This window comes from Pararhizobium sp. DWP1-1-3 (assembly GCF_049896125.1).
Taxonomy (GTDB): domain Bacteria; phylum Pseudomonadota; class Alphaproteobacteria; order Rhizobiales; family Rhizobiaceae; genus Pararhizobium.
The window spans coordinates 340217-455559 of record NZ_JAFCTR010000001.1; the positions used below are offsets into that span (position 1 = coordinate 340217).

Annotated in this window: 102 protein-coding genes and 2 other RNA genes (2 of these 104 running past the window's edge); 71 read left to right on the top strand and 33 right to left on the bottom strand. The window is 60.5% G+C overall.

The genetic code is table 11. The features are described from left to right. From ettA to metF, 3 genes are all read left to right on the top strand, one after another. A protein-coding gene (ettA, locus tag ACP7BS_RS01580; RefSeq protein ID WP_426227605.1) for an energy-dependent translational throttle protein EttA crosses the window boundary here: on the top strand, positions 1-15 show its end. 1635 nt of this gene lie to the left of the window's left edge; the window shows 15 of its 1650 coding nt (coding positions 1636-1650); its start codon lies off the left edge, out of view; it ends in the stop codon at positions 13-15. A 188-nt stretch (positions 16-203) separates the two neighbouring features. Next, a complete protein-coding gene (locus ACP7BS_RS01585; RefSeq protein ID WP_426235574.1) occupies positions 204-1232 on the top strand; it encodes an ArsR/SmtB family transcription factor in 1029 nt (342 codons plus the stop codon). Position 1233: 1 nt separating this feature from the next. Further along, complete coding sequence (metF, locus tag ACP7BS_RS01590) at positions 1234-2160, top strand: methylenetetrahydrofolate reductase [NAD(P)H] (RefSeq protein WP_426235576.1); 927 nt, start codon at positions 1234-1236, stop codon at positions 2158-2160. A gap of 529 nt (positions 2161-2689) precedes the next feature. Here metF and ACP7BS_RS01595 read toward each other — a convergent pair. Beyond that, positions 2690-3625, bottom strand: coding sequence for a DMT family transporter (locus ACP7BS_RS01595; protein ID WP_426235578.1), 936 nt, complete (start codon positions 3623-3625; stop codon positions 2690-2692). Between the two features lie 110 nt (positions 3626-3735). Here ACP7BS_RS01595 and ACP7BS_RS01600 point away from each other — a divergent pair, with 110 nt between their 5' ends. Then, on the top strand, positions 3736-5142 hold the full coding sequence (locus ACP7BS_RS01600) for a cation:proton antiporter (RefSeq protein ID WP_426235580.1): 1407 nt from the start codon (positions 3736-3738) through the stop codon (positions 5140-5142). On the opposite strand, the gene ACP7BS_RS01605 is transcribed toward ACP7BS_RS01600, so the two are convergent. The 4 genes from ACP7BS_RS01605 to ACP7BS_RS01620 all read right to left on the bottom strand — a co-directional run bounded on the left by ACP7BS_RS01605 (position 5129) and on the right by ACP7BS_RS01620 (position 9415). Further along, positions 5129-6346: a lytic murein transglycosylase gene (locus ACP7BS_RS01605; protein WP_426235582.1), complete on the bottom strand. Its 1218-nt coding sequence runs from the start codon at positions 6344-6346 to the stop codon at positions 5129-5131. The two genes, ACP7BS_RS01600 and ACP7BS_RS01605, sit on opposite strands and share 14 nt — an antisense overlap. A 132-nt stretch (positions 6347-6478) precedes the next feature. Continuing rightward, on the bottom strand, positions 6479-7279 hold the full coding sequence (locus ACP7BS_RS01610) for a glycoside hydrolase family 25 protein (protein WP_426235584.1): 801 nt from the start codon (positions 7277-7279) through the stop codon (positions 6479-6481). A gap of 220 nt (positions 7280-7499) precedes the next feature. Then, entirely contained in the window at positions 7500-8168 is a 669-nt protein-coding gene (locus ACP7BS_RS01615; RefSeq protein WP_426235586.1) for a class I SAM-dependent methyltransferase, read from the bottom strand. Beyond that, positions 8165-9415, bottom strand: coding sequence for a DUF3419 family protein (locus tag ACP7BS_RS01620; RefSeq protein ID WP_426235588.1), 1251 nt, complete (start codon positions 9413-9415; stop codon positions 8165-8167). Before ACP7BS_RS01620 ends, ACP7BS_RS01615 begins: the two co-directional genes overlap by 4 nt. Positions 9416-9561: 146 nt before the next feature. Between ACP7BS_RS01620 and ACP7BS_RS01625 the strand changes: the two genes are divergently transcribed. Together ACP7BS_RS01625 and ACP7BS_RS01630 are read left to right on the top strand one after the other, a co-directional pair. Further along, positions 9562-11139: a putative bifunctional diguanylate cyclase/phosphodiesterase gene (locus ACP7BS_RS01625; RefSeq protein WP_426235590.1), complete on the top strand. Its 1578-nt coding sequence runs from the start codon at positions 9562-9564 to the stop codon at positions 11137-11139. 120 nt (positions 11140-11259) lie between these two features. Continuing rightward, a complete protein-coding gene (locus tag ACP7BS_RS01630) occupies positions 11260-12612 on the top strand; it encodes a serine hydrolase domain-containing protein (RefSeq protein WP_426235592.1) in 1353 nt (450 codons plus the stop codon). 55 nt (positions 12613-12667) lie between these two features. Here the strand turns inward: ACP7BS_RS01630 and ACP7BS_RS01635 are convergent, their stop codons facing one another. The 4 genes from ACP7BS_RS01635 to ACP7BS_RS01650 all read right to left on the bottom strand — a co-directional run bounded on the left by ACP7BS_RS01635 (position 12668) and on the right by ACP7BS_RS01650 (position 16651). Continuing rightward, on the bottom strand, positions 12668-13624 hold the full coding sequence (locus ACP7BS_RS01635; protein WP_426235594.1) for a transglycosylase SLT domain-containing protein: 957 nt from the start codon (positions 13622-13624) through the stop codon (positions 12668-12670). Between the two features lie 117 nt (positions 13625-13741). Continuing rightward, positions 13742-14377: a LysE family translocator gene (locus tag ACP7BS_RS01640; protein WP_426235596.1), complete on the bottom strand. Its 636-nt coding sequence runs from the start codon at positions 14375-14377 to the stop codon at positions 13742-13744. A gap of 84 nt (positions 14378-14461) precedes the next feature. Then, complete coding sequence (locus tag ACP7BS_RS01645; protein WP_426235598.1) at positions 14462-15676, bottom strand: pyrophosphate--fructose-6-phosphate 1-phosphotransferase; 1215 nt, start codon at positions 15674-15676, stop codon at positions 14462-14464. A 99-nt stretch (positions 15677-15775) separates the two neighbouring features. Continuing rightward, entirely contained in the window at positions 15776-16651 is an 876-nt protein-coding gene (locus tag ACP7BS_RS01650) for a DMT family transporter (RefSeq protein WP_426235600.1), read from the bottom strand. Between the two features lie 319 nt (positions 16652-16970). Between ACP7BS_RS01650 and ACP7BS_RS01655 the strand changes: the two genes are divergently transcribed. The 17 genes from ACP7BS_RS01655 to murB all read left to right on the top strand — a co-directional run bounded on the left by ACP7BS_RS01655 (position 16971) and on the right by murB (position 35352). After that, entirely contained in the window at positions 16971-17678 is a 708-nt protein-coding gene (locus ACP7BS_RS01655; RefSeq protein ID WP_426236454.1) for a TerB family tellurite resistance protein, read from the top strand. Then, positions 17675-18439, top strand: coding sequence for an N-acetylmuramoyl-L-alanine amidase (locus ACP7BS_RS01660; RefSeq protein WP_426227636.1), 765 nt, complete (start codon positions 17675-17677; stop codon positions 18437-18439). The genes ACP7BS_RS01655 and ACP7BS_RS01660 overlap by 4 nt, the downstream gene beginning before the upstream one ends. Before the next feature lie 226 nt (positions 18440-18665). Continuing rightward, a complete protein-coding gene (locus ACP7BS_RS01665; protein ID WP_426227638.1) occupies positions 18666-19196 on the top strand; it encodes a lytic transglycosylase domain-containing protein in 531 nt (176 codons plus the stop codon). A gap of 111 nt (positions 19197-19307) precedes the next feature. After that, positions 19308-20498 (top strand): NAD(P)/FAD-dependent oxidoreductase, encoded by a 1191-nt coding sequence (locus ACP7BS_RS01670; protein WP_426235602.1) that lies wholly within the window; start codon positions 19308-19310, stop codon positions 20496-20498. Positions 20499-20567: 69 nt separating this feature from the next. Then, positions 20568-20964: RNase P RNA component class A (gene rnpB, locus ACP7BS_RS01675), an RNA gene on the top strand. Between the two features lie 422 nt (positions 20965-21386). Further along, positions 21387-21827, top strand: a complete 441-nt coding sequence (mraZ, locus tag ACP7BS_RS01680) for a division/cell wall cluster transcriptional repressor MraZ (protein WP_426235604.1) — start codon at positions 21387-21389, stop codon at positions 21825-21827. Positions 21828-21841: 14 nt separating this feature from the next. After that, positions 21842-22882 (top strand): 16S rRNA (cytosine(1402)-N(4))-methyltransferase RsmH, encoded by a 1041-nt coding sequence (rsmH, locus tag ACP7BS_RS01685; protein WP_426235606.1) that lies wholly within the window; start codon positions 21842-21844, stop codon positions 22880-22882. Continuing rightward, positions 22872-23282 carry a cell division protein FtsL gene (gene ftsL / locus ACP7BS_RS01690; RefSeq protein WP_426235608.1) on the top strand — a complete coding sequence of 137 codons (411 nt, stop codon included), beginning with the start codon at positions 22872-22874 and terminating at the stop codon, positions 23280-23282. The genes rsmH and ftsL overlap by 11 nt, the downstream gene beginning before the upstream one ends. Further along, on the top strand, positions 23282-25027 hold the full coding sequence (locus ACP7BS_RS01695; protein ID WP_426227648.1) for a peptidoglycan D,D-transpeptidase FtsI family protein: 1746 nt from the start codon (positions 23282-23284) through the stop codon (positions 25025-25027). The genes ftsL and ACP7BS_RS01695 overlap by 1 nt, the downstream gene beginning before the upstream one ends. Before the next feature lie 63 nt (positions 25028-25090). Next, positions 25091-26551: a UDP-N-acetylmuramoyl-L-alanyl-D-glutamate--2,6-diaminopimelate ligase gene (locus tag ACP7BS_RS01700; RefSeq protein ID WP_426235610.1), complete on the top strand. Its 1461-nt coding sequence runs from the start codon at positions 25091-25093 to the stop codon at positions 26549-26551. A gap of 1 nt (position 26552) precedes the next feature. Further along, positions 26553-27986, top strand: coding sequence for a UDP-N-acetylmuramoylalanyl-D-glutamyl-2,6-diaminopimelate--D-alanyl-D-alanine ligase (locus tag ACP7BS_RS01705; RefSeq protein WP_426235612.1), 1434 nt, complete (start codon positions 26553-26555; stop codon positions 27984-27986). Between the two features lie 122 nt (positions 27987-28108). Further along, the gene (mraY, locus tag ACP7BS_RS01710; RefSeq protein ID WP_068957048.1) at positions 28109-29209 is read left to right on the top strand and encodes a phospho-N-acetylmuramoyl-pentapeptide-transferase; all 1101 of its coding nucleotides are present in this window, start codon (positions 28109-28111) and stop codon (positions 29207-29209) included. A 6-nt stretch (positions 29210-29215) separates the two neighbouring features. Further along, entirely contained in the window at positions 29216-30607 is a 1392-nt protein-coding gene (gene murD, locus ACP7BS_RS01715; protein ID WP_426235613.1) for a UDP-N-acetylmuramoyl-L-alanine--D-glutamate ligase, read from the top strand. Positions 30608-30667: 60 nt separating this feature from the next. Beyond that, the gene (gene ftsW / locus ACP7BS_RS01720) at positions 30668-31822 is read left to right on the top strand and encodes a putative lipid II flippase FtsW (RefSeq protein ID WP_113243327.1); all 1155 of its coding nucleotides are present in this window, start codon (positions 30668-30670) and stop codon (positions 31820-31822) included. A 22-nt stretch (positions 31823-31844) separates the two neighbouring features. Beyond that, on the top strand, positions 31845-32969 hold the full coding sequence (murG, locus tag ACP7BS_RS01725) for an undecaprenyldiphospho-muramoylpentapeptide beta-N-acetylglucosaminyltransferase (protein ID WP_426235615.1): 1125 nt from the start codon (positions 31845-31847) through the stop codon (positions 32967-32969). Next, positions 32966-34381 carry a UDP-N-acetylmuramate--L-alanine ligase gene (gene murC, locus ACP7BS_RS01730; RefSeq protein ID WP_426235617.1) on the top strand — a complete coding sequence of 472 codons (1416 nt, stop codon included), beginning with the start codon at positions 32966-32968 and terminating at the stop codon, positions 34379-34381. The genes murG and murC overlap by 4 nt, the downstream gene beginning before the upstream one ends. Then, positions 34378-35352: a UDP-N-acetylmuramate dehydrogenase gene (gene murB, locus ACP7BS_RS01735; RefSeq protein ID WP_426235619.1), complete on the top strand. Its 975-nt coding sequence runs from the start codon at positions 34378-34380 to the stop codon at positions 35350-35352. Before murC ends, murB begins: the two co-directional genes overlap by 4 nt. A gap of 80 nt (positions 35353-35432) precedes the next feature. On the opposite strand, the gene ACP7BS_RS01740 is transcribed toward murB, so the two are convergent. Beyond that, positions 35433-36734, bottom strand: coding sequence for an MFS transporter (locus tag ACP7BS_RS01740; protein ID WP_426235620.1), 1302 nt, complete (start codon positions 36732-36734; stop codon positions 35433-35435). Between the two features lie 381 nt (positions 36735-37115). On the opposite strand from ACP7BS_RS01740, the gene aqpZ reads away from it, so the two are divergent. The 11 genes from aqpZ (at position 37116) to ACP7BS_RS01795 (ending at position 51411) form a co-directional block, all read left to right on the top strand. After that, the gene (aqpZ, locus tag ACP7BS_RS01745; protein WP_426227666.1) at positions 37116-37802 is read left to right on the top strand and encodes an aquaporin Z; all 687 of its coding nucleotides are present in this window, start codon (positions 37116-37118) and stop codon (positions 37800-37802) included. A gap of 319 nt (positions 37803-38121) precedes the next feature. Beyond that, positions 38122-39048 carry a D-alanine--D-alanine ligase gene (locus tag ACP7BS_RS01750; protein WP_426235622.1) on the top strand — a complete coding sequence of 309 codons (927 nt, stop codon included), beginning with the start codon at positions 38122-38124 and terminating at the stop codon, positions 39046-39048. Continuing rightward, a complete protein-coding gene (locus ACP7BS_RS01755; protein ID WP_426227669.1) occupies positions 39036-39968 on the top strand; it encodes a cell division protein FtsQ/DivIB in 933 nt (310 codons plus the stop codon). Before ACP7BS_RS01750 ends, ACP7BS_RS01755 begins: the two co-directional genes overlap by 13 nt. Beyond that, a complete protein-coding gene (gene ftsA / locus ACP7BS_RS01760; RefSeq protein WP_426227671.1) occupies positions 39965-41296 on the top strand; it encodes a cell division protein FtsA in 1332 nt (443 codons plus the stop codon). Before ACP7BS_RS01755 ends, ftsA begins: the two co-directional genes overlap by 4 nt. Positions 41297-41390: 94 nt before the next feature. Further along, positions 41391-43169 (top strand): cell division protein FtsZ, encoded by a 1779-nt coding sequence (gene ftsZ, locus ACP7BS_RS01765; RefSeq protein ID WP_426235624.1) that lies wholly within the window; start codon positions 41391-41393, stop codon positions 43167-43169. Positions 43170-43503: 334 nt separating this feature from the next. Further along, positions 43504-44436, top strand: a complete 933-nt coding sequence (gene lpxC / locus ACP7BS_RS01770) for a UDP-3-O-acyl-N-acetylglucosamine deacetylase (protein ID WP_426236456.1) — start codon at positions 43504-43506, stop codon at positions 44434-44436. A 233-nt stretch (positions 44437-44669) separates the two neighbouring features. Next, the gene (locus ACP7BS_RS01775) at positions 44670-45503 is read left to right on the top strand and encodes an outer membrane protein assembly factor BamD (protein WP_426227675.1); all 834 of its coding nucleotides are present in this window, start codon (positions 44670-44672) and stop codon (positions 45501-45503) included. A 135-nt stretch (positions 45504-45638) separates the two neighbouring features. Beyond that, a complete protein-coding gene (gene recN, locus ACP7BS_RS01780; RefSeq protein WP_426235626.1) occupies positions 45639-47312 on the top strand; it encodes a DNA repair protein RecN in 1674 nt (557 codons plus the stop codon). Between the two features lie 186 nt (positions 47313-47498). Next, the gene (gene ligA, locus ACP7BS_RS01785; RefSeq protein ID WP_426235628.1) at positions 47499-49658 is read left to right on the top strand and encodes an NAD-dependent DNA ligase LigA; all 2160 of its coding nucleotides are present in this window, start codon (positions 47499-47501) and stop codon (positions 49656-49658) included. 107 nt (positions 49659-49765) lie between these two features. Beyond that, positions 49766-50410, top strand: coding sequence for a DUF47 family protein (locus tag ACP7BS_RS01790; RefSeq protein WP_426235630.1), 645 nt, complete (start codon positions 49766-49768; stop codon positions 50408-50410). Further along, positions 50410-51411: an inorganic phosphate transporter gene (locus ACP7BS_RS01795; RefSeq protein WP_113243312.1), complete on the top strand. Its 1002-nt coding sequence runs from the start codon at positions 50410-50412 to the stop codon at positions 51409-51411. Before ACP7BS_RS01790 ends, ACP7BS_RS01795 begins: the two co-directional genes overlap by 1 nt. 41 nt (positions 51412-51452) lie before the next feature. Here ACP7BS_RS01795 and ACP7BS_RS01800 read toward each other — a convergent pair whose 3' ends face one another. Next, complete coding sequence (locus tag ACP7BS_RS01800; protein ID WP_426235632.1) at positions 51453-53651, bottom strand: putative bifunctional diguanylate cyclase/phosphodiesterase; 2199 nt, start codon at positions 53649-53651, stop codon at positions 51453-51455. A gap of 394 nt (positions 53652-54045) precedes the next feature. On the opposite strand from ACP7BS_RS01800, the gene ACP7BS_RS01805 reads away from it, so the two are divergent. The 5 genes from ACP7BS_RS01805 (at position 54046) to ACP7BS_RS01825 (ending at position 57895) form a co-directional block, all read left to right on the top strand. Beyond that, positions 54046-54792: a fumarylacetoacetate hydrolase family protein gene (locus ACP7BS_RS01805; RefSeq protein WP_426235634.1), complete on the top strand. Its 747-nt coding sequence runs from the start codon at positions 54046-54048 to the stop codon at positions 54790-54792. A 194-nt stretch (positions 54793-54986) separates the two neighbouring features. Then, positions 54987-55862: a pantoate--beta-alanine ligase gene (gene panC, locus ACP7BS_RS01810; RefSeq protein WP_426235636.1), complete on the top strand. Its 876-nt coding sequence runs from the start codon at positions 54987-54989 to the stop codon at positions 55860-55862. A gap of 2 nt (positions 55863-55864) precedes the next feature. Then, on the top strand, positions 55865-56686 hold the full coding sequence (gene panB / locus ACP7BS_RS01815; RefSeq protein WP_426227689.1) for a 3-methyl-2-oxobutanoate hydroxymethyltransferase: 822 nt from the start codon (positions 55865-55867) through the stop codon (positions 56684-56686). 178 nt (positions 56687-56864) lie between these two features. Further along, positions 56865-57581: an AzlC family ABC transporter permease gene (locus ACP7BS_RS01820; RefSeq protein ID WP_426235638.1), complete on the top strand. Its 717-nt coding sequence runs from the start codon at positions 56865-56867 to the stop codon at positions 57579-57581. Positions 57582-57583: 2 nt separating this feature from the next. Continuing rightward, a complete protein-coding gene (locus ACP7BS_RS01825) occupies positions 57584-57895 on the top strand; it encodes an AzlD family protein (protein WP_426235640.1) in 312 nt (103 codons plus the stop codon). Positions 57896-57931: 36 nt separating this feature from the next. Here ACP7BS_RS01825 and ACP7BS_RS01830 read toward each other — a convergent pair whose 3' ends face one another. From ACP7BS_RS01830 to ACP7BS_RS01850, 5 genes are all read right to left on the bottom strand, one after another. Then, positions 57932-59767, bottom strand: a complete 1836-nt coding sequence (locus ACP7BS_RS01830; protein WP_426235642.1) for an aminopeptidase P family protein — start codon at positions 59765-59767, stop codon at positions 57932-57934. Positions 59768-60277: 510 nt separating this feature from the next. Further along, positions 60278-61156, bottom strand: a complete 879-nt coding sequence (locus tag ACP7BS_RS01835; protein ID WP_426235644.1) for a 50S ribosomal protein L11 methyltransferase — start codon at positions 61154-61156, stop codon at positions 60278-60280. Positions 61157-61243: 87 nt separating this feature from the next. Continuing rightward, a complete protein-coding gene (locus ACP7BS_RS01840; RefSeq protein ID WP_426235646.1) occupies positions 61244-62374 on the bottom strand; it encodes an FAD-dependent oxidoreductase in 1131 nt (376 codons plus the stop codon). A 20-nt stretch (positions 62375-62394) separates the two neighbouring features. Further along, positions 62395-62994 (bottom strand): SCO family protein, encoded by a 600-nt coding sequence (locus ACP7BS_RS01845; protein WP_426235648.1) that lies wholly within the window; start codon positions 62992-62994, stop codon positions 62395-62397. Between the two features lie 106 nt (positions 62995-63100). Further along, a complete protein-coding gene (locus ACP7BS_RS01850; RefSeq protein WP_426227703.1) occupies positions 63101-63259 on the bottom strand; it encodes a hypothetical protein in 159 nt (52 codons plus the stop codon). 273 nt (positions 63260-63532) lie between these two features. Here ACP7BS_RS01850 and ACP7BS_RS01855 point away from each other — a divergent pair, with 273 nt between their 5' ends. The 3 genes from ACP7BS_RS01855 (at position 63533) to pncA (ending at position 66804) form a co-directional block, all read left to right on the top strand. Further along, positions 63533-65509 (top strand): methyl-accepting chemotaxis protein, encoded by a 1977-nt coding sequence (locus ACP7BS_RS01855; protein WP_426235651.1) that lies wholly within the window; start codon positions 63533-63535, stop codon positions 65507-65509. A gap of 2 nt (positions 65510-65511) precedes the next feature. Then, positions 65512-65976 carry a chemotaxis protein CheW gene (locus ACP7BS_RS01860; protein WP_037096270.1) on the top strand — a complete coding sequence of 155 codons (465 nt, stop codon included), beginning with the start codon at positions 65512-65514 and terminating at the stop codon, positions 65974-65976. A 159-nt stretch (positions 65977-66135) separates the two neighbouring features. Beyond that, positions 66136-66804 (top strand): bifunctional nicotinamidase/pyrazinamidase, encoded by a 669-nt coding sequence (pncA, locus tag ACP7BS_RS01865; protein WP_426235653.1) that lies wholly within the window; start codon positions 66136-66138, stop codon positions 66802-66804. Here pncA and ACP7BS_RS01870 read toward each other — a convergent pair. Next, a complete protein-coding gene (locus tag ACP7BS_RS01870) occupies positions 66776-67273 on the bottom strand; it encodes a CreA family protein (protein WP_426227708.1) in 498 nt (165 codons plus the stop codon). The two genes, pncA and ACP7BS_RS01870, sit on opposite strands and share 29 nt — an antisense overlap. 71 nt (positions 67274-67344) lie before the next feature. Continuing rightward, entirely contained in the window at positions 67345-68595 is a 1251-nt protein-coding gene (locus ACP7BS_RS01875; protein ID WP_426235655.1) for a diguanylate cyclase, read from the bottom strand. 957 nt (positions 68596-69552) lie between these two features. On the opposite strand from ACP7BS_RS01875, the gene ACP7BS_RS01880 reads away from it, so the two are divergent. Both ACP7BS_RS01880 and ACP7BS_RS01885 read left to right on the top strand, forming a co-directional pair. Further along, positions 69553-70701 carry a DUF2778 domain-containing protein gene (locus ACP7BS_RS01880; RefSeq protein WP_426235657.1) on the top strand — a complete coding sequence of 383 codons (1149 nt, stop codon included), beginning with the start codon at positions 69553-69555 and terminating at the stop codon, positions 70699-70701. A gap of 213 nt (positions 70702-70914) precedes the next feature. Then, a complete protein-coding gene (locus tag ACP7BS_RS01885; RefSeq protein ID WP_426235659.1) occupies positions 70915-71958 on the top strand; it encodes a FecR domain-containing protein in 1044 nt (347 codons plus the stop codon). 72 nt (positions 71959-72030) lie between these two features. On the opposite strand, the gene ACP7BS_RS01890 is transcribed toward ACP7BS_RS01885, so the two are convergent. Beyond that, entirely contained in the window at positions 72031-74202 is a 2172-nt protein-coding gene (locus ACP7BS_RS01890; RefSeq protein WP_426235660.1) for a CHASE2 domain-containing protein, read from the bottom strand. A gap of 201 nt (positions 74203-74403) precedes the next feature. On the opposite strand from ACP7BS_RS01890, the gene ACP7BS_RS01895 reads away from it, so the two are divergent. The 3 genes from ACP7BS_RS01895 (at position 74404) to ACP7BS_RS01905 (ending at position 78482) form a co-directional block, all read left to right on the top strand. Beyond that, positions 74404-76206, top strand: coding sequence for a diguanylate cyclase (locus tag ACP7BS_RS01895; RefSeq protein WP_426235662.1), 1803 nt, complete (start codon positions 74404-74406; stop codon positions 76204-76206). Positions 76207-76411: 205 nt separating this feature from the next. Beyond that, the gene (locus tag ACP7BS_RS01900; RefSeq protein ID WP_426235664.1) at positions 76412-77908 is read left to right on the top strand and encodes a nucleobase:cation symporter-2 family protein; all 1497 of its coding nucleotides are present in this window, start codon (positions 76412-76414) and stop codon (positions 77906-77908) included. A 289-nt stretch (positions 77909-78197) separates the two neighbouring features. Continuing rightward, entirely contained in the window at positions 78198-78482 is a 285-nt protein-coding gene (locus tag ACP7BS_RS01905; RefSeq protein ID WP_426235665.1) for a GIY-YIG nuclease family protein, read from the top strand. A gap of 166 nt (positions 78483-78648) precedes the next feature. On the opposite strand, the gene ACP7BS_RS01910 is transcribed toward ACP7BS_RS01905, so the two are convergent. Both ACP7BS_RS01910 and ACP7BS_RS01915 read right to left on the bottom strand, forming a co-directional pair. Next, the gene (locus ACP7BS_RS01910) at positions 78649-81120 is read right to left on the bottom strand and encodes an ATP-dependent helicase (protein WP_426235667.1); all 2472 of its coding nucleotides are present in this window, start codon (positions 81118-81120) and stop codon (positions 78649-78651) included. Between the two features lie 103 nt (positions 81121-81223). Further along, positions 81224-81634: a carboxymuconolactone decarboxylase family protein gene (locus tag ACP7BS_RS01915; RefSeq protein WP_426235669.1), complete on the bottom strand. Its 411-nt coding sequence runs from the start codon at positions 81632-81634 to the stop codon at positions 81224-81226. A gap of 221 nt (positions 81635-81855) precedes the next feature. On the opposite strand from ACP7BS_RS01915, the gene ACP7BS_RS01920 reads away from it, so the two are divergent. From ACP7BS_RS01920 to ACP7BS_RS01935, 4 genes are all read left to right on the top strand, one after another. Then, complete coding sequence (locus ACP7BS_RS01920; protein WP_426235671.1) at positions 81856-83076, top strand: efflux RND transporter periplasmic adaptor subunit; 1221 nt, start codon at positions 81856-81858, stop codon at positions 83074-83076. Continuing rightward, positions 83073-86213 carry an efflux RND transporter permease subunit gene (locus ACP7BS_RS01925; RefSeq protein WP_426235673.1) on the top strand — a complete coding sequence of 1047 codons (3141 nt, stop codon included), beginning with the start codon at positions 83073-83075 and terminating at the stop codon, positions 86211-86213. Before ACP7BS_RS01920 ends, ACP7BS_RS01925 begins: the two co-directional genes overlap by 4 nt. A 226-nt stretch (positions 86214-86439) precedes the next feature. Beyond that, positions 86440-87849 carry an FAD-binding oxidoreductase gene (locus ACP7BS_RS01930; protein ID WP_426235675.1) on the top strand — a complete coding sequence of 470 codons (1410 nt, stop codon included), beginning with the start codon at positions 86440-86442 and terminating at the stop codon, positions 87847-87849. Positions 87850-87932: 83 nt separating this feature from the next. After that, entirely contained in the window at positions 87933-91742 is a 3810-nt protein-coding gene (locus tag ACP7BS_RS01935) for an AsmA-like C-terminal region-containing protein (RefSeq protein WP_426235677.1), read from the top strand. A 50-nt stretch (positions 91743-91792) separates the two neighbouring features. Here the strand turns inward: ACP7BS_RS01935 and ACP7BS_RS01940 are convergent, their stop codons facing one another. The 4 genes from ACP7BS_RS01940 to ssrA form a co-directional block, all read right to left on the bottom strand. Then, the gene (locus ACP7BS_RS01940) at positions 91793-92008 is read right to left on the bottom strand and encodes a ribbon-helix-helix domain-containing protein (protein ID WP_426227737.1); all 216 of its coding nucleotides are present in this window, start codon (positions 92006-92008) and stop codon (positions 91793-91795) included. A gap of 98 nt (positions 92009-92106) precedes the next feature. Beyond that, positions 92107-92304, bottom strand: coding sequence for a DUF4169 family protein (locus ACP7BS_RS01945; protein ID WP_426235679.1), 198 nt, complete (start codon positions 92302-92304; stop codon positions 92107-92109). A 25-nt stretch (positions 92305-92329) separates the two neighbouring features. After that, a complete protein-coding gene (locus ACP7BS_RS01950) occupies positions 92330-92860 on the bottom strand; it encodes an SspB family protein (RefSeq protein WP_426235681.1) in 531 nt (176 codons plus the stop codon). A 162-nt stretch (positions 92861-93022) separates the two neighbouring features. Next, positions 93023-93403: a transfer-messenger RNA gene (gene ssrA, locus ACP7BS_RS01955) on the bottom strand. Positions 93404-93544: 141 nt separating this feature from the next. Between ssrA and ACP7BS_RS01960 the strand changes: the two genes are divergently transcribed. From ACP7BS_RS01960 to ACP7BS_RS02000, 9 genes are all read left to right on the top strand, one after another. Further along, positions 93545-93853: a DUF2853 family protein gene (locus tag ACP7BS_RS01960; protein WP_426235682.1), complete on the top strand. Its 309-nt coding sequence runs from the start codon at positions 93545-93547 to the stop codon at positions 93851-93853. Between the two features lie 105 nt (positions 93854-93958). Further along, positions 93959-94753: a thymidylate synthase gene (locus tag ACP7BS_RS01965; RefSeq protein ID WP_426235684.1), complete on the top strand. Its 795-nt coding sequence runs from the start codon at positions 93959-93961 to the stop codon at positions 94751-94753. Positions 94754-94815: 62 nt separating this feature from the next. Continuing rightward, on the top strand, positions 94816-95421 hold the full coding sequence (locus ACP7BS_RS01970) for a glutathione S-transferase family protein (RefSeq protein WP_426227747.1): 606 nt from the start codon (positions 94816-94818) through the stop codon (positions 95419-95421). After that, positions 95414-95929, top strand: a complete 516-nt coding sequence (locus ACP7BS_RS01975; RefSeq protein ID WP_426235686.1) for a dihydrofolate reductase — start codon at positions 95414-95416, stop codon at positions 95927-95929. Before ACP7BS_RS01970 ends, ACP7BS_RS01975 begins: the two co-directional genes overlap by 8 nt. A gap of 149 nt (positions 95930-96078) precedes the next feature. Next, complete coding sequence (hflK, locus tag ACP7BS_RS01980; RefSeq protein ID WP_426227751.1) at positions 96079-97194, top strand: FtsH protease activity modulator HflK; 1116 nt, start codon at positions 96079-96081, stop codon at positions 97192-97194. Next, positions 97194-98111 carry a protease modulator HflC gene (gene hflC / locus ACP7BS_RS01985; RefSeq protein WP_426227753.1) on the top strand — a complete coding sequence of 306 codons (918 nt, stop codon included), beginning with the start codon at positions 97194-97196 and terminating at the stop codon, positions 98109-98111. Before hflK ends, hflC begins: the two co-directional genes overlap by 1 nt. 8 nt (positions 98112-98119) lie before the next feature. Then, on the top strand, positions 98120-98305 hold the full coding sequence (locus tag ACP7BS_RS01990) for a DUF2065 domain-containing protein (protein WP_037096230.1): 186 nt from the start codon (positions 98120-98122) through the stop codon (positions 98303-98305). Positions 98306-98308: 3 nt separating this feature from the next. Beyond that, a complete protein-coding gene (locus ACP7BS_RS01995; RefSeq protein ID WP_426235688.1) occupies positions 98309-98695 on the top strand; it encodes an ACT domain-containing protein in 387 nt (128 codons plus the stop codon). Positions 98696-98900: 205 nt separating this feature from the next. Continuing rightward, positions 98901-100439, top strand: a complete 1539-nt coding sequence (locus tag ACP7BS_RS02000) for a DegQ family serine endoprotease (RefSeq protein WP_426235690.1) — start codon at positions 98901-98903, stop codon at positions 100437-100439. A 52-nt stretch (positions 100440-100491) separates the two neighbouring features. Here ACP7BS_RS02000 and ACP7BS_RS02005 read toward each other — a convergent pair whose 3' ends face one another. Next, positions 100492-101049, bottom strand: coding sequence for a GNAT family N-acetyltransferase (locus ACP7BS_RS02005; RefSeq protein ID WP_426235692.1), 558 nt, complete (start codon positions 101047-101049; stop codon positions 100492-100494). Next, on the bottom strand, positions 101046-101933 hold the full coding sequence (serB, locus tag ACP7BS_RS02010) for a phosphoserine phosphatase SerB (RefSeq protein WP_426235694.1): 888 nt from the start codon (positions 101931-101933) through the stop codon (positions 101046-101048). Before serB ends, ACP7BS_RS02005 begins: the two co-directional genes overlap by 4 nt. Here serB and miaA point away from each other — a divergent pair. Next, complete coding sequence (gene miaA, locus ACP7BS_RS02015; protein ID WP_426235696.1) at positions 101932-102837, top strand: tRNA (adenosine(37)-N6)-dimethylallyltransferase MiaA; 906 nt, start codon at positions 101932-101934, stop codon at positions 102835-102837. The genes serB and miaA overlap by 2 nt on opposite strands. Before the next feature lie 18 nt (positions 102838-102855). Here the strand turns inward: miaA and ACP7BS_RS02020 are convergent, their stop codons facing one another. Further along, entirely contained in the window at positions 102856-104910 is a 2055-nt protein-coding gene (locus tag ACP7BS_RS02020; RefSeq protein ID WP_426236457.1) for an ATP-binding protein, read from the bottom strand. A 320-nt stretch (positions 104911-105230) separates the two neighbouring features. On the opposite strand from ACP7BS_RS02020, the gene ACP7BS_RS02025 reads away from it, so the two are divergent. Together ACP7BS_RS02025 and ilvN are read left to right on the top strand one after the other, a co-directional pair. Next, entirely contained in the window at positions 105231-107039 is a 1809-nt protein-coding gene (locus ACP7BS_RS02025) for an acetolactate synthase 3 large subunit (protein WP_426227765.1), read from the top strand. A 23-nt stretch (positions 107040-107062) separates the two neighbouring features. Then, the gene (gene ilvN, locus ACP7BS_RS02030) at positions 107063-107635 is read left to right on the top strand and encodes an acetolactate synthase small subunit (RefSeq protein ID WP_113316728.1); all 573 of its coding nucleotides are present in this window, start codon (positions 107063-107065) and stop codon (positions 107633-107635) included. An 11-nt stretch (positions 107636-107646) separates the two neighbouring features. Here the strand turns inward: ilvN and ACP7BS_RS02035 are convergent, their stop codons facing one another. Beyond that, positions 107647-108003 (bottom strand): metalloregulator ArsR/SmtB family transcription factor, encoded by a 357-nt coding sequence (locus ACP7BS_RS02035; protein ID WP_426235698.1) that lies wholly within the window; start codon positions 108001-108003, stop codon positions 107647-107649. 191 nt (positions 108004-108194) lie between these two features. Between ACP7BS_RS02035 and ACP7BS_RS02040 the strand changes: the two genes are divergently transcribed. Then, the gene (locus ACP7BS_RS02040) at positions 108195-109166 is read left to right on the top strand and encodes an acyl-CoA desaturase (protein WP_426235700.1); all 972 of its coding nucleotides are present in this window, start codon (positions 108195-108197) and stop codon (positions 109164-109166) included. Between the two features lie 5 nt (positions 109167-109171). Here ACP7BS_RS02040 and ACP7BS_RS02045 read toward each other — a convergent pair whose 3' ends face one another. Beyond that, complete coding sequence (locus ACP7BS_RS02045) at positions 109172-110017, bottom strand: aldo/keto reductase (RefSeq protein WP_426235702.1); 846 nt, start codon at positions 110015-110017, stop codon at positions 109172-109174. Positions 110018-110101: 84 nt separating this feature from the next. On the opposite strand from ACP7BS_RS02045, the gene ACP7BS_RS02050 reads away from it, so the two are divergent. The 7 genes from ACP7BS_RS02050 (at position 110102) to ACP7BS_RS02080 (ending at position 113891) form a co-directional block, all read left to right on the top strand. Beyond that, the gene (locus ACP7BS_RS02050; protein WP_426227770.1) at positions 110102-110371 is read left to right on the top strand and encodes an AbrB/MazE/SpoVT family DNA-binding domain-containing protein; all 270 of its coding nucleotides are present in this window, start codon (positions 110102-110104) and stop codon (positions 110369-110371) included. After that, positions 110364-110723, top strand: coding sequence for a type II toxin-antitoxin system PemK/MazF family toxin (locus ACP7BS_RS02055; RefSeq protein ID WP_426235704.1), 360 nt, complete (start codon positions 110364-110366; stop codon positions 110721-110723). The genes ACP7BS_RS02050 and ACP7BS_RS02055 overlap by 8 nt, the downstream gene beginning before the upstream one ends. 81 nt (positions 110724-110804) lie before the next feature. After that, on the top strand, positions 110805-111398 hold the full coding sequence (locus ACP7BS_RS02060) for a LysE family translocator (protein ID WP_426227773.1): 594 nt from the start codon (positions 110805-110807) through the stop codon (positions 111396-111398). Between the two features lie 34 nt (positions 111399-111432). Next, positions 111433-112230: a hypothetical protein gene (locus tag ACP7BS_RS02065; RefSeq protein ID WP_426235706.1), complete on the top strand. Its 798-nt coding sequence runs from the start codon at positions 111433-111435 to the stop codon at positions 112228-112230. 29 nt (positions 112231-112259) lie between these two features. Further along, the gene (nthA, locus tag ACP7BS_RS02070) at positions 112260-112883 is read left to right on the top strand and encodes a nitrile hydratase subunit alpha (RefSeq protein ID WP_426235707.1); all 624 of its coding nucleotides are present in this window, start codon (positions 112260-112262) and stop codon (positions 112881-112883) included. Beyond that, complete coding sequence (nthB, locus tag ACP7BS_RS02075) at positions 112880-113539, top strand: nitrile hydratase subunit beta (protein ID WP_426235709.1); 660 nt, start codon at positions 112880-112882, stop codon at positions 113537-113539. The genes nthA and nthB overlap by 4 nt, the downstream gene beginning before the upstream one ends. Next, positions 113526-113891 carry a nitrile hydratase accessory protein gene (locus tag ACP7BS_RS02080; protein ID WP_426227781.1) on the top strand — a complete coding sequence of 122 codons (366 nt, stop codon included), beginning with the start codon at positions 113526-113528 and terminating at the stop codon, positions 113889-113891. Before nthB ends, ACP7BS_RS02080 begins: the two co-directional genes overlap by 14 nt. Before the next feature lie 63 nt (positions 113892-113954). Here ACP7BS_RS02080 and ACP7BS_RS02085 read toward each other — a convergent pair whose 3' ends face one another. The 3 genes in view from ACP7BS_RS02085 to ACP7BS_RS02095 are tightly spaced (each overlapping or abutting the next) and all read right to left on the bottom strand, a layout consistent with a single transcriptional unit that may run on beyond the window. Beyond that, positions 113955-114755 (bottom strand): anti-sigma factor family protein, encoded by an 801-nt coding sequence (locus tag ACP7BS_RS02085; protein ID WP_426235711.1) that lies wholly within the window; start codon positions 114753-114755, stop codon positions 113955-113957. Further along, complete coding sequence (locus ACP7BS_RS02090) at positions 114752-115306, bottom strand: RNA polymerase sigma factor (protein WP_426227784.1); 555 nt, start codon at positions 115304-115306, stop codon at positions 114752-114754. The genes ACP7BS_RS02085 and ACP7BS_RS02090 overlap by 4 nt, the downstream gene beginning before the upstream one ends. Next, positions 115290-115343, bottom strand: the end of a protein-coding gene (locus ACP7BS_RS02095) for a COG4315 family predicted lipoprotein (protein WP_426235713.1). 321 nt of this gene lie beyond the right edge of the window; 54 of the gene's 375 nt are visible here — the last part of the coding sequence; its start codon lies off the right edge, out of view; it ends in the stop codon at positions 115290-115292. Before ACP7BS_RS02095 ends, ACP7BS_RS02090 begins: the two co-directional genes overlap by 17 nt.

The following is a 115343-nucleotide window of genomic DNA, read 5'->3' on the forward strand; positions in this document are numbered from 1 at the left end:
CGCCTGACGCGATAGACGGGACGGCTTCATTGGCTGCGCCGTCATTGCGAGCAGTCAATTGTTTCTCCTGCTAAAACAGATCAAGGCGGTCCGCGCGGGCCGCCTTTTTCATGTCCCGATGCTCGGGGGCAAATGCGACATTTCATCTTGCGGAAAATCCGGAAATCACATAAACATATCTTTATGTGTTGATGGGGTGAATAATGGCGCGAGAACACGGGCTGGGACTGGACGAGTTGGTCGACGTGCTGAAGGCAGCGGGTGAGCCGACGCGCATGCGTCTTCTGGCGCTTCTGGCTGCCGGCGACCTGACCGTGACCGATCTTACCGAAATTCTCGGTCAATCGCAGCCCCGAATTTCGCGGCATTTGAAGCTGCTTGCGGAAGTTGCGCTGATCGATCGCTATCAGGAGGGCGCCTGGGCCTATTTTCGTCTGAGGGGCGAGGGGGCGGGCGTTGCGCTGGTGCGCGACCTTCTCTCGGCGTCCGATATAACCGACGCGGTGCTGACGCGCGACGGCGAGCGGTTGGCGGCGCTGAAACAGGCGCGCTCCGAAAAGGCACAGGACTATTTCAGCCGCAATGCCTCCGAGTGGGACGAGTTGCGCCGTCTGCATGTCAGCGAAGCGGATGTCGAGGCGGCCTTGAAAAAGGTTATCGGTACGGAACCGGTCGATGGCCTGCTCGATCTTGGAACAGGCACCGGCCGCATCCTCCAGCTTCTTGAGGGACTGTATCGCCGTGGTGTCGGTGTCGATGCCAGCCGTGACATGCTGGCCGTGGCCCGCGCCAATCTCGATCGCGCCGGCATCACCAAGGCTTCGATCCGGCATGGCGATATCTTCAACCTGCCGCTCGACGGCCGTCAGTTCGATCTCGTCACCATCCACCAGGTCCTGCACTTCCTGCCGCAGCCGCAAGCGGCGATTGCCGAGGCTGCCCGCATGCTCGTGCCCGGCGGCCGGCTGGCGATCATCGACCTTGCTCCGCATACGCTGGAATATCTGCGGGACGATCATGCGCACATGCGGCTCGGCTTTTCGCGCCAGACGATGGCCGACTGGCTGGAAAAGGCCGGGCTTTCCGTCGAGGAGACGGTGGACCTGACGCCGGAGACGGATCGCGACCGGCAACTGACAGTGACTATCTGGCTTGCCCGCGATCAGCGGCAGGCTGCGACAATCGATACACCCGAGGGCAAGCGCGCTCTCGCCTATGCCGGGAGGACATGACATGCCGATACACACCCTTTACCCGGCCGAACGTGGCAACCTGCGTCTGTCCTTCGAGTATTTCCCGCCGAAGAACGACGACATGGAAATCCAGCTTTTCCAGACTGTTTCCGCACTCTCCGCCTTCGATCCGGCTTTCATGACGATGACCTATGGCGCCGGCGGTTCCACCAAGGCGCGTTCGCTGACGGCGGTACGGCGGATGATCCACGACGAAGGGATCACCAGCACCGCTGCGCACCTGACATGCGTGGGGGCGACCAGAGCGGAGATCGATCTGGTTGTGGAGGAGTTCATCGACAATGGCGTTCGCCATTTCGTAGCCCTGCGCGGTGACCCGCAGGGCGGTATCGGGGTGCGCTACGAGCCGTTTCTGGATGGCTATGAAAACGCCGCCGCACTTGTGGCAGCAATCCGGGCCAGGGGGGATTTCGAGATCTCCGTGTCCGCCTATCCGGAAAAGCATCCGGAAAGCCCGGATGTCGATGCCGATATCGATATGCTGAAACGCAAGGTCGACAATGGCGCGACGCGGGCGCTCACTCAGTTCTTTTTTGATAACAATGATTTCGAGCGTTATCTTGAACGCGTCCGGCGAGCGGGCATTACTATTCCTGTCGTCCCGGGCATCATGCCGATCAACAATCTAGCGGGGATCACCAAGTTCGCCGGGCTCTGTGGTGCAAAGGTGCCCGAGGCTATCGTCACCCGGCTGGTTCATCTTGATGAAAGCCCGGAGGAACGCTTCAAGGAGGCCACTCATATCGCCGCCGAGCAAATCGTCGATCTGGCGCGCCGTGGCCTTCGCGATTTCCATCTCTATACGATGAACCGTGCGCCGCTGGTGGCGGCCGTGTGCGATCTGGTTGGCTTCGAGCGGGTGGCGCCGACTGCGGTTCAATCCCGTTCGGCGGGTGCCGCTGCCTGAAAAGGGCGGCGAGGCACTGCTGCAGACAGAAAGAAGCCCTTGGAACCGGATGGTTTCAAGGGCTTTTGTCTTTGGCAGCTTCAGCTTTGCGGTCCTCTTGGAGCGCCTGCCTTGCTGGATCTTGCTGCAATGGATTGCGGTTTTAAAGCCCTTCCGTATCGACTGGACTATTTCCTGATGCTTTCAGATAAAAAGCATGGTTGCAACGAATACGAACGCTGCACTTATCATGAGGACATTCAACGAATGTGTGATTCCCATAACCGGCCCTCCTTGCGTTGACATCCGAAAGATAGGGGGAAAATGTCACGCGTGAAAGGAAAAGTTATGCTGCGCTGCGGCAACTGGAGTGCTAAAAAGGCTTATTCACAGGGTTAAGCTATTGATCTGAAGATGCTTTAGTCTCTGCCACATTTTTTTCACAATGTCTTAACTTTGGTTAATGTAACGCACTGAAATGCGCTGTGAGTGACCGATGGGACACAGCGTGGCCACGAACCAAGCAGCTTGTCGATTCCATGTCTCGGGATCAGGTGCGGCGGTAAGGTAGAAGGCGGCCATCCAGCACCACCAGTCCGGCGGCGATCAGCAGCATGCCGGCAATGTCGGTCTTTTCCAGCGTTTCCCCGAGAAACAGGACGCCGAGAAAAATGGCACTTGGTGGTACCAAAAGGGTAACCAGCGACGTATTGGTGGCACCGGCCCGGCTCATGATGCGAAAGAACAGGATATAGCCGTAAGCAGTAGAGAGTAGCGCCAAGGCCAGGATCGCCAGCACCGAGGTCATCGGCGGAAAGGCCAGTTGCCACGGCTGATCGACGATCAGGGAGAGCGGCAGCATGATCAGCGTCGATGCGGTGAGTTGTCCGGCCGCAGTGATGGGTGCTGCCAGTCCCCGGAAGCGCTTGCCGTAGGTAGCAGCAAAACCATAGCTGATCGCGGCCGCCACCGGAAAGAGCAGGGCCCAGAGCGGAATGCTGCTGCCCGCCTGCGTCAGGCCGGGCAGGGCGCTCGGTCCGATCAGCACCGCCGTGCCGGCAAGGCCGAGCAGGCAGCCGGCGATCTTTGCAAGGCTCAGCTTCTCGTCCTGCGTCAGCGCATTGGCGATCAGCACCGTCCAGACCGGCGTGGTGGCGTTGAGGATGGCCGCCAGACCAGCACCGATCTGCGTCTGGCCGAGAAAGATGAATGTGTGCGGAATGGCATTGTTGATCAGCCCCAGCAGCAGGAATTGCGGCCAGCGGGCTTTCAGCTCGCGGTAGATGTCATAACGGCCGAAGATGTAGATATGCAGCGCAAGGGCTGCCAGCGCCACGCGCAACAGAACGAGGGTAAAGGCCGGAACATGCTGGATGGCGATACGAGCGAAGAAGAACGAGCCGCCCCAGATCAGCCCGAGCAGAGCCAGAAGCCCCCAGGTGGCCAGCGTCATGCTGCTCTGCAAACCATCCGTTTTCGCATGCATGTGACTTGACCTTCCTCTGCCTCATTCGGAACATACCGACGGTTAAGGCGTAAGGTGGGATTAATCCACCCGATTCTTGAGCCGTGCCACAGATGTGCCGTGCAACAGATATGAAGGACGATCTGCTGGAGCCTTTGACGACACACTCTATTGCAGCGGCCGCGCATGATGGCCAGGGGCTGATCTCCATTGCCATCGTGGTGGCGGTCGCAGCCATTCTGGGGCTGGGATTCCTGCGCCTCCGCCAGCCGCCGCTGGTCGGGTTCATCCTGGCGGGCGTCGCCTTGGGGCCGACGGGGTTCGGCTTCATCTCCAACAATGCCAATGTCACGCTGCTTGCCGAAATGGGCGTTGTCGTGCTGCTGTTCTTCATCGGTATGGAACTGTCGATCAAGGCCTTTGTGCTCAGCCTGCGCCAGGCTTTGAGCGTGGCAGGCGGGCAGGTGATCGCGGCCATCGCTGCGGCGGGGCTGATCGCGCTGATCACCGGCGCCACCATGGCCGAGGGGCTGATCCTCGGCTTTGTCATCGCGATGTCCTCCACCGTCGTTGCCATGAAGATGCTCGAGGACATGGGCGAGTTGCGCAGCGAGACCGGGCGGATCGCCGTCGGCGTGCTGATCGCGCAGGATATCGCCGTTGTCCCGATGCTGATCCTGGTCTCAAGCCTTGGCGGCGAGGAGCTGCATGTCGGCATCATCGCGATCAAGATGGTCATCGCCATCGGCATTCTCGCGGCCTTGCTCTGGTGGTTCGGCCGCCACGGCAAGTTGAAGGTTCCCTATAGCGAGGCTGTTGAGGACAAGGTCGAGATCCTGGCCTTGGGCGCGCTTGCCGTCTGCTTCGGCGCTGCAGCGATTTCCGGCCTTGCCGGCATGTCGCCGGCCTATGGCGCATTTCTGTCCGGCATCGTCATCGGCAATTCGACGCTGCGCAGCCGGGTGATCCCGGTGATCGAGCCGATCCAGAGCGTGCTTTTGGTGGTCTTCTTTCTCTCCATCGGTCTGTTGATCGACCTGACCTTCATAGGCGAGAACTTCTGGTCGGTGCTGAGCGCCGCGCTGATTGTGATTGCGGCCAAGACCGTGCTGAACATTTTCCTGCTGCGCAAGACCGGCTCATCGCCGCAGATCGCGTTGGTCGCCGGCCTGTCGATGGCGCAGATCGGTGAGTTTTCCTTCGTGCTTGCCGCAGCGGGCCTTGGTGCGGGCGTGCTGCAGTTCGACACTTACAAGGTTGCGATCGCCGTCACGGCGGTGTCGCTGCTGGTGTCGCCACTCTGGGTCAGCATGATGCATCGCCTGGAGAATATGGCTTCCGAACAGCTGCTGACCTATCGCAAGGCTTTTGCCGTCGCCTATGCACGCGAACTGAACGAAGTGTCGAAACAGGGTGCGGCGCTTGCCGGCGCCCGCTGGTCGTTGAAGCTTCGCTACCGCGCGTTCCGTCTTGCCCGCCACCATCGGCGGCGGGCGCGATCCGAAAGCAGGCGCAACAGGGACCTTACAAAGCGCTGAGAACCGCCTGGGTTGCCCAGCCGTCGGCCGGGATGCCAAGACGGAGCTGTTCCTTCTGAAGGGCAGCGCGAGTGCCGGAGCCGAGAATGCCATCGACCTTGCCGACATCATGGCCGAGAGCCTGCAGTTTCGTCTGCAGCGCCTTCATGCCTTCGTCATTCAATCCCGGTTCCGGAATATGGTTGTCATAGGCCGGAGCGCCTGCAAGCCGTGTGGCGAAATAGGCAGCCGAGGTCGTGTAGATGAACGACTGGTTCCATTCGAGATAGACGTTGAAGTTCGGGTAGGTGAGGAAAGCGACGCCGTGGCGGCCCTGCGGGATGACCAGCGACGAGGCCAGCTGCGGGAAGGCCGTATTGCCGTCGCGCGGCTTGACGCCGAGCTTGAACCAGTCACCGGTGGTCATGCCCGTCTGCAGGCCGGTCTTTTCCCAGGGCAAGTTTTCCGGCAGGTTGACTTCCTGAATCCAGGGCTGGCCAGCGGTGAAGCCGAGGCTCTTGATGAATTTTGCCGCTGTCAGGATGGCATCCGGCGAACTCTGCTTGAGGTTGATGTGGCCATCGCCATCGCCGTCCATGCCCTGCGCAATGATGTCTTCCGGCAGCATCTGCACCTGGCCGATCTCGCCGGCCCAGGCGCCGGTCGTGGTTTCCGGATCGAGGTCGCCGTGCTGGACCATCTCGATGGCCGAGATCAGCTGCGGACGGAACATTTCCGGGCGGCGGCAGTCATGCGCCAGCGTCACCAGTGCGTTAAGGGTGTTGAAATCGCCCTGAACTGCGCCGAAATCGGTTTCCATCGCCCAGAAGGCGGTGATCACCGGCGCCGGAACGCCGAATTCCTTTTCAGCCCGTTCGAAGACTGCGGCATATTCCTTCATCTTCTTGGCGCCGATATCCAGCCGTGCCTTGCTGACGGTGCGTTGCGAGAATTCGGTGAAGCTCTGCTTGAACACACCCTGAGCGCGGTCGCGGCTCAGCACTTTTTCAGAAAGGGCAGCGCCGGCAAGCGCGCGATCGGCCACATCGGCCGGAATGCCCTTGGCAATCGCCTCGGCCTTGACGCCTTGAAGGAACGTTGCAAGATCGCCGCCGCAGGGGGCTGCCGGGGTGGCTGATGTCGCCGCCTGCTGCGCAAGGGCGGTTGAGGTCAAAAGAGTGAGGAAACCGATCGAAAGAACGGAGCGCAGTGTGCTGCGTGTCATCGCAAGTCCTTGTTGTAAGGCCGAAAACCGGCTGGAAGCAGCGGAAATACGGCTGCTCGTGTCTGGCTGAAAATATGGCAGCGTCTTTTGCACGGCAATGGGGCGGAAAGAAGAAATACTGCTGCGTTTGTCTCAGTTTTGCGCCGGTGTCCGGGGTTTGGAAACGGCCGCCACCCAGCTCTTCCAGTTCTTCTGGGAACCAGCAAAGACGTTGATATCGGCGTTCCCTTGGATGCCGGGGATGACGCCGGTGCTGGTATATTGCCAGAAGGCCCAGCGGCGCTCGGTGTAGATTTCCGTTGGGTGTGCTGCGACCGAGCGGACCCAGAAATGATAGTCCTTGAACTGGCCGACAAGATTGTCGCGGTGGAAATCGACCGAGGTATAGATGATCGGGCGCTTGCCGTAATAGGCTTCCAGCCGGTCCATGAAGCGCTTCATTTCGCTCTGGACGGTCAGGGCCGAAGGCCGGTAGCGGCAGGTCTTGGATTCACCGTTCCATTCGACGTCGAGAACCGGCGGCAGGTAGACGGCGCTCTTTGGCACATTGGCGATGAACCAGTCGGCCTGCTGGTCGGCCGTCGAGCAGAAATAATAGAAGTGGTATGGAGCATAGGGCAGGCCGGCAGCGCGGGCCTGCTGCCAATATTCGCCGAACTTGGCGTCGATCCGGTCCTTGCCTTCCGTCGCCTTGATGAAGGCGAAGGAAACGCCGGAATTTTTGACCTTGGCCCAGTCGATATCACCCTGCCATTTCGACACGTCGATACCATGGATATTGTGATGCTGCGGCGTGCGCGCGCCGAAATTCTGCGGATCCTTGTCCTGGAATTTTGGCGGGATCGATGCGGTGGAGACAAGATCGTAGTCTGTCGATGTGCAGGCGGACAGCAGCGAGACAATAGGCAGAAGAGCCAGGAACAGCCGGCGCATGAGGTTTCCGTTCTGAGACGATCGACGTTGCTGCCTCACGCGATGATATCCGCTGATGTGAATCCCCCAGGAGGCATGAACCTCATTTTCACCATATCATCGTAAAAATTACGTTAGTTTCAAGCGGCAATTGCGAAAGCGGCGCGGCAAAACGCCAACGGCACGCATTTGCCGACGGTTCGACAGTAGAACGCGATGATGTCGCGGAGCTTGCGCCGGCTTATCGTGCCGCGCGCCGGTAGGTGAAGAGCCAAGCATAGCCGCGTCCGATCGGGCGGAACTCCAGGGTATCTCCGAATCTGTCGGCATTGGACTTGAGTACGGCTGCCATCGTCTTGCGCGGCGTGACATGGAACCGCCGCAGCCAGGCCTGCAATCCGCGCCGGAACAGGCGAGGCAGGCGCTCCTGCTGGCCGAAATCGGCGATATGCAGTGATCCGCCCGGATTGAGCGCGGCGACGGCCGCGCCGATTGCCTTTTCCCAATCCGGGATCATCGACAGGGCATAGGAAATGACGATCCGGTCGAAACCTGTTTCGCCGAATTCGGATGCTTGAAAATCGGTCGCGTCGGCGACGCGCAGCACCGTCCTGGTCAGGCGGGGTTTGCCGAGTTTCGCCTCGGCTGAGACGAGCATTTCCGCCGAAATATCGAGCCCGAAAAGCCTTGCGTCCGGAAACCGCTGGCCGATCAGCGCTAGATTGCGGCCGGTGCCGCAGCCGACTTCAAGCACGCTGCCGCCAGCTGGAACGTTCAGTTCGTTGATCAGCGTGTCGCGCCCGAACAGATAGTATTTGCGGGTCAGATCGTAGACATGCCGCTGGGTGCGATACATCCGGTCCATGCGGTCCGCATGGCTGCTGCCTGCACCGGTCTCGATCGCGGTCATGCCGCTTTCCTGTAAATGTGGAAGCCGCCATAGATTGCCGAGCGGTCTTTCAAGTTGAGCGCCTGCGACTGCTCGCCCTCATAGTGCCACTGGCCAAGCACGTTTTCGGAGACGCGGCCTTCCAAAATGCTGGCTTCGGCGGCGGTACGGAAGATGACTATGGCGCCCTCTGCCGATGTGCGGGTGATTTCACTCCACAGGTCGTTCAGCTGGCGGTCGTTCATCCAGTCCTGCGCATCGAGCAGAACGTAGCGGTCGACGGAGCCGGCCGCTTTCTTGGCCAGAAGCTCGGTAAAGCTGGCGTGATGCACATGCACGCGCTCGGCATTGTTGCGGATCGTCTCGTGGCGGCCGGACTGCAGATAGTCCGGCAGGTCGCCCTCATGCTGCATCGGATAACGGCGGGCGAAAGCCTGCCAGGCAAAATAGTTTTCCTTCAGCGGGAAATGGCAGCAGAGCTTTTCCAGCCGGTGGCGCAACACGCCTGCCAAGGATTTTTCCGCGCTGAGGCTCGCCAGCTCGTCGAACTGCTGCGGCGGAATGCCGAGACCGAACAGCGAGCTCTTGCGGCTGGTAATCCAGCGGATCACCGGACGGTCGAATAGCGGAGCAAGGCGCTCGTCGAAGAACTGGCGCTGCTCGCGCATCGAGCGGGCATTGGCAAGTTCGCTCGGGTCCACACCGTGCAGGCGCGCCAGAAGATGACCAAGGCCGATGAAGCGGCCGAGCAGGCCGGTGCGGTAGATGTTCTTGCCGAAGACCTTGATGCGGCGCTGGCCGGTCAGGCCGCGGCTGCTCCAGTATTCCCGGGTCGCGTTGTCCAGCTTTGGCGCGATGAAGAGATCATAGGCCTGGACATTGCTGGGAAGGTCGTGGCGAGCCAGGAAGCGGACGATATCGGCATGACCGGGCAGGTGGCGAAAGGCGGCGAGTTTTAGCCGGTTCAGCGCCACGTGATGCCGGTTGAGGTCAACGACATCGATGCGCTCGGGCGCCGCCGAGAGATAGGCCAGCATGTTGCAGCCACCGGATCCGATGGTAACGATATGATGCTCGGGACGGATCTGCATCGCAGCCATGTCGACGGCCGGGTCCTCCCATATCTGCGGATAGACGAGGCCGGTAAACAGCAACCCGAAAAGGCGCTCCGACAGGCCCTCCAAACTCAGCGCCTTATGCTGGATCAGAGCGGTCTTCAGCTTGCGGTTTCTTTTGCCGTAGCCTGCATCGGGTGCGAGATCGGTCATGTCATCCTGCCATCCGTTAAAGTTGGAGGTGCTTCTAAGACGAGTCCGCTACACTTTGATGACGGCGAATTCCTATCATTTCTTACCCGTAAGAATTGATTAAACCTGTATATGTTAGGTATAACGAGTTTTTCCGGGGCGCTGACATGATGTTAAAGGCTTTTCTGCCGAAGTCCGAGCTGCGGCATGCTGCAATGGGCGCGGCGATCGGGGCATTGTTTCCGGCAGTTTGCGTCGGTTATGATATGGTCGGCGGCAACGCTCACGCCTTTCTTGGCAGCGGAACGCTGGCAGTGTCGCATATTTCACTGATGTTGATGCCACTTGTCTGCGGTCTGTTCTTCTACCAGCGGGGGCGCGCCCAAAGCCGCCTGCTGGACCAACTTGATTTGCGCCGTAGGACCGAAGAAAACCTGTCGCAAATCGTCCATACCGATCAGTTGACCGGGATCGCAAATCGTGTCGCGCTGGAGCGCGATCTTCGGGAACTTCTGGTCACCCGATCAATGCCTGCAGGCCGCACGGCTTTGTTGATGCTCGATCTCGACCGCTTCACATTCGTCAACGATTCCATGGGACATGATGCCGGCGATGCGTTGCTTGTCGCGCTCGGCGGGCGGCTGATCCAAGCGATGTCGGGCGTCGCTGCGGTCTACCGGATGGGGGGAGACGAGTTCGTCATCGTCGTCGCGGGCTCTCCATCTATGGGCAAGCTTGACGATATCTGCGTGACGATCAAGGGGCTGTTCGCCGAGCCCTTTCAGCTGTTTTCCGCACAGTTCTGGACAGGCGGCAGCATTGGTGTCGCCTACATGGAGCCGGACGACCGGTCGATTTCTGCGGTTCTCAAGCGCGCCGACCTCGCACTCTACAAGGCCAAGGAAATTGCCGGCAACAGCCACATGCTCTACACGCCGGAAATGGCGGACGAAGCAACGCGAAAAGGTGAGATCGAGTATGATCTTTCCCGCGCATTGGCGGCCGGCGAATTCTATCTGGAATACCAGCCGATCGTCGGTATCGAGAGCCGGGCGATTCGTTCTTTCGAAGCATTGATTCGCTGGCGCCATCCGGAGAAGGGCATCATCCCACCCGATCATTTCATTGCCGCCGCAGAAAAGACGGGACTGATCCTGCCGATCGGCAACTGGGTGCTCAGAACCGCCTGCCTGGAAGCGGCGCGGTGGCCGGCCCCGACAGGTGTCGCGGTCAATGTCGCAGGCGATCAGTTCAAGGATCGCGCTTTCGTTCCGCATGTGAAAGCCTGCCTTGCGGAAGCCGGACTTGCGCCCGGCCGGCTGACCATCGAAGTGACGGAATCGATCTTCCACGTCGATGCGGCGATCATCAGCGACAGCCTGACGGAGCTTCGCGCTCACGGCGTGCGCATCGCGCTCGACGATTTCGGCATCGGATTTTCGTCGATCAACAATCTCAGGCGTTTTCCGCTTGATCAACTGAAGGTCGATCGCTCGTTCACCCAGGCGATGCTGGGCAATCAGCGCGACGCCGACATTGTCGATATCATCCTGCAACTTGGAAACACGTTCCAGGTATCGACCACCATAGAGGGCATCGAGACCGAGGGGCAGATGGAGTTTGTGCGGGCGCTCGGCGCTTCGGAAGCCCAGGGCTTTCTGATTTCCCGGCCGGTCTCGGCTGAGGGGGCGATTGCCATCCTCCAGCGGGAGCCTGAAAGGCTCGCGGCGCGATCGATCGGCTAGAAGCCTCATTTATCTTACGAGGCTCAAGAAACATGTTTAGCGTCAATGTGACTGCCACAAAGCCTTCCTAAATGCGTGGAATCCTGTTCTTCTGACAAAGACGAAGCAGGGACAATGTGCATGCGGGAAAAAAGGTGGTTCTGGCTTGCGGGCTCGGTATCGGCAGCCGTAGCGGCTGTCGCGGGCTGGCTTGTCGTAGCGCCGCCGGAGCTGCTGCGGGTTGGTGACGGCTATGCGGCCAAGATTGTCTGCTCTAACGTTTTCATTGCCGACAGGGACGCGAACACGGTTCTTGCCGACGACGTTCAGGCGCCAGGACATCCGCTTTTGCGCCTGGTGCGGATATCCGTCGATAACGCCAGAAAGACCGTCACGGCGCGCATGTTCGGCTTTGCGGCACCCGGCCGGGCCATCTACCGCGAAGGCCTGGGCTGCACCAATGTAACCGAGGGCGAGTTCGCGGCTTTTCCCGGCAACAGGCAACTTCGGCGCAGGCCGCCGCAATCGGATGACGGCAAGCCATGGCCGGATGGCAGCGGCACTGCCGTCAACCCCGCAGTCCAGACGCTGTTGACCGATCCGCAGCTGGCGGGACCTGGCATGCGTGCCATCGTCGTCGTCAAGGATGGCAGGATCGTTGCCGAAAACTATGGCGAGGGCTTTAACAGCGCGACGCCGCTGCTCGGCTGGTCCATGACCAAGTCGGTGACGGCCGCCCTGATCGGATTGAGGATCCGCGACGGCCAGATGGCGCTCGAGCGGACCGAGCTCTTGCCGCAATGGCGCAACGATCCGCGCAGCCAGATCAAGCTGGCCGATCTGATGGCCATGCAGAGCGGACTTCAGTTCAACGAGGACTACGGCGATGTGACCGACGTCACACGCATGCTCTATCTGGAAGGCGACATGGCCAATTTCTCGGCGGCCAAGCCGCTGGAGGCAAAACCGGGTGAGCGTTTCAGCTATTCCAGCGGCACCACGACCATCCTGTCGCGGCTCTGGATGGATACGTTCGGCAGTGTGCGGGAGGCGCTGACCTTTCCGCGCGCGGCACTGTTCAGGCCGCTCGGCATGAACAGTGCGGTCTTGGAGCCGGACGCGCACGGCACCTTTGTCGGTTCTTCCTATATGTATGCGACAGCACGCGACTGGGCCCGGTTTGGCCTGTTCCTGCTGCAGAACGGCAGCTGGAACGGCGAACAATTGCTGCCACAGGATTTTGTCAGCTACATGCGCACGCCGACCCAGGCATCCGGCGGCCGTTACGGGGCGGGACAGGTGTGGACGAAGTTCGGAAGTGACAATGGCCCGCCTTTACCCGGTGATGCCTACTGGCTGCAGGGGCATGATGGCCAGACCGTGATGCTGGTGCCGTCGCTCAGGCTTGCCGTCGTTCGGTTGGGACTGACGCCATCGCGCAGCGGCTACGACGTACGCCAGCTGCAGGCCAAAATAATTGAGGCGGTCAACTGACCGCCCCTGAACTTGAAATCTCTAAATTTGACATGCGATAGGGAGGCTGGCGGCCTTACTTCATGCCCAGTGTTTCGAGCAGGCCCTTGCGCTTGGCATGGTAGTAGTAGCCGCTGGCATAGAGCTTGACCGCACCGTCGTTCTGGTTGTCGGCCACCATCCAGGCGCCGGCCAGATATTTCGTTGCATATTTCAGGTTGGTCTCGGCATCGAACAGGCCTTCCGCCGGCCCTTCATAACCAAGGCCCTTTGCCGTGTTGTAACGGATCTGCATCAGGCCGTAATTGCCGGAATGATAGGCGCGCGGATTGTAGGTGCTTTCGCGCTTGACGACGCGATGCACCAGTTCCTCTGGGATATTGTTGAGTTTGGCGTAATAGGCGATCAACCTGTCGAGTTCCGGCCGCGAGCTTGTCGGCTTTGCGCCGATCCCCAGGGAGGCCGGGATATTTTTTGCCATGGCATAGGCACTGGCGCCGATCGAAGGTTTTGGCATCGGAACGATCATACGCCTGGCGACAAGAGTTTCGAGACCGACGGGTTCGCCCGTATCGAAATCCGATTCCATCGCGGCCATGACCATGCCTTCGGGAAGCTGGGGAACGCGGCCGGACTTGGCTGATGCCAGCGTATTCGCAGCGTCAGGCAGCACGGCAGCCGTTGCGGCTTGAGCGGCTGCAGATGTCTGGGGGGCTACCAGTGCGTTGGCGGCAACTGCGGGGACCGCAGCCGGGTTGGCCGTGGCGCTCTGAGCTGCCGACGTCTCGCCTGGCTTCATCATCGCCGTTTCGGCTGCGAGTGCTGCGGTCGTTGCAGCCACGCCATCCGGCGTCGGCAGAGCGTAAGCGGTCATTTCCGTTCCCGGCTTTGGCAGCGGGGTCACCGTCTGCACCGCCATCAACTGTTCCATCGGCGTTCGCTCGACACTCGAACAACCGCTGACAAGGGATGCAGAGATCAGAGCGCAGGCCGTAACAGCCGGTTTGGAAACGGAAAAACGGAAATTCGCCATGCTGTCACTTTCGTGCTGTCAGGCCCCACAGCCCTATGCAAATCAGCAGCCAGAGGCCACCATGCGCATTGTGTCATTAACCTATGAGAGGGGGAACCGCAAGCGCAGGACGCCTTTTCAGGTGCCGGCGCGCCGCAAGCCCGCCGTCAGAAGGCCGGCGCCGATCAGAAGCGATCCGCCCGTGCGGTTGACGATGGCCTGGACTTTGGGCTTTCGAATCGTCTGGCGCGCCGCCGACGCCATCAGCGCATAGAGCGTCGCGTTGAGGGTTGCGAGCACCAGGAATGTGGTTTCAAAGATCAGCATCTGATTGAACAACGGACGGCTCAAGTCGAGGAACTGCGGCAGGAAGGCAACGAAAAAGACAATGCTTTTCGGGTTGAGCGCGGTGACGACATAGGTGTGCAGAAAGATCCGCAGCGGTTTTTCCGCCGGCACCGACATCGTGCCGTCGGCGGCCTCTGTAGCGATCGGCGCGCGCCAAAGCTTGATGCCGAGCCAGATCAGATAGGCGGCGCCAACCCATTTCAGCACGGTGAAAACTGCAGCCGATGTGGCAAGCAGTGCGCCAAGGCCGAGCATCGAAGCGGTCATCGCGGTGAAATCGCCGAGTGCTACGCCAGCGACCGTGGCACTTGCAACCTTGCGCCCATGCCCGAGCGCATAGGAGATGACGAGCAGGATGGTTGGGCCGGGAATGGCGAGCAGGATGGAGGAGGCGGCGACGAAGGCCAGCCAGTGTTCGATCGACATGAAAACGGCTCCGTTTGGGTATGGCGTTCGATCGAGGAAGCCATGCGCAAACGGAGCCGTCAATAGGCATTTATGAGCCGGATATCAGTTTGCCGGCGACCACTTCTGGCCGATCGCGTCCATGACCTCGCCGAACCATTTCACCGAGGTGTCGAAGTGCTTGCCGCCCCGGATGCGCGGGAATTCGATCGTCCGCAGCTTGCCGCCCTGGTCCTCGTCATGGCCGGTGACGCCGGAGACCTTGTTGAGCGCGCTTTCGACGGCGAGATCGACCATGCCCTGGATGAGGCGCAGGTCGTCGGCGTTGGCCGGTGCGGAGCGGGCGTAGTAGCCGGACTTCTGCACCATCGAGCGTTCGGCGCCGAGAAGGGCAGCGAACTGCTTGGTGAACCAGCCGCCGACATTGATCGTGTCGATCTTCACGTGGCCGAAGGCATCGCGCTTGACGGCTTCACCGGCTGCCTCGCGTTCGGCAACGACAGCATCGAGGCAGGCGCCTTCAGAGACGAACAGCGTGACAAAGCCCGTCTTGTCCATGACGGACCGCAGCCGCGCGGCTTCGGTTTCCAGATTGAACGCAGTCTCTGGCAGATAGAGGCCGTCGATATTCTTCATCTGCCGGTTCATCATGAAGCCATCGACGAATTCCCGGTCGTCGATATGCTGGATATAGGCGCGGGCGGTTGCAGCCGTCAGCCAGCCGCAATGGCGGCCCATGACTTCGTGGACGACCAGCGTGCGGGGGGCAGCGCTCTGTTCGTTGCTGACATTGTCGAAGAATTTTGCGCCGTATTCGGCAGCCGTCCAGGCGCCGAGCGACTGGCGGATCGGCACGACGTCGTTGTCGACGGTCTTCGGCAGTCCGACGACGGTGAGGTCATAGCCATTGGCGCCGAGATAGGCGGCAAGGTCGGCAGCCGTGATGTTGGTGTCGTCGCCGCCGATCGTGTGCAGGATGGTAATGCCGTCGGCAGCCAGCCGTTCAGCCGCGACCCTGAGCGGGTTCTGGCCTTCCTTGACCAGGCCACGCTTGATGCAATCGGCAGTGTTGGTCAGCTTGACGCGGCTATTGCCGATCGGTGAGCCACCATGACGGTGGAGAATATGCGCCTTTTCCCGCATGTCGCGGGTGATTTCGATGCGGTCGGCAAGCAGAAGGCCCTGATAGCCGGAGCGGTAGGCAACCAGTTCGATATCGGGCGCGATATCGGTATAGCGCTCGATCAGGCCACCCACGGCAGAAGACAGGCATGGCGCGAGCCCGCCTGCGGTCAGCATTGCAACTTTCTGTTTGGCCATGGAGTCCTCCTCGGGGATTGCGGCAAGATCGTTCGCGGTCTCTCTAGCGCAATTCGCATGGAAGTTAAATGACATGCTGCGGGTATGGCGGTGGATGGCTCAGGCAATGCGTGCCTTTCGACCGAGCCAGACGAGCAGGGCAACCGCAGTCGCAAAGCCGATTGTCGATGGGCTGATGACTTCGCCGAGCAGGACAGCGGAGGCGGCGAGCGTGACGAAAGTCTGCAGCAATTGCACCTGCGCCACGCGCGCAATGCCGCCGAGCGCCAGCCCGGCATTCCAGAAGATGAAGCCGGCGAACATCGACATCAGGCCGAGATAGGAGAGGGCGCCGAGTTCGGCGGGGGTGGGTGCCTGAATGCCGTCCTTCATCACCAGCAACGTGGCAACGACGGAGAGCGGCGCGGTGATGACGAGAGCCCAGGAGATCACTTCCCAGCCCGGAATGATGCGTGAAACCTTGGCTGACAACACATAGCCGAGCGAGGCGGTGACGGCGGCGAGAAACAGCCAGGCATCACCAGCCTGCAGGTTGAAGCCGCTGTCGCGGATGGAAAAGAACACCACCAGCGCTGCGCCGGCGAGACCATAGGCCCAGAAGGCCGGACCCGGCCGCTCGCCATCGACGAGAGCGGCGAAGATCGAGGTCAAAAGCGGCAGGATGCCGAGAATGACGCCGCCATGGCTGGCCGGCATGGTTTGCATCGCCGTGGTGGAAAAGATCGGAAAACCGTAGACGACGCAGATTCCGGCGCCGAGCAGCATGGCGCCTTGTCCCTTCGGCCATCGTTTTCGCAACATAAGCAGCGTCAGTCCGGCGGCGATGGAGGCAATGACGGCGCGGCCGAAGGTGATGAAAAACGGCGAAAAGCCGCCAAGCGCGATATGCGTCATCGGCAGGGTGACGCCGAAAATCGTGACGCCGATCAGGCCGAGTGCCATGCCCATGGCCTGCGGGTGGGCGGAAATGCGCATCGGAACTCCAACCAAAAGTGCATTGTCCGGTCGCACCCTGGCCGGTTCGGAGTCAAATTCATTTGCATGATTGGACGATCACGGCAACGAATGCTAGAATAGTGAGGTGCCATCACAAATTCGTCATTTCGGCCTGATCCGCGCTTGTGGTGCCTTGCAATCGCCGCCAACATCTGTTCATGCTGTCGCTTGAGCTGCATGTGACTACCGTGGCGGCAAAGTCGTGTCAGCCGCTTTGCATTTGTGCATGGACGTTTTGCCCATGCCGTCTCCACCTGAACGCGACGTGGATCAGCCGATAATGGGAAAGAACGTGCCTATGTCATTCTGGGATAGCATCCTCAGCATAGTCTCCGCGACGGGCAATGCGCTCGCCGGTGTGATCGAGGCTGTGCGGACGCTGTTTGAAGGCGATCCCGAGACCCGCCGCAAGGTGGCTTTTTCCGTCGCCATGATCGCGCTGTCCGCCAAGATGGCAAAGGCCGACGGCATCGTCACCGAGGCCGAAGTGTCGGCGTTCCGCGATATCTTCAAGTTCCCCGACGACCAGGCGCAGAACGTCGCCCGGCTCTACAATCTGGCGCGCCAGGACGTTGCCGGCTATGAAGCCTATGCCGAGAAGCTGGCATCGCTTTGCGTTTCCTGCGATCAGAATTGCCCGGTGCTGGAAGACATCATCGACGGTCTCTTCCATATCGCCAAGTCCGACGGTGCCATCCATGAGAAAGAGCTGAACTTCCTCTCCCGCGTCGCCGAGATATTCCATATCAAGCAAGAGCGCTTCCAGGAGATCATGGCCCGCCACGTGCACGCCGCCGGTGCCGATCCCTACAAGATCCTCGGCGTCTCGCCGAAGGACGATTTTTCGATCATCCGCAAGCGCTACCGCGTGCTGGTGTCGGAGAACCATCCTGACATTCTGGTTGCCCGTGGCGTGCCGCAAGAGCTGCAGGCGATCGCCAATGATCGCATGGCCGAACTCAATGCCGCCTATGAGGCGATCGAGAAAGAGCGCCGCGCCGCATGACGGACTTCGCCTGTGACTACCCTGCCGCACATATCGTGCCGTCGCCCAATCATGGCGAAAGGGCAGGTGGGCTGAAGCCCGACATGATCATCCTGCATTATACCGGCATGGAGACGGCAGCGGCTGCACTCGACTGGCTCTGCCGCGAGGAAAGCCAGGTCTCCAGCCACTATTTCGTCCACGAGGATGGCCGCGTCGATCAGCTGGTTGCCGAGGACCGCCGTGCCTGGCATGCGGGCAAGAGCAACTGGAAGGGCGAGAGCGACATCAACTCCCGCTCTATCGGCATCGAAATCGCCAATGCCGGTCATCCCGGTGGACTGCCGGATTTCCCTAATGGACAGATCGATGCGGTCGTCGAACTGTGTCGAAACTGTGGCGAACGGTGGTCGATTGCCCCGGAACGGGTGCTGGCACACAGCGACATCGCCCCTATTCGCAAGGTCGATCCGGGAGAAAAATTTCCTTGGGAACGGCTGCATGCCGGGCGCGTCGGGCATTGGGTTCCACCGGCCCCGATCGGCGGAGGTCGATTTTTCCAGCGGGGCGATCGGGGGCAGCCGGTCGAGGCTGTGCAGACGATGCTGTCGCTCTATGGCTACGGAATTGAAGTGACAGGTGTTTTTTGCGAGAAGACCCAAGGGGCGGTGGCTGCATTTCAGCGCCATTTCCGCCCCTTGCAGGTGGATGGTATCGCCGATATTTCGACGCTGGACACGCTGCACAGACTGTTGTCGGCCTTGCCGAGTTTCAGCCGCTGAACAGCTGCCGGGCCGGTGATCGCAAAGGCTGTTTCATGCCGTCTTCCGACTATTTTTGTGCACTGCCACATCATCACCATGATGCCGGGGTCTTTTGCGGCCATACCAAACCGCAGGGAATTCAGGCCTCCAGCCCTTCCTGTTGATGACGAAAATCGGGATGCGAACGGCAGGGCGGGGTGCGCCTACAAGGCCGCGGCGCCCGAAAGTGGAGACTTCAAGCTAAATGAGAATATCGCATCTTGCTGCGGCGGCGGCATGCTTCTGCATGCTTTTTTCCGGGGTTGAAACGTCGTATGCCGGGGGCACCGACAAGACCATCACATCCTCCATCAAGCCAGTGACCAGAACGACCGGTTATGCCGCACCAGGCGTCATGTCGCTGCAGTCTTCCGTCTATAGCGGCCTGATTAAGACTTACGCCAAGCAGTACGGCGTGCCGGTCGATCTTGCCCATGCAGTGATCAAGGTCGAGAGCAACTTCAATCCCAAGGCACGCGGCAGTGCCGGTGAGGTGGGTCTCATGCAGATCAAGCCCGCCACGGCCCGGATGATGGGCTATTCCGGCGGCAAAAACGGCCTGTTCGATCCCGAGACCAACATCAAGTTCGGCATGAAATATCTTGCCGTGGCGCATGAACTGTCCGGCGGTTTCACCTGCGGCACGATCCTGCGCTACAATGCCGGTCACGGTGCCAAGAAGATGAACCCGGTGTCGCGCCGTTATTGCGGCAAGGTACAGGCGATCATCAACTGATGCGGCAAGGGTAGCGGACCGCATTTCCGGCGCCGGGTTTTTTCAAGTTCACAGATGTCAGCAACTGCATGTCATGGTATTGCCGAAGGACCGGTTTCCTGAGGACGCAGCATGGCAGGCACATTCGATTTCATCATTGTTGGCAAAGGCATGATGGGGGCAGCGGTCGCCCGGCACCTGGCAAAAAGCGGCGCGACGATCGCTCTGATCGGGCCGGACGAGCCGGAAGACTGGGCAAGCCATGGCGGTGTGTTCAGCAGCCACTATGACAATGGCCGCATCACCCGCACGATCGATGCCGACCCAGTCTGGGCGCTTCTGGCACAGCGCTCCATCGAGCGCTACGCCGATATCGAAACCGGCAGCGGTATTGCCTTCTACAGCGAATCCGGCTGCCTGATCGCCGCTCCTCTGCCGGGCGGCGAGGATGGCACGCTCGACAATGTGATTGCCGCCCGCAACCGCCTCGGCGTCGAGGCGCCATTCATCGACGAGCAAGACCTTGCCGCCCGATTTCCATGGTTCCGGTTTCCGGCTGGCTACGGTGGCGTGTTCGAGCCCCGCAACGCAGGCCATATCGATCCGCGTGCACTGGTCAAGGCGCAGGTTATCCTGGCCGAGAAGGCCGGCGTTACGATCATCCGCTCGGAGGTTTCGGCGGTCGCGCGGGTCGGAAGCAGTGTCAATGTTCGAACGGTTGACGGAGCGATCTTCAGGGGCGGCCGGGCTGTCATCGCCGCCGGCGGATTTTCGATATCAAGTCAGTTGCTCGCCCGGCCGCTCGATCTCACCGTCAAGGCGCGCACCGTGCTGTTTGCCGAGGTGGCGACGTCTGATCTGCCACTGTTTGCCGGGATGCCGTCGCTGATCGGTTCGGCCGTTCAGCAGGACGAAAGCTATTATCTGTTGCCGCCGATCCGCTACCCGGACGGCAAGCATTACATCAAGATCGGCGGCGATCCGAGCGACATCGATATCGGCTCGGAGCCCGAGATTCGCGCCTGGTTCCGGGGGCAAGCCAACCGGTCTGCAGCCGATCATATGGCGGGTCTTCTGTCGCGCGCGATGCCGTCCTTTGCGCCCGCTTCGCTCCGATGGAGCCCTTGCGTTACCACCTTCACCCGCCACGGCTATCCCTATATCGGCTTTGCCGATACCGACCGTGTCGCCGTTTTGACCGGTGGCAATGGTGCGGCGGCCAAGAGTTGTGACGAAATCGGCCGGCTCGGCGCGTCGCTGATGTTGAACGGCGTTCTCGACGCGAGCGAATACGATACGGATTTTGCCGTCTGCTTCCGGTAGGCGCGCGCATCACACACTTTTTGCTTTTGCCGCTGGCAATTGGCCGGCACCTCGGCTATGCACCGCGTGCCAGTTGGCCGGGCAGCCGCGCTCCGCTAGGACCGAAAGGTTGCGGGGGGAGGAAAGTCCGGGCTCCACGGAAAAACGGTGCCGGATAACGTCCGGCGGGGGCGACCCCAGGGAAAGTGCCACAGAGAGAATACCGCCTGCCTCGGCAGGTAAGGGTGAAAGGGTGGGGTAAGAGCCCACCGCACGCATGGCAACATGGGTGGCAAGGCAAACCCCACCGGGAGCAAAACCGAATAGGGATGACGTGGTTCGCGCAAGCGTTCCGGCCTTTTCCGGGCCAGTCATCCGGGTGGGTTGCAGGAGGCAGCGCGCAAGCGTTGTCCCAGATGAATGGCTGCCACGTTCTGGCTTTCGGGCCGGAGCCATACAGAACCCGGCTTACAGGCCAACTGGCAAATTCCCTTATTTTTCAACCGCGCGAACGGCGATTTTTCAAATCCCGTATCTGGTTGAATGTTCGTTTCAATTAGAAATTACTAAAATATAATACACGAAATTCACGCAGGGCGATTCGCCGGTGAATCCAAAGTCTTGACTGTGCGTTTGTAACCATTTGTTAAACTTAACGGACTATCAATATTTGCTGACGACGCGTGTTGAAATAGAGCAAATCCCATTGACGCCCATATGGTCCCATGTTATCCCAGTCATGCACTGCACACGGGCTGATTCAAGCCTACTCACCGCAAGTTTCGGAGTTGGTCCGTAAGGGGTTTTCGATCGGGCATGTTGCCCGGCTGTGGGGTGTTGCGCGTCCTTTTGATGGTGCATGTGGGCTGTTGGGGCTGGCATGTCCACCGGGAACGGCTGTATCGTGTCATGAACCGCTTCCTTTCGCATGCGACAAACCGGATCGATTCCAAGGGGCGGGTTTCCGTTCCCTCGATGTTTCGTTCTGTCTTGTCGGCGCTGGATATTCGGGAGCTTTACTGCTTTCAGGATTTCGTCTTTCCGGCTATCAGCGCCGGCGGTCCCGAATTGCTGGACCGTTTCGAAAGGCAGATCACCGGCGAGGATCCATTCTCGCCGCAGGCCAATCAGATGTCGCTCCTCGTTCATGGGGGCGGGGTCTTCATGAAGCTCGACCAGGAAGGCCGGTTGATGGTCACGGATTTCATCCGCGATTTCACGGGCATCGACGCGGAAGTTACTTTCGTGGGGCGGGCGGATCATTTTCAGCTGTGGGCGCCGCACGTGTTTGCGGAAACGCAGACGGCGGCACGGGAAGAGCGCAGATTGCGAGGTCTGCGTTCGGGCTAGAGTGGAGAGGCGGAATGATGACGGATCAAGGCACAGGGTTTACTGATGCCGAAGGCGGACCGGTCCGTCACATTCCGGTTCTTCTCCCCGAGGTTCTCGCCAGTCTGGATCTTGCTCCAGGCAAAATCATTCTTGATGGCACGTTTGGTGCGGGCGGTTACACGTCGGCGATCCTTGCTGCCGGCGCCGATGTGATCGCGCTCGACCGCGATCCGGCCGCCATTCTGGGCGGTCAGCCGTTGGTCGAGGCGAGCGCCGGTCATCTCACGCTCGTGCATTCGCAGTTTTCCGATCTTGCACAGCATGCTCCGGCCGACGGTCTTGATGGCGTTGTGCTCGATATCGGCGTTTCCTCGATGCAGATCGACGAGGCGGATCGCGGCTTTTCCTTTCAGCGCAAGGGGCCGCTCGACATGCGCATGTCGTCCTATGGCGTTTCTGCTGCCGATGTCGTCAATCGCGCCAAGGTGACCGATCTTACGCGCATCTTCGGTTTTCTTGGTGAAGAGCCGCAATCCGGCCGCATCGCCAGGGCCATCGAAAAGCGCCGCCTTGAAGAGCCGTTCGTGACGACCCGCGATCTTGCCGGTCTGATTGAGGTCGTGACGCCGCGCAAGGCCAAGGATAAGATCCATCCGGCTACCCGTGTCTTCCAGGCGCTGCGCATTTTCGTCAATGATGAACTCGGCGAATTGGCCCGCGCGCTGTTTGCGGCTGAGCGTGCCCTGAAGCCCGGCGGACGCCTGACCGTGGTCACGTTCCATTCGCTGGAAGACCGGATCGTCAAGAAATTCTTCCAGGACCGCGCCGGCAAGGCGTCGGGCTCCCGGCATCTGCCGATCGCTCATGAACGCGCGGCAACCTTCGCACCAGTTGGGAAATCTATGGTGGCGGCAAGCGAAGAAGAAGCGTCCCGCAATCCACGCGCCCGGTCCGCCAAAATGCGGGTCGGTGCCCGCACCGATGCTCCGCCTGAGGCAGATGATCTGTCCATTTTCGATCTGCCAAACCTTGCAAGCCTTGGAAAGATGGGGGGGCTAAGTCATGTTGCGTAGTTTTGATGTCGTCCTGATCGTCGTCATGACGGCTGCTGCCACGGTCACCTATACGATCAAGCATCAGGCTGAAAACAAGCTCGAAGAGGTGCGCAAGCTGGAGGCCGGGATCAAGCTCGAGGAAGACACGATCGATCTCCTGCGCGCCGACTGGGCGCTGCTGACCCAGCCGAACAGGCTCGAAAAGCTCGTCGGCGTCTATCAGCAGGATCTGCAACTTTCGCCCACCGATCCGACCCAGCTTGCCCGCCCGGAGGAATTACCGATGCTGAAGGCCGACCTGCCACCGCCGGCGGATGTCCTGGAGGCGATGGGGCTGGCCAAGAGCAAGGGCAACGTCAAGCCAAAGAAGCCGGTGGTCGACACCGACGATATCGCAACGGGTTCGGTGGAGCGCTGATGTCTTTTCTCTCCCGCATCATGGTCGTCAAGAGCAAGGCGCATTTTTCCGCCGGCGGCAACAATCATCCCGGCGACCTCGGCAGGCCGTTCGAAGGCACGCGCAAGCGGACCAGCAATCAGGCGAAAAGCCGCGTTGCCATCGTCATCGCCAGTTTTACGGCGGTTTACTGCATCATCGGCGGCCGTTTGGTTCAATATGGTCTGGCTCAGCCGGAGACAGTCTCCAGCATTGGCCGCGCCGACAATCTGATGGCGTCGCGCCCGGACATTCTCGATCGCAACGGCGAAATTCTGGCAACGGATATCCGCACGGTCTCGCTCTACGCGGAACCCCACAAGATCGTCGATGCCGACGAAGCGGTCGAACAGCTTTCCACCGTGCTGCCCAGCCTGAACGTCGCAGATATCTACAACAAGCTGAAATCGCCCTCGCGCTTCCAGTGGCTGCGCCGTCAGTTGACCCCGAAGCAGCAGAGCGAAATTCTGGCGCTGGGTATTCCTGGCATCGGCTTCCGGCCGGAAAAGCGGCGCTTCTATCCGGGTGGCGCCACCGCCTCGCATATCGTCGGTCACGTCAATGTCGACAACCGCGGCATCGCCGGCATGGAACGCTGGATCGACAACCAGGGGCTGGCAGATCTCGCCGCCATTGGCATGACCAGCGATGCCAAGCTTGAGCCGGTCAAGCTGTCGATCGACCTGCGGGTGCAGAATATCCTGCGCGACGTCGTCGTCGATGCGATGACGAAATTCCGCTCGCTTGCCGCCGGTGGCGTTGTGATGGATGTGAAGACCGGCGAAATCCTCGCCATGGTGTCCTATCCCGACTACGATCCCAACAAGCCGGCCGATGGCGCCAAGGAAGGCTGGATGAACCGCATGTCGAACGGCACGTTCGAGATGGGATCGACATTCAAGTCCTTCACGACCGCGATGGCGCTCGATTCAGGCAAGGTCAAGCTCACCGACAGCTTTGACGCGACCAACCCGATCCGCATCGGCGGCTTCACCATCAAGGACTTCCACGGCAAGCGCCGGGTCCTGACCGTGCCGGAAATCTTCCAGTATTCGTCCAATATCGGTACCGCCAAGATGGCCGACATCGTCGGCATCGAAGGTCACAAGGAGTTTCTGACCCGCATCGGGCTGCTGACCAAAATGCCGACGGAACTGCCGGAAGTGAAGACGCCGAGCCAGCCGCGCGAATGGAAAAAGATCAACTCGATCACCATCTCCTTTGGCCATGGCGTCTCGACCACGCCGTTGCAGACCGCGGTGGCCGGTGCTGCTCTGTTGAACGGCGGCAATCTGATCGAGCCGACCTTCCTGCCGCGTACCCCGGAGCAGGCAGAAGCTGTCTCGACGAAGGTAATCAAGAAATCGACCAGCGACGACATGCGCTTTCTGTTTCGCTGGAACGGCGTCAACGGCTCGGGCCGCAACGCGCGGGTGCCGGGTTTCAATGTTGGCGGCAAGACAGGTACGGCCGACAAGGTCGTCAATGGCCGCTATTCGAATGACGCCAACTTCAATGCTTTTCTGGCCGGCTTCCCGATCGATAATCCACGCTATGTGGTCCTGACCTTCATCGACGAGCCGAAGACCGACAAGGGCAATGGCGCGGCACTGGCAGGCAATACGGCAGCGCCCATGGTGCATGACATTATCAGCCGGTCGGCGCCGCTTCTCGGCGTTGAGCCTAAATTCGGCGAAGACGGTTCTGCCTTGCTTGTGTCTTATTGACCATGGAATGACAATCTGGAGGATTCGCCGCCCGGCGCGTCGGTAAAACTGAAAAGTGCATCCATGAAGATCAAAGAGCTGATCGGGAAGGATTTCCCGGAAATTGCGTCACAGCTGGACAACGCGGCCGGTGATATCGATATCACCGCGATTACTGCCGACAGCCGGCAGGTTGCTCCGGGGTCGTTGTTCGTGGCGCTTTCGGGAAGCAAGGCTGATGGCAAGGCCTTTATCGACGACGCGATCGCCCAAGGTGCGTCGGCCATTGTCACCGGCGTCAAGTCTGCAGACCATAGACCTATTCCGGTTCTGTCTGCCTTCACACCGCGCCGGGTGCTGGCGATTGCAGCCGCCAATTTCTACGGACGCCAGCCGGATACGATGGTGGCCGTTACCGGCACAGCCGGCAAGACCTCTGTCGCCTCTTTTGCGCGGCAGATCTGGGCGCATGCCGGGTTTGCGGCCGCGATGATCGGCACGACAGGTGTGATTGCGCCCGGGCGCAATGACTACGGCTCTTTGACGACACCGGATCCGGTGTCGCTACACAAGCTTCTGGCCGAACTGTCCGATGCTGGCGTCACCCATGCGGCGATGGAAGCCTCCAGCCACGGATTGGACCAGAACCGGCTCGACGGCGTCCGGCTTGCTGCCGCCGGTTTCACAAATCTTGGCCGCGACCACATGGATTACCACCCGACGATCGAGGACTACATGGCCGCCAAGATGCGGCTGTTTGACGGTGTCCTTCCCAAGGGCTCGCCGGCAGTCATCTTTTCCGACGATGCCTGGTCGGCGCAGGCAATTGCTGCGGCAAGAGCTGGCGGTCACCTGGTGCTGACCGTTGGCCGCAAGGGTGATTATCTGTCGCTGAAGCGCGTCGAGCATTTCCGTCACAAGCAGATTGCCGAAATCCATGTCGGCGACGAGATTTTCGAAGTGCATGTGCCGCTTGCCGGCGATTTCCAGATATCGAACGCGCTGGTCGCAGCCGGTCTTGCCATGTCGACCGGCGTCAGCGCCAGAGCGACGATGGCGGCGCTCGAAAAACTGCAGGGCGCGTCGGGCCGTCTCGAACTGGTCGGCCATTGCAAGGAGGGCGCGCTTGCCTATGTGGATTATGCCCACAAGCCGGATGCGCTGGAAAACGTGCTGACCTCGGTTCGCCCGTTCACCACCGGCCGCATCATCGTGGTGTTCGGCTGCGGCGGCGACCGGGACAAGGGCAAGCGTCCGATCATGGGCGAGATCGCAACCCGGCTCGCTGACGTCGTCATCGTCACCGACGACAATCCGCGCTCGGAAGTTCCGGCTGTCATTCGCAGCGAAATCATGGCTGCCGCCAAGGGCGCCACCGAGATCGGCGACCGCGCCGAGGCGATCAAGGCTGCCGTCGACATGCTCAAATCGGGCGACACGCTGATCGTTGCCGGCAAGGGGCACGAGGAGGGGCAGACCGTCGGGGCCGTCACCTTGCCGTTCTCCGACCACGCCGAACTGCGCAAGGCATTGGGAGGTCATTGATTTGAACTTTCTCTGGACCACAAGCGACTTGATGGCGGCCATGCACGGCCGTCCGATGGGAACCCTGCCCGAGGGCATCACCGGCATTTCCATCGACAGCCGTTCTCTCGGCAAGGGCGAAGCGTTTTTCGCCATCAAGGGAGACCGCGTCGATGGGCATGACTATGCCGGTATCGCAATGGCCAACGGTGCTGCGCTTCTTGTGGTCAGCGAAGCCAAGCTTCCGGCACTCGGGCGGCTGAATGGACCGATGATCGTTGTCGATGACGTGCTGGAGGCGATGGTACGGCTTGGTTGTGCGGCGCGCGATCGCAGTGCCGCCAAGATCATCGCCGTTACAGGATCGGTCGGCAAGACCACGACGAAGGAGATGCTGCGGCACATGCTTGAGCCATCGGGCCGGGTGCATGCGTCCGTCGCGTCGTTCAACAATCACTGGGGCGTGCCGCTGACCCTGTCGCGCATGCCTGAAACCACTGATTTCGGCATTTTCGAAATCGGCATGAACCATGCCGACGAAATCCGGCCGTTGGTGAAAATGGTGCGGCCGCATGTGGCCATCATCACCACGATCGCCGCCGCCCATCTCGGCAATTTCAAGGATATTGAGGAAATCGCCGCCGCCAAGGCTGAAATCATGGAAGGCCTCGTCGATGATGGCCACGTGATCCTCAACCGCGACAACGAACAGTTCGCCACACTGGAAAAGGCTGCAAACGCGCTCGGTGTAGCCCACGTGCACAGCTTCGGCAGCAGCGCCAAGGCCGATTTCCGCATGGTCGAATATGCAGGCGGCTCTGAAGGCGGCGTGCTGTGGGCCGCACTCGACGGCAAGACATTGGAAATCCAGATGGGGGCGCCAGGGCGTCATATCGCCGAGAACGCGCTATCGGCTCTCGGAGCGGCCAGCCTCGTCGGCGCCGATATGGATTCCGCCATTGCCGCGCTCGCAACGCTTCAACCCGAAAAGGGGCGTGGTGCCCGCCATCGCCTTTTGATCGGGTCCGGAACGTTTGTGCTGATCGACGAAAGCTACAACGCCAATCCCGCTTCAATGCGGGCTGCGATCTTGCTTCTGAAAGACACGGCCCTGCCTGACGGTGGGCGCCGGATCGCCATTCTCGGCGACATGCTGGAAATGGGTGAGGCCACCAGCGAGATCCACGCCGAACTGGCCGCTCCGCTGGTCGAGGCCGGTATTATCGATATCTGGCTCGCCGGAGAAGAAATGGCACATCTGCGCGATGCGTTGCCAGACGGCACGCGTGTCGAATACCGCGCGGCGGTCGATGAACTGAAGGAATTTGCGCTCGGCGCCATCGCCCCCGGGGATGTGGTGATGATCAAATCGTCGAAGGGGACGGGCTGCGGCAGGATCGTTTCAGCTCTTCTGGAGACATATCCGGCCTCTGCAAGTCCGGATCGCGCTGAATAAAGACAGGACAAGGCATTCTTCGCCGCTGTTCTATGCTGACACTTTTGATAGGACGCAGTTATCCTTCCATCAGGTGATTCTGATGGATGAAACTGCAACGAACCTTTGGGGAAAGGTCCCTCATGCTCATCTGGCTTGTCGAACTGGCGGACCATTTTCAATTCTTCAACCTGTTCCGCTACATCACGTTCCGGACGGGCGCCGCCCTGTTCACCTCGGCATTGATCGTTTTCCTGTTCGGGCCGCGGATGATTTCGTCGCTGCGCGTACGGCAGGGACGCGGCCAGCCGATCCGCGCGGATGGCCCGCAGACCCATTTCAAGAAGGCCGGTACGCCGACCATGGGCGGTTTGATGATCCTCGCCGGTATCGTCGGCAGTTCGCTGCTCTGGGCTGACCTTTCCAGCGTCTACGTCGTCTCGACGCTGCTGGTGACGCTGGGTTTCGGCGCCATCGGCTTTTACGACGATTATCTGAAGGTGACGAAACAGTCAGACAAGGGCTTTTCCGGCAAGGCGCGGCTGGGCATCGAATTCCTCGTCGCAGGCATTGCCGTCTTCTTCATGATGCGGACGGCGCTTTCGGCCGGCGTGGCTGGTTCGACTTTCGGCTCGTCGCTGACATTCCCGTTCCTCAAGGATTTCACGCTTAATCTCGGCTATTTCTTCATCCTGTTCGGTGGCTTCGTCATCGTCGGCGCCGGCAATGCGGTCAACCTGACCGATGGCCTCGATGGTCTTGCCATCGTACCGGTGATGATTGCTGCAGCCTCCTTCGGTGTGATCGCCTATCTCGCCGGCAACGCGGTGTTTGCAAACTACCTGCAGATTCATTTCGTGCCTGGAACCGGTGAACTTGCCGTCATCCTCGGAGCGGTGATCGGGGCTGGGCTCGGATTCCTGTGGTTCAACGCTCCGCCGGCCGCTATCTTCATGGGCGATACCGGTTCGCTGGCGCTCGGCGGCCTGATCGGCACGGTCGCCGTTGCCACCAAGCACGAAATCGTCATGGTCATCATCGGCGGCCTGTTCGTCATGGAAACCCTGTCGGTGATCATCCAGGTCTTCTGGTTCAAGCGCACCGGCAAGCGCGTTTTCCTGATGGCGCCGATCCATCACCATTTCGAAAAGCTCGGCTGGACCGAAAGCCAGGTGGTGATCCGCTTCTGGATCATAGCCGTTATCCTCGCCATGGTCGGCCTTTCGACCCTGAAGCTGCGGTAAGAAAAGATGATCCCGGTCACCACATTCAGCGGCAAGAAGGTCGCCCTGTTCGGGCTCGGCGGTTCGGGCCTTGCGACCGCGCAGGCGCTGGTGGCCGGTGGCGCCATCGTCACGGCGTGGGACGACAATCCCGACAGCGTCGCCAAGGCATCCGCTGCAGGGATCGGTACCGGTGATCTGCATCAGGCGAACTGGGCGGATTTTTCCGCCTTCGTTCTATCGCCCGGTGTTCCCCTGACCCATCCAAAGCCGCATTGGACCGTTGATCTCGCCCACTCAGCCGGCGTCGAGATCATCGGCGATGTCGAACTGTTCGTGCGCGAGCGGAGGATCCACGCGCCGGATTGCCCGTTCATCGCCATCACCGGCACCAACGGCAAATCGACCACCACGGCGCTGATCGCCCATATACTCAAATCCAGCGGCCGCGATACGCAGCTCGGCGGCAATATCGGCACGGCGGTGATGACGCTCGATCCACCGGCGCAGAACCGGTTCTATGTCGTCGAATGCTCGTCCTACCAGATCGATCTGGCGCCGACGATTAATCCGTCCGCCGGCATATTGCTGAACCTGACGCCCGATCATCTCGACCGGCACGGCAGCATGGATCAATACGCTGCCATCAAGGAACGATTGATTGCCGGTAGCGACACGGCGATCGTCGGCGTCGATGACGTCTATACCGAAGCAATTGCCGACCGGGCGACGCTTGCCGGACACCGCGTCATTCGCATCGCCCGCCACCGGGCGCTTGGCGAAGGGCTTTTTGCCGACGGAACGCGGGTCATGCGCGCCGAAGGTGGCCTGGCGACCATTGTTGCCGATCTCGACGGTATCGCAACGCTGCGCGGTAATCACAATGCGCAGAATGCTGCGGCGGCGATAGCGGCCTGCATGTCGGTTGGCGTGTCCGAACGCGAAATCCTTGCCGGACTATCGTCTTTTCCGGGATTGAAACACCGCATGCAGCCGGTCGGCCGCAAGGGCAATGTCATCTTCGTCAATGACAGCAAGGCTACCAATGCCGAGGCGGCGGCGCCCGCTTTGTCGAGCTATGAGCGGATCTACTGGATTGCCGGCGGCCTGCCCAAGGAGGGCGGGATCGCTTCGCTGTCGCCATTCTTTGCGAAGATTGCCAAGGCCTATCTGATCGGCGAGGCCGCACCGGCCTTCGCGGCGACGCTTGGGGAAACGGTTCCTTTTGAAATTTCCGGCACGCTGGAGCGGGCGGTGGCCCATGCCGCAGCCGATGCGGAGCAGGACGAGGCGGCACAATCCGCAGTCATGCTGTCCCCGGCTTGCGCAAGCTTCGACCAGTATAAGAACTTTGAAGTGCGTGGCGATGCGTTCGTGAGCCATGTCGCCGCGATCGATGGCGTGACGATGCTGATATGAGGGTGACGACCCTGACTTTGAGATACTGGCGCCGGACGCGCCGTTGAAGGGGACGAAGAAATGGTAAGCCGTGCCGAACGTGGCCCTGTGGCCGACTGGTTCTGGACGATCGACAGGTTCTTCCTGGCGACCTTCATTCTGTTGATGGGCATCGGTTTCATGTTGTCCTTCGCGGCAAGCCCGGCGGTGGCCGAGCGGCTCAACCTCGACAGCTTCCATTTCGTCAAGCGGCACGCGGCCTTCCTTCTGCCGTCGCTGGCGGTGATGATCGGCATCTCCTTCATGTCGCCGCGCCAGGTGCGCCGCACCGCGATGATCCTGCTTCTGGCGTCGCTCGCCATGATGGTTCTGGCACTGTTTTTCGGGGCCGAGGTCAAGGGCTCGCGCCGCTGGATCTCGCTCGCCGGGTTGTCGGTGCAGCCGTCCGAATTCATGAAGCCGGCCTTCGTCGTCGTCTGTGCCTGGCTGTTTTCCGAACATGCCCGCCAGCCGGAAATTCCCGGCAACCTTTTTGCCATCCTGTTGTTCGGCATTGTCGCGGCACTTCTGGTAGCCCAGCCGGACCTGGGCCAGACGATCCTGACCACCGCCGTCTGGGGCGGTATGTTCTTCATGGCCGGCATGCCGTGGCTCTGGATCGTTGTGCTCGGCGGTTCGGCAGTTGGCGGTCTTGTGGTTGCCTATACCCTCTTGCCGCACGTGGCAGGCCGTATCGACCGGTTCATGACCGGCGAGGGCGATACGTTCCAGGTGGATACGGCGCTGCAGGCGATCATTCGTGGCGACTGGTTCGGCCAGGGGCCGGGCGAGGGCATCGTCAAGCGGATCATTCCCGACAGCCATACCGACTTCATCTTCTCGGTCGCGGCCGAGGAATTCGGTATCGTCTTCTGTATGGTCATCGTGCTGATCTTCGCCTTCCTTGTCATGCGGGGCCTCAGCCACGCGTTTCGCGAGCGTAATGATTTCACCCGTTTTGCCGTTGCCGGCCTGGTGCTGCAGATCGGCATCCAGTCGATGATCAATATCGGCGTCAATCTGCAGTTGCTGCCAGCCAAGGGCATGACCTTGCCGTTGATCTCCTACGGCGGTTCGTCCATGGTGGCGATCTGCGTGACGGCAGGATTCATCCTGGCGTTGACCCGCCATCGTCCGGAAAAGCGCGCTGTCGAGCGTAGCCTGTTTCGCTCCGGCATGGGCGTTCCGGCCGAATAGGCCGGTGGAATAAGGACTGAACATGACCAAAGGCATTATCATGCTCGCCGCCGGTGGTACCGGCGGCCATCTGTTTCCGGCGGAAGCGCTGGCGCACGAATTGAAGGCGCTCGGTTATTCCATTCATCTGGTGACGGACAGCCGGGCAGAACGCTTCGCCGGCAAGTTTCCGGCCGATGAAATCCACGTCGTACCGTCGGCGACGATCGGCTCGAAGAACCCGCTGAAAGTGGCGTCATCGCTATGGACGCTCTGGTCGGGTATGCGCATCGCCCGCCGGCTGATGGCGAAGGTGCGGCCGAAGGTCGTCGTCGGCTTTGGCGGTTATCCGACAATTCCTCCCTTGCTGGCTGCAACCGGCATGGGCATTCCGTCGATGATCCACGAACAGAATGCCGTCATGGGCCGCGCCAACAAGGCGCTTGCCAACCGCGTGCGAGCGATTGCCGGCGGGTTTCTGCCGGAAACCGACGGTCCCTATGCGGCAAAGACGGTGACGACCGGCAACCCGGTGCGTCCTGCGGTTCTGGAAGCGGCGAAGGTTCCCTACCAACCATCCGGCGAAGGCGAAGAGTTTCGCCTTGTCGTGTTCGGCGGCAGCCAGGGTGCACAATATTTTTCCAAAACAGTCCCGACCGCGATCAGTCTGCTCGACGACAATTTGAGGCAGCGGCTGAAGGTCACGCAACAGGCGCGCGCCGAGGACATGCCTATGGTCCAGGGCTGTGTCGCCAAGCTTGAGATGAATGCGGATATTGCGCCCTTTTTCACCGACATGGCTGACCGGATCGCCAAGGCGCATCTTGTGATCTGCCGTTCGGGCGCCTCGACGGTTTCGGAAATCGCGGTGATTGGCCGTCCGGCGATCCTGGTGCCTTACCCCTATGCCCTGGACCACGATCAGGCAGCCAATGCCGCGGCGCTGGCGGCCACCGGCGGCGCCAAGGTCATCGTTCAGGCCGACCTCTCACCGGATAAACTCAGCAAGATCCTGACCGGGGCGATGACCAACCCGGACAAGCTCGCCACGATGGCGGCAAACGCCAAACAGGCTGGCAAACCCGATGCCGCGCGCTTGCTTGCCGCCATGGTTGAAGCTATTGCCAGCGGTTCGACGATTGCACAGTTCAAGGAAACACGCTCATGAAGATGCCGCAGACAATCGGCCTGGTCCATTTCATCGGTATCGGCGGTATCGGCATGAGCGGTATCGCCGAGGTGCTGCACAATCTCGGCCACAGGGTCCAGGGTTCCGACCAGTCGGACAGCGCCAATGTCCAGCGCCTGCGTGACAAGGGCATCGAGGTCTTTGTCGGCCACAAGGCCGAGAATATCGGCGAGGCCGAAGTCGTCGTCGTTTCGACCGCCATCAAGAAGAGCAACCCGGAGCTGATCGCGGCGCGCGAAAAGCTACTGCCGGTGGTGCGCCGTGCCGAAATGCTCGCCGAACTCATGCGCTTCCGCAATGCCATCGCCATCGGCGGCACGCATGGCAAGACCACGACGACGTCGATGGTCGCGACGCTGCTTGAGGCCGGCGGTCTCGATCCGACCGTCATCAACGGTGGTATCATCAATGCTTACGGCACCAATGCCCGCATGGGCGAGGGCGAGTGGATGGTGGTCGAGGCCGACGAATCCGACGGCACGTTCCTGAAACTTCCCGCCGACGTGGCTGTCGTCACCAACATCGATCCGGAACATCTCGATCACTACGGCAATTTCGATGCCGTGCGCGAAGCCTTCCGCCAGTTCGTGGAGAATGTGCCGTTCTATGGTTTTGGCGTCATGTGTCTCGATCATCCCGAAGTCCAGACGATGGTGTCGAAGATCGAAGACCGCAAGGTCATCACCTACGGCGAAAACCCGCAGGCCGACGTGCGCTTTTCCAACATTCGCATGGACGGCGCCACATCGGTGTTCGATGTCGAGATCCGCCGGCGCCGCACCGGCAAGGTAATCCAGATGCAGGATTTGCGGTTGCCGATGCCGGGGCGCCACAACGTTTCGAACGCTACCGCAGCGATTGCTGTTGCGCAGCGTCTCGGCATTTCGCCGGAGGATATTGCAAAGGGGCTCGCGTCGTTTGCCGGCGTCAAGCGCCGCTTCACCTTCACCGGCGAATGGAACAATGTCCGCGTCTATGATGATTACGGTCACCATCCCGTCGAGATCAAGGCCGTATTGCGCGCTGCGCGCGAAGCCTGTCAGGGCCGCGTCATCGCCGTGCACCAGCCGCATCGCTTCTCGCGCCTGAACAGCCTGTTCGAGGATTTTTCCGCTTGCTTCAACGATGCCGACACGATTCTCTTGGCGCCGGTCTATTCGGCTGGCGAAGAGCCGATGGAGGGTATTAATTCCCAGGAACTCGTCTCCCGTATCAAGGCCGGCGGCCATCGCGACGCGCGGTTCATCGAAGGTCCGGAAGCAATCGCGCCGATTATATCGGCCATTGCACAACCCGGTGACTTTGTGGTTCTCTTGGGGGCTGGCAGCATCACCTATTGGGCGGCCGCACTTCCGAAGGAACTCGCAGGCATTTCAGGAAATTCCGCATGAAACAGGTACACGGAGAAAAGTTGCTCGCCTCTCTGGGGGACAGCGTCAAGGAATTGCGCGGACGTCTGACGCCGGACGCGCCGATGGACCGGGTCACCTGGTTTCGCGCTGGCGGTCTTGCCGAGCTGATGTTCCAGCCGCATGATGCCGACGACCTCATCGCCTTCCTGAAGATTCTGCCCGCAGAAGTGCCGGTCATGGTCGCAGGCGTCGGCTCCAACCTTCTGGTCCGCGATGGCGGTATTCCGGGTGTCGTCATCCGGCTGTCCGCCAAGGGTTTTGGCGATGTCGAGCTCGTCTCCGAGACGCGGGTCAAAGCCGGAGCGATCTGCCCGGACAAGAACCTTGCAGCGATGACACTTGATCACGGCATTGGCGGTTTCGCCTTCTACTACGGCATTCCCGGCACGATCGGCGGTGCGCTGCGGATGAACGCCGGTGCCAATGGCGGCGAGACGCGCGAGCGGGTCGTCGAGGTTCATGCGGTCGACCGCAAGGGTAATACACATGTGCTTTCCAATGCCGACATGGGCTACAGCTACCGTCATTCGTCGGCGCCCAAGGACCTGATCTTCACCCATGCGGTTTTCGAAGGCTATCTCGAAGACAAGGCCAAGATTCGCGCCGACATGGATGCGGTGCGCCAGCATCGCGAAACCGTGCAGCCGATCCGCGAAAAGACCGGCGGTTCGACGTTCAAGAACCCGCAAGGTCATTCCGCCTGGAAACTGATCGACGAGGCCGGCTGCCGTGGCATGTTGATCGGTGGCGCGCAGATGTCGCCGATGCACTGCAATTTCATGATCAACACCGGCCAGGCGAGCGGCTATGAACTCGAATATCTCGGCGAGACCGTGCGCCAGCGCGTGTTTGAAACCTCGGGCATTTCGCTCGAATGGGAAATCAAGCGCATGGGCACCTTCATGCCGGGATACGAGGTCAAGGAATTTTTGGGTGAACTGACAGCCTGAGCTGCCCAATGCCCCGATATGAAAAAGCCGCCGCAGAGTGATCTGCAGCGGCTTTTTTGTGTTTGACGTCGCTCTGAATCTCAGACTTCATCCTTGCCCGAAAGCAGGATGCAGATCAGCGTGATCACGGCTGCCGCGCCGAGATAGTAGCCGACATAGGCCATGCCGTAGTTCACCTGCAACCAGGTCGCGGCGTAGGGAGCAAGCGAGGCTCCGAAAATGCCGGCAAGGTTAAAGGTGATCGACGAGCCGGTGTAGCGCACATTGGTCGGGAAGGGGGCTGCCAGCGCCGTACCGATCAGACCGTAGGTCAGACCCATCAGGGCCATGGCAATGATTGCAAAGACGAAGATCGCGCCTTCGCCCGAAGTCATCAGGCCGTTCAGGAAGAACGAGAATATGCCGATCAGCACGGTCGTTGCGATCAGCACCTCGCGGCGGCCGAAGCGTTCGGCCAGCTTGCCGGCGATCGGGATGAAGATGCCGAACATGACTGAGCCGACGATCTGGATTTCCAGTGCATCGAGGAACGGGATCTTCAGGACCTTGACGTTGTAGGAGAGCAGATAGGCCGAGCCGATATAGAACAGCACGAAGGTCGCGAGCGCCACGAAGGTGCCGAGGAAGAGGCTGCGCTTGTGGTTGCGGAACAGTTCCACCACCGGCACATCGACGCGCTTATGCTCGTCGATAGCCTTCTGGAACGCGGGCGTCTCGGTGATCGACAAGCGTACCCACAGACCGACGGCGATCAGGATGATCGAGGCAATGAACGGGATGCGCCAGCCCCAGCTGAGCAACTGCTCCTGGGTCATCAGGTGCAGCAGCAGCCAGAAGGCGCCAGACGACAGGAACAGGCCGACAGGGGCGCCGAGCTGCGGGAACATGCCGTACCAGCTGCGCTTGCCTTCCGGAGCGTTTTCCGTGGCGAGCAGGACGGCACCGCCCCATTCCCCACCAAGGCCAAAGCCCTGACCGAAGCGGCACAGCGCCAGCAGGAGCGGTGCGATCACGCCGATCTGCTCGTAGGTGGGCAGAAGGCCGATGATGACCGTCGAGACACCCATGGTCAGAAGAGCTGCCACCAGCGTGGTCTTGCGGCCGACACGGTCGCCGAAATGACCGAACACGACGGCGCCGAGCGGGCGTGCGAAAAAGGCGATCGAAAAGGTCGCGAAGGAAGCCAGAAGTGCGGTTGTCGGATCGGTGTTCGGGAAGAACAGCGCCGGGAACACCAGCACGGCGGCGGTGGCGTAAACGTAGAAGTCAAAGAATTCGATGGTCGTGCCGACCAGGCTTGCCAGAAGAACGCGGGCCGGCGAATTGAGCGGGCCCTTGTTCAACGGCGCTGCCGTCGGCGACGTGGAGAGTGTGTCGCTCATTGTCATGTGTCCGTATTGGAAATGTTGTTGCTGTCTTGGGAGGCAGCTGCCCGGCTTTAACGCAGGCGGACCGGCAATAAAACCCTTCGAGCGCAACTATCGGCAAGATTTTCCGGACTTCCTGTCGCAAAAGTGTCGCTGATACCGCCGTTGGATTGCAAAGATTTTCATCACGGCGATCAAAAATGCGTCCGGGGCGGTTCTCTTTGCGCGCAATCCTTGACCAGAATCGAATTGTGGCAAATCTTGGGTTGTGTACCCGGCAACCGGGTGCGGCAAACAGGCTTGGATGCGCATGGGTTTCCATCAGGGGGCTGATGGAGGTGCGGACGGTGCGTATCAGGCACTTTTGGAGCATTTGCTCCGTTTGAAGGGGAAACCATGTTCAAGAAGCTTTCTGCTGAATTTTTAGGGACGTTCTGGCTTGTGTTCGGCGGCTGCGGCAGTGCTGTGCTGGCGGCGGCCTTTCCGGAAGTCGGTATCGGCTTGCTCGGTGTCTCGTTTGCCTTTGGCTTGACCGTTTTGACCATGGCCTATGCGGTCGGCGGCATTTCGGGCGGCCATTTTAATCCTGCGGTGTCGGTTGGCCTGACGGTTGCCGGCAAGTTTCCGGCCTCTTCGCTTCCCGGTTACATCATTGCCCAGGTGGCGGGCGGCATCGTTGCGGCTGCGGCTCTTTACCTGGTTGCCAGCGGCAAGGCTGATTTCCAGCTCGGTGGTTTTGCCGCCAATGGTTACGGCGAACATTCGCCGGGCGGTTATTCGCTGACCTCGGCCCTAGTCATCGAGGTGCTTTTGACCGGCTTCTTCATATTCATCATTCTGGGCGCCACCCATGGCCGCGTGCCGGTCGGCTTTGCGCCGATTGCCATCGGTCTGACACTGACCCTGATCCACCTGATCTCGATCCCGGTCACCAACACCTCGGTCAATCCGGCCCGCTCGACAGGTCAGGCTTTGTTTGTTGGCGGTTGGGCGTTGCAGCAGTTGTGGCTGTTCTGGCTTGCTCCAATCGTCGGTGCGGCCATCGGCGCCATTGTCTGGAAAATTGTCGGCGAAGACGACTGAGGCGCCGCCATCTGCCATGCTTTGCTGACGAAAGGCCCCGCGCAAACCGCTACGGGGCCTTTCCATTTTATCACGCCTGTCGTCGGCCTTTTCTCTTGCAGAACCATTAACACTCTGATTCTAAGCGATGAATCGAAGTGCGGATATGAGTCGGTGCGAAATATTTTACCCATGTCTTGGATAGGGTTAACCAAAGTAAACGGTTCATTAACTATAATGCCGCTCTAGTGGAGCTGTGCCTGACGGACGCGACTCGTCTGCGTCAACAAGCTAGGCGCAAGCGGCGATTTGTAAGGCTGGCGTAATGTCGGGGGTTTTTATGAGTGGTAAGCATGTAGCTGTCCTGATGGGCGGATTTTCTTCGGAGCGGCCTGTCAGCCTGTCTTCCGGGGCTGCGTGCGCCGATGCGCTGGAGGCCGAGGGCTACCGCGTTACCCGAATCGATGTTGACCGTAACGTTGCATCCGTTCTTGCTGATCTGCATCCCGATGTGGCCTTCAATGCGCTGCACGGTCCTTTCGGCGAAGACGGCACGATCCAGGGCATCCTCGAATATCTTCAGATCCCCTATACGCATTCCGGCGTCCTTGCTTCGGCGCTGGCCATGGACAAGGCGCAGGCGAAGCTCGTCGCCAGTGCTGCCGGCATCCCTGTCGCGGAAGCGCGCGTGATGGATCGCCATGATTTTGGCTCCGATCATCCGATGAAGCCGCCCTATGTCGTCAAGCCTGTTCGCGAAGGCTCCAGCTTCGGCGTGGTGATGGTCAAGGAGGATCAATCGCATCCGCCGCAGATCGTCACCTCAAGCGAGTGGCGCTATGGCGACCGGGTGATGGTCGAGCGCTATGTGTATGGCCGCGAGTTCACCTGCGGCGTCATGGGCGACACGGCGTTGGGGGTCACGGAAGTGATACCGCAGGGACACGCCTTTTACGATTACGATTCAAAGTATGTGAAAGGCGGTTCAAAACACGTCATTCCGGCGGATGTTTTACCAAATATTTACCAAAAAATACAAACACTCTCAGTCATGGCGCATCAGGCGATTGGATGCCGCGGCGTAAGTCGCTCCGACTTCCGCTTCGACGACCGTTTCTCTGCAGAAGGAGAGCTTATCTGGCTGGAGGTCAACACCCAGCCTGGCATGACTCCCACCTCTCTGGTGCCTGAAATGGCTGTTCATGCTGGCCATACGTTTGGTGAATTCCTCAAGTGGATCGTGGAGGACGCGTCGTGTTTGCGTTGAGAGGCAGGAAAGCAGGTAGGGCGCGGGCTCCGCTGGAAGCGGCTGATCTTGATGGTCAGCGCGTTCTGCCGCGGCCGCTTCGCCGCGCCGTGCGTTTTCTCGTCAGTCTCGGAACGGGCCGCATCCACTTCGTGCCGTATACCGGCACTGTATCCGCCGTCGCATTCTTCGCTGCGACCGGTTTCTACGGCATGTCGCTCGGTGGTCACAGCCAGGATTTCGCCCAGACGACCACCACGGCCGTCGGTTTCGCGATCGAGGACGTCAAGGTATCCGGCAATGACCAGACCTCGGAAATCGACATCCTGCAGCAGCTGGGTCTCGATGGTGCAACCTCGCTGGTTGCCCTCGACATCGGCGCGGCGCGCAAGCTGATCAGCGAAATGCCCTGGGTCGAGGATGTTGCGGTACGCAAGGTCTATCCGGGCACGATCGAAGTCAATCTCAAGGAGCGCAAGGCGTTCGGCATCTGGCAGCACGGTTCCGATCTGTCGCTGATCGAGGCAAGCGGCAGTGTGATCGCGCCGCTGCGTGACAATAAATTCTCCGAGCTGCCGCTGTTCGTCGGCCGCGATGCCGAGACCACGGCTGCCGCATTCTACGCCCGATTTGAACAATGGCCGGAAATCAGCAAGCGCGTCAAAGCCTATGTCCGCGTTGCCGGCCGCCGCTGGGATCTGATCCTGGACAATGGCATCAACATCAAGCTGCCCGAGCACGATCTCGACCGCGCCATGCAGGTGTTGTCGACGATGGAAGAGGGGCAGCAATTGCTCGAACGTGACATCGCAGCGGTCGATCTCCGGTTGGAGGATCGCACCACGGTTCAGTTGACCCCCGAAGCCGCTGCCCGCCGCCAGACCGTTCTGGAAGCCCGCACGAAGATGTTGAAGAAGCAGGAAAAGGAAGGCCGTACATGAGCATCTTCGGCTCCTCGAATTTTGGGCTGCCGCGTCTGAAGCCGCTTTCTTCCAAGCGGTCGCATGTCGTATCCGTGCTCGATATCGGCTCAACCAAGGTGGTCTGCATGATCGGCCGCCTGACGCCGCGCGCCGAAAGCCAGATCCTGCCGGGCCGGACCCACTCGATCGAGATCATCGGCATCGGTCACCACAAGTCGCGCGGCATGAAGAACGGCGTGATTGCCGATCTCGACGCCGCCGAAAGCGTCGTCCGTCTCGCCGTCGATGCCGCCGAGCGGATGGCCGGGCTGACCATCGACAGCCTGATCGTCAACATTTCCGCCGGCCGCCTGCAGAGCGATATCTACACAGCGTCCATCGATCTCGGTGGCCAGGAGGTCGATGCTGCCGATCTGAAGAAGGTTTTGGCGGCTGCCGGCCAGCAGTCGCTGCGCCAGGACCGCGTCATTCTGCATTCGTTGCCGACCGGTTTTTCGCTCGACGGCGAGCGCGGCATCCGCGATCCGCTGGCGATGTTCGGCGATTCGCTTGGCGTCGACATGCACGTGCTGACGGCGGAGCGCGCCGCGCTGAAGAACCTCGAACTCTGCATCAACCGCGCCCATCTTTCGGTCGAGGGTATCGTTGCGACGCCTTACGCAAGCGGCCTTGCGGCTTTGGTCGATGACGAAGTCGAACTCGGCTGTGCCGCCATCGACATGGGCGGCGGCACCACGACGATCTCGGTGTTTGCCGAGGGCAAGCTGGTTCACGCCGACGCGATCAGCCTTGGTGGCCACCACGTCACGACAGATCTTGCACGCGGTCTTTCGACCCGCATCGAAGATGCCGAGCGACTGAAGGTCGTTCACGGTTCGGCCCTGCCCAACAGCGGCGACGAGCGCGACATCGTGTCCGTTCCGCCGATCGGCGAGGACGACCGCGATCAGCCGACCCATGTGCCGCGTGCACTCGTCTCGCGCATCGTGCGGGCCCGCATCGAAGAAACACTGGAACTCATCCGCGACCGCATTCAACGGTCCGGCTTCTCGCCGATCGTCGGGAAGCGCGTCGTTCTGACGGGTGGAGCTGCGCAACTGACCGGTCTGCCGGAATCGGCGCGCCGCATTCTCGCCCGCAACGTCCGCATCGGCCGTCCGCTCGGCGTCTCCGGACTGCCGGCGGCAGCCAAGGGGCCGGCCTTCTCGACGGCCGTCGGCCTGATGATCTATCCGCAGGTCGCGGACATGGAAACACATGCGGCGCAGGGCGGTCTGCTCTCGTCGCTTGCAGGAAACAACAGCCGTATCGCCCGCATGGGTCAATGGCTGAAGGAAAGCTTTTGAGCCCTTCGGCCTGACGGCTGACGGGATGCAATACGGGATTTAGTGATTTGGCCGGCTCGGCAAGGCGGCCAGAAACCAGGAAGGAACGGGTACAATGACGATCAACTTGCAAAAGCCGGATATCACCGAGCTGAAGCCCCGCATCACCGTCTTCGGTGTCGGCGGCGGCGGCGGCAATGCTGTCAACAACATGATCACCGCAGGCCTTGAAGGCGTCGATTTCGTGGTCGCCAATACCGATGCCCAGGCGCTGACCATGACCAAGGCTTCGCGCATCATCCAGATGGGTGTTGCCGTAACCGAAGGTCTCGGCGCCGGATCGCAGCCGGAAGTCGGCCGTGCGGCGGCTGAAGAGTGCATCGATGAGATCATCGATCATCTGAATGGCACGCACATGTGCTTCGTCACTGCCGGCATGGGTGGTGGTACCGGTACCGGTGCTGCTCCGGTCGTTGCCCAGGCTGCCCGCAACAAGGGTATCCTGACGGTCGGCGTCGTCACCAAGCCGTTCCACTTCGAAGGCCAGCGCCGTATGCGTCTCGCCGACATGGGTATCCAGGAACTGCAGAAGTCCGTCGACACCCTGATCGTCATTCCGAACCAGAACCTGTTCCGGATCGCCAATGACCGCACCACGTTCGCCGATGCGTTCGCCATGGCCGACCAGGTTCTCTACTCCGGTGTTGCCTGCATCACCGACCTGATGGTCAAGGAAGGCCTGATCAACCTCGACTTCGCGGACGTTCGTTCCGTGATGCGCGAAATGGGCCGCGCCATGATGGGCACGGGCGAAGCATCCGGTGAAGGCCGCGCAATGGCTGCTGCCGAAGCTGCGATCGCCAATCCGCTGCTCGACGAAACCTCGATGAAGGGCGCTCAGGGCCTGCTGATCTCGATCACCGGCGGCCGTGACCTGACCCTGTTCGAAGTCGATGAAGCAGCCACCCGCATCCGCGAGGAAGTGGATCCGGACGCCAACATCATCCTCGGCGCCACATTCGACGAAGAACTCGAAGGCCTCATCCGCGTTTCGGTCGTGGCAACGGGTATCGATCGGACTGCCGCGGAGGTGGCTGGTCGTTCCGCTGACTTTCGTCCGGTAGCCGCCAAGCCGATCATTCGCCCGTCCATCGCCATCCCGGCAGCGCCGGTCCAGCAGACAGTTGCGGTTCAGCAGCAGCCGGCTCCGGTTGCCCAGCAGCCTGCCGTTCAGCAGCAGGCCGCCCAGCCGGTCCAGCAGACCAGCGATACGATCGCCGAAGCCATTCGTGCAGCCGAGCTCGAACGCGAACTGTTCCTGTCGATGCCGCGCGGTGGTGCAGCTGCACCGGTTCAGCAGGCCCAGGACGATTTCCGTCCGCAGAGCAAGCTTTTCGCAGGTGTCGCACCGGTCGAACAGCAGCCTGTCCTTCAGGCGGCTCCGGTCCAGCGGGCCATCGAGACGCCGGTCTACCAGCAGCCGGTTGCCCAGGCTCCGGTTCGCCAGGAGCCCGTCGCTCCAGCGATCCGCCAGCAGGCCGAACAGGTCCGCATGCCGCGCGTCGAAGACTTCCCGCCCATGGTGAAGGCTGAAGCCGAGCACCGTGCACAGCCGGTCCAGCATGAAGAGCGCGGCCCGATGGGCCTGCTCAAGCGAATCACCAATTCGCTCGCACGCCGCGAGGAAGAAACGCATGATGTCGCGGCGGACATGACGGCCGGTGCACCGGCAGCAGCCTCGCAGCAGCGCCGTCCGCTATCGCCCGAAGCCAGCGTTTATGCGCCGCGCCGGGCTGCTCCTCTCGATGACCGTGCCCGCGCTGCCTCGCAGCCGCGTGCACATGAAGACGATCAGCTCGAAATCCCGGCATTCTTGCGCCGCCAGTCGAACTGATTTTCTTGCCCACCTTCCTCCTTGCCGAAATGCCCGGGTTTGCGCCCGGGCATTTTTTATGAATTAGTGAATTCTTTCACTATCTAAGCGCCGCGTAACAAAGCGAAAGAAACAGTGATTTGGAATGACGGCCCAGTGCAATTATCTTCACGATCAGGACTGATGGGACAGCATTGCGATTCTAACCGCGAAAGCTTGCATATCGGACCGGATGGCGACGGCAACGGCTCGCTTTCCGAACGAGTGTCTTGCGGCTGTGGAAACGCCCGGCTCTGGTCTCATCGAAACATTCGGCGGCAACGCCACGCAGTATTTGAAGGCGATTAGCATGGGACTGGGAATTGGACTGCTTGGGTTTCAGACAACGATTGCACACTCTGTAACTCTGAGCGGCACGGGCGTACATTCTGGCGCCGAGGTAGCAATCACCTTTCATCCGGCGGAAGCAGACAGCGGCATCGTTTTCCAGCGTGTCGTCGGCGAACAGACGATCAGCGAATTCAAGGCGGTTTCCTCGCAGGTCGGCAATACTGATCTGTGCACCATCCTCGGTTTTTCGCCTGCCACCTCGATCGCCACGATCGAACATGTGATGGCGGCGATCTACGCGCTCGGCCTCGACAATCTTCTGATCGAAGTGCAGGGCGCTGAAATGCCGATCATGGATGGCAGCTCGGCTCCGTTCATCGAGGCTATCGAGCAGACCGGTATCAAGGCGCTTTCGGTCAAGCGCCGCTACATCCGCATCCTCAAGCCTGTCCGTATCGAATCAGGTGCTTCCTGGTCGGAATTCACGCCTTATGACGGCATGCGCTTCGAAGTGGAGATCGATTTCGATAGTCCGCTGATCGGCCGTCAGGCCTGGAAGGGTGACATCACGCCATCGGTGTTCAAGACGGAATTGTCGCGGGCCCGCACCTTCGGTTTCATGCGCGATGTCGAGCGCATGTGGGCTGCCGGCCGCGGTCTTGGTTCGTCGCTGGAAAATTCGGTCGTCATTGCCGATGACAACACGGTCATCAATATGGAAGGCCTACGCTACAAGGACGAGTTCGTTCGCCACAAGACGCTGGACGCCGTGGGCGACCTGGCTTTGGCCGGTGCACCCTTCATCGGCTGCTACCGTTCCTATCGCGGTGGCCACAAGATGAATGCCAATGCGCTGAAGGCGCTGATGAGCGATCCGACGGCCTACGAAATCGTCGAGAATGCCCCGCAACGTCAGCGCCAGGCGCCACGTGAAGCCGTTGCGGTCAACGCGCCGTAATGCGCAGCCATTTGTTCCTGAAAGGGAAATCTGGTCCGATGTTTGATAAGAGCCGGTCTTTTGACCGGCTTTTTCATGATAAGACTGCCACAAAATTGCGTTAATCAATCATCATGACATTGCGGTCTTGTTGCATCTTGATCTAAAACGCGGTTCATAGGCGGCGGTATTCTTACCGGCGCGGGAGTTGGGATTTACGAATGGTAATTGCAGGCCAGTTTGAATTGAAAAAGATGGCACGTGTTGTTGTCATCGCGCTTGCGGCTTCCGCGACCAGCGTGTTGATCACCGCCTGCCAGAACGATCCCGACATCGACATCACCAAGCTGACCGCAGAGACGGATCCGCCGGAAGTGCTCTACAATCAGGGTCTTGCCAACCTGAATGCGGGCAAGACCACCGAAGCGGCGCGCAAGTTCGATGCGATCGACCAGCAGCATCCCTTCTCCGAATATGCGCGCAAGGCGCTGGTCATGCGTTCCTTCGTCAATTACCGCAACGGCCAGTATCAGGACGCCATCAATGGGGCGAGCCGCTACCTGAACCTCTATCCTGAATCCGAAGACGCAGCCTATGCGCAGTATATCGTCGGCCTTGCCTATTCCAAGCAGATCCCGGCGGTGACGCAGGACCAGAAGCCGGCCTTCAAGACCATCGAGGCGATGCAGGCGGTCATTACCAAATATCCTGATTCCGAATATGTCGAAGACGCGCAAGCCAAGCTGCGCTATGCCAAAGACCAGCTGGCCGGCAAGGAAATGCAGATCGGCCGCTACTATCTCGAGCGCAAGGAATATCTGGCAGCGATCACGCGCTTCCGATCGGTGGTCGAATCCTATCCGAATACCAATCAGGTCGAGGAAGCGCTGGCGCGCCTGGTGGAAACCTATTTCGCCATGGGCATCACCGCCGAGGCGCAGACCGCAGCGGCTGTTCTGGGACGCAACTATCCTGACAGCCAGTGGTATGCCGACAGCTACAAGCTGCTGCAGAGCGGTGGCCTTGAGCCGCGTGAAAACGGCAATTCGTGGATTTCGCGCGCAGGCAAGAAGCTTTTGGGCGCCTAGCGCATGTCGCGGAAAAGCGCGCAGCGGTTTTACGGTAACGATATGCGCAGTCAAAGACCTAAAGCGCAGGGAGCGAATCTGAGGAATCGCGCTGCGCTTTAGATCAGGACCCAAGACGAAGAGATTTGAACCGGGATGCTCTCACAGATTTCGATCCGCGATATCGTCCTGATCGAACGGCTTGATCTGTCCTTCGATGCCGGACTGTCCGTACTTACAGGCGAAACCGGGGCAGGGAAATCCATTCTTCTCGATAGCCTGTCGCTGGCGCTTGGCGGCCGGGGCGACGGTTCGCTGGTTCGTCATGGCGGCGACAAGGGGCAGGTGACGGCGGTCTTCGACGTCGGCATGAGCCATCCGGCCCGGCTTCTCATCCGCGAAAACGGCATCGACGATGATGGCGAGCTGATCTTCCGCCGGGTGCAATCGGCCGATGGCCGCACCAAAGCCTATGTCAACGACCAGCCGGTTTCCGTGCAGCTGATGCGCCAGGCAGGCCAGCTGCTGGTCGAGATTCACGGCCAGCACGACGACCGCGCCCTTGTCGATACCCACGCCCATCGCACCCTTCTCGATGCCTTCGGCGGCCTTGCCGAAGAGGCGCAGACAGTGGCCGGTCTATACCGCATCTGGAAGGATGCCGAGCGGACGCTGAAGAAGCACCGTGACAAGGTCGAGGCCGCTGCCCGCGAGGCCGATTACCTGCGTTCATCGGTCGAGGAACTGGAAGCTCTGTCGCCGCAGGATGGCGAGGAGGACGATCTGGCCGAGCGCCGCTCGCGGATGATGAAGGCGGAACGCATCGCCGTCGATATCAACGAAGCAAGCGAATTCCTCAACGGCAATGGCTCGCCTGTGCCTCTGATCGCCTCGATGGTGCGCAGGTTGGAGCGCAAGAGCCACGAAGCGCCGGGGCTTCTCGAAGAGACCGTCGAACTGCTGGATGCTGCACTCAACCAGCTTTCCGACGCCCAGATGGCTGTCGAGGCGGCGCTGCGGAAAACCGAATATGATCCGAAGGAACTTGAGCGGGTCGAGGAGCGGCTGTTTGCGCTGCGCGCCGCCGCCCGCAAATATTCCGTACCGGTGACGACGCTGCCAGCGCTTGCCGTCCGGATGATCTCCGATCTCGCCGATCTCGATGCGGGCGAAGAAAAGCTGAAACAGCTGCAAACCCAACTCGGCCTGACCAAGGGCGCTTTTGACGCTGCGGCGGCGGCACTTTCCGCCAAGCGCCACAATACGGCAACGGCACTGTCTGACGCTGTCATGGCAGAGCTTCCGGCGTTGAAGCTCGAACGCGCCCGTTTCATGGTGGAAGTCACCACCGATCAGGATGCGGCTGCGGCCGAAGGCATCGATGTGATCGAATTCCATGTCCAGACCAATCCGGGTACCCGGCCTGGGCCGATCATGAAGGTGGCGTCCGGCGGCGAGCTGTCGCGCTTTCTGCTGGCGCTGAAGGTGGCGCTCGCCGATCGCGGTTCGGCCCCGACGCTAGTTTTCGACGAAATCGACACCGGTGTCGGCGGCGCGGTCGCCGATGCCATCGGCCAGCGGCTGAAGCGGCTGTCGAAAACCGTGCAGGTTCTGTCCGTTACCCACGCGCCGCAGGTGGCAGCGCGTGCCGCAACGCATCTTTTGATTTCCAAGGGACCTTCGGCGGAAAAGGCCGAAACGATCTCCACCCGCGTCGCCCGCATGGACGACAAGGCCCGCACCGAAGAGATTGCCCGCATGCTGGCCGGTGCCTCGGTGACCGACGAGGCGAGGGCCGCCGCAGCGCGGCTGTTGGCGGGGAACGTGTAGTTTTTACCCTCCCCTTGAGGGGGAGGGTCGGCACGCAGTGCCGGGATGGGGTGAACCTTTGTGCTCACCTAACGATCACCCCACCCGCGCGTTCCGCGCGACCTCCCCCTCAAGGGGAGGTGGTTTTCACCATCTTCCCATTCTGCGAAAATTCTCTAAAACGACTCCCAAATCAGGAGTTTCAGCATGTCGACCTTATCCATTGCCGTTGAAGATTTGACGCTTGAAGATGCGGTTATAGAACTGGAACGGCTGGCCGGCGAACTGGCCCGCCACGACGCGCTCTATCACGGCAAGGATGCGCCGGAGGTTTCGGACGCGGATTACGATGCGCTGAAGCGGCGAAACGAGGAGATCGAGGCGCGGTTTCCAGAGTTGGTCCGTTCCGATAGCCCGTCGCGCAAGGTCGGTGCAGCGCCGTCCGGCATTTTCCAGCAGATCACCCATGCCCGGCCGATGCTCTCCCTCGACAACGTGTTTTCCGACGAGGACGTGCGGGCCTTTATCGGTAGCGTCTACCGGTTTCTCGGCCTGCTGCCGGACAATTCGATTGCCTTTACTGCCGAGCCGAAGATCGACGGCCTGTCGATGTCGCTACGCTATGAGAACGGCAGGCTGGTCAGCGCCGCAACGCGCGGCGACGGCACGACCGGCGAAAACGTCACGGCCAATATCCGCACTATCAAGGAGATCCCACAGACCCTGCCAGCCGATGCGCCCGATATCGTCGAGGTTCGTGGCGAGGTCTACATGGGCAAGAGCGACTTTTTGGCGCTGAACGAACAGATGGTGGCCGAGGGCAGGCAGACTTATGTCAACCCGCGCAATACGGCGGCCGGATCGCTGCGCCAGCTTGATCCAACGATTACCGCCAGCCGCAAGCTGAAATTCTTTGCCTATGCCTGGGGTGAGATTTCCGAGATGCCGGCCGATACCCAGTCGGGAATGGTTGCGGTGTTCAAGCGCTGGGGTTTTCCTGTCAATCCGCTGACGCAGCGTCTGTCTTCCATCGAGGCTATTCTCGAACACTATAATGACATTGGGCTTAAACGCCCCGATCTCGACTACGATATTGACGGTGTCGTCTACAAGGTTGACCGGCTCGACCTGCAGCAGCGGCTGGGCTTTCGTTCCCGCTCGCCGCGCTGGGCAACAGCCCACAAGTTTCCGGCCGAGCAGGCGTTCACCACGGTCGAGAGTATCGACATTCAGGTGGGCCGCACCGGTGCCCTGACACCGGTGGCGCGGCTGACGCCGGTGACGGTCGGCGGTGTGGTCGTGACCAATGCGACGCTACACAATGCCGATTACATCGAAGGCATCGGCAATGGCGGCGAGCGCATCCGCGAGGAGGATCACGATATCCGTATCGGCGATACCGTCATCGTCCAGCGGGCAGGGGATGTTATCCCGCAGGTGCTGGATGTGGTGATGGAGAAGCGCTCGGCGACGGCTGAGCGCTATCAGTTTCCGAAGATGTGTCCGGTTTGCGGCAGCCATGCCGTGCGCGAGCGAAACGAAAAGACCGGCAAGCTCGATTCCGTCACCCGCTGCACCGGCGGTTTTGTCTGCCGTGCACAGGCGGTCGAGCATCTGAAGCACTTCGTTTCGCGCAATGCTTTCGACATCGAGGGACTGGGCTCGAAGCAGATCGATTTCTTCTTCGAGGCCGACGATCCGGCACTGTCGATCAAGACCGCGCCCGACATCTTCACGCTGGAAAAGCGGCAGAACGCCTCGGCGCTGACCAAGCTCGAAAATATCGACGGGTTCGGCAGGGTCAGTGTCCGCAAGCTTTATGACGCGATCAATGACCGGCGCCAGGTGGCATTGCACCGGCTGATCTATGCGCTTGGCATCCGCCATGTCGGCGAAACCACGGCAAAGCTTTTGGCGCGCTCCTATGGCAGCTATGCGGCGTTTGCGGATGCGATGAAGGTCGCCAGTGATATCGCCTCGGAAGCTCGGAGCGACCTGAATACGATCGACGGTATCGGCGATGTCGTTGCCCGGGCGATCGTCGAGTTCTTCAAGGAACCGCGCAACATGGATGTGGTGTCGCGCCTCTTGGAGGAGGTGACGCCGCAGGATGCGGAAGCGCCGGTTGCAAGCTCGAGCCCGGTCGCCGGCAAGACCGTCGTTTTCACCGGATCGCTGGAAAAGATGACGCGCGACGAAGCCAAGGCGATGGCCGAACGGCTGGGCGCCAAGGTCGCAGGCTCCGTGTCGAAAAAGACCGATCTTTTGGTCGCAGGCCCCGGTGCCGGCTCGAAACTTGAAAAGGCCCGCGAACTCGGCATCGAAACCACCGATGAGGACGGCTGGTTTGTCCTAATCGGTGGGTAATACCCATTCCTTTGCCTTAAGAGCTTTCCCCGTTCCCCTGTCTTCTCTATGACGGCTGCCAGATTTGTGACAGTTTCGTGACAACGCGAAGATAGGTGGGATGAACAATGCTGGGTTGGTTTCGCAAGCTCTTGCCGCGCGAAGACAAGTTCTTCGAGCTTTTCGAAGCGCACTCGCGCACCGTCGTCAGCGCGGCCGATGCTTTGAAAGCATTGCTGGCCGGCGAGGGTGACCTTGATGCCCATTGCGACAGGATCGTGGCCCTTGAAGATCAGGCGGACGCAATCACCCGCGATGTCATGCTTGCGGTCCGCCTCAGCTTCATCACGCCGTTCGATCGCGGTGACATCAAGGACCTGATCCAATCGATGGATGATGCCATCGACATGATGCACAAGACGGTCAAGACCATCCGCCTGTTCGAGCAGACGAGCTTTGACCCGGGCATGCGCGAAATGGGCGTTCTGATCGCCGATTCCGCCAAGCTGGTCGCGGAAGCGATCCCGCTGCTTGATCGGATCGGCGCCAACGTGCCGCGCCTGACCGCCATTGCCGAAGAGGTCAACCGGCTCGAGGAACGTTCCGACCAGCTGCACGACGAAGGTCTCAAGGACCTGTTCCGCCGTCACGGCGCCTCCAATTCGATGGCTTACATCATCGGCAGCGAGATCTACGGCGAACTCGAAAAGGTCGTCGACCGCTTCGAGGACGTCGTCAATGAAATCAGCGGCATCCTGATCGAGAACGTCTGATGGACGCGACACTCGCTTTGCCGCTGCTCATCGCCCTGATCGGCGTCGCGCTGTTCTTCGATTTTCTCAACGGCCTGCACGACGCCGCCAATTCGATCGCCACGATCGTCTCGACGCGGGTTCTGCGGCCGCAATATGCCGTCATGTGGGCGGCATTCTTCAATTTCATCGCTTTCCTGTTCTTCGGCCTGCACGTCGCCGAGACGCTGGGAACCGGCATCATCGACCCGTCCATCGTTACGCCGCAGGTGATCTTCGCCGCCCTGATGGGGGCGATCATCTGGAACATCGTCACCTGGATTTTCGGCATTCCATCTAGCTCGTCGCACGCGCTGGTCGGCGGATTGGTTGGTGCTGGCCTTGCCAAAACCGGCGGCGATGCAATCGTTCTCTCCGGCCTTCTGAAAACCGTGGCTGCCATCTTCATGTCGCCGATGATCGGTTTCATGCTGGCGCTGCTGCTTGTTCTCATCGTGTCCTGGGTCTGCCTGCGCCGGACGCCGTTTGCCGTCGATCGCAGCTTTCGCGGCCTGCAGTTCATTTCGGCCTCGCTCTACTCGCTTGGTCATGGCGGCAACGACGCGCAGAAGACCATGGGCATTATCGCCGTGCTCTTGTTCAGCCAGGGCTATCTCGGCGACACGTTCTACGTGCCGTTCTGGGTGGTCATCACCTGCCAGTCGGCCATGGCGCTCGGCACCTTGTTCGGCGGCTGGCGTATTGTCCACACGATGGGCTCGAAGATCACCAAGCTCAATCCGATGCAGGGTTTTTGTGCGGAAACCGGCGGCGCCATCACGCTGTTTGCCGCGACATGGCTGGGCATTCCCGTCTCGACCACGCATACCATTACCGGCGCCATTATCGGCGTTGGCGCGGCCCGGCGTGTCTCGGCGGTGCGCTGGGGGCTGGCGGGCAATATCCTGATTGCCTGGGTAGTCACACTGCCGGCGGCTGCGCTGATCTCCGCGCTGTTCTATTTTGCTGCAGGACTGCTTTAACATCTGAAGCGCGGCTAGAATCCAGAAGATCGCGCCGCGCTTCAGTGCATCCTGCCGGTGATTTGACCGGCGAAGCCTTGAGCAAGGAGCATGGCGGTCTGATCCGGTGGAAGCGCCTTGCCGTAGCGATAACCTTGACCGGCCTTGCACCCAAGCAGCCGCAAGCTGATCTCCTGTTCCTCGGTCTCGATGCCTTCGGCGATCGTTTCCAGCCCGAGTTCGTTGCTCATCATCAACATCGCCCTGGTGATGGCCGCATCATGCGGGTTTTCCGTCATCTCGCTGATGAATGACCGGTCGATCTTCAGTGTCGTCAGCGGAAACCGTTGCAGCGAACTCAGGGACGCAAAGCCGGTACCAAAATCGTCGAACGCGATGCCCACGCCGAGATCGCGCAGGTGGTGCACGGCTGCAAGAGCGTTGTCGTCGTTGAGGAGTGCGATCGTTTCCGTGACCTCCAGGCCAAGGGCGCACGGGGGGAGATTGTGCTCGGCGAGCGCGTTTGTGACATGCTGGACGAGGGTGGCGGCGCGATACTGGGCTGCGAAGAGATTGACGCTGACCTTGATCGGCGGCAAGCCGCTTGCCCGCCATGCCGCCGCCTGGCGGCAGGCTTCGCGCAGAACCCACCAGCCGACCGGCAAGGCAAGCGAGCTTGATTCCACCGCCGGCAGGAAGCAGGCGGGGTAGAGCAGGCCATGCCGGGGATGCTGCCAGCGGATCAGCGCTTCTACACCCAGGATATGCCCGTCTTCCAGGCAGACCTGCGGCTGATAGTACAAGACTAGTTCGCTGTTCTTCAGCGCGCGCAGGAGCTCGTCCTGTGTAGCCCTGCGGGCAAGCGAATCGCTGCGCATCTCGGGCTCAAACATCAACATGGTGCCGCCACCGGCCTGCTTTGCCCGGTAAAGCGCGAAATCGGCGCTGGCCAGCAGCTCTTCGGCATCGGTGCCATGGTGTGGCGCGAGCGCGATGCCAATGGTGGCCGCGAGCTGGAAAACGTTGCCGCCAACATCGAACGGTGCTTCGAAGGCCGTCAGAACCGCATCGATCGTGACCATCGCTTCATCGGCGGGCCTGTCACCGGGCAACAGGATCGCGAATTCGTCACCGCCGAAGCGCGCCACGGTGACATCGGCCGCAAGAACCGATGGCAGCCGGACGGCGACAGCCTGCAGTAGTGCGTCCCCGACGGCATGGCCGAGGCTGTCGTTGACATCCTTGAAGCCGTCGAGATCGAGCAGGGCAACGGTCGCGGCCCGGTTTTCAGACAGCACCTCCTGCAGCAGGTTTTCAAAGCTGTGCCGGTTGCTGAGGCCCGTCAGCGTATCCTGATTGGCCATTCTGAGCAGCCTGGCGTCTCGCTCGCGCCGGTCGGTGATGTCGCGGATGACCGCCCCCATGCCCACGCCGCGCTCGTCGTTCCACAGCGACAGCGAAATTTCGATCGGCACCTCGGTCTGGTCGCGTTTGCGGGCGACCACTTCGACCGTCTTGCCGATCAGTTTTGTCGTGCCCCCGGCCAGGACCCGCGCCAGGCCGGCATGATGCGCACCGCGAAACCGGTCGGGAATGATGATGTCGATTAGCTGGCCGACCATCTCGTCCTGACGATAGCCGAAGAGGTTCAGCGCCGCACGATTGACGAACTCTATCCGCCCGGCCGTATCGATCGCGAAGAAGGCCAGTTCCGTCGCGGCGGAAAAATTCATCACCGTCGAGCGGATGATCTCCGTCCGGCGCAACCGTATCTGTTCCATGACCAGCGTGCCGAGAAGGTCGAGCGTCGTCCGTTGCCGTTCCCCGAAATCGCGGCGCGGCACGGTATCTGCAATGCACAATGCACCGAGGCGGAAGCCCTTATCGGTTGTCAGAGGGGTACCCGCATAGAAACGAAGGAAGGGCGCTCCCGTAACCATGGGATTATTGGCAAAGCGGGGATCTTCCAGCATATCATCGATAACGAGGACCTGGCCGCTCTCGATCGTATGGGTACAGACGGATATGCAACGGGCAATGTCGGGGACATTGATCCCATGCATCGCCTTGAAACGCTGCATATCTTTTTCAACCAGCGTGATGAAGGCCATCGGCGCATCGAAAAGCTGGGCCGCGAGGTTTGCGATCGTGTCGAACCGCGGTTCGGGTGCCGTTCCGGCGATCCACAAGTTCGACAGAGCCTCCAGCCGGTCGCGCTCCAGCGTGCCGTCCGTGTCCTCGTCAGCCGTTTCAGTGCCCATTCGAAATCCCGATTTGGCTCAGTGGCAGTGGCATTATCCCCGCCGGCTATCGACGATTGCGGGGCGGTACTGTCTCAAACTAGTCAGAACCCGTTATCAACCACTGAAGAAATAGTGTGCCTTTTATCAAATATCACTTTTGCGTGTATTATGATATGATTATGGTGCCGTGCTTTCGAAAAACGCCGTCTGACGGATATTCCCGCATGCGGTCACGTGGCAAGTATTCAGTCTGCTGCCGGCATGGTGGACGGCAATTGACCCGTTTTGGCGCATCCAAACTGACGAGGTTCCTCTACAAATTCGGCGCGACACCTGCCGTCAAATAGTGTCCTATGGGGCAGGCGGTCAAAGAACTGCCGGTGTCAACCAGAACCCGAGGAACACGCAAGCGATGAAACTGGCCACTTTGAAAGACAGTACCCGCGACGGCAAACTCGTCGTCGTCTCCAAGGATCTGACCCGCTGCTCGGAAGTCGGCCATATTGCCCGCACCCTTCAGGCCGCACTCGACGACTGGGCCCATGCCGGTCCCCGGCTGGCACGCGTTGCCATCGGCCTTGAGACCGGTGCGCAGCCGACCATGCGGTTTCACGAGCATGATGCCGCTTCGCCGTTACCGCGCGCATTTTTCTGGGCCGGCGGCTCCGGCGGTTTTACCGGTCCGCGCGATCCGATCTCGGTAAAGGAGGGGGCTGCAAACATCTCAGCGACAGCTCAGCTCGCCGTCATCGTCGATGACGTGGACGTGCAGGCGGGCGCTGATGAGGCCAAGCAGGCCATCCTCCTCGTTCTGCTGGCCAATGATGTTTCAGCCGATGGTGCCGGCGCCGCCTCGTCGTTTTCGCCGGTCGCGGTCACGCCGGACGAATTGGACGGTGGGGTGGATCTTTCCCTGCTCGTTCGCCGCAACGGCGCGCCGGCCGATGGCGGCAAGGGCAGCGCGAAGGGCAATGCCGCCGCCGTGGCTGCTGCGGCCGCAAAGCGTTCTCTGACCGCAGGCAGCATTGTCGCAACCGGTTCATGCTTCGTCACCTCCGCTCTGACCGCCGGCGACGTGGTTCGTATCGAGATGAACGACCGTACGGGCCATTCCATCTTCGGTGCCATCGAACAGACGGTCGAAACGCGCAGCAAATAACGGGATCGGGTTCCGGGGTATCCCGGAGCCTGCTTCCCAAGGTGACGATTCTTGCCTTCAATTCTTGAATTGTCTTTTTGCACTGCACACGTTAGGAAAACCGCGCCGGGTTTCGTGCGGATGCTCGCAGCGAAAACTGGCAAGGCCAGCCGCCGTGAATAAGGCGGCATGCTTGCGGATTGGAGGGTCCCGAGATGGAAACAATCACCACCATAACCGATTTGCGCGCGCGCCTGAGCGGCCATCGCCGCGCCGGAAAAACCATCGGTCTCGTTCCGACCATGGGCTATCTGCACGTCGGCCACATGGAACTGGTCGCCCGCGCACGAGCCGCAAACGATATCGTCGTCGTCAGCCTGTTCGTCAATCCACTACAATTCGGTGCCAACGAGGACCTGACCAAATATCCGCGCGATCTTGCCCGCGATCAGGCGATGCTGGTCGAAGCAGATGCCGATTTCCTGTTTGCACCCGGCGTTTCAGATATGTATCCGCGACCGATGGAAACCGTGGTCGATGTGCCGACGCTGGGCAGCGAGCTGGAAGGTTCGGTGCGTCCCGGTCATTTTGCCGGTGTCGCCACCGTCGTCACCAAGCTGTTCAACATCGTCCAGCCGGACCGCGCCTATTTCGGCGAAAAGGATTTCCAGCAGCTGCAGATCATCCGCCGCATGGTCGAAGATATGGCGCAACCGGTCGACGTGGTCGGTGTGGCAACGGTGCGCGAAGCCGATGGTCTCGCCTGTTCGTCGCGCAACGTCTACCTGACCCCCGAGCAGCGCGCGGCTGCGGCAATTGTGCCGAAAGCGCTGGATGAAGCCGAACGGCTGATCGCTGGTGGTGTGGTCGATGTAGCCGTTCTCGAAAAAGCGGTAACGGATTTCATTGCATCCGAGCCCTTGGCAAGTCCGGAAGTGGTCGCGTTGCGCGATCCGGAAACTTTGCAAGAATTGACGGAAATCGGCGAAAAACCGGTTCTTCTGTTGCTTTTTATCCGCTTCGGGAGCACGAAGCTGCTCGATAACCGGGTTTTCAGCCCAAAAACCGCAAAATTTGCAAAGGTGGCATGAGCATGAGTGTACAGGCAGTAAAGCGGCGCCTGAGCCCCGGCAGCATCGAGGCATTGAAGGGCGAACGGCCGATCGTCAGCCTGACGGCCTATACGACGCCGATCGCCCGCCTGCTCGATCCGCATGTGGATTTCATGCTGGTTGGCGATTCTCTCGGCATGGTGCTCTACGGTCTTGATTCGACCGTCGGCGTGACGCTCGACATGATGATCGCCCACGGCCAGGCCGTCATGCGCGGTTCTGAAAAGGCCTGCGTCGTCGTCGATCTGCCGTTCGGTTCCTATCAGGAATCGAAGGAACAGGCTTTCAACAGTGCTGCCCGCATCCTCAAGGAAACCGGCTGCAGCGCCGTCAAGCTCGAAGGCGGCGCGGAAATGGCGGAAACCGTCGATTTCCTCACCCAGCGCGGCATTCCGGTACTCGGCCATGTCGGGCTGATGCCACAACTGGTCAATACGATGGGTGGTTACCGCTCGCTTGGCCGCAACGACAAGGAAGCTGCCAAGATCCGGCGCGACGCCAAGGCCATCGACGATGCCGGGGCGTTTGCCATCGTCGTTGAAGGCACGATCGAGCCTTTGGCACGCGAGATCACCGAAACGTTGCGGGCTCCGACCATCGGCATCGGCGCATCGCCGGCCTGCGATGGCCAGATCCTCGTCACCGACGACATGCTCGGCATTTTCAGCGATTTCAAGCCGCGTTTCGTCAAGCATTTCGTCGAGCTCGCACCGCAGATGTCGGCGGCGTTCGAAGCCTATGCCAGCGAAGTCAAGGCTCGGACGTTTCCGGGTATCGAGCACACATTTCAGGTCAAGCGCTGATCCCGCTGGATCGGCCGGACGTTGTCCGCTTCCTTCTGATCATAATTTTGGATCACTGCATCAATCTTATTGAATTGTTCGATAGGCCCGCCGGGCCTATCTGTGCGTTTCATCACGAACGCATCTCGGCACGTGTGACCTTGCCTATGGCCGCCGTCGCTCCGGAAAGTTTCCTTCAATGACAAAAGACGATTTCTGGCAGGGCGTGCGTGGCGGTTTTCCCGTCATGGTGTCCGCCGCGCCCTTCGGAGCGCTGTTCGGTGCGCTCGCGGTCGATAACGGGTTTTCCGTTTTCGACGCGGTGTTCATGAGTGCCACGGTCTATGCCGGTGCCAGCCAGATGGTTGGTCTTGAGCTCTTTGGGCACAACGTCCAGCCCTGGCTGATCATCCTGTCGATTTTCGCCGTCAATTTCCGTCATATTCTGTATTCGGCGTCGATTGCCCGGCATATCCGCCATTTCTCCGGCCTGCAAAAATTCTTTGCCTTCTTCCTGTTGGTCGATCCGCAATATGCCGAGACCGAAAAGCGGGCAGAGCGCGGCGAGCCGGTGACGTTTGCGTGGTATCTCGGCTTCGGACTGGTCATCTATCTGCCATGGCAGCTGATGACGCTGCTTGGAGCGATTTTCGGGCAGATGATCGGCGACCCGAAGGCCATCGGTCTCGATGTCCTCCTGCCGATCTATTTCATGGGGCTGGTTCTCGGCTTCCGCAAGCGCGACAACTGGCTGCCGGTTGTGGCGGTCAGTTCGGTGGCCTCGATTGCGGCGATCCATTTCGTCGGCTCGCCCTGGCATGTCAGCATCGGCGCCATCGCCGGCATCCTGCTTGCCGGCTGCATGCCACTGTCGAAACGGCATGAAGAACCGGTGACGCTGGAGCATGAGGTCTGATCATGAATAACGCAGAACACATGCAACTGATCTATGTGATCCTTGCCGCCGCCGTTGCGACATTCCTCACCCGCATCGGCGGCTATGTGATGATCACGCAGATGAAACGCATCCCGCCGCGCATGGAGGCGGCGTTGAATGCCGTGCCTGCAGCCGTGCTGTCGACGCTGGTTGCGCCGGCTTTCCTTTCCGGTGGCTGGGACGTGGCCGTGGCCATGCTTGTTGCCCTGGTTGTCGGCCTGCGCTTTTCGTCGCTCTGGATGCTGCTGGCCGGCTGGCTCGTCGTGATGGCGATCCGGCATCTGCTCGTCTAAGAAAAAGCCCGCTCCTTGCAAAGCGGGCCTGATGTTTTAGCGGCTCAGCGGCGCTGTCGCTGCCTTCAGCCAGTTTTGCACCGCCTCATCCGAGATCAGCGGCAAAAGCTTTTCCTGCGTGTCCTGATGGTAAGCGTTCAGCCAGGACAGTTCTTCGTCCGTCAGAAGGGCTGTGACCACCAGGCGGCGGTCGATCGGGCAAAAGGTCAGCGTCTCGAAGCCCAGCATCGGCAAGTCGCCGCCATCGATTTCACTGGCCGCGAACACATGCACGAGATTCTCAATGCGGATGCCGAATGCGCCGGGGCGGTAGTAGCCGGGCTCATTGGAGAGAATCATGCCGGGCAGCAGTTCCTGCATCGAGGCGCGGGAAATGCGCTGCGGGCCTTCGTGCACCGATAGATAGGAGCCGACGCCATGCCCGGTGCCATGGGCGAAATCAGCACCGGCTTTCCACAGCGCAATGCGCGCCAGCGGATCGAGATCGATGCCGCGCGAGCCTTTCGGGAAGCGGGCAACGCTGATGGCGATCATGCCCTTCAGCACCAGCGTGAAGAAGCGGCGCTGTTCTTCCGGCACGGTGCCGATCGCAACCGTGCGGGTAATGTCGGTGGTGCCATTGATGTACTGGCCGCCGGAATCGATCAGGAACATGGTGCCATCGGCGATGGTCAGGTCGCTTTCGGTGGTGACCCGGTAGTGCATGATCGCGGCATGTTCGCCCGCACCGGAGATGGTGTCGAAGGAAATGTCCTTCAGCGGGTTCTGCATCCGCTGGCCAACAGCGGTACGGCAGGCCTCCAGCTTTTCGACGGCGGCAATCTCGGAGATCGTGCCTGGCTGTGTCTGGTCGAGCCAGGCGAGGAATTCGACCATGGCGGCGCCATCCTGCAGATGGGCGCGGGCGGAGCCTTCAAGTTCGGCGGCATTCTTGCAGGCGCGTGGCAGGCGGGCGGGATCGATCGCCTCGATGATCGTGCCGCCGCTGACGCGGATGCGTTCGGCCAGCGCAAAAGGTGCGTGGTCGGGATCGATCATGATCTTTTTGCCCGTCGCGGCCAAGGCTGCGATCTTGTCGTCGAAGGCGGACGGTGCCTCGAGGTTGGAGAGCTGAGTGAGGTAGGCTTCCTCCTCGATCCCGGCCTTGCGCTTGTCGAGGAACAGTTCGGCTGTGCCGTCGGCATGGACAATGGCGCGGGCGAGGGGGTGGGGCGTGTGCGGCACGTCGCTGCCGCGGATGTTGAAAGTCCAGGCGATCGACGACGGGTCGGTCAGAACGACGGCGTCGGCACCGGCCTTGCCGATCTCTGCCGCCATCGTCGCGAGTTTATCCTTGGCAAGAATGCCGGAATGATCCAGCGGCTGGATCTTGACGCGGCCGAGCGGTGCCGCCGGCCGGTCCTTCCATTGGCGGTCGAGCGGATTGTGGTCGAGGAAGACCAGCGCGCCGCCAAGCCCTTCCAGCGCCTTTTCCAGCTTGCGGACCTCGGCGCCCGTGTGCAGCCAAGGATCGATGCCGAGGCGGAAGCCTTTTTTACCATAGTGCTCCAGCCACAGATGCGGCGGCTCGCCGACGAGATCGCCGCCGGTGAAAACCGTGCCATCGACCTGTTCCTTGAGCTGGGTGACGTAGCGTCCATCGACAAAGACAACCGCTTGACTCTGCGTGACGAGAACAACGCCGGCGGAGCCGGTAAAGCCAGTGAGCCAGGACATGCGCTCGGCAGATGCCGGCACATACTCGCCCTGGAACTCGTCGGCGCGCGGAACGAGGAAACCGTCGACGTTCAGGGCGGCGAGTGCGACACGCAGCGCATTGACGCGCTCCTTGCCGAATTGCGGAGTGGAGGTGACTGCAAAAGACTGGAACATGGGTTTTTCCTGCGATGGGAAGAACCGGACTGGGATCGCGCGGTGCGAGGCAGATCGATTCCTCAAAGGGTGCGGGCAGTCTAGCGGAAACAACCGGCGCTGCGAAAGCCCGTCTTTATGGCCTACGGTTTGTTGAACGATCTTTTCGGGTTGTCGAACGTATGCATCATGCGCATGGCACCCATGCTGCAATGCATCTGGACCGGTTTTCAGAATAGTCTATAAACCCGGTCAACGAACACGGACGCAAATCTGTTGTTTACGCGAATGCCGGAAGGCAAGAGCTGCACGGTCTGAACATGGTTGGTCATCCTTCTCCTCCTCCCTCCCGGGTGGCCGATTTCAGACTGTGAAGAGTCCGCTTGAGCGCTCCTCCTCCTCAAGCTCGCGGACATGACCGGCTTGCCGGTCAGCGGGCGATGCTTCGGCATCGCCTTTGTATTGAAAAACCCGCTTGTCCATAACGGACAGGCGGGTTTTCCTTTTCCAGTCTTTGCAATTGCCGCCGGCCTATGGCCGGTCGAGATGGATCGTCACCCAGCCGTTGCGCCAGATGGTACGGACATGGCGCAGGTGCTGGCCATTATAGGCCGAGAGCACCTTCCAGCGCTGTGACGCAAGAATGCCCGACAGAATGACCGAACCGCCTGGGGCCAGATGGCTGGCGAGCTGCGGTGCCATCTTGATCAGCGGACGCGCCAGGATATTGGCGATGATCAGGTCGAACGGGCCATGCGCGGCAAAAGCCGGGGAGTGAAAGCCGGGCGCGGTCACCGTGGTGATGCCGGTGGCGATGCCGTTGCGTTTGACATTCTCGGCGGCAACGCGCGTGGCGATCGGGTCGATATCGGTTGCCAGAACCGGAACCGGCTTGATCTTGCGCGCCGCAATAGCCAGCACGCCGCTGCCGGTGCCGAGATCGAGCGCATTGCGAACCTTGCGGGCGCGCATGACGGTTTCGATGACTTCGAGGCAGCCCGCCGTCGTGCCGTGATGACCGGTGCCGAATGCCTGGCCGGCGTCGATTTCGATGGCGATATCGTTCAGCTTGACCTTGTCGCGGTCATGCGAGCCGTGCACCAGGAAACGGCCGGCGCGCACCGGCGACAGGCCCTCCAGCGATTTGGCAATCCAGTCGACATCCGGAATGACTTCCCGCTCGATCGTCGCATCCGGAAACCGGGCGGCGACAACCTTCGCGAACCGCACCCGCATCTCTTCTTCTTCGTCGAAGTCGAGATAGAGCGACGCTTCCCAGATGTCCTTCTTCTCGTCCATTTCCATCGTGGCGATGGCATAGCCTTCGTCCTCGAAAGCATCGGTCATCAGGTCCAGAAGGACTTCGGAGAGCTTTTCGGTCGTGGTGATGAACAGGCGCAGGTCGCTCAATGTCTTTGTCCTTGTCGGCAAGTGCTTGCCGTCGGGACGGCATGCGGCGCTCTAGCATGCCGGGAGATGCGAGGTAAAGCGCAGTGCCTATTGCGCGCCGGGAATCCAGCGCGGCGGTAGGGTGTCCTGACCTGCAGCATTGCGCAGAAAGGCCGTCGAGACGCTCGGGATATGATTGACCAGTGGCAGTAGAAGCGACCGGAGATTTGTCAGCACCGGATTTTTCAGAGTGATGAAAGCCGTGTTTCGCCGGGTATCCCTGAGCACGGTTGTGACCGCCGGCATCCTGAGGTCCGAATAGTCCTGCTCGCGGCCTTCCGATATCAGAAAGGCCAGCCAGCAGGCATCCTCGATACCGAGATTCATGCCGCGTGCGCCTGCCGGTGAATGCACATGGGCGGCGTCGCCGGCCAGAAACACATTGCCGCGGCTCATGGTCTCGACATGGCGGAAGCTGATCTGGAATTCCGAGCTCCACGTCCGCTCAAGCACCATGGCCGGATGATCGATGCGGGTTTCGAAATCTTCCGTGGTCGACAGAAAACGCAGTGTATCCTCGTTCACCGGAAGCCGGCCCAGGACGCCGGGATTGAGGAAATTCATCTCGATGAAACCGGTATCAACCGGCTGTGCGTAGCGGTAGTCGGCGAGGAAAAAACGGCTCTCGATGGCATTTCCCGGAAAGGCAAACCCAAAGGCCTTGCGCACGGCGGAATGGGCTCCGTCGGCGCCGACCAGCATGTCCGGCTCCACTGTTTCAGTGCGGCCATCGTTGTGTTGGAGGGTGACCAGCGGCTTTTTGACATCGCCGGATAATGCGGTGAGTTCGGTGGACCATTCCGGAATGATGCCGAACGCCGACAGTCTTTGCAGCAGCAACCGTTCCGTTTCGCCCTGTGCCAGGATCTGGATCGGGCAATAGTGGCTGCGGAAAGTCTCGGTCTCGATCGCGAGCAACGGTTTTCCGGCGGCCGATATCTTGAACTTTGTCAGGCGCCTGGCTTTGGCGAGGATCAGAGCGCTGACGCCGGAGGCTTCCAGCAGCGTCAGGGTTCTGGCGTTGACGCCGAGTGCGCGGCTTTCGTGGATGGGTGTCGGTCCGGCTGCCTTTGCCACGAGGCGGGATTTAAAACCCCGCCGTGCCAGTTCAAGCGCGAGAGCCAGTCCGGTTGGCCCGGCTCCGGCGATCAGAATGGACTTTCCGCTGCCTTCACCCATCAGTCCCTCGCGATGATCGTTTATTTCCTGGTCAGGTTTTCCAGTTTCTTGACGGCCGTCTCCGGATTTTCCTCGTAAGCGATCGTGCCGGTGAACTTGCCCTTGGAGTCGAGAAGGAACACCGATGCAGTATGATCCATCGTGTAGTCGCCGCCAGGATTCTTTTCGTCCAGCGGCACTTTCTTGGCATAGACCCTAAAGCCCTTGACCATTTCCATGACCTTGTCCGGCGGGCCGGAAATGCCGGTAATGCGCTTGGAGACGTTGGAGACGTATTGCCCGAGAACTTCCGGCGTGTCGCGCTCGGGATCGACGCTGATGAAATAGGCCTGCAGCTTGGTGCCGTCGGGATCAACCTTTTCCAGCCAGCCGTTCAGTTCGAACAGGGTGGTCGGGCAGACTTCCGGGCAATGGGTGAAGCCGAAGAACAAGGCCGATGGTTTGCCGATGAAAGCCGCCTGCGTGATAGGCTGGCCGGTCTGCGAAACCAGTTCGAAGGGGACGCCGAACGGACCGGCGGCGATCTCTTCCTTGCCCGTGGTCATCTGGTAGCTGATACAGCCGAGTGTGGCCGCGACGACGGCAACGGCCGCCCAAAGAACGATGCGAAGTGTTTTCATGCTGATGTCCGCTCAAAACCTGCCAAATATTTGCTGCTGAGATAGCGGTTTGGCCCGGACGTTGCAAAACATTCACGCAGCCAGCGTCAAAATGCGGCAGGTGCCGTCAGAAGCACCAGGACATGCCGTTTTCAGCCATCGTCAGCAGCATTTCCGGACCCTGGACGATCCATCCGAGGAAGGCGGCAAGACACAGGAGCAAGAGCACACCGCCAATGGCGGTTATGATCAAGCTCTGAGGCTGTTTTTCAGCTTCGTCGTTCATGACGCAATGATATCCTGCGGGCTTCGACATTGAAAGCCGTTTCGCACCGGCTGTGGTGCGGCGGAAGGCCTCTGGGGGATGTCCGTACAAGAATTCGGTAATCATTTTAGCAAAAGTTTAATTTGTATTTGCCATGTTTCAAGCGCGTGAAGGGGTGCCTACCCCTTGCTGACATGACGTCGCCGGTTTTCATCCAGTCCGGTCTTCCGCATCATCGCTTCCTTCCCCATGCGTGCACATCTTTGCCGCATTTAAGAACTGGATACATGCTGCATGACGTCGCCTGAAAAGCTTGATCGCAAACTCTCCGTTAATCAGCGTCTGGGAACACTCGGCCTCGCGGCCTTTGCCGGATTCGGCGCGATGCTTGCGGTCGGCTGGTACGAGAATTCGGAAGTGCGTGAGGCGCTCGACAAAGCTGCCATCGCGCAGAGCGCTATCAAAAATGCCAGCGCCATGCGGTTGACCGGCATCGAGATCGTCCTGGCCGCCATGGACACCATTGTCGACCGTGATGACCGCAAGGTTTCGCCGGAACGGTTGAAGATCATCGCCGAATCGATTGCTGCCCTGCAGGCCAGCAAGGCAGACGCCGTTGCCTTGGCCGCCTCGGTCGGCAAGCCGGAGATCATGGCGACGTTCGATGCCGACCTTGCCGAACTGACGCAGGCCGTCCAGGTTGATCTGAAGCGGATGGTGGAAGAGGGCGCTGCGCCCGAGGCATTCGATGCCATCGACGATGCGATCGACGGTGCCGGCGAACGGATGACGCTCTCCCTGAGCAAACTCTCCGAGGAAGCCGGTGAATTGCTGGTGTCGCGCCTCACAGAAGCGACCGCCGTTTCAGCCGAATCGATCCTGCTGCAACTGGCGCTTGGCCTGGCTGCGATGGCCTCGCTGCTGAGCCTGCTGTATTTTCATGGCAACGTTTTACGGCGCGGCATCTTTTCGGTGCGCGACAGCATGCAGCGCATTCTCAAGGGGGACGATCAGGCATCCGTTGATGGCGTCGCCCGAGGCGACGAACTCGGCGAGATGGCCCGCGCGGTCGAAATGTTCCGGATGGCTGCGATTGAAAAGCAGGGCCTTGAACTGTCGGCCGCTGCCAGCCGCAACGAGCATGAGGTCGAGCGTGGCGCGCGCGATGCGGCGAGCGCCGAGGAGGCGCACCAGGTTCAGCGCGCGGTCACTGCGCTGGGGCAGGGGCTTAATCGCCTGTCCGACGGCAACCTGACGGCGACGATCGACCAGCCGTTCCGGCATGATCTGGAATCGCTGCGTCAGGACTTCAACCACACCGTCGAAAAGCTTCAGGGCGTCCTGTCCAACGTCCATGAAAACAGCAGTTCTATCCAGTCGAACAGCCGCCAGATGCGGGGTGCCGCCGACGATCTTGCCAAGCGGACCGAACAGCAGGCGGCCTCGCTTGAGGAAACTTCGGCCGCCCTCGATCAGATCACCGTCACTGTCCGCAGTGCGACACAGCGCGCCGAAGAAGCCAGCCGGATGGTCGGTGAAACCCGCAACAATGCCGAGGAATCCGGCCGTATCGTCCGCGAGGCCGTCGAAGCCATGGCCCGGATCGAGAACGCGTCGTCCGAAATCGGCAAGATCATCAATGTGATCGATGAGATCGCCTTCCAGACCAATCTCTTGGCGCTGAACGCCGGCGTCGAGGCTGCCCGCGCCGGTGAGGCAGGCAAGGGATTTGCCGTCGTCGCCCAGGAAGTGCGCGAGCTTGCCCAGCGGGCCGCCGGTGCGGCCAAGGACATCAAGGTGCTTGTCGGCCGTTCCAGCAGCGAAGTCGGCACCGGCGTCAAGCTGGTGCAGGCAACCGGCGAGGCACTCGGCCGGATCGGCACGGACGTGGCGCGGATCAACGAGCACATGACCTCGATCGTCAATGCAGCCCGCGAACAGTCGGTCGGCCTGCAGGAAATCAATACGGCGATCGGGCAATTGGACCAGATGACCCAGCAGAACGCCGCCATGGTCGAACAGACCAATGCCGCCAGCCACACCTTGGCGCAGGACGCCGACGGGCTGACCGCACTGATCGGCCAGTTCCAACTCAGCGGCGCGTCCGCCCGCCCAATACACCAGCCTGTTCGCGTCGCAACGCCAGCGACCACGCGCCCCGCACCATCCCCCGCCAAAGCCCTGATGGGCAAGCTGGCGGGCGCCTTCAACAGCCCCGCGTCATCCGTGCCGAAGGCATCGGGTTCCGCCGAAAATTGGGAAGAGTTCTGATCATGTCAAACGCAATCAAGCAGTCCGGTGCCTATCTGGAAATCGTGTCGTTCCATCTGGGCGATCAGGAATTCTGCATCGACATCATGGCGATCCGCGAAATCCGCGGCTGGGCGCCGGTGACGCCGATGCCGCATACGCCGCCTTATGTTCTTGGTCTCATCAATCTGCGTGGCGCGGTGATCCCGGTCATCGACATGGCCTGCCGCCTCGGCATGAAAATGACCGAGCCGTCGGAGCGTTCTGCCATCATCGTTACCGACATCGCCGGCAAGCTGGTCGGCCTGCTGGTCGAGCAGGTGTCCGATATGATGACGATCAAGAGCGAGGCTTTGCAGCCGGCGCCGGAAATCATTCCGGAAGCGCAGCGCGCCTTCTGCCGCGGCATTGTTGCCCTGGAAAAGACCATGGTCTGCTTCCTCAATCTCGACACGGTGATCGCCGACGAGTTGGCGCAAGCCGCTTAAGCCAGTCGCGCTGAACAGAAGAAGACGCCATCGGTGAACCGGTCGGCGTCTTTTGACGTTTGGCGGAGCTGGAAGCTTGACAAACGGGTCACCTGCATTGTGCGCTGCAGCAGTTGCGAATAGCATTCCAGCGCGAAGCTTAACCTAGGAGATTGCCCCGTGAAATGCTTGTTGCTCGTCGATATCCAGAACGGCTTTTGCTCAGGCGGAAACCTTGCTGTCCCGGATGGCGAGGCGGTCGTTGTTGTCGCCAACCGGCTGATGGCTGAGGGCGGCTATGATCTGGTGGTTGCATCGCAGGACTGGCATCCGGTGGACCATGGCAGCTTTGCCTCGCAGCATCCCGGCCGCCACCCCTTCGAAATGGGTACGCTTCACGGCAAGCCGCAAATGCTCTGGCCGGATCATTGTGTCCAAGGGACGCCTGACGCCGATTTCCATCCGGCACTCGACATCAACCGCGTCGATTATGTGCAGCGTAAGGGTGAACGCCGCACCGTCGACAGTTATTCGGCCTTCCGCGACAATGATCACGCGGCGCTGACAGGATTGTCCGTTTATCTGGCCGGCCGTGGCGTCGATCAACTCGATGTCTGCGGTCTCGCAACAGACTATTGCGTCAGGGATTCGGTCCTTGACGCGATTCTGCTGATCCCCGGTATCTCCGTTCGGCTCGTCACCGATGCGTGCCGAGGCATTGATCCGGAAGGTGTTACGGCGGCTATCGCCGGGATGTCGGCTGCGGGCGCAACCATCATCACGTCAGCCGGCGTGATCGCTGAAGCCAAGGATGGTGGCTCTACTTCGGAGCACCTTTCTCCCAAGTGACCGGCTGCTCGAACAGCGGAATGGTCGAGATCGACATCTTGGCGGAACCGTCTGTCAACTCGCGCGAATGGGCAAGATAGATCAGTGTATTGTTCTTCTTGTCGTAGACGCGGGTGACGACGAGTTTCTTCCAGATGAGCGAAAGCCCCTCGCGAAACACTTCCTCGCCGCCCTGGCCGAGCTCGATGTCGCCGATCGTCACCGGGCCGGTCTGGCGGCAGGAGATCGAGTTGTTCGACGGATCCTCGAACCAGTTGCCGTTCTTCAGGCGATCGATAACGCTGCGGTCGAAATAGGTGACATGGCAGGTGATGCCCGCGACTTTCGGATCGCTGACGGCATCAATGGTTATATCGTTGCCAAGCCAATCGACGCCGACTTCCCCCACCGTTTCGGCTTGCGCGGAAAAACCGGCAAGGCTGGTCGCAAGAAAAGCGCAGGCGCTGATGAAACGGATGGGAAGCGGCATTGTTGGTTCTCCGGATACGATGCCACTGACATAGGATCAGCCGCCGGCAATGCAAGCGGCCGGTGCGGATATCAACCCGTGCCGGACAGCGACTGCGCCGGGCCGACGGCAGCGCGCATCTGGGCGGCCGCACCGGCAAGGGCGCGGGCGCTGGCGACGGAGGCGGCATGAAGGCTTCCGGCGATGCTCAGCCTGTCGCGGCCCAATGCCTTGGCCTCGTAGAGCGCCACGTCGGCCTGTACCATGGCGTCGGCCAGTGAACCGCCGGGATCGACCATGGCAACGCCGATGCTGACCGTCAGGCCGATTTCCGCGCCCTTGTTCGCCCGGGTGGGTGTCGTTCTAACGGCCGTACAGATCGTCTCGGCGATCTCTGCCGCTTCCAGCCGGCCGGCGCCGGTAAGCGCGATCCCGAATTCCTCGCCACCCAGACGTCCGAGAATGCCACGTCCGGCCAGCGCCTCGCGGACGGTCCGGGTAAAGTGCACAAGAGCGGCGTCTCCACCGGCATGGCCATAGAGGTCGTTGATCTGCTTGAAACGATCGAGATCGAGCAGCATGAACGCAGTCTGCCGCCCGGATCCTGCGGCCGTCGAAAACATCCGTTCGAATGCGGTCATGAAAGCGCGGCGCGACAACGCGCCGGTCAGGTCGTCATGCGCGATCATGTGGCGCAGGTTGGCAATCATCCATCCGTGCAGCATCAGGATGATACCCAAAAAGACCAACGGCATGATCACCAGGCGTGCTGCCAGGAAGGCCGTTGTCCAGATCGGCGGGGCAAGGCCGCCGTCCATGGCGTCCATACCGGTCGCGATGGTTGCGACCTGAAAGGCATGAAGGATGGCAACCAGAAAAACCATGACGCAGCAAAACAGCATATAGGGTGCGATTGCCCGCTCCCTTGGCCAATGGCGCAGGATGGACGCGCCGATCAGGAAGCAGGTCAGGCTTAAAAGCCCGGTCCCGATCACAATACGTGCCGAATGACTTTCAACGACATAGCTGAAAAACAGAAAGGCGCTGGCGACACCGGCCAGAACGACGATGATCGGCCATATTCCGAGCGGCCGGTGGCCGAGAAATTGCCGGAAGCCTCTCAGCATCAAAAGCCCGGCAGCGACCATCAGCGTTCCGCCGACGACGGTATGAAGCCATGCCGGAGCGACATCGGCCGCCAAGGCCACCGATCCAGCAAACGTGGTGAGCAGGCAGGCGGCGCAGAAGTCTGCGACACCGGGCACACCCGTTTTGCGCAGCGACAGCAGTACCGGAAACATGACCAAAAGAGACATGACTGCAATGGCGGAAAGAAAGCTCATAGACGCGGATTCCTGCCGAGTGGTGATCAAAAAAGCTTGGTCCATTGATGTGGATAAGGCCAAATTCGTAGTGTCAGCGATTTAATTTTCTCAGCTGAAATTTGCTGCAATTTTAACAAATCTGGTGCCGGCGCCGCAATTTCCACGAGTATCTGTGAGTTGGGGGCTCAAACATGCTCGTGCCCCGTGAAAGCGTGATCGGCATTGCACCCGCAGCCCTCTGTCCGGCAGGCGATTCGCACGCAATCTGCTGAACTTCAGACCGGCCGTTTGAATCGCAAATGGATCGCCAGTGAGCGGGATGCGGCAGGGAGCGGGCGGGCGATGAGCGACATTACTCAGCGCCTCCAACAGACGCGACACCGACATCGCAGGTTGTACGTCCCATGATGAAGGTTCCGGTTGTTGAAAACATCGGCTGCGCCGCTTGCCGGTCAGTCTCTGTCGCGGCTGCCCATTGGGTCCAAACCGCAAGTCATGCAGCGCCTCGCCATTGCTGCCGAGCGGGTGTTGATGGGAGATATCCGGGTGCGGCAAAGCCGTCTGGCTACGAGCTGATCTCCCGAAAAACATGGCTCATCTCAGCGTCTCCTTATTCTCGCCAAAAATAAAGGGTCTGAGACCGGACGCAAATACAGTTTTTTTGAGCTTCAGGTGGAGCGCAAGCGTTGACGCGCCGGTGTTTCGCCATTCGCCAGACCACGATGTCCTGGGCGGGGAGGGTTGCCTTCTTCGCTTTTTGCCTGCGGCAGGTGCCGCTCTCCTATGCCCACCACGCTCCCTGAAATTCTTGGAGCCCGCGTAAAGGAATTGGTTACCATACTTTGTCATTCTTTCGATCGACCGGCAGGCCCCGGCAAGCGCGCAGTTCGGCGCCTCGTGGGCTTTGGACCGGCCTCGGCGGCAATGCGTCTTGTTGCTCTCCGATCGAGTAATGCGTTTCGGGTAACGAGTATCATGGCGTTTGCAGCAGAAAAATGCAGTCACACCGCATCTTCCGGCAAGGCGGGGCGGCGTTCCAGGCCATTGTCGCGGCTGCTCACCGGCGCTGCCGTTGCAGGCATCGGCATTGCCGCCTCGGTCTGGATGGTCGCGACGTTCGCGGCGATGCAGAACATGGGGTCGTCGCTGCCGTCGAGTAAAGGTCCGCGGCTAGAAGCCTCCTTGGGTCTCAACCCCATCATGCACGCTACCCCGCAACAGCGCGTCGTGCGTCTTTCCAAGTTTTCGCGGTTGACCGTTCTACCGCGCATGAACCTCGTCGCAACGGCGGCTGCGCAAAACAGTCTGGCTGCGATCGCCATGGCCAAGCCGGCTGTGGATTTTGCCGAAAAAACGCAGGTCCTGGCTTTGGCGAAGGCTGCTGCGGCCAGAGGCGACGACGTCATTACCGGCTCGACGCCAGTCACAGCCAACGCACTTGTCGAGACGGTGTCGCTGAAGGAGCAAGGTTTTGGCAAGCCGTTTAGTCTGGTGATGCCGGAACCGGCGTCGTCGCTGAACGGGATGCTGCCCGATCTCGGGCCGCTGCCGCTGGCAAAACCGCGAAGCTTGGCGGATGCAGTCCGCAAGCCCGACGATAAGCCCACGAAACCCGCCGCCAAGGAACTTGCCTACGCCAAGCCCGACTTCCCCATGGACGACGACAACGAGGTTCGCCCGGCGTTCCGCGGCAAAAGAGGGGTCGCCTATTACGACATCTCGGGCGGCGTCGTTTACATGCCCAACGGGGAGAAGCTGGAGGCACATTCCGGCATCGGCAAGATGCGCGACAATCCGGCCTATGTTCACGTCAAGATGAAGGGGCCTACTCCGCCCGGCACCTACAAGGTGACGATGCGTGAATCGCTTTTCCACGGTGTTGCCGCCGTGCGCCTGACGCCGGTGGATGGCGTCGCGCCGCATGGCCGCGATGGCCTGCTCGCTCATAGTTATCTCTTGAGAAACCGCGGCGATTCCCATGGCTGCGTTGCGTTCGAGGAATATCCGCGCTTCCTGAAGGCTTTCAAACGCGGCGAGATCACCCATATGGTCATCGTCAAAAGCATGAAGGGCTTCTCCGCCCCCAAGCGCACTTTCGCATCGCTTTTTTCCAAGGGCGCGTAGGACGCATTCATCAATCTCCAGCAGGATCGACGCTGTTGAGCAAGGGGCGCGAAACCTTATGGGTCTCGCGCCCTTGCTGCGTCTTTCCACCCCATTTCCCCTCCCGCAATACGTCTGCAAATGGCCGCTGTCCGAACCTCGGCGATCCGCCGTTCACGGATCGAAAGACACGCTATTTATAATATGCTAATATAGTAACCTTGGGAGGGGGAAATGTTTGCTCCTTATCGGGTAGGCGTCATCGCGTGTGGTTTGCTGGCCGTCGACGCCGTGCCGTTGAAGGCGGTCGAGTCGATCGGCAGGGCGGTCGAGATCAAGACTGCAGTCACCGGGGCACGGGGCGACCTTTCGATCAACGACCCGGTATTCCAAGACGAACGGATTCGTACATCCAAATCGGGCCTCGGCCAGTTTATCTTCCGGGATGGTACCAAGCTTGCCGTTGGATGGGGCTCATCCGTCGTGGTCGATAAGTTCGTTTTCGACGGTTCCCATTCTGTGAAAAAGCTGACGATCAAAGCCGCCAAGGGAACCTTTCGCTGGGTTAGCGGAAAATCCAACCATACGGCTTATGAAATTCTGACTCCCGCCGGAACGATCGGCGTCCGCGGAACCGCGTTCGATTTCTACATTGGCGGCGACGGCACCACGGCCGTCGTGTTGCTCGGCGGCGCTGCCAGTTTTTGCGGTGCGGGCGGTTGCCGGCAGCTGACCCGGCGCTGCGACCATGTCGTTGCCAAACGCGGCGGAGCCGTTACCAATACCCGCCGGGTCGATCGCGGCATCTTCAAAGCGCTCGGCAATGCCAGGGCGTTGCCCTTCCTGTCTGGCAACCAGAAGCTTGCGGCGAGCGGTGGATACGGTGGGTGCGGCCTGGCAAGGGCGGATGACATCCAGCGCGACGAACCGGACCGAAATGTTCCCAGTCAGGTGCGTCCACAGCGCGAGACCCCCAACTCGCCCGGGAAAGACCCCAAACCAAACGACGATAAACCACACCAGGACCCCGGCGGCGATCCCGGCAGACCTCACGACAAGCCCGACAGGGGACACGATCATCATGATCGGCACGATAATCACGATAAACCCGATAAATCCGATAACCCCGATAGGGCGCCTAGCGACCGCAGCACGCATGACAAAGGGCCTGGCGATCACGACAAGCATGACCGGCAGGATCACGATGGCAGGCAAGGCGGCCATGGGCAAAACGGGCGCGATGAAAATCGCCACGGTGACAGCGGCACGGACGATTGACGATAGAGCGCCAGCGGGCTTCAGGCGGGCTGTCGCGCCGGCCCACGTGCAGCATTCCGGACAGAACTCGCGTCAAGTGGCTGACCCGTCCTCTTTTTGAGCCGCACCTTGCGAAAAATGTTCCGTCCTGCGCGAAATGCGGCGATAGAAGTCCGTCAGATTGACCGGCAGTTCGGCCGCCTTCAATTTTGCAGCTCGCAGGAGTTTTCGTGTCGATGGCGACCGGAGGGCCAACGCCTCGATCATTCGAGCGTGGATAGCTTTCAAATCGCGAAACTCTGCCGAGACGGCGACACGGTCATCGCCGATCACGGCGAAGGTGCGGGTCCGGGTGCTCTTGCCCTTGAGCGGTAGAGCGCCTGCTTCCAGCAGGGCATATTGCGGTGCGCGGTTTGCGGTGCTCTCGGAGACGAGGATATCGAAACAGACGTCCTTGCAGGCTGTCTCGATCCGGGCCGTGACATTGACTGTATCGCCGACGGCTGAATAATTGAAATGGGTTTCGGCTCCCATGTTGCCAACGCAGGCAAGCCCGGTATGGACGCCGATACCGATGCCCACGGTATGTTCGGGTCCAAATCCGAATGCGTCTCTCGCATTGAGTTGAGCAAGCGTTTCCCGCATGGCCAGCGCAGCATGGACGGCTTTGCCGGGATGATCGCTGACATCGACGGGGGCATTCCAGAAGGCCATGATCGAATCGCCGATGAACTTGTCGAGCGTGCCTTCATTTGCGATGACGTGGCGGCTCAGCGCATCGAGGAAGGTATTGAGGAAGCCGACGACCTCGGCCGGCGTCAAGCGCTCGCTGATCTCGGTGAAATTTCGTACGTCGACGAACATCACCGTCAATTCCCGATCGTCGCCGCCTAGACGCAGGGCGTTGCGGGTATGCTCGATACGATAGAGCAGCGATGGCGAAAGGTAGTGACCGAAGGCCAGCCGCACTTCCCGGCGCTCCCGGTCAATGACCAGAAAGCGGAATGCGGTCGCCGCGAAATGCGTGATGGAGCCGCTGAGGATTGGCGCCAGCGGGTCGAACAGAAGTCCTCCGGAGACGAAGGCGATCCAGGATGCGGCGAGAGCCAGCGCCGTGATCAGCAGGCCACAGGCCAGCGCAACCGCCGGACTGACGAAGGTGGTCAAGAATACCAGCAGGCTGCCCGCCACCGCGATCGACAGGATTTCAAGTCCATCGGCCCAATCGGGTCGCGACAGAAAACGTTCTGACAGGATCTGCTCGACGATCTGGGCCTGAAGCGAAACACCGGGGACATTTTCGCCCAAAGCTGTCGTGCGGATGTCCTGAAGTCCGGCGGCCGATGTGCCGATGAAGACGATGCTGCCCTGGATGGCTACGTCTATTCCGGAAGGGGGCCCATTTTCGGCCAGGATCGCCCGTGCCGAAATGTACCTGTCCGCCCGGTCGGGGCTGACATAGAGCCACAGCTCTCCTGCCGCCGTCACCGGGACGACAAACTCGCCAATTTTGATCATGGTGATGGTATCCGGCACGTCGGGCGCATCGGCGAGCACATAGGTGGAGGCGCCCTGCGCGACGCGCAAGGCCTCCAGCGCAAGGTTGGGATAGAGCTGCGCGCCGTCGCTCAGCAGGAGCGGAACGGTGCGCACCACGGCCGACGGGTCGCCGGGATTGAGACTGATATGGCCGAGGCCGGCGGCTGCAGCTTCAAGCCGGGGGCGAAGGGGCGTCGCGCTTCGAATGCGGGGCGGCGCGCGAAAGGGCGGTTCGCCGGTAAAGGCAAATCCGGCCTTGATGCCGGGCCGGTCGGTTCCCTCGTTTGAAAGTGCAAAGCCCAGCACGACCGGCTTGCCTGTGATCGAGCGTGCAAAGATTTCGTCATTGTCCGGTAAACGCTGAAGCAGCGACGGATCTATGCCTGCGAAATCGCGAACGACGGTGCGCGGCGACAGGCGGTCCGGTTCCGAAAAGAGGATATCGAATGCGATCGCCGATGCTCCCATCTGCGAGAGCCTGTCCACCAATCTGGCCATGCGGTCCCTGGGCCATGGCCATTGGCCGAGTTCCCGAAGCGAGGCTTCGTCGATATCGACCACGCGCACCGGCAGATCCTGAAACGTGCGCGGCGCCAGACGTTGATATTCATCGAACGCGACCTCGCGCGCCTGCCGCAGCAACTGCGGATCGCTTGCCCGCAGGGTCGTGAGCATCGCGACGATCACCAGACCGACAATAACGCCAATTTGCTGCGCACGCGTCATGACCATGCCATCCGCCCCGAGACAGCCTGACCCTAACACAAGCAATGATAATGAGGAAAAGACGCATGCCTGACACCGGCGTGCCGACTTGCGATACGGCGACAAAAGCCGCCCGGGCCAACGCGCTGTGTCCGCAGGGTTGGCAATTGCCACCGCAAGCACCGTGCTTTATCCCGTCTACACTCTCTGGGGGCGGATTTCATGCGAATCAATGCGATCACGAATTGGGCCTACGGCGTTACGGTCGTCCTGACCGTGCTTTCGGGTGGTGCGTTCATCCTCTCGACCAACAGCGCCAATGAGGAGCGCCGGGCTGTCGAAGAGCATCTGGCCTTCGATACGCTGGCCGAGGAGCTGGCGCTCGGAGCCGAAGAGCGCAGCGACGAAGCCCGTCTCTACGCGATGCGCGGTGAGGAACGCCATCTGGAAGCGTTCCATGTTAAGGAAGGCGAGGAGCACCGTCGCGAGGCAGCCATCAAGAACGCCAGAGCACAGGGCGCTTCGCCTGCGGAACTGGCAGCCCTTGCAGAGATAGAGCAGGATGCCGAGGCGCTGGACAGGATCGAAGCTGCTGCAGTCGAGACCTATCGCAATGGTGACCGGGCGGCGGCACAGCAGGCACTCTTTGGTGGCGAACATGAACGCCTGCAGACGGATTTGCTGGATAGTGTCGGGCGCTTTCGCGACCTGACCGCCGCCAGGACTGGTGCCGCGCTGAACGATGCTCGGTCTCGAAGCGATTGGTTCGGTGTGGTCGCCAAGACGATGCTGGGTCTGACTGCGGCACTTTTCCTCGGGGTCCTCTATTTCGTTCTCCGGCGGCGCATCGCCATGCCGCTGATGCGCATGACCGGTATCGTCACGCGGCTGGCAAGGCAGGATTATGCCGTGGATGTTCCGCTCGACCAGCGGCGCGACGAGATCGGCGAGATGAACGAAGCCATCCATATTTTTCGCGCCAACGGGCTGGAACGCAATCGGCTGGATGCCGAGCGCCGGCTCGATCAGCAAACCAAGGATTTGATCCTGCAGATGATGCACCGGCTGCAGGCCTGCCAAACGCAGAGCGAACTGGCCGATGCCGTGGCGCGGTTTGCCCCGCAGATATTTCCCAATCTTGCCGGCCACCTCTATGTGTTGAACGAGAGCAGGACATTGCTGTCGAGTGTCGGAAGCTGGCTCGATCCGCAGCAATCGGCCGCCTCCTTTGCGTCCAGCGCCTGCTGGGGGCTGCGGCGCGGCCGGCCGCATCTAAGCAACCGCGGCCAGAGCGACATTGCCTGTCAGCATCTGAACGACAGCAATGTCGCCGGTCTTTGCGTGCCATTGACGGCGCAGGGCGATACGATCGGCTTGCTCTATTTCGAGGAACGTTCCGAGGCGGTTGCGGATGTCGAAACCTCGCGCCTCTATCTGGAGCTGATTGCCGAAAATATCGGTCTTGCGGTTGCCAATCTGCAATTGCGCGAGAAGCTGACCCATCTTGCCGTGCGCGATGCGCTGACGGGATTGTACAACCGGCGCTGGCTGGACGAGACCCTGAACAGACACGCCCGCGAGGAGGCGGCAAGTCCGCTGGTCTGCATGATGATCGACATCGATCACTTCAAGCGTTTCAACGACGAGTTCGGCCATGATGCGGGCGATGTCGTCATGCAATATGTGGCGCAGATCGTCATCGATATGGTCGGCGACGCCGGCAGCGCCTACCGTTTCGGCGGCGAGGAATTCACCGTGCTTTTGCCGGGGATGACGGAACCAGCCGGGTTCGAGTTTGCCGAAACGCTTCGGACCAGGATCGCGACTGCGCCTTTGTCGCATCGCGGCCGGATTCTTGGCTCAGTTGCGGTTTCCATCGGCGTGGCATCGGCGCCCGCCGGAGGCACGGTGCCGACATTGCTGACGCGGTCGGATGCCGCCCTTTTGAACGCCAAGGCCGGTGGGCGCAACATGACGGTGTCGGCAGGAAAGTTGATCCTGGGTGACCTGCAGGATCCCGCGTAGGCCTCCCTATCGCGTGTCGCGGAGGCGTTCTTCAAGCCGCTATCAATATTCGTGGCGAGCCGATGCGGAGAGGCGTTCACCCCGAAATGCAAAAACACTTTCAAAAAAAACCCATACAGTCAAAAATCGCCGGCCCGCTATGGTTTGACGACGTGCATTCGGGAGAAATGCGTGGAAGCATGAACATGTTCTGGGAGGAGTGGTTTTGCTGCAGAGGAATATTGAGACGGCGCCGGTGATCAGGCCGGAGGACGAGCGGCTGGGGGCGGGCGCGACTGTGGTCTATGGCCTGCAGCATGTGCTGACCATGTATGGCGGCATCGTCGCCGTGCCGCTGATCGTCGGTCAGGCAGCCGGTCTTTCACCGGCCGAGATCGGCCTTCTGATCACCGCGTCGCTGTTTGCCGGCGGTCTTGCGACGTTGCTGCAGACAATCGGTCTGCCGTTCTTCGGCTGCCAGCTGCCCTTGGTTCAAGGCGTGTCCTTCGCCAGCGTCGCAACAATCGTTGCAATCCTCGGCGGTGGCGGCGAGGCGGGCGGGCTGCCGGCAGTGCTCGGCGCCGTCATGGTGGCGTCGTTTGTTGGCCTGCTGATCACGCCGGTCCTGTCACGGGTGACAAAATTCTTTCCGCCGCTGGTCAACGGCATCGTCATCACCACGATCGGGCTGACGCTGATGCCGGTGGCGGCCAACTGGGCGATGGGTGGCAATCGCAACGCGGCTGATTTCGGCAGCATGGCCAATATCGGCCTTGCGGCGCTGACGCTGGTCGTCGTGCTGTTGCTCAGCAAACTCGGCAGTGCCTCTATTTCCAGACTGTCTATCCTGCTGGCGATGATCATCGGAACGATTGCGGCGGTGTTTTTCGGCATGGCTGATTTTTCCAGGGTCGGTGAGGGGCCCTTGATTGCCCTGCCGTCGATGTTTCACTTCGGTTTGCCGGTGTTCCATTTGGCGGCTGTGATCTCGATGCTGATCGTCGTGATGGTCATCCTTGTCGAAACCTCGGCCGATATTCTCGCCGTCGGCGAAATCATCGGCACCAAGGTGGATTCCAAGCGGCTCGGCAACGGCTTGCGCGCCGACATGCTGTCGAGCCTATTGGCACCGGTATTCGGCTCGTTCACGCAGAGCGCCTTTGCCCAAAATGTCGGGCTGGTGGCGGTGACGGGGGTAAAAAGCCGTTATGTCGTGGCGGCCGGCGGTCTTATCCTGGTGACGCTCGGGCTTTTGCCGGTGATGGGACGGGTCATCGCCGCCATTCCGCCATCGGTACTCGGCGGCGCCGGCATCGTCCTGTTCGGCACGGTAGCCGCCAGCGGCATCCGGTCGCTGTCGAAGGTCGATTACGCCAACAACATGAACCTGATCATCGTTGCCACCTCGCTCGGCTTCGGCATGATCCCGATCGCCGCGCCGCAGTTCTACCATCAGTTCCCGGCCTGGTTCGAAACGATCTTCCACTCCGGCATCTCGTCCTCGGCGATCATGGCGATCTCGCTCAACCTGCTGTTCAATCACTTCAGGACGGGGAATTCCGACCAGCAGTCGGTGTTCGTCGCGGGCACGGAACGCAGCCTGCGCTACCAGGATATTTCGGAGTTGCACGACGGCGACTATTTCCAGGGTGGCAAGCTCTTTGATGCGGAAGGTAACGAGGTGCCGATTGTGGCTCAGCCGGGACAGGTGAGCGGGCATTAGGGGTAGTGCTGATCTGGGGGCTTTGAACGAAAGGGGCGGGTGATTTTGCATTGAGCTCTGCCGATGTGGATCCTCGGGTCAAGCCCGAGGATGACGGCCTTGGGGAAGTGTTGAATAATGACGGCCTCGGTTGATGCCCGGGGACGACGATATTGGGTCAAGCCCAGGGATGATGGTTTGGGGGGTGCCCTTTTACAACGTAGGTGTCCAGATTTCTTTGCGACGTTTCCTCGCGCTCCGTCATCCTCGGGCTTGACCCGAGGATCCACTCGGAAGCATCATTGCAACCATGGCGGGCTATGTCTATATCGTCACAAACCACAAGCGCGGAACGCTGTACATCGGCGTAACCTCCGATCTCGAACGCCGCATTTTCGAGCATCGCGAAGCGACGACACCTGGCTTCACCGCCAAATATGGGTGCAAACAACTCGTCTGGTACGAAGAGCATTTGTCGATTGGCACGGCGATTCAGCGAGAGAAATCGCTCAAGCGCTGGTACCGGCAATGGAAGATCGAATTGATCGAGGCGATGAATCCGGACTGGCGGGATTTGTATCATGAGCTTTGGTAGGCGTGGGTGTGGATCCTCGGGTCAAGCCCGAGGATGACGGAGGGGAGGAGCAGCTTGGGATGATCGCTGGCCTTGGGCATTATCTAGGGGCTGTGATCTCGCTCGGCCTCTCCCAAAACCGTCATCCTCGGGCTTGACCCGAGGATCCACTCCCAAGCCTACCCGGTCACACCTTCTCCACAAACCCATCCAGCACCCGCTTCTGGCCCGCCCGGTCAAAATCGATCGTCAGCTTGTTGCCCTCGATCCCGGCAATGTTCCCATTCCCGAACTTGATATGAAACACACGGTCGCCGACGGTGAATTTCGAGGGTTCGTCGATCTTTGACTTGGCGATCAGTTCGCCGTCGATGGTGCGGGCCTTGGGGCCGCTTTCGCCATAGCCGATGCGCTCGATCGAGACGCCGGAGCGGTTGCCCCAGTTGTCGCGGGTGGCGTCGGTCTTGTTGGCCTGGGCGCGTTTCCAGCCAGGAGTGGAATAGGTATTGGCGAACGGTTCCTGCTTGTCGAAGCGCGACTGGCCGTAGCCGCCGCGATTGTAGCCGCCATAGGACTGTTCGGCTTCCGAGACTTCGACATGAGCGGTCGGCAGTTCATCGAGGAAGCGCGAGGGCAGGGTCGACTGCCACAGGCCATGGATGCGGCGATTGGAGACGAACCAGATGTGGCAGCGGCGTTTTGCGCGCGTCAGGCCGACATAGGCAAGGCGGCGTTCTTCCTCCAGCCCCGAGCGGCCGCCCTCGTCGAGTGCCCGCTGGTGCGGAAACAGGCCTTCTTCCCAGCCGGGCAGGAAGACGGTCTCGAATTCGAGGCCCTTGGCCGAATGCAGGGTCATGATCGAGACGGCGTCGAGCTCGGCATTCTGCTCGACATCCATCACCAGCGCGATGTGTTCGAGGAAGCCGCGCATGCTTTCGAACTGCTCCATCGAGCGGATCAGTTCCTTCAGGTTTTCCAGCCGGCCCGGCGCTTCGGCTGATTTGTCGTTCTTCCACATGTCCGTATAGCCTGACTCTTCGAGAATGGTCTCGGCAAGCTCGGTATGCGGTGTGTTTTCGAGCAGGCCCTGCCAGCGCTGGAACATCGAGACAACATCGAACAGCGACTTGCGCGGTTTTGGCTTCATCTCGTCGGTTTCTATGATATCGGCCGACGCTGCCAGCATCGGGATATCGCGCTTGCGGGCATAATCATGCAGGGCGCGCACGGTGGTGTCACCAAGGCCGCGCTTCGGCGTATTGACGATACGCTCGAAGGCGAGGTCGTCGGCCGGCTGGCAGACGAGGCGGAAATAGGCCAGTGCATCGCGGACTTCCAAGCGCTCGTAGAAGCGCGGGCCGCCGATGACCCGGTAATTGAGGCCGAGTGTGACGAACCGGTCTTCGAACTCGCGCATCTGGAAGGAGGCGCGCACCAGGATCGCCATATTGTTGAGCGGGTGTTTGGTGCGCTGCAGCTGTTCTATCTCTTCGCCGACAGCGCGGGCTTCCTCTTCCGAATCCCAGGCGGCGTGCACCTGCACCTTGTCGTCGTTGGGATCGACGCGGTCGGTGAACAGCGTCTTGCCGAGGCGGCCTTCGTTATGGGCGATCAGATGGCCTGCGGCACCGAGAATATGCTCGGTGGAGCGGTAGTTGCGCTCGAGCTTGATCACCTTGGCGCCCGGGAAATCCTTCTCGAACCGCAGGATGTTATCGACCTCGGCACCGCGCCAGCCGTAGATCGACTGGTCGTCGTCGCCGACGCAGCAGACGTTCTGCGGCACGCCTTTCGGCCGCTGGGCAAGCAGGCGCAGCCACATATACTGGGCGGTGTTGGTGTCCTGATATTCGTCGACGAGGATATAGCGGAACTTGTCGTGATATTCGCGCAAGACATCCGGATTGATGCGGAACATGCGAATGGGATGCAGCAGCAGATCGCCGAAATCGCAGGCGTTGAGCGTCATCAGCCGGGCCTGATAAGCGGCATAGAGTTCGCGGCCCTTACCATTGGCAAAGGCACGGGCGTCACCCTCGGGAATCTCGGCGGGACCGAGGCCCTTGTTCTTCCAGCCGTCGATCATCTGGGCGAACTGTTTGGCCGGCCAGCGCTTGTCGTCGATGCCGTCCGCCTGGATCAACTGCTTGATCAGCCGCACCACGTCGTCGGTATCGAGGATGGTGAACGAGGATTTCAGCCCGACCAGTTCGGCATGGCGGCGCAAGAGCTTGACGCCGATCGAATGGAACGTGCCCATCCACGGCATGCCTTCGACGGCGCCACCGACGAGAACGCCGACGCGCTCCTTCATCTCGCGCGCCGCCTTGTTGGTGAAGGTGACGGCGAGAATCTGTGATGGGAAGGCGCGGCCGGAGGCAAGGATATGGGCGATGCGGGTGGTGAGAACGCGGGTCTTGCCGGTACCGGCACCGGCGAGCACCAAGACCGGGCCATCCAACGCTTCCACGGCTTCGCGCTGTTCCGGGTTGAGGCCGGAGAGATAATCGGGAATACGGTGCTGGTCGCGGGCTGCCATGGCGCGCGCGGCGATGCCGCCGCCGGGCGCAGGCGGTGCCGGCTGCGGGCTCAGGCCACGCTGCGGGCGTGGCGCCGGTTCCTCATCGAAGAAGGGAATATCGTCAAAACCATTGCTCATGCGGCTCAATGTAGTGATTCGGAGCCGAAAGGCCAGAATTCCGTTCTGCTTTTATTCCAGAATGTCCAGCTTGCTTGTGGAGACAACCGCTTTTTGGCCGCGATCAACGCCGATGATCGGCATCGAAGACGGGATCGATGGGAAGCTGCAGGGCTGTTGCCAGCTGATTGGTCTTGGCGGCAAGCGCGATGACGCGCAGCAGATCGGCGTGCTGTTCATCCGTCATGCCCTTGGCTTTGGCGGCTGCCGTGTGGGAATGAGCGCAGTAACCGCAGCCATTGGTGACCGACACGGCGATATAGAGCATTTCCTTGACGAGCGGGTCGAGCGCCGATGGGGTCGCCATCACGGTTTTGACCTCGGCCCAGGTGTTTTCGAGCAGGCCGCTGTCAAAAGCGACATAGTGCCACATATTGTTGATGAAGTCGGATTTGCGGGTCGCGCGAATGTCGTCGAAGACGGCTTTGACGCGCGGATCGCTCTCCGGGTCCGGGTGTTTTGCGATGGTGCTCATGAGATCTCCGATTGTCTAGGCTAGTTGTCTGAGGCTAGGGGCAGTGCAGGGTCTTGTGGGGCCTGGGCAAGGGCTTGCGGGGCCAAAAAGGGCTTTTGTTACAATTGCGTAATGATGCCATTCTAGCATTGCCTGCAGTGCAGCAAAAAGAGATAGTTGCCGCAATATCGGGCTTCGCGCGCCAGAATGGCCGAAACCCGCTTAATCAATTGGAGTTTTGCATGCGGCTTTGGAAGCAGCTTTTGATCTGTCTGGTCATTCTTGCCGTCGGCCTTGGCATCTGGGTTCGCTTCGTGCCGGGGGCCGGTGCGATGCTGGCCAAAGCCGGCGTGCCGCAGACGCTGCTTGCCTATGTTGCGAAACCTGCGGATGCCGCCAAACAAGGCGAAGCGCAAGGGCAGGGTGGCCAGAACCAAGGCGGGCGCGATCAAGGTGGCGGTGCGCCGCTTGTCGTCATGCAGCCGGCCGATACCGCTGTCGTCAACGACAGGCTGAATGCCATCGGCAGCGGCGAAGCCATTCTTTCGGTCAGCGTCACGCCGCTGGCGACCGGCAACCTTTCGGAAATACTGGTGAAATCGGGCGATCGCATCGAGAAGGGGCAGGTCATCGCCAAGCTCGACAGCGACGAGCAGAAGATTGCCGCGGCCCAGGCCAAGGTCGCGCTGGACAGCGCCCGCGAAAAGGTCGAGCGCAACCGCAAGCTTGGCAATGCCGTTTCGGTCGCCATCTTGCGCGAAGCCGAATTTGCCATGCAGGCCGCCGAACTGGCGCTGCAGACGGCGGAACTGGATTTGAAGCGCCGCGATATCGCGGCTCCATCCGGCGGCATCGTCGGCATCATCACCGCCCATCCGGGCGATTACGTCACCACATCGACGTCCATCGCCGTGGTCGATGATCGCTCGCAGATCCTCGTCGATTTCTGGGTGCCGGAGCGGTTTTCGACCAAGGTCGAGGTCGGTCAGGATATTTCGGCGACCGCCATCGCGCTGCCAACCTCGGAGCTTTCCGGCGTTATCGACGCCATCGACAACCGTGTCGATCAGGCCAGCCGGACGCTGCGGGTGCGGGCGCGGATCGACAATCCGGATGATACGCTGCGGGCCGGCATGTCGTTTTCCGTTTCGGTGCGGTTTGCCGGCGACACCTATCCGACGGTCAATCCGCTGGCGATCCAGTGGAGCGCCGACGGGTCTTTCGTCTGGCGTGTCGAGGACGAGAAGTCGCAGCGGGTTCCGGTCAAGATCATCCAGCGCAATTCCGACAAGGTGCTGGTCGATGCAAAACTGGCCAAGGGCGATGCCGTGGTGATCGAAGGCGTGCAGCGGCTGCGTGATGGCGGGGCGGTTCGCATCGCCGGAGAACCGCGGCAAGAAAAACAAAAACCGCAGCAGGCCGACCAGGAACAGAAGGTTTCCGAGGCGGAGGCGGCGAAATGAGCGGTGGTTCCGGACACAAGGGTACTGGCAGCACAGCCGGCTTCACAGCGCTTTTCATCCGCCGGCCGATCTTTGCGCTTGTCGTCAATACACTGATCATCGTTGCAGGGCTTGCGGCGTTGAACGGTATCGAGATCCGCGAACTACCGCAGGTCGACCAGCCGGTGGTCTCGGTCAACACACAGTTCGACGGTGCTTCGCCGGAAACGGTGGACCGCGAATTGACCTCGGTGATCGAGGGTGCCGTTTCGCGCGTGCAGGGTATCAAGGATATATCCTCGACCTCGCAATACGCGCAGAGCCGCGTCACGCTGCAGTTTTCCGATACCACCGATATCGGCCAGGCCTCCAACGATATCCGCGATGCGCTCGGCCGGGTGAGCAACCAGTTGCCAGAGGATGCCGACGAGCCACGCATCGTCAAGGCCGATGCCGACAGCCAGCCGATCATGCGGCTGGCGCTGACGTCGGATACGCTGTCGATGGAAGACCTGACGCTTCTGGCTGAAAACGAGGTCACCGACCGGCTGGCCGCCGTCGAGGGCGTTGCCGACGTGCAGATCAACGGCGATCAGGAAAAGATTTTTCGCATCGACATAAACCAGTCGAAGTTGGCCAGCCGCGGCCTGACCGTCGCCAATCTGCGCACCGGCCTTGCCAGCGCATCACTGGACGTACCGGCGGGGTCGCTCACCAGCGCCAATCAGGATATTTCGGTGCGTGCCACTGCCGACCTGCAGACGCCGGAACAATTCGAAAACCTCATTCTCGGCAACAATGTCCGCCTCGGCGATATCGCCACGGTGACGCTCGGGCCTGATATCGGCACATCATCGCTGCGCTCGGATGGCCGCCAGGGCATCGGCCTTGGCATCATCCGGCAGGCGCAGTCCAATACGCTCGATATTTCCGTGGGCGTGAAGAAGGCGGTGACCACCATCGCCGAAATCCTTCCTAAGGGAACGCAGCTGAAGGTCACCAGCGATGACGCCGTGTTCATTGAAGGCGCGATCCACGAAGTCGAGATCGCGCTGGCCGCTTCGGTCATCATCGTCACGTTGGTCATCTACATGTTCCTGCTCGACTGGCGGGCAACGCTTATCCCAACGCTGACCATGCCGATCGCGCTGATCGGCACCTGCGCTGCGATCTACATGGCCGGGTTCTCGATCAATATCCTGACGCTTCTGGCCATCGTTCTGGCGACGGGACTGGTGGTGGACGACGCGATCGTAGTCTTGGAAAACATCGTGCGACGGCGCGGCGAGGGCATGGGGCCGCGTGCTGCCGCCGTGCACGGTACGCTCGAAGTGTTCTTCGCCGTGATCGCCACCACGGCGACGCTTGCCGCCGTGTTCGTGCCCCTGTCGTTCCTGCCGGGGCAGACCGGCGGGCTGTTCCGCGAGTTCGGTTTCGTGCTGGCCTTCGCCATTCTCCTGTCCGCCTTCGTGTCGCTGACGCTTTGCCCGATGCTGGCGTCGCGCATGCTGAAGCCGCATGCCGAAAACCATGGCCATACCGGCTTCATGGGCCGGATCGGCGCGTTTGCGGCGTCATTCTACAAGCGCACGCTGCGGGCCTGCCTCAATTCGCCGCTGATCGTCTTCATGGTCGCCATCATGGTGACGGCTGCTGGCGGCGGCGCTTTCACGCTGCTCAAATCCGAGCTGACGCCCACGGAGGATCGCTCGCGCATCATGGTACGGATCCAGGCGCCGCAAGGCGTGTCGCTGGAATATACCCAGGCCCAGATGCGCCGGGTCGAGGATGGCCTGAAGCCGCTGGTCGACAATGGGGAGATTGCCAATGTGTTTTCCGTGTCCGGCCAAGGCGGATCGGTCAATACCGGCTTCATGGTGCTGACGCTGGCGCCCTGGAGCGACCGCGATCGCACGCAGCAGCAGATTTCGGCCGATATCACCAAGATAACGGCAAACATTCCCTCGATCCGCGCCTTCCCGATCCAGCCGAACAGCCTTGGCATCCGTGGTGCCGGCAACGGCCTGCAGGTAGCGCTGGTTGGTAATGATTATGCCAAGCTCGGCGATGCCGCGTCCAAGCTGGTGCGGCAGATGGAAGACAGCGGCCGTTTCGAAAACGTGCGGTTGAACTACGAGGCCAACCAGGCGCAGTTGTCGGTGACGATCGACCGCGAACGGGCATCCGATCTCGGCATCGATATTGTCGGCCTGTCGGCAGCGCTGCAGGCCATGCTTGATGGCAACAGCGTGCTCGACGTGTATGTCGAGGGGGAATCCTATCCGGTCAAACTGTTGTCGACGACCAATCCCGTCAACGATCCGACCGACCTGCAGAATATCTTCCTGAAGACCGGCGATGGCAAGATCGTGCCGATGTCGACCATTGCCACAGTCGAGGAAAAGGCCGTTGCGCCGCAATTGTCGCGCGAGCAGCAGCTTCGTTCCGTGTCGCTGTCGGCGGGTCTGACCTCCGGTATCGCGCTCGGTGATGCACTGACCATGGTCGAGCAGATGGCCGAACCGCTCTTGCCGCCGGGCTCGCGCGTCGTGCCGCTGGCAGAAGCCGCGACCCTGGACGAGAATGCCAATGGCATGTTCGTCACCTTCGGGTTTGCGCTGGTTATCATCTTCCTGGTGCTGGCCGCGCAATTCGAAAGCCTGATCAGCGGCCTGATCATCATGTCGACCGTGCCGCTCGGTCTTGCCTGCGCCGTGTTTGCCATGCTGCTCACCGGCAATACGCTCAACATCTACAGCCAGATCGGGCTTGTGCTGCTGGTCGGTATCATGGCGAAGAACGGCATTCTGATCGTTGAATTCGCCAACCAGTTGCGTGACCGCGGCGAGGACCTGCGCTCGGCGATCGAGAACGCGGCGAATATCCGGCTGCGTCCGGTGATGATGACGATGATCGCCACCATCGTCGGTGCGGTGCCGCTGGTGCTGGCAAGCGGCGCTGGTGCGGAAGCCCGTGTGGCGCTCGGCTGGGTGCTGGTTGGCGGTCTCGGGCTTGCGACCATTGTGACGCTCTATCTGACACCCGTCGCCTATCTGGTCATCGCCCGGTTCACCAAGCCGCAAGTCGATGAGGAGCGGCGGCTGCAGAACGAGATGCAACATGCCGAGACGCTGCCATTGGCAGAAGCCGCCGAATAGAGGCTCGGCGGCAAACCAGGCGTTTGCCGTCATCTTCTGCGTCCGCCTCTACGCCGGTGCATAGGCTATTTCTCCCCTGTGTCCGGACTGTCTCACTTTGTCGCAATTCTTTGCTAAACTCATCACTTACCGGATGAGGTTCTGGACAAAGTGATTCCGATTTGCACAGTAGAGCGTTGAAATCTAAGAATTTCCGCTATACGGCGCGGTGGTTCGGGGGAGAGATATGGCGCTGAAGGCGATCAAGGCGGGCATCCGCAACGAAACCGGCATAGCTGCAGCACTGCAGTTGATGAGCGAACGGTTTGGCGATCGATTCCAGACCGGGCAAGCTATTCGCGGCCAGCACGCGCATACGACCACCTATATTCCGGCTCAGCTCCCAGATGGCGTCGTTTTTCCGGAGAGTTCGGCCGAGGTCGAGGCGATCGTGGCGATTGCCAGCGAGCACCAAGTTCCGCTGATTGCCTTTGGTACCGGCTCATCGCTGGAAGGCCATATCAACGCGCCGCATGGCGGCATCAGCGTCGATATGAGCCGCATGGACAAGGTGCTGGAGGTCAATGCCAGCGATTTCGATTGTACCGTCCAGCCGGGGATCACCCGGGAAGCGCTGAATGTCTATCTGCGCGATACCGGCCTGTTCTTTCCGATCGATCCCGGCGCCAACGCCTCGATCGGCGGCATGGCCTCCACCCGCGCTTCGGGGACCAATGCCGTGCGCTATGGCACGATGAAGGACAATGTGCTGGCGGTGACGGCGGTGACAGCAGCCGGCCGGGAAATCCGCACCGCTCACCGCGCCAAGAAATCATCGGCCGGTTACGATCTCACCCGTCTGTTCGTCGGGGCGGAAGGCACGCTCGGTATCCTGACCTCCGTTACGTTGAAGCTGCAGGGCATTCCGGAACTGATCGCCGGCGGCGTCTGCTCGTTTCCATCGGTCGGGGACGCCTGCAACACGGTGATCCTGACGATCCAGTCTGGCATTCCCGTGGCGCGCATTGAGCTGCTCGATGCCTTGCAGATGAAGGCGAGCAATGCCTATTCAGGGCTGACTTTTGCGGAAGCGCCGACGTTGTTCGTCGAGTTTCATGGAAACGCCGAAAGTGTCGCGCTGCAATCCAAGCAGTTTGCCGAGATTGCCGCGGAGTTCGGAAGTTCGCAATTCCAATGGACTGCCAATACCGAGGAGCGCAATACGCTGTGGAAGGCACGGCATAACGCCTATTGGGCGCAGAAGAGCCTGGCGCCGGGATTGGCCATTCTCTCCACCGATGTCTGCGTGCCGATCTCGCGGCTTGCCGATTGTGTCGAGGCGACCCATGAGGATATCGCCGCACACGGCCTGATCGCGCCGATCGTCGGGCATGCGGGAGACGGCAATTTCCACGTTGGCCTGCTGTTCGATGACAAGGACGACGCCGACATTGCCAAGGCGGAGGCCTTTGTCGCGCGGCTCAACAGGCGGGCGCTGGACATGGATGGAACCTGCACCGGCGAGCACGGCATCGGCCAGGGCAAGATGCCTTTTCTCCAGGATGAACTCGGCGATGCGCTGGATCTGATGCGGCAGGTCAAGCGCGCGCTCGATCCCGGCAATATCTTCAATCCCGGCAAGATTTTTGCCATGTGAAAATGACGGCTGGATGGTAAGAAGTGGTAGACGCCCATAAGGGCGCTATCTTCTGCGGTAGAATGGGATAGGGCTTTCAACTGGTGCTTTCGCGAATTCTGGTTTTTGTCGGTGGTCTTCTGGTCGTGGCGCTGTTTGCCGCGCTGATTGCGCCGCTGTTCGTGGACTGGACCGACTTCCGCAAGGATTTCGAGCGCGAGGCAACCCGGATCATGGGCAAGCCCGTGGTCGTTCACGGCAGTGTCGATGCCCGCCTCATTCCCTTTCCCTCGGTGACCCTCAATGACGTGCGTGTCGGCCAGTCGGAAACCGGCGAACCACTGATCCAGGTCGCGCATTTTTCCATGGATGCCGAGCTTGCTCCATTCCTCTCCGGCGAAGCGCTGATCTTCGACATGCGGTTGGAGCAGCCCAAGGCGAAAATCCGCCTCTTGCCGGATGGCACGCTGGATTGGGCGCGGGGCCGCAAAGCCTCCATTCCCGCCAAGACCGTGATCCTTGAAAACGTCGCCATCACCGGCGGTCAGATCGATTTCATCGACGAGCAGACCGGCCGGACACGGCACGTCACCGGGCTTGAGGCCGATCTTTCGGCCCGCTCGCTGGCCGGTCCCTGGAAGGTGGAGGGCCGTGCCGCACTCGACGGCGAAGCCGGCAGCTTTGCCTTTTCCAGCAGCCAGGCAGATGAAACCGGTTCGCTCGGTCTCCGGTCGCGCCTGACGCCTGACAAGCGGCCCTTCGGCGTCGAGCTCGACGGTGACCTGAAGATCGTCGATTTCAAGCCTGTGTACCAGGGCAAGTTTACCCTGACGGAAAACAAGCCGGCGGAAGCACAGAAAGCGCAGGACAAATCGGCAGCCCTACGGGTGACCGGCGGGTTCGAGCTGACCAATGAGCGCATTCGCGTGCCCGATTACCGGCTGGAGATCGGTCCCAAGGACGATCCTTATCTGGTGACCGGCGAGGCGACGCTCGATACCGGCAAGGAGCAGGAATTTCTGCTTCTGGCCGACGGACAGCAGATCGACGTCAGCCGCATCGGCAATGCAGGTGCTGCCGGCAAGACCGGCCGCGACCCGGCTATTTCGGTGCGCCAGAGACTTGCGGCAATCATGGCGATCGCAGCCGATATTCCAATCCCGCAGGTACCGGGCCGGGCGAGCCTGAAACTGCCGGCAATCGTCATCGGCGATACGACCGTGCGTGACGTGAGGCTTGATCTGCGGCCCGACGGGGCAGGCTGGATGGTCGATAATGCCGTTGGTCAACTGCCCGGCCGCACGCAATTCGAGGCCAAGGGGCGGTTGCAGCTGACAGGCTTGCGCGCCTTTCGCGGCGAGATGCTGGTTGCGTCCAACCAGCCTTCGGGTCTGGCGACCTGGCTTGCGGGCTCCGTCGATCCAGCGATCCGCAAATTGAAGACCGCCGGTTTTTCGGCGACGGTGAACCTGACGGATACCTTGCAGCAGTTCGAGCGGCTGGAGGTGGCGGCGGGGCCTGCTGTCTTGCGCGGCCGTATCGAGCGGCAGGCACCCGAGGGCGCGCGGCCGAACCTGTCGCTACAACTCAACGGCAATAGCATCGATCTGGAAGCGCTGCAGGCGCTGGCCGGTCTGGTGGCCGGCGACGCCTCCACCGCGACGCTGCTATCGCATACGATCGCGGCGGACCTTTCGGCGGATAAATTCTCCGCTTTCGGCGAGGATGCCAGCGACGTGCAGCTGGTGGCAACGCTGAAGAACGGGCAGCTGCAGGCGGAGCGGGTATCGATCGGCGATATTGCAGGCACGCAGCTGGCGCTGTCGGGCCGGATGAGCGGCGAAATGATTGCGCCGGTGATTTCGGCCAAGATGAAGCTGGCATCGCCGGATATTACCCCGTTCCTGAAGATGATCGAGCGCCATGCCGAAGCGCATCCGGCGCTGGAGCGGCTGGTGAAGAGCGGCCCTTATTACAGCAATACGGCACTGGACCTGACGCTGTCCGCCGGCAGCCAGGACGGCAAGGCGCCGGTGACATTCGGTATTGTCGGCTCGGCCAACGGCACCAAGATCGCCGCCAATTATCAGGCACCGGATATCGCGCAGGCCCTTGCCGGGCAGGGCATCCTCTTGGAAGCGACGATGGAAAACCCGTCCACGCCGGTTCTGCTCGGCCAGGTCGGTTTTGATCCCTTGCCGTTCGACGCGGACGAGAATGCCATCCTGTCGGTAAAGCTGCAGGGTACCGATGGCCAGAAGGCCAATGCCGGCCTGACGTTCACGACGGCCCGCACTGCCCTTTCTGCCAACGGCGATATTGATCTTTCGCGCGATAATTTTTTGTCCGGTCAATCGAAGATCTCGCTCGAAAGCCAGGATTTCGAGCCCTTCCTGTTGTTGCAGGGGATCGGTTTGCCGCAGATGGGAACCGGCCTGCCGCTGGCTGTGAAGGCGGATGTAGCGACGACGGCCGATGCCGTCAGCCTGTCATCGATCGAGGGCAAGGCGGACGGCAACGCTTTTTCCGGCACGTTTGCGATCGACCGGAAGATGCCGGGCAAGGCGACAGGCCAGATTGCATTCGACACGCTTGATATGGCCTGGGTCGGCGAGGGCATTCTTGGCCCCGTGCAGGACGCTGCAAGCGGCGATCTGTCCGAATTGCCTGTGGTTCAGCCGGCCTGGAGCGGGCTCGATGTGGCTGTCGATATCTCCGCCAAACGCTTCTGGCCGGGTATATATGGGGCTGTTTCCGATATGTCCGGCAAGCTTGCCTGGAAAGGCGACCAGATTGCGATCGACACGATCGCCGGCAGCTGGCTGGGCGGCAGGATCGATGGCCGCCTGCTGCTTGGCAACGGCGATGGCTCCGGCTTTTTCCAGACCCGGCTTAACCTCAAGGACGGCGATCTGGCTGCTGCGGTCTGGAAAACCGGCGGTGCGGCTGTTGCCGAGGGAAAATTCGATCTGACGCTGGCCCTTGAGGCCTCCGGCAAGACGGCACGGGCCATGGCGGAATCGGCAAGCGGATCGGGGACGGCGACGCTGCGCGATACGATCGTTCATGGCCTGAACAGCGCCGCGCTGCCGGATATCATGGCTGCGGCAGATCGGATCGACGGCGATATCACGCCGGCTTCGGTCATGCCGCTGGCCGAAAAGGCCGTTCTGGCCGGGCAGACGGCTTTGGGGGCGGTGACGGTGCCGTTCAGCATCGCCGGCGGCACGTTGCGGGCACAGAACGTCACTGCAGGGGATGCTGCTGCCAATCTTTCCGGAAATCTGGAAATCAGCTTTCCCGACGAACGGATGACTGCGGATGTGGCGGTCGATTTCCGTCCGGGCGAGGAAGCGCTTACGGGCGCCGAGGCGCAGGTGAGCCTCGACTATGCCGGACTTCTGCATTCGCCGGGCCTTACATTCGACGCCACGGATATGTCGAATTTCCTGTCGCTGAGAGCCTTTGAGCGCGAACGCCGCCGCGTCGAGACGCTACAGGCAAACGTGCTTGAAAAACAGCGGCTGCGCCGTGAGGTGGCGCTCTACAAGGCCAATGCGGTCGAGCGCGAGGCGGCACGTCTGCGGGCCATCGAAGAGCAACGCCGGCGCGAACTGGCTGCGGAGGCGGCTGCGCGGCAGAAGGCAGAGGCCGATGCACGGGCGCTTGCCGATAAAAAGGCGGCGGACGAGGCCGTAGCTGCCAAGGCGGCCGAAGACGCTGCCCGAAAGACCGATGAACAAAGGAACCAGAGCCTTTTGCCGTTCGATCCGACAGGCGGTGGTGTACAACGTGTCGATCCAGCTGCACCTCAGGGTGGGATTCTACAACAGCCCGCCGAGCAGTCGCCGGTCATCCCGACACCGCAGCAAGGGCTTAATTTTGAAGCATTGCCGGGTGTGCGGCCGCAATAGGCTTTCCAAGATCATCGCTAGGTGAAGGCGGTCGCGGCATTCAGGCAGGTTCACGTTTTAGCGGCCTTGATCCAGTTCAGCACGTACACCCTGAGTGCCGAGGACAGGTTGCTATCGGCCGGGCGGGCGTCATCGATCTGTGCAATGAGTTGTGCGAGCGGCATCTGCCGGCCTTCTGCAATTACCTTCAACTCCTGCCAGAACGGTTCCTCCAGCGAAAAGCTGGTGCGATGACCGTGCAGGGTCGCAGAATGCTTGCGGATCACGATGTCGCCTCAGAAAATGAATCACCCTTCTTTGAAAGCGATTCCGGAAATTGGGCTTATCTATTGATTTCGTTGGAGATGGAGGGCGACTGAGGACCTCAGGGGCGCTTATCCGGTGGCGTCTCGCGCTTACCCTGGTCGAGGGCTTTGCCGGCCTTGTCGTTGAGCGCCTTGGTCAGCTGTTTTTCGACCTTCGTCCGGCCGAAGGAGATACGGTTCTGATCCGCCGTCTTGTCCTTCTCCGTCCGCGCCTTCTGCTTGCGGAACTGACGGAGATTGACGACGTTGCCGGTCATGATGAGCCTGTCTGCAGTTGGAGTTTCAGTTCTTCTTGCGGAAGGAATCCAGTGACACCACCGAGCCGCCTTCCTTCTTGCCATCATCGCCGGTCTTGCCATTGTCACCGGTTTTGGCTTCGGTGTCCTGCTCGTCGGACTTTTCCGCTGCGGCGACCGGATAGGCGGTGATTTCGGCGGTTTCTTCCTCGTCAAAGGCCGCGACATCGAACTCAAGCTCGAAATTGACGGACGGATCGTAGAAGCCGCGAATGGCGTTGAACGGGATAACCAGTTTTTCCGGCGTATCGGAGAAAGAAAGGCCGATTTCGAACAGCGTTTCGGTGACCTTCAGGTCCCAGAACTGATGCTGCACGACGATCGTCATCTGCTCGGCATATTTGGCTTTAAGATGCTGGGAAATGCGCACGCCAGGCGCGCCGGTGAGGAATGTGATGAAGAAATGATGATCACCGGGAAGGGCGCCGGTTGCTGCGACTTCGATCAGGACCTTGCGAATGACGCTGCGAAGCGCATCCTGCGCCAGAATGTCGTAGCGGATATGGTCTTGGCCCATAAGATCCCCGTCTTTCTTGTAACTCAACTCTGTCACACTTATGCCATTTGCTCTGTACGCAGGAAAGTCCCGACATACGAGTCATTTGCACCATCTATAGACCATTTCAAGGCAACCGAGAAGGCGGCGTCGATGGGGAGAGGGTCGTGCGGAGATGGGAGAAGTGGAGGTTTCTGTTGCCAGGTACCTCCGAACCCCGCCTTACGGTGCGAACCGCAAGGACTTGATTTGAAGTGTCACACTGCGATTAAGCAGCGAGACGAGCTTCCGCATAGTTGTCGTTTGCAACTACAATTTTAGCCCGATAACGGTGGTACAATGCCGAGCAAAAAGTCGATCTTTACACCCTTGTCGATCCTATTTCGCCCCCATCAAAAGCCGGTCCGTCTTTCCTGACATGTAAGTCACGGCCGACCGGTTTTTGGTGGAGGCGCCGGGTACCGCCCCCGGGTCCAATAGGTTTATTTCATCGCCTGTTTATCACCATAGCCGCCCGAAGACGGCAACTGTCATATAGGTCCTAAACTGCGCCAAGAAAAGGGCCTTTGCGAAAATACAATAAGGCTTCGCACGCATCGGGTCCGGATGGCTCTTGACATGCTCGCCAAGCGTGAAAAAACTCGTGTTGCGTATCTTTCATCAGGAAGAGTGCGGGCGTGAAGCCAAACCGTGTGAGGAGACACCATGACGGATTATCTCGCAGATGTGAAAAAATACGATGACGCCGCCGATGAGGCCGCAGTGAACAAAATCGTCAAGCATCTGGGCATCGCATTGCGCAACAAGGATTCCGCGCTCGTCTCCGCCTCCGACCCGACGGAATTCGACCGGGTCAAGGAAAAATGGTGTGGCAAGAAGCTCGGCGTCACCGGACCGGACGCCGACGCAGCCGTTAATGCGGTTGCCAAGACAATGGCTGGGGATCGTTCGAAGTCGCGTGTGACTTTCTACTACCTGGTGGCCAAACATCTCGACAAGCTGGCGGTGCTCTGATCATTCGCAGCATTTGAAGTCGAGTTTGGGGAAACCCGGTATTTACCGATTGGTTCGCCGCCGCCTTGCGCCTATTTTACCCCAAACGAATCGGCGGCGGACCCTATGAAACAGTATCTCGACCTCTTGCGCCATGTCATGGAGACAGGCTCGGACCGCGGCGACCGCACCGGCACCGGTACGCGGTCCGTCTTCGGTCATCAGATGCGTTTCAACCTCGGCGATGGCTTTCCGGTCCTGACGACGAAGAAACTGCACCTCAAGTCGATCATCCATGAACTGCTCTGGTTCCTGAAGGGCGATACCAATATCGCCTATCTCAAGGAAAACGGCGTTCACATCTGGGATGAATGGGCCGACGCCAACGGCGATCTCGGGCCGGTCTATGGCTACCAGTGGCGCTCTTGGCCGACCCATGACGGCCGGCATCTCGATCAGATCGTCGCCCTTGTCGAGGGGCTGAAGAAAAACCCCAACTCGCGCCGTCATATCGTTTCTGCCTGGAACCCGGCACTGATCGACGAGATGGCGCTGCCGCCCTGCCATTGCCTGTTCCAGTTCTATGTGTCGGACGGAAAACTGTCCTGTCAGCTCTATCAGCGCTCCGGCGACGTGTTCCTGGGCGTGCCGTTCAATATCGCCTCCTATACGCTGTTGACGCTGATGGTGGCGCAGGTCTGTGATCTTCAACCCGGCGATTTCGTCCATACGTTCGGCGACACGCATATCTATCACAATCATTTCGACCAGGTCCGCGAGCAGTTGGCCCGCACGCCGAAGGCATTGCCGAGGATGATCATCAATCCGGATGTAAAAGACCTGTTTTCCTTTCGTTTCGAAGACTTTGAGCTCGTCGGCTACGAACCCGATTCACATATCAAGGCACCGGTTGCGGTGTAACCGCAATGATGACACTGTCACGGCACAGGATGACCTGAGGTTGAACGGTCGAGGAGGACCCCATGCTGACGTTGATCCATGCGCCGCGATCGCGCTCATCGCGAATCATCTGGCTGCTCGAGGAATTGGGGGCGGAGTATGAGATCCGCTATGTCTCCATCCGCCGCTGGGATGGCTCGGGCGGACCAGACGAAAACAATCCGCATCCGCACAAACAGGTTCCGGCGCTTCTGCACAATGGCGCGCTGATCACCGAGTCCACCGCCGTCACCCAGTACCTGGTCGAACTTTATCAGGAGTCGGAACTGGGCCGCCCGCCGGGGCATCCGGAACGCGGTGCCTATCTGTCCTGGCTTGCCTATTATGCCGGCGTGATAGAGCCGTCCGGTAGTGCCTTCCTGTCGGGTGTCGCTGCCGCCAATCCTGCCCTTTTGAAGGTGTACGAGGACATGTGCATGCATGTGGTGGAGACGCTGACCAAACAGCCGTTTCTTCTGGGCAACACGGTCAGCGCCGTCGATCTCCTGCTGGTCAGTGCGCTGACATGGATGCGCAAGCTGTTGCCGGACAGTCCGGTAGTCGATGAATATGTGCAGTCGATGATTGCACGCCCGGCGCTTGCCCGTGCCAGCGCGATCGACGTCAAGCCGGATGGATTTCATGACTGAGCCGAAAATGAGCATTGTCGTCGCGGTCTCCGCCAATGGCGTGATCGGCAGGGACGGCGGCCTGCCGTGGCATCTGCCCAGCGACCTCAAGCGGTTCAAGGCGCTGACGCTCGGAAAACCGGTGATCATGGGGCGAAAAACCTGGGCCTCGATCGGAGGCCCGCTTCCGGGCCGTCCCAATATCGTCATCAGCCGGGATGCGCATTTCGCACCGGAAGGGGCTATTGCCGTTCAATCTCTGGAGGCGGCGCTGGTTGAAGCGCGCAGATCGGCGGCCGAGCTTGGTGTCGATGAGGTCTGCATCATTGGCGGTGGCGAGATCTACCGTCAGGCGATCGATCTTGCCGATCTCCTGCATGTCACCACGGTTGCCGCCGAGATCGAAGGTGATACCCGGTTTCCCGTGATCGATCCCGCTGTTTTCGAAAAGATCGTCGACGAACCCCTGCCGCGAGGCGAGAAGGACAGTCACGCCATGCATTTCTCGACTTGGCGGCGGAAAAGCTGAGCAATGCTAACTATTTTGCCGGATTTACGGTGAAGTTGGATGCATCGCGTTGAAAGCCGTTCTGGACATACCTATAACGGGTTCACATCATGGCTCGCGGCACGTCCGGGGGGCATTGATCTCGGAATTTTTCTATAGAAGAGGTATGAATGCCCTGGAGCAATCAGAACGGCGGCGGCGGTGGCCCTTGGGGCGGCGGCGGCGGTGATAACAAGGGTCCTTGGGGCCAGGGGCCGAACCGGCCGCGTGGCGGCGGCGGTGGCCGTGGCAATGGCGGTCCTCCAGACCTCGAGGAAATCTTCCGCCGGGGTCAAGACCAGCTGAAAAGTGTGGTTCCGGGCGGTTTCAACGGCGGTGTCGTTGCGATCATCGGCCTTCTGATCGTCGGCTTCGTCCTGATGAATTCGATCTACACCGTCCAGCCGGACGAGCGCGGCGTCGAGATGCGTTTCGGCAAGCCGAAGGACGAGATTTCCATGCCGGGTCTGCATTACCACTTCTGGCCGCTTGAAACGGTCGAGATGGTCAAGATCACCGAGCAGCAGCAGAATATCGGCAACAGGGCAGGCGTTGGCGATCAGGCCGGCAGCGGCCTGATGCTGTCTGGCGACCAGAACATCGTCAATGTTCAGTTTTCCGTGCTGTTTTCCGTGACCGATCCGAAGGCCTATCTCTTCAACGTCGAGGATCCGTCCGACACGCTGCAGCAGGTTGCCGAAAGCGCCATGCGCGAAGTCGTCGGCCGTCGTCCCGCACAGGACATCTTCCGCGACAATCGTCAGGCGATCGCTGCCGACGTGAAGACCACGATCCAGGCGACGATGGATGCCTATGGTGCCGGCGTCTCCGTCAACACGGTTGCTATCGAGGATGCAGCACCGCCGCGCGAAGTGGCAGATGCGTTCGACGAAGTACAGCGTGCCGAGCAGGACGAAGACCGGTTCGTCGAAGAAGCCAACCAGTATGCCAACCAGGTTCTCGGTAAGGCCCGTGGTCAGGCAGCCCAGTTGCGCGAAGAAGCGGCCGCTTACAAGGGGCGTGTCGTCAAGGAAGCACAGGGTGAGGCGCAGCGCTTCATCTCGGTTTACGACGCCTATTCCAAGGCCCCCGATGTGACGCGCAAGCGCCTCTATCTCGAAACGATGCAGGGTGTTCTCGGCAAGTCCAAGAAGGTCATTCTCGACGAGAAGAACGGCCAGGGCGTCATGCCTTATCTGCCGCTCAATGAAATCGGCAAGCCCGCGCAGTCGGGAGGGGCCCAGTAATGACCAATCGTCTTCCCTATATCCTCATCGGCCTCGCGCTCGTGCTGATGGCGGTCTATTCCTCCGTGTTCATCGTCAACCAGCGCCAGCAGGCAATTGTCGTGCGTTTCGGTCAGATCAAGGACGTCAAGACCGAACCGGGGCTCTATTTCAAGCTGCCGTTCGCGTTCATGGATGCCGACCGCGTCCAATATGTCGAAAAGCAGGCCCTGCGCTTCGACCTCGACAATATCCGCGTTCAGGTCTCCGGCGGCAAGTTCTATGAAGTCGACGCTTTCGTCGTCTACAAGATCGCCGATGCCCGCCGCTTCCGCGAAACGGTATCCGGTGATCGCGCTTCGGCCGAATCGCGTCTTCGCACCCGTCTCGATGCCTCGTTGCGCCGGGTCTACGGTCTGCGTGGTTTCGAATCGGCGCTTTCCGAAGAACGTGCATCGATGATGCGCGAAGTCCGGGCCGACCTGAAGACAGACGCCGAATCGCTCGGCCTCAACATCGAGGATGTCCGCATCCAGCGCACCGACCTGACGCAGGAAGTTTCGCAGCAGACGTTCGAGCGGATGAAGGCTGAGCGTTTGGCGGAAGCCGAACTGATCCGTGCCCGTGGTAACGAAAAGGGCCAGACCCGCCGCGCCGTCGCTGACCGTCAGGTTGTCGAGTTCGTTGCCGAAGCGCAGCGTGATTCGGAAATCCTGCGCGGTGAAGGCGAAGCCGAGCGGACCAGCGTGTTTGCCGATGCTTTTTCCCGCGATCCGAAGTTCTTCGAGTTCTACCGCTCGATGACCGCCTATGAACAGGCAATCGGAAGCCCTGACACCACGCTCGTGTTGTCGCCGGACTCGGAATTCTTCCGTTATTTCAACAGTTCGGATGGTGCACCCGCTCCGGCCGACACTCAGCCCGCTGCAGGAAACTGATCAGCGAAATGAGTGACTTTCTGACGGGAATTGCTTTTTTCCTGATCATCGAGGGGCTAGTGTACGCACTGGCCCCTTTGGTTTTGGTGGAAATGGCAAAGCGTTTGCCCCATATACCAGAGCAACAGTTGCGGCTGTTCGGGCTCGTTTCCGTCGTCATCGGCGTCGCACTTGTCTGGATGGTGCGAGGATAGGACATGACACATAAATTGCTCATTCGATTGGTGGACGCAGAATATGCGATCACGAGGCTCAAAATCGGAACGCCGCTACCCGATTGGCTACCGGGCGCCGGCTTCTGGGCCGTTTCAAGTTCGCGCGAGGAGATGACGCTTGTCTGCCGGGCGGCGCGCATCCCCTCCAGTATCCAGTCGTCCGGCGGCTGGCGCTGTTTCCGCATCGAACAGCATTTCACTCTCGATATTCCCGGCATTCTTGCCTCCGTGCTGAACCCGCTTTCCGAGGCCGGCGTCGGCATCTTCGCCAATTCCACCTTCAGCACCGATTACATCTTCATCATCGGCTCCGACCTCGACAAGGCCCTGGCGGCGTTGAAGGCGCATGGTCACGAACTGATGAATTGAGGGGCTGGCCCAGGCGGACCTTGAGACGCTGACGAAAAGATGACTGGACGCGTTCCAAATCCGCCTTATCTTCGAACAGATTATACGCCACCTTGCACGGCATGGAGGTTGACGCAAAGCCAGCCTCGCAGTTGTGACCGTCCATATGACGCACTTTTTTGCCGGTCGGTCTTAGCGGCCTGCCTTCCCAAATCGAGAGGACCCCATGGGCTTGTCCATCCGCGCTTCCTTCTTCCGGTCCGTCACGTTCGCTGCAAGTGCTACGCTGCTGATGAATGCGGTACCGGTGCTGTCGTCCGTGGCGCATGCGCAGACCAAGGCACCGTTGCAGACACAGCAGGGTCCGGAATCGGTTGCCGATCTCGCTGCCGGCCTGCTCGATGCGGTCGTCAATATCTCGACCTCGCAGAAGGTGAAAAACGACGACGAGGCACCGATGCCGCAGGTGCCGGAGGGATCGCCGTTCCAGGATTTCTTCGACGAGTTTTTCAAGGGCAAGGGCGGCGAGGGCGGTAGCCGCCAGCGCACCGTCGATTCGCTTGGTTCCGGCTTCGTCATCGATCCCTCAGGCATCATCGTCACCAACAATCACGTGATCGAAGGTGCCGACGATATCGAGATCAATTTCGCCAACGGCACCAAGCTCAAGGCCAAGCTGATCGGCACGGATACCAAGACCGACCTTGCCGTGCTGAAGGTCGAACCGAAGAAGCCTTTGACGGCGGTTCCGATCGGTGATTCCAGGCAGATGCGGATCGGCGACTGGGTGATGGCGATCGGCAATCCGTTCGGTCTCGGCGGTACGGTGACGGTCGGTATCATTTCGGCGCGCGGCCGCAACATCAATGCCGGCCCCTATGACAATTTCATCCAGACTGATGCTGCGATTAACAAGGGCAATTCCGGCGGCCCGCTCTTCAATATGAAGGGTGAGGTCATCGGCATCAACACGGCGATCATTTCGCCCACCGGCGGCTCGATCGGGATCGGCTTCTCGGTTCCGACGGAACTTGCCAGCAACGTCATTTCCCAGCTGAGGGAGTTCGGCGAAACCCATCGCGGCTGGCTTGGCGTGCGCATTCAGCCGGTGACGGGAGATATTGCCGAAAGCCTGAAGATGGACACGCCGAAGGGCGCGCTCGTCGCCGGGATCATCAAGGGCGGTCCGGTCGATGGCGGCGAGATCAAGACGGGTGACGTGATTCTCAAGTTCGATGGCCGGGATGTCGTCGAGATGCGCGATCTGCCGCGTGTGGTCGCCGAAAGCCCGGTCGGCAAGGCCGTCGATGTGGTGATCGTGCGCGACGGCAAGGAAATGACCGTCAAGGTGACGCTCGGCCGTCTCGAAGACGGAGAAAACCTGGCCGAGGCAGAGGCGGCAAAAGCCCCTCAGGCTGACGAAGGCACCGACCAGGCCGAGCCTCCGGCCGCCGAATTGCCGGCATCCGATGTAGTGCTCGGCATGAAGCTTGCCATGCTCGATGCCGATAGCCGCAAGACCTATGGAATTTCCGAGGATGTCGAAGGGGTCGTCATCGCCGAGGTCCAGCCGCAATCGGCCGCTGCCGAACGGCGGATCGCATCCGGCGACGTGATCGTCGAGATCGGCCAGGAAGCGATGAAGACGCCGGAGGATGTCTCGGCCCGGATCGAGGAACTGAAGGCGGACGGCCGGCGCAATGCGCTTTTGATGATCGCCAACAAGACCGGCGAACTGCGATTTGTCACGGTACGGATGGAATAATTTTTCGCCTGAAGGCGATGAAGGATTGGAAGGCGGGCTGAGAAGTCCGCCTTTATCGCGTCTGCCATTCCTCACGGCTAAGCGCATAGACGATATGGTGCTTGAGATGCGGCGTCGTATCCGGCACGCGCGGATGCTCGAAGTCGCGGGACGGATCGTGGCGCAGGCCTATGCGTGTCATCACGGCCGTCGAGCGCGCATTGTTCTCCACTGCGAAGGAGACGATTTCCGCAAGGCGGTGCTTTTCGAAGCCATGCCGGAGCATCGCTTGCCCAGCCTCGGTGGCAAACCCCTGGCGCCAGAAGCGGACGGCCAGCCGCCAGCCGATCTCCACCGTGCCGTCCGGCAGGAAGGGTTCAAGATCGGTGCGGGCAAGGCCGAGAAAACCGATAGGCTCATCGGTGTCCTTCAATGCCAGCGCGAAAAAACCAAGTCCGGTCTCCTTGATCCGCCGCCGAACCTCGTCCATCAGGGCATCGGCCTCTTCGCGCGGGCGCCGGCGGGGAAAGAATTCCATCACCTTCGGATCGGCGTTGATTTCGGCAAAAAGGGGCCGGTCCGTTTCCAGCCAGTTGCGGATGCGCAGGCGCTCTGTTTCCAGGATGATCACCGGACGAAATCCGTCTTCCGGTAGCCCTGGATATAGAGAAGGGCTGTGAGATCGGCGTGATCGATGCGGATATTGACCTGCGCCGAGACCATCGGCTTGGCATGCAGAGCAACGCCGGCGCCAGCCAGATGCAGCATGCCGAGATCGTTGGCGCCATCGCCGACCGCAAGGGCGTCCGCGGTCGAAATGCCGAGCCGCGTGGTGATCTCGACCAGTGCGTCCACTTTGGCCTGCTTGCCGAGGATCGGTTCTGCGACAGCGCCGGTGAGATGGCCGTCTTTTTCCAGCAAAATGTTGGCGCGGTTTTCATCGAAGCCTAGTCTTGCGGCAATCGGACCGGTGAAGACGGTAAAGCCACCGGAGACCAGGGCGGTGTAGTAGCCCTTTGCCTTCATGGTCGCGACCAGCTCGAGGCCACCGGGGGTCAGGGTGATACGTTTTTCGATGACCTCGCCGACGACGCTGAGCGGCAGGCCCTTGAGCAGGGCGACACGCTCCGTCAGCGCCGGCTCGAAGGCGATCTCGCCGTTCATCGCCCGGGCCGTGATCGCGGCGACCTTGTCTTTCAGGCCGACTTCGGCGGCAAGTTCGTCAATGCATTCCTGGCCGATCATGGTGGAATCCATATCGGCGATCAGCAGTTTCTTGCGGCGTGTCTCGGCGTTCTGGACGATGACATCGATGGGGGCATCGCCGATGACGCCACGCAGCAGCGCTTCCTGCCAGTCCGGATTGGCGCCGTCCTTCAGCGCGATATCGCAGGCGACGCCGTCGGCCAGCCAATAGAGGCCGGATGCGTCGACTGCCGCTGCGGCCTCCTCGGCGAGCGTTGTGGTCAGAACGGGATTTGACGGATTGGCAACAAGCGTGGCAACGAAGGCCATGATGAAAAACCTTGAGATTGGACAGGACGCAATCCTGATAACCGGGCCGACTGCCAGCGGCAAGTCCGCTCTCGCCGTCGCGCTGGCGAAACAGCACAATGGCGTCGTTGTTAATGCCGACAGCATGCAGGTTTATGACACCCTGCATGTGCTGACCGCGCGCCCGTCCGAGGCCGACATGCAGGGCGTTATGCATCATCTCTATGGCCATGTCCCGGCCTCGCGGCACTATTCGACCGGCGAATGGTTCCGTGACGCGGTGGCGGTACTGGAAACCGTACGCAGCGAAGGGCGCATTCCTGTGTTCGTCGGGGGCACCGGGCTCTATTTCAAGGCGCTGACCGGCGGGCTGTCGGACATGCCGGCCGTACCTGCTGCGATACGCGACGCGGTACGGGGCCGCTTGCTGGCCGAGGGGGCCGAAGCCCTGCATGCGAGCCTGTCGGACAAGGATCCGGAAACCGCTGCCATCCTGCGGCCCGGCGATGGGCAGCGCGTTGCGCGTGCCCTGGAAATCTTGATGGCAACCGGCCAGTCCATCCGCATCTTTCAGGCGCGCCAAGGTCCTGTCGCTGTCGATCCTGATCGCGCCATGAAAATCGTCGTGCTGCCGGACCGGGCGCTGCTGCGCCAGCGGATCGACCAGCGGTTTGCCGGGATGCTGGAAAGCGGTGCTGTCGAGGAAGTGAAGGTTCTCCTGTCGCTCGCGCTCAAGCCGGAAATGCCGGCGATGAAGGCGATCGGCGTGCCGCAGATTGCTGCAATGCTGTCCGGAACGATGAGCAAAGCCGAGGTGATCGAAACGTCGTCGGCGGCCACACGGCAATATGCCAAGCGGCAGATGACCTGGTTTCGCAATCAGCTGGATGAAAGCTGGCAGCGCTTAGACCCGGCAAACGCCTGAGGCCGCCGGGTTCCTGAACTACTTGCGGATGATGCTGCTCAGCGGCTTTTTCAGCAGGCTCTCGCGCAAAGACGGCCGGGGTTGGTCGGTGCCGGATTGAGAGAAGCTTGGCGGGGTGCGCGGCGGGGTCCGGTAGGGATCCGGCCGGGGTGGTCCGCCCTGATCGTCAGACAGCAGCTGGCTGCGGATCTGGTTGAACCGCTCGAGCTGCGGGTTGGGTGGCTCCACCCGCGGTAGCATGGCCGGATTGTAGGGCTCGGCGGCCGCATCAAAGCTCTCGTCCGCAATGTCCGGATTTTCCCGGCCAAACCCGATGTCGTCGCTGTATTTCTCTTCAGTCCTGGCACCATTGCCATCAGACGCACCGAGGCTTGCGGTATAGGCGTTCTGAAAGCTGGAAATGTCTGGGCCGTTCATCGCGCGCATACGCGAGACGACATTGCGCAGATCGACGGTGTCCGGTGTTTCATCCGTTATCTTGACACCAATACCGTTCGCTTTCGGCAGATTTTTCTCCTCGACGCGGGTAAAGCGCATGCGCATCGGTACAGCCACGGCCTCGCCGAAGGCAATCGCCTCGCCATTGCCGATCGAAGAAATGAAGCTGGTGGTCGAAATCGACGAATTGGGGATCGCCGAGCGAATGATTTCCTGGTCCCGGTCGTTGGAAAGCCGCATGGCAAAGACCGTCGAGCATTGCGACAGGATGGTCGGATCGAGTTCGCCGGGCCGCTGGGTGATGATCCCCAGCGAAACGCCGTATTTACGGCCTTCCTTGGCGATGCGGGCGATCGCCTGGCGGGTCGGCACGAAGCCCAGGCTGGCATCGGCCGGAACATAGCGGTGCGCTTCTTCGCAAACCACCAGCATGTGCACGCCGCCATTGCTCCACAGGGCGATTTCAAACGCCATGCGGCAGAGTACGGACGCCACCGAATTGACGACCTCGGATGGAATGCCGGCGAGCTGGAACGTCGTGATCGGCCTGCCATCTCCGGGAATGCGGAAGATCTTGGCGATCGTCTCCAGAATGGTATCGGTGATCGTGTTCGACGAGAACATGAAATTGTAGCGCGGATCGTTGATGGCGCCGATCACTTTCACCTTCAGCGACCGCAGATGCGGCTTGTCATTGCGGCCTTCCAGGCGGCCGATGCGTTCGTCGATCATCGCCAGCAGATCGGCCATGCGGTAGGGAACCGGCGTGTCGGCGGTAATCGAGCTTTTCTCGCTGGTTCGGCGCGCCAATCCTGAGTCTGCGGACCCCTTGAAAGCTCGTTTGGCTTCCGGAATGACATCACGAAGGATGTCGAGTTCTTCCGGGACCGGCGGTCGGCCGCGGAAAATGACCTCGGCGAATTCTTCAAGCTTCATCAGCCAGAAGGGCAAATCAAGATTGTCGGTGTCGATGACGACGGCGATATCGGGAAAGGCGGCGGCGAATTCATTGTGCGGATCGAGGATCAGCACGCGTAGCTTTGGATCGGAGGCGATGGCCTTGTGCAACAGCAGGCTGACGGCAGTGGATTTGCCGACGCCGGTGGTGCCGACAATGGCAAAATGCTTCGACAGCATCGAGGGCACATGGATGCTGGCGTCGAGGCTCTCATCCTGGGTCAGCTTGCCGATGACGCACGTGTCGTTCTTGCCAGTATCGTAGATGCGGGCAAGGTCGGCAGAGCGGATCCGGTGGGCAATGGCGCCGAGATAGGGGTACTGGGTAATGCCGGCGGAGAATTCCTCGCGGCCGCTCGGGCTGAGATGGACTTCGCCCATCAGCTCCACTTCGATGCGGAACGTGTTGTCGAGCTCTTCGCCCCATTCGTTGGTGGCTGTCTGCATCGAATAGACCAGAGCGACGACGCGATTTTCGCCGACCGTGATGGAAATAAGCCTGCCGACGGACCATAATTCGGTCAGCGAGGTTTCGCCATTTTCGGCAATGGCTGCAATCGTCGCCCGTGAACCGCTGCACGCAACGACACGGCCGAGAAATCGGTTGCCCCGTTTCAGGGTATCCCGTCGATCCTGCTCTGCGGCGCTGATCGAAGAATGGAGCTCATTGTTCAGCAATAGGAAACCCCTGGCCACGAATGCTCCATATTACCGGATGGGATTTAACAAGTTGTTTCACGGACTTGAGCGTGTTTTGTTGAATTAAGCTCGCTCTGGTTGTTTTCGGGAAAGACGTTGACGGAGCGGACATTTCTGTTTATCAATCCCGCCCATGATCAATATCGTAATTATTCTTGTGGTGGGACGGCGCATGGGCAGGATGGTGTAACCATCCGGCGATAGCCACCCATGCGCAAAACACCAGGCCCTCGAGGGGCCTTTTTTTATGCCTTCAAACACGATACAGCCAAAACGCGAACATGGACGGAAACAGGCCAATGAGCGGTACAGACAACCAGACGGAAGCAAACCAGATGCAGGACAATCGCATGACTGGGGCGGAAATTGTTCTTCAGGCACTGAGGGACAATGGTGTGGAGCATATTTTCGGTTATCCGGGCGGTGCCGTTCTGCCGATCTATGACGAAATCTTCCAGCAGGACGATATCCAGCACATCCTGGTCCGCCACGAGCAGGGCGCCGGTCATATGGCCGAAGGTTATGCGCGTTCTACCGGCAAGGTCGGGGTCATGCTGGTCACCTCCGGTCCGGGTGCGACCAATGCCGTGACGCCGCTGCAGGATGCGCTGATGGACAGCATTCCGCTGGTTTGCCTGACCGGCCAGGTTCCGACGTCGCTGATCGGTTCCGACGCTTTCCAGGAATGCGACACTGTCGGCATCACGCGGCCCTGCACCAAGCACAACTGGCTGGTCAAGGACGTCAACGAACTGGCCAGCATCATTCATGAAGCGTTCCGCATCGCCCAGTCAGGCCGTCCTGGCCCGGTTGTCGTCGATATTCCGAAGGATGTTCAGTTCGCCACCGGCACCTACACGCCGCCATCGGCCTCGAAGGTCCAGAAAAGCTACCAGCCGAAGCTGCAGGGCGACATGCGCCAGATCGAGCAGGCGATCGAGCTGATGAAAACTGCCCGCCGCCCGGTCATCTATTCCGGCGGCGGCGTCATCAATTCCGGCCCGGAAGCATCAAAACTGCTGCGCGAACTGGTCGAGCTGACCAATTTTCCGATCACCTCGACGCTGATGGGGCTGGGTGCCTATCCGGCATCGGGCAAGAACTGGCTCGGCATGCTCGGCATGCACGGCACTTACGAGGCCAATATGGCGATGCACGACTGCGACGTCATGGTCTGCATCGGCGCCCGCTTCGACGACCGCATCACCGGCCGCCTAAATGCCTTTTCGCCGAACTCCAAGAAAATCCATATCGATATCGATCCGTCGTCGATCAACAAGACCGTGCGCGTCGATGTTCCGGTCATCGGCGACATCGGCAATGTTCTGGAAGACATGGTGCGCGTCTGGCGGGCTTCAGCCAAGGATGCCGACAAGGCACGTCTGGCCGAATGGTGGGAAGGTATCGTGCGCTGGCGGGCTCGCCACTCGCTCGCCTACAAGATGAACGACGACGTCATCATGCCGCAATATGCCATCCAGCGCCTGTATGAGTTGACCAAGCATCGCGACACCTACATCACCACCGAAGTCGGCCAGCACCAGATGTGGGCGGCGCAGTTCTATGGTTTCGAGCAGCCGAACCGCTGGATGACCTCGGGCGGCCTCGGCACCATGGGCTACGGCTTCCCGGCGGCGATCGGCGTTCAGGTCGCCCATCCCGATGCTCTCGTCATCGACATTGCCGGCGACGCCTCGATCCAGATGTGCATCCAGGAAATGTCCTGCGCCGTGCAGCATAACCTGCCGGTCAAGATCTTCATCCTCAACAACCAATATATGGGCATGGTCCGCCAATGGCAGCAGTTGCTGCATGGCAACCGCCTGTCCAACTCCTACACCGAAGCCATGCCCGATTTCGTCAAGCTGGCAGAGGCCTATGGCGGTGTCGGCATCCGCTGCGACAAGCCGGCTGATCTCGATGCTGCCATCCAGCGGATGATCGACAGCCCGGCGCCGGTCATCTTCGATTGCCGCGTCGCCAATCTCGCCAACTGCTTCCCGATGATCCCGTCGGGCAAGGCCCATAACGAGATGCTTTTGCCGGACGAGGCCACGGACGAAGCGGTCGCCAATGCGATCGACGCCAAGGGCCGTGCACTGGTTTGATGGAATAGGAAAAGGACACGATCATGAACGCACATCTTCAGCCGACCGGCTCCGCCTATTTCATCGCCAAGGAAACCGAGAAGGCGGAAAACCATACGCTTTCAGTTCTCGTCGATAACGAGCCGGGGGTCCTTGCCCGCGTCATCGGCCTGTTTTCGGGCCGGGGCTACAACATCGAAAGCCTGACGGTTTCGGAAACCGAGCACCAGTCGCACCTGTCGCGCATCACCATCGTCACGCGCGGCACGCCGCACGTGCTGGAACAGATCAAGGCGCAGCTGGAACGCATCGTTCCGGTCCACCGCGTCGTCGACCTGACGGTACGCGCCGCCGAACTTGGCCATGACCGGCCGATCGAGCGTGAAGTGGCGCTGGTCAAGGTCAGCGGCCAGGGCGAAAGCCGGGCCGAAACGCTGCGCCTCGCCGACGCCTTCCATGCCAAGGTCATCGACGCGACGCTTGAGCATTTCATCCTGGAAATCACCGGTAAATCCTCCAAGATCGACCAGTTCGTGGCGATCCTGAAGCCGCTCGGCGTCTTGGAAGTCTGCCGCACCGGCATCGCGGCAATGAACCGCGGCCCGCAGGGGATGTAAGACGGCGAGCCTTACTCCTTCTTGGCCCTAGCCTGGCTTTCCTTCTTCAGCGGACGGCTGACAGGGCACACTTCCTGAACAAAACCGTTGAGCGTGTTGACCAGATTGTTCTCGACAAGAGCGTAGTGAACGAACTGGCCACGCTTCTCCTTGGTGATCAAACCTGCGGTTTCCAGCACAGCCAAGTGCTGCGAAACCGAGGGTTTCGCCATGTCGAATCTCTCCGCAATTTCTCCGGCCGTCAGACTAGAGGCCGACAGGTAGGCCAGAATCTTGCGCCTTGGCTGCGAGGAAAGTGCGTTGAATACGCGCTGGATTGATTTCCCCGCGTCGCCCTCAGTGCCTTCTTCGAGAGCGTTTTCTTCCAAACCTACGACTCCTTTGCTGGGGGCTTGCTGTGCAATCATTGACGGCCGCTGTGATTAGGTAATTAGTATATTGCCTAAATATTGTTTTTTTGATATGTAGATAATTAGTTTTTTTCCTAATTATCTTGTTCGCCGGATATTTTCAATCCTCCTAGCAAGAGGGGGCACATTTTGCGCGAGGGGAGAATGGCATGGCAGCGTTATCGACCGGAAGAATGCTCTCGAGCAAGCACAGCGATCCGTTGAATGGTAGGGTCGTCTGGGTTGCAGGCAAGTCACTCTGGGTTGCTTCCATGACAATTGGCGCGCTCATTTTCGCTCCGCTGACCTTTTCGCTAGATGCGCTGGCTGTTTTCGCCGTTTTGACCGGCGTCACGATCTGCCTCGGTCATTCCGTTGGCATGCACCGTCTTTTGATCCACCAATCCTTCAAGGCTCCGATCTGGGTGGAGCATATTCTCGTCTATATCGGAACGCTGGTCGGAATGGCTGGGCCGTTCGGCATGATCTATGCGCACGACATCCGCGATTGGGCACAGCGGCAACGGGAATGCCATGATCTTTTTGCCCATCGACGGTCTTTTTTTCAGGATGCCTTTTGGCAGATGCACTGCGCCCTGTCGCTCGACAATCCGCCGCAGTTTATCATCGAAGAAAGGATCGCGCGCGATCGGTTCTACCGGTTTCTCGAAAGCACCTGGATGCTGCAACAGGTTCCCGTTGCCGCACTTCTGTTCATTCTTGGCGGATTTCCTTGGTTGGTCTGGGGCGTGGCGGTACGTGTTTCCGTTTCGCTCACGGGGCATTGGCTGATTGGCCATTTTGCCCATCGGGGAGGCGAACAGGGGTGGAGTGTCGATGATGTCGCGGTACAAGGCTATAACCTGTCACGCTTTGGTCTGATCACCTTCGGCGAAAGCTACCATGGCAATCATCACGCGTTCCCGGAATCCGCACGCCTCGGACTTGAAAATGGGCAGGTCGATCTTGGCTGGAGCTTCATCAGGTTCCTCCAGCGAATGGGCTTGGCTTCATCCATCAAACTGCCGTCCAATGTTCCACAACGGGCCGGGTTGCGCCGGGTTGCCTCTTGCCTGCCTCAACGCAGCGCGCAATCCAAAGAATTGCACAGCAATGTGCCGGCAAAAACAGGTGGCCACTAATGATCTCAGATCATCTCAAGCGGCATTTTTCGGCCTGGCGGCGGAAAAGCTTTGTCGAGGATCGAGAGGTCGTCGTCTGTTAGCTGGACCTCGACGGCGGCCCGGTTTTCGCGCACGCGTTCCGGCATTGCAGTTTTCGGGATGACGATGACGCCGGGATTGCGGATCAGGAAAGCGAGGGCGACCTGGGCGACGGTCGCCTGATGCGCCTTGGCGATATGGATGAGATCGGGGTGGCGCATCAGCCGGCCCTCGTCGAGCGGCGAATAGGCCATGAGCGGTATGCCGCGTGCCTGGCTATCCTTCAAAAGGTCGTATTCGATGCCGCGGCGGGCGAGATTGTAGAGCACCTGGTTGGCGGCGACATTGCCGCCATCCGGCACACCCAGCATCTCTTCCATATCGTCTGCATCGAAATTGGAGACGCCCCAGGCGCCGATCTTGCCGGCTCGGCGCAAAGCCTCGAAGGCTTCGACCGTCTCCGCCAAGCGGTAGCGGCCGCGCCAATGCAGGAGATAGAGGTCGATATGGTCGGTGCCGAGCCGCTTCAGGCTGGCTTCGCAGGCCTTGATCGTGCCATCGCGGCTGGCATTGGTGGGGAGCACCTTGCTGACGACGAAGGCGTCGTTCCTGCGGCCTTTGATGGCTTCGCCGACAATCCGCTCGGCACCGCCATCTGCATACATTTCCGCAGTATCGATCAGCATCATGCCGAGATCAAGCCCATGGCGCAGGCACTTGGCTTCCTCGACGGCGCTCGCCTTGCGCTCGCCCATGTGCCAAGTGCCCTGACCGATCACGGGGATGGACGTGCCCGAGGGGAGGGATGTGGTGGGAATGGGGAGTTGCATGCCAGACCTCTCACGTGTCAATGACCGATACATTGTTCGCATGTCAGCGTCATGATATACACAGTATATCATTGAGGCACGGGCATGACCAAGGTCACAATCTCCAGATGGGGTAACAGTTCCGCCATCCGGTTGCCGAAGGCAGCTATGGATGAACTTGGCTTTGCAGATGGCGATACCGTCGATCTGACTGTTCGCGATGGTCAGGCCATTATTGAAAAAAAACGGCTGTTGCTGGCGCCGCCGCTGACGGAAATGGTCGCCGAAATGGACCGTATCGGGTGGGAAAACGAGCCCAAAACCGTCGATTGGGGACCCGACGTCGGGTCCGAACGCATTTCAGATCATGACTGACAGGATTCCAGCCGCTGGCGATATCTACCTTGTCAATCTCGACCCGACAAGGGGGAGCGAACAGTCCGGTATTCGGCCAATCCTGATCATTTCGTCCAATCTCATGCATGAGAAATCGCGACGGGTAATCGTCTGCCCGATCACAAGCAATATGGAGGCCTGGGCAACGAAAGTGGCCCTGGCGGCGGGCTTGAAGACGGTGGGCATGGTTCTGGCCGACCAGATCCGGGCGATCGACAAAAGCGAAAGACTTATTCGGTATGTCGAAACCGTTCCGGCAGACTTCGTCACAATCGTTCGCAGCTATGTCGGCCGATTACTCGAACTCGAAGTACCCCCGCATGCACGCTGATTGCTTCTTGTCACCCTGACAAGTTTCGGGTGGTCTTCACAGATAGGTCAAGTATCCTGACCTAAGTATCGGGAGGACTTCATGCAGGCCGACACGCTTCTGGCGCTGTTTCTTTTTGCGTTCACCACATCCATCACGCCGGGGCCGAACAACATGATGCTGTTCGCATCGGGGGTGAATTTCGGTTTCGTCCGCACGATCCCGCATATGCTGGGTATCGGCGCGGGCTTCCTCTCACTGCTGGTCGCCGTCGGCCTCGGCCTCGGCGCGCTGCTGCATTCCGTACCGATGCTCTACACCGGGCTGAAATTCGCCGGTGGCGCCTACCTCGTCTGGATCGCCTGGAAGATCGGCACATCGCGGACCTTGTCGGAAGGCAAGGCGGGAGCGGTGCCGATGACCTTCCTGCAGGCGGCGGCATTCCAGTGGATCAATCCGAAAGCCTGGGTGATGGCCGTGACGGCCATGGCGACCTACACGACTGAACAGAGCTATATCACCAGCGTCCTTATCGTCGGTGCCATCTTTGCGATCGTCAATGTGCCCAGTGTCTCGACCTGGGCTGGTTTCGGCTCGGCGCTCAGGCAATGGCTGTCCAAACCGGTGCGGCTCAAATGGTTCAATATCACCATGGCGGTCTTGCTCGTTCTCAGTCTTTGGCCGATGCTGCGCTAGCGCGGCCGGTTTCACGGCGGGATGGGAGGCGAGCATGCCGGGTCTGGTTGTCTTGATCATCGACGGGCTTGCATTTGTGGCCGGTGCGCTTGTGATTGTCTTCGGCAGCTATTTCGCAGCGCGAAAATGTCTCAATCCGGGAGTGGAAAGCGACCGAACCCATGATGCGGCCGCGACCATTGCGGTACGGATTGCCGCCTTGCATGGTTTGATCCTGGCGCTGGTCTACGCGCAGGCGCTCGGTGACTACAAGGGTATTCGCAACAACCTGATGGAAGAAGCGGTGGCGATATCGGATGTGTTCAATGATGCCGGCCGCTACGGCGGCCCGGTGGTTGCTCCGGTCCAGAAGGAACTGGAGAATTATGTCGTCACCGTTGTCGGCGAGGAATGGGACTTGCTGGGAAACCGGCAGGGCCTCTCGCCGAAGGCTTGGGCGCTATGGAACGATGTATATGAACACCTGCTCGATCTGGAGCCGCAAACCGATCGTCAACGCTTTCTCAGCAACAGGATGCGCGACCGGGCAGCGGCGATTGCACGCTTTCGCGAGATCCGCGAGCAGACGGCGGCGGGCGGTTTCGAAGGCATGTTCTGGGCACCGGCGGTGATCGGGCTCTGCCTTCTTTCCATCCCGTTCTACGTCTATCGTCCGAACCGGACGCATCTGTTTCTGCTATCGATTTTCGGCGCCTATTCCGGCGTCGTGCTCTTCTTCATTTTCGCTTTTTCCAATCCGTTCGGCCAGCCGGGAGGGCTCGACCCCGTAGCGTTCCAAAATCTATTGCGCGGGGACATGGGCAGCGGCCTGCCGCCGGCCGCAACGAACTGAGAAACCAGACCGCGATATTCGAGGGTAGCATGCACGATCACCATTACCACGATCACCACGACAACCATTTTTCCGCCATGCAGGCGCGGGTGAAGGCGCTTGAAACCGTGCTGACCCAGAAGGGGCTGATCGATCCGGCGGCGATCGATGCCATCGTCGAGACCTATGAAACGAAGATCGGGCCGCGCAACGGCGCCCGTGTTGTCGCCAAGGCGTGGAGCGAGCCGGACTTTGCCGACTGGCTGCGCAGCGATGCGACGGCGGCGATTGGGAGCCTTGGCTATACCGGGCGGCAGGGCGAGCATATGCGCGCCGTGTTCAACACGCCGGAGACCCACAATCTCGTCGTCTGCACGCTGTGCTCCTGCTATCCGTGGTCCGTACTCGGCCTGCCGCCGGTCTGGTACAAGGCGCCGCCCTATCGTTCGCGCGCGGTGATCGATCCGCGCGGCGTGCTGGAGGAATTCGGTGTAACGCTGGACGCTACCAAGAAAATCCGCGTTTGGGATTCGACGGCAGAGCTTCGCTATATCGTCATCCCGGAGCGGCCCGATGGCACCGATGGTCTTAACCAGGAAGCGCTTGCCGATCTCGTCACGCGCGATGCGATGATCGGCACGGGCCTGGCAAAACCGGCTGGAGAGGCACGATGAACGGCGCGCAGGATCTGGGCGGACAGCATGGCATGGGACCGGTGGCGCCGGAAAAGAACGAGCCGTATTTCCATGCCGAATGGGAAAAACGGGCGCTCGGCCTGACGCTTTCCTGCGGTGCTTTCGGCGCCTGGACGATCGATGAAAGCCGGCATGCCCGCGAAAGCCTGGCGCCTGCCACCTATCTTTCTGCCAGCTATTACGAAATCTGGATGCGCGGTCTGGAGGCCCTGTTGAAACGGCACGGTTTCGTCTCGGCCGCCGAACTGGCTGCGGGACAGATGCTGGATAAGGGCAGGGAGCCGAAACGCATTCTGACGGCGGACATGGTGCCGGGTGTTTTGGCCAAGGGCGGGCCGTGCGACAGGCCCGCGACGGACGCTCCGCGTTTTGCGGCCGGTGATCGGGTGCGCACGAAAAACTTCAATCCGCAGACCCATACGCGGCTACCCCGCTATGCGCGTGCCAAGCAAGGCAGGATCGAGGCCGTGCAGGGCTCGTTCGTGTTTCCCGACGACAATGCCCACGGCAAGGGTGAGAACCCGCAATGGGTTTATACCGTGGTTTTCGACGGGGAAGAAATTTGGGGCGAGGGCGCAGACCCGACGCTGACCGTGTCGATCGATGCCTGGGAGAGTTACCTTGAACACGTTTGAATCGTCGCTTAGCGGATCTCCGGGCTTACCGAAATCGCAGGAAGGCGACCCGGTCTTTGCCGAGCCCTGGCAGGCGGAGGCCTTTGCCATGACCGTGCGACTGCATGAAAAAGGCGTGTTTTCCTGGAGCGAATGGGCCGAGGCGCTGTCGCATGAATTGTACAAGCCCCACCGGCGGGCCGATGCGAGCGATTATTTCGATTGCTGGGTCGCGGCTTTGTCACGCCTCGTCACCGAACTGTCGATCACCTCGCCGGACCATCTCGATCAGCTGACGCAAAGCTGGCACCGGGCCGCAGAAGCGACACCGCACGGAAAGCCTATCCTTTTGGAAAACGACCCGCAGCGCTGAATCTGCCGATGTCTTGACGAAAGGCAGGCCATTTTCGCAGCCTGCCCTTTCTTTGAAAGCGCGTCAGGTTTCGAACTGCCGGTAACATTCCTCGGCGATTTGCTGCAGCTTGGCGCGGCTGACTTCGCCGGTGACGGCGTAGCCTATGCTGCCGTCGATCCAGTAGAAGGTTTCGAGAGAGCCTGCAGATTCGAAGCGGAAGCTGGTTTCGGCGTTTTCCGGGTTTTTGCCGAGAAGAACGGTCAGGCGCTGGCCAGCCGTATCCTGATACATCAGCATCGCGCCTGCCTTGCCGTTGACCGGCAGGAGCCGGCCGCCGACCAGGGTAAATCCGAGGCCTTTGAGGTCCGGGGCAACCAGCTTGTAATCCAGGCGCTTGCCGAGCCAGGTAACCAGGTGGTCCTCCTGATCGGCCCCGACCTCGACGGGGTGGCGTTTTTCGCTGGCATAGACAAGAAACGCCGTCTTGGATTGAGCTGGCAGGCTGTCGAGTGCGGCAGCAGGTTCGATCGTCACGGGGCTAGTCAACAGTCTCTCGCCATAGACACCGGCCGCTGCGCCCGACAGGAAGAGTGTGAACGAAGCGGCGATGAGGGCGGCCCTGCGCCACCAGGGGGCCGGTGATGTTGCTGCCGTTTCTCTTCGAGCGTTCAACAGCGTACGGTCGCTTTCGTTTGCTTGTGCATAGCCTGAGAATGCGGCTTTCAGTTCAGCCGCCTGTGTCTGCCATTGGCGGACCTCGGCTTCTTCCTCTGGATGACCACTCAACCAAAGTTCGACCTCGCCTCGGCGTTCCTTATCGAGAAAGCCGTCGACATAGGCGTGCAGATCAGCATCGGTGACCGGTTTGTGGTCGTCTGTCATTTCGGTCTCCGGAGTGCCACGATGTTGTTTTCGGCAAGATGCGCTGCCATTTGACGGCGCGCGCGCGACAGGCGGGACATGACGGTGCCGATCGGGATCGCCAGCATGTCGGCGACATCCTGATAGCCGTAGCCCTCGATAACGACGAGCATCAGCACCGAGCGGTGATCCGGGCTCAACGCATTCAGCGCCTTTTGGAGCCGGGTCTTTTCCAACGGGTCGCCCGAAACGTCTTCGGCCGTCAAGCCGAGCGTATCGTTGAGCTCCACCGACGGATGCTGGGCAAAGCGACGGTGCCGGTCGCGGTAGAGATTGGTCATGATGGTGAACGCCCAGGCGCGCAGGTTGACGCCGCGCCATTGGCCGCGGCGCACCAGCACTTTTTCGACGCAGTCCTGCAACAGGTCTTCGCCGTCGCTGTCGGATTTGGCCAGGCTGCGCGAGTAGCGCCGCAGGGAGGGCACCAGCGACAGGATCTGGTTTTCGAACGTATCCGCGGAAGGGGGATGTCCCCCCTTCACGCGAGCGTCCTGATCAGGGGCGTGCGGCATCCCAGACCTTTCCTACACCGTCACCGGTGGCGTCGCC

Bases quoted from the DNA above. Each gene is read 5' to 3' on its own strand.
- ACP7BS_RS01585 (WP_426235574.1), top strand. From the start codon at position 204: ATGGCGCGAGAACACGGGCTGGGACTGGACGAGTTGGTCGACGTGCTG.
- metF (WP_426235576.1), top strand. From the start codon at position 1,234: ATGCCGATACACACCCTTTACCCGGCCGAACGTGGCAACCTGCGTCTG.
- ACP7BS_RS01595 (WP_426235578.1), bottom strand. From the start codon at position 3,625: ATGCATGCGAAAACGGATGGTTTGCAGAGCAGCATGACGCTGGCCACC.
- ACP7BS_RS01600 (WP_426235580.1), top strand. From the start codon at position 3,736: ATGAAGGACGATCTGCTGGAGCCTTTGACGACACACTCTATTGCAGCG.
- ACP7BS_RS01605 (WP_426235582.1), bottom strand. From the start codon at position 6,346: ATGACACGCAGCACACTGCGCTCCGTTCTTTCGATCGGTTTCCTCACT.
- ACP7BS_RS01610 (WP_426235584.1), bottom strand. From the start codon at position 7,279: ATGCGCCGGCTGTTCCTGGCTCTTCTGCCTATTGTCTCGCTGCTGTCC.
- ACP7BS_RS01615 (WP_426235586.1), bottom strand. From the start codon at position 8,168: ATGACCGCGATCGAGACCGGTGCAGGCAGCAGCCATGCGGACCGCATG.
- ACP7BS_RS01620 (WP_426235588.1), bottom strand. From the start codon at position 9,415: ATGACCGATCTCGCACCCGATGCAGGCTACGGCAAAAGAAACCGCAAG.
- ACP7BS_RS01625 (WP_426235590.1), top strand. From the start codon at position 9,562: ATGATGTTAAAGGCTTTTCTGCCGAAGTCCGAGCTGCGGCATGCTGCA.
- ACP7BS_RS01630 (WP_426235592.1), top strand. From the start codon at position 11,260: ATGCGGGAAAAAAGGTGGTTCTGGCTTGCGGGCTCGGTATCGGCAGCC.
- ACP7BS_RS01635 (WP_426235594.1), bottom strand. From the start codon at position 13,624: ATGGCGAATTTCCGTTTTTCCGTTTCCAAACCGGCTGTTACGGCCTGC.
- ACP7BS_RS01640 (WP_426235596.1), bottom strand. From the start codon at position 14,377: ATGTCGATCGAACACTGGCTGGCCTTCGTCGCCGCCTCCTCCATCCTG.
- ACP7BS_RS01645 (WP_426235598.1), bottom strand. From the start codon at position 15,676: ATGGCCAAACAGAAAGTTGCAATGCTGACCGCAGGCGGGCTCGCGCCA.
- ACP7BS_RS01650 (WP_426235600.1), bottom strand. From the start codon at position 16,651: ATGCGCATTTCCGCCCACCCGCAGGCCATGGGCATGGCACTCGGCCTG.
- ACP7BS_RS01655 (WP_426236454.1), top strand. From the start codon at position 16,971: ATGTCATTCTGGGATAGCATCCTCAGCATAGTCTCCGCGACGGGCAAT.
- ACP7BS_RS01660 (WP_426227636.1), top strand. From the start codon at position 17,675: ATGACGGACTTCGCCTGTGACTACCCTGCCGCACATATCGTGCCGTCG.
- ACP7BS_RS01665 (WP_426227638.1), top strand. From the start codon at position 18,666: ATGAGAATATCGCATCTTGCTGCGGCGGCGGCATGCTTCTGCATGCTT.
- ACP7BS_RS01670 (WP_426235602.1), top strand. From the start codon at position 19,308: ATGGCAGGCACATTCGATTTCATCATTGTTGGCAAAGGCATGATGGGG.
- mraZ (WP_426235604.1), top strand. From the start codon at position 21,387: ATGAACCGCTTCCTTTCGCATGCGACAAACCGGATCGATTCCAAGGGG.
- rsmH (WP_426235606.1), top strand. From the start codon at position 21,842: ATGATGACGGATCAAGGCACAGGGTTTACTGATGCCGAAGGCGGACCG.
- ftsL (WP_426235608.1), top strand. From the start codon at position 22,872: ATGTTGCGTAGTTTTGATGTCGTCCTGATCGTCGTCATGACGGCTGCT.
- ACP7BS_RS01695 (WP_426227648.1), top strand. From the start codon at position 23,282: ATGTCTTTTCTCTCCCGCATCATGGTCGTCAAGAGCAAGGCGCATTTT.
- ACP7BS_RS01700 (WP_426235610.1), top strand. From the start codon at position 25,091: ATGAAGATCAAAGAGCTGATCGGGAAGGATTTCCCGGAAATTGCGTCA.
- mraY (WP_068957048.1), top strand. From the start codon at position 28,109: ATGCTCATCTGGCTTGTCGAACTGGCGGACCATTTTCAATTCTTCAAC.
- murD (WP_426235613.1), top strand. From the start codon at position 29,216: ATGATCCCGGTCACCACATTCAGCGGCAAGAAGGTCGCCCTGTTCGGG.
- ftsW (WP_113243327.1), top strand. From the start codon at position 30,668: ATGGTAAGCCGTGCCGAACGTGGCCCTGTGGCCGACTGGTTCTGGACG.
- murG (WP_426235615.1), top strand. From the start codon at position 31,845: ATGACCAAAGGCATTATCATGCTCGCCGCCGGTGGTACCGGCGGCCAT.
- murC (WP_426235617.1), top strand. From the start codon at position 32,966: ATGAAGATGCCGCAGACAATCGGCCTGGTCCATTTCATCGGTATCGGC.
- murB (WP_426235619.1), top strand. From the start codon at position 34,378: ATGAAACAGGTACACGGAGAAAAGTTGCTCGCCTCTCTGGGGGACAGC.
- ACP7BS_RS01740 (WP_426235620.1), bottom strand. From the start codon at position 36,734: ATGAGCGACACACTCTCCACGTCGCCGACGGCAGCGCCGTTGAACAAG.
- aqpZ (WP_426227666.1), top strand. From the start codon at position 37,116: ATGTTCAAGAAGCTTTCTGCTGAATTTTTAGGGACGTTCTGGCTTGTG.
- ACP7BS_RS01750 (WP_426235622.1), top strand. From the start codon at position 38,122: ATGAGTGGTAAGCATGTAGCTGTCCTGATGGGCGGATTTTCTTCGGAG.
- ftsA (WP_426227671.1), top strand. From the start codon at position 39,965: ATGAGCATCTTCGGCTCCTCGAATTTTGGGCTGCCGCGTCTGAAGCCG.
- ftsZ (WP_426235624.1), top strand. From the start codon at position 41,391: ATGACGATCAACTTGCAAAAGCCGGATATCACCGAGCTGAAGCCCCGC.
- ACP7BS_RS01775 (WP_426227675.1), top strand. From the start codon at position 44,670: ATGGCACGTGTTGTTGTCATCGCGCTTGCGGCTTCCGCGACCAGCGTG.
- recN (WP_426235626.1), top strand. From the start codon at position 45,639: ATGCTCTCACAGATTTCGATCCGCGATATCGTCCTGATCGAACGGCTT.
- ligA (WP_426235628.1), top strand. From the start codon at position 47,499: ATGTCGACCTTATCCATTGCCGTTGAAGATTTGACGCTTGAAGATGCG.
- ACP7BS_RS01790 (WP_426235630.1), top strand. From the start codon at position 49,766: ATGCTGGGTTGGTTTCGCAAGCTCTTGCCGCGCGAAGACAAGTTCTTC.
- ACP7BS_RS01795 (WP_113243312.1), top strand. From the start codon at position 50,410: ATGGACGCGACACTCGCTTTGCCGCTGCTCATCGCCCTGATCGGCGTC.
- ACP7BS_RS01800 (WP_426235632.1), bottom strand. From the start codon at position 53,651: ATGGGCACTGAAACGGCTGACGAGGACACGGACGGCACGCTGGAGCGC.
- ACP7BS_RS01805 (WP_426235634.1), top strand. From the start codon at position 54,046: ATGAAACTGGCCACTTTGAAAGACAGTACCCGCGACGGCAAACTCGTC.
- panC (WP_426235636.1), top strand. From the start codon at position 54,987: ATGGAAACAATCACCACCATAACCGATTTGCGCGCGCGCCTGAGCGGC.
- panB (WP_426227689.1), top strand. From the start codon at position 55,865: ATGAGTGTACAGGCAGTAAAGCGGCGCCTGAGCCCCGGCAGCATCGAG.
- ACP7BS_RS01820 (WP_426235638.1), top strand. From the start codon at position 56,865: ATGACAAAAGACGATTTCTGGCAGGGCGTGCGTGGCGGTTTTCCCGTC.
- ACP7BS_RS01825 (WP_426235640.1), top strand. From the start codon at position 57,584: ATGAATAACGCAGAACACATGCAACTGATCTATGTGATCCTTGCCGCC.
- ACP7BS_RS01830 (WP_426235642.1), bottom strand. From the start codon at position 59,767: ATGTTCCAGTCTTTTGCAGTCACCTCCACTCCGCAATTCGGCAAGGAG.
- ACP7BS_RS01840 (WP_426235646.1), bottom strand. From the start codon at position 62,374: ATGGGTGAAGGCAGCGGAAAGTCCATTCTGATCGCCGGAGCCGGGCCA.
- ACP7BS_RS01845 (WP_426235648.1), bottom strand. From the start codon at position 62,994: ATGAAAACACTTCGCATCGTTCTTTGGGCGGCCGTTGCCGTCGTCGCG.
- ACP7BS_RS01850 (WP_426227703.1), bottom strand. From the start codon at position 63,259: ATGAACGACGAAGCTGAAAAACAGCCTCAGAGCTTGATCATAACCGCC.
- ACP7BS_RS01855 (WP_426235651.1), top strand. From the start codon at position 63,533: ATGACGTCGCCTGAAAAGCTTGATCGCAAACTCTCCGTTAATCAGCGT.
- ACP7BS_RS01860 (WP_037096270.1), top strand. From the start codon at position 65,512: ATGTCAAACGCAATCAAGCAGTCCGGTGCCTATCTGGAAATCGTGTCG.
- ACP7BS_RS01870 (WP_426227708.1), bottom strand. From the start codon at position 67,273: ATGCCGCTTCCCATCCGTTTCATCAGCGCCTGCGCTTTTCTTGCGACC.
- ACP7BS_RS01875 (WP_426235655.1), bottom strand. From the start codon at position 68,595: ATGAGCTTTCTTTCCGCCATTGCAGTCATGTCTCTTTTGGTCATGTTT.
- ACP7BS_RS01880 (WP_426235657.1), top strand. From the start codon at position 69,553: ATGGCGTTTGCAGCAGAAAAATGCAGTCACACCGCATCTTCCGGCAAG.
- ACP7BS_RS01885 (WP_426235659.1), top strand. From the start codon at position 70,915: ATGTTTGCTCCTTATCGGGTAGGCGTCATCGCGTGTGGTTTGCTGGCC.
- ACP7BS_RS01890 (WP_426235660.1), bottom strand. From the start codon at position 74,202: ATGACGCGTGCGCAGCAAATTGGCGTTATTGTCGGTCTGGTGATCGTC.
- ACP7BS_RS01895 (WP_426235662.1), top strand. From the start codon at position 74,404: ATGCGAATCAATGCGATCACGAATTGGGCCTACGGCGTTACGGTCGTC.
- ACP7BS_RS01905 (WP_426235665.1), top strand. From the start codon at position 78,198: ATGGCGGGCTATGTCTATATCGTCACAAACCACAAGCGCGGAACGCTG.
- ACP7BS_RS01910 (WP_426235667.1), bottom strand. From the start codon at position 81,120: ATGAGCAATGGTTTTGACGATATTCCCTTCTTCGATGAGGAACCGGCG.
- ACP7BS_RS01915 (WP_426235669.1), bottom strand. From the start codon at position 81,634: ATGAGCACCATCGCAAAACACCCGGACCCGGAGAGCGATCCGCGCGTC.
- ACP7BS_RS01920 (WP_426235671.1), top strand. From the start codon at position 81,856: ATGCGGCTTTGGAAGCAGCTTTTGATCTGTCTGGTCATTCTTGCCGTC.
- ACP7BS_RS01925 (WP_426235673.1), top strand. From the start codon at position 83,073: ATGAGCGGTGGTTCCGGACACAAGGGTACTGGCAGCACAGCCGGCTTC.
- ACP7BS_RS01930 (WP_426235675.1), top strand. From the start codon at position 86,440: ATGGCGCTGAAGGCGATCAAGGCGGGCATCCGCAACGAAACCGGCATA.
- ACP7BS_RS01945 (WP_426235679.1), bottom strand. From the start codon at position 92,304: ATGACCGGCAACGTCGTCAATCTCCGTCAGTTCCGCAAGCAGAAGGCG.
- ACP7BS_RS01950 (WP_426235681.1), bottom strand. From the start codon at position 92,860: ATGGGCCAAGACCATATCCGCTACGACATTCTGGCGCAGGATGCGCTT.
- ACP7BS_RS01960 (WP_426235682.1), top strand. From the start codon at position 93,545: ATGACGGATTATCTCGCAGATGTGAAAAAATACGATGACGCCGCCGAT.
- ACP7BS_RS01965 (WP_426235684.1), top strand. From the start codon at position 93,959: ATGAAACAGTATCTCGACCTCTTGCGCCATGTCATGGAGACAGGCTCG.
- ACP7BS_RS01970 (WP_426227747.1), top strand. From the start codon at position 94,816: ATGCTGACGTTGATCCATGCGCCGCGATCGCGCTCATCGCGAATCATC.
- ACP7BS_RS01975 (WP_426235686.1), top strand. From the start codon at position 95,414: ATGACTGAGCCGAAAATGAGCATTGTCGTCGCGGTCTCCGCCAATGGC.
- hflK (WP_426227751.1), top strand. From the start codon at position 96,079: ATGCCCTGGAGCAATCAGAACGGCGGCGGCGGTGGCCCTTGGGGCGGC.
- hflC (WP_426227753.1), top strand. From the start codon at position 97,194: ATGACCAATCGTCTTCCCTATATCCTCATCGGCCTCGCGCTCGTGCTG.
- ACP7BS_RS01990 (WP_037096230.1), top strand. From the start codon at position 98,120: ATGAGTGACTTTCTGACGGGAATTGCTTTTTTCCTGATCATCGAGGGG.
- ACP7BS_RS01995 (WP_426235688.1), top strand. From the start codon at position 98,309: ATGACACATAAATTGCTCATTCGATTGGTGGACGCAGAATATGCGATC.
- ACP7BS_RS02000 (WP_426235690.1), top strand. From the start codon at position 98,901: ATGGGCTTGTCCATCCGCGCTTCCTTCTTCCGGTCCGTCACGTTCGCT.
- miaA (WP_426235696.1), top strand. From the start codon at position 101,932: ATGATGAAAAACCTTGAGATTGGACAGGACGCAATCCTGATAACCGGG.
- serB (WP_426235694.1), bottom strand. From the start codon at position 101,933: ATGGCCTTCGTTGCCACGCTTGTTGCCAATCCGTCAAATCCCGTTCTG.
- ACP7BS_RS02025 (WP_426227765.1), top strand. From the start codon at position 105,231: ATGAGCGGTACAGACAACCAGACGGAAGCAAACCAGATGCAGGACAAT.
- ilvN (WP_113316728.1), top strand. From the start codon at position 107,063: ATGAACGCACATCTTCAGCCGACCGGCTCCGCCTATTTCATCGCCAAG.
- ACP7BS_RS02040 (WP_426235700.1), top strand. From the start codon at position 108,195: ATGGCAGCGTTATCGACCGGAAGAATGCTCTCGAGCAAGCACAGCGAT.
- ACP7BS_RS02045 (WP_426235702.1), bottom strand. From the start codon at position 110,017: ATGCAACTCCCCATTCCCACCACATCCCTCCCCTCGGGCACGTCCATC.
- ACP7BS_RS02050 (WP_426227770.1), top strand. From the start codon at position 110,102: ATGACCAAGGTCACAATCTCCAGATGGGGTAACAGTTCCGCCATCCGG.
- ACP7BS_RS02055 (WP_426235704.1), top strand. From the start codon at position 110,364: ATGACTGACAGGATTCCAGCCGCTGGCGATATCTACCTTGTCAATCTC.
- ACP7BS_RS02060 (WP_426227773.1), top strand. From the start codon at position 110,805: ATGCAGGCCGACACGCTTCTGGCGCTGTTTCTTTTTGCGTTCACCACA.
- ACP7BS_RS02065 (WP_426235706.1), top strand. From the start codon at position 111,433: ATGCCGGGTCTGGTTGTCTTGATCATCGACGGGCTTGCATTTGTGGCC.
- nthA (WP_426235707.1), top strand. From the start codon at position 112,260: ATGCACGATCACCATTACCACGATCACCACGACAACCATTTTTCCGCC.
- nthB (WP_426235709.1), top strand. From the start codon at position 112,880: ATGAACGGCGCGCAGGATCTGGGCGGACAGCATGGCATGGGACCGGTG.
- ACP7BS_RS02085 (WP_426235711.1), bottom strand. From the start codon at position 114,755: ATGACAGACGACCACAAACCGGTCACCGATGCTGATCTGCACGCCTAT.
- ACP7BS_RS02090 (WP_426227784.1), bottom strand. From the start codon at position 115,306: ATGCCGCACGCCCCTGATCAGGACGCTCGCGTGAAGGGGGGACATCCC.